Raw genomic sequence first — 83,031 nt, 5'->3', positions numbered from 1 at the left:
ATAATGATAATAACAAAATATTGCTATGATGATAAGGAAAAATAATGGCTTTGAAATATTGAAAAATAGGTTTTTTGAGTAAAAAAATAGTGCTATAAATTTTTAAATTATTTTTTACCGAAATATACTTTATAAAATACCTAAATCTATTGTAAAAATTTAATCTTGTTTTCTAAAACACTTTTTGGAGTAAGTCCGATGAATTTTTCATTCATATTGCCTTTTTCATCATAAAAAACTATCACAGGCACACCATAAATTCCACCCACTGCTTTAGACAAAAACGAGCTTGCTTTAGCTTCATATAAAAGTGGCAAATCTAGCTTTTTTTCCAAAAGAATTTTTTGAGCTTCTTCTTTTGACTTAGCTCCATTTAACACTGCTAAAATAGAAAAATTTCTTTCTTTATAAAGTTCATTTAGCATAGGAATTTGTGCATTACATGCACCACAATCTTGCGTGAAAAAAAATAAAGCATAAGCTTGATTTGTATTTTGTATTTTTAAGGTTTTTTCAAAACCATCATATTTAAAAGTATAATTTTGATTTGAATTTAAGGTTTGAAATTCATTATCTGAGCATGCACTAAAGAAAAAAATTCCTATTAAAGCCAAGAAGCAATAGAAGCTTTTAGCTGTGACCATGGTTTTTCTCCTATGATTTTATCTTGCACAACTCCATCTTTAATGACAAAAGTAGTTGGCACCGCAAAAACGCTAAATCTTTGCCACGATATATCTAAATCATCTTGCAAAAATATAATATTTTTATAATCATATTTTGTAGCAAATTCTTCAAAATCTTTCCCCTTATCTATAGAATCAAGTGCCAAAATAGTGATTTTTTTAGGGTATTCGTTAGCTAGTTTTTCTAAAAGTGGCAAATCTTTTAAACAAGAAGCACAACCTTGCTCTACAAAAGTTAAAACAATGAGATTATCAAAATCAGCTAGTTTAATTTTCTCACCTTCTAAATTTTTAGCTGCGATTTCTGGTGCTTTTAGACCTATTTTACCGCCATTTTTATTGTTGTTTTCAAAACACGCACTTAAAAAAACTAAACACAAACAAGCTAAAATTATACTTTTAATTTTCACTTTTCATTACTCCATGACTTAAAATGATAGTTCTATCAGCAAATGTGGCTAAGTCTGGATTGTGAGTGATTAAAACTATGGTTTTGCCATCTTGTTTTAATTTACAAAAAAGCTCTAGAATGTTTTTTTCATTTGCCTCATCTAAATTTCCAGTTGGCTCATCTGCTAATAAAATTTCAGGATCATTCACTAAAGCTCTTGCTATACATAGCCTTTGTTGCTCCCCGCCACTTAGTTGACTAGGTAAATGCGTAAGTCTGTGTGAAAGCCCTACTTTTTCTAGTGCCATTATAGCGTCTTTTTGCTCTATACTTGAGTGATAAAACTGCGCTAGCATGACATTTTCTAAGGCATTTAAATAAGGTATTAAATGAAATTGTTGAAAAATCAAACCTATTTTTTCTCTTCTAATCACACTTTTTTCTTCTTCACTTAAATTTCCAACTTCTTTATCATCTAAAAAATACTCCCCACTACTTTGAGTATCCATCAAAGAAAGTATATTTAAAAGTGTTGATTTACCTGAACCTGATGGACCCATAATGGCTAGCCATTCGCCTTGCTTTACTTCTAGGTTGATATTTTGCAAAGCTTTAACTTCATTAAAATTACGATTTAAATTTGAAATTTTTATAATATTTTTCATCACTCACCCTTTAAATTTTCACAAACATTGATTTTTAAAGCTTTTTTTAGCGGTAAGATGCTTGCAAAAAATGCAAATACTAAAGAAACAAGCACCGCAAAAAATACTGAAAGCAATCTAAAATCTATACTTGCATTAAAAATCAAATACCCAAAAATATTTGCTAAAAAATATCCGCAAAAAGCACCGAGCAAACTCGCACTCAAGCTTAAAATAAATACTTCAGCTCCAAAAAGTTTAATAACTTCTTTATGCTTAGCTCCTAGTGCAAGGTGTAAGGCTATTTCTTTTTTTCTTGAAAAAATCACTGCACTAAGAGTAGTATTTACACTCAAAGAACTAATGAGTAAAATCGTTAAGCTAATCAAAGCCATTAAAGCTTTAATCTTTTCTAAAATCACACCTTCACTAATGGATACTGAGGCTATGACTTTAGCTTCTGCATTGCCCTTACTAAGTTCTTTTGCTTTTTGATCTAAACTTTCATAATCGCCTAGTAAAATAGCTTGAGCATAATTTATCACTTCTTTAGCTGCTAGTTCTTGCGCTTTATTTAAAGAGATGATTAAAACGCCATCTTGCTCATCATTGCTTCTTAAAATGGCTTTGATTTTTACTTTGACTATTTTAGAAATGCTTGGGTTATAAATTTGTAATTCTTGTCCTATTTTAAGTTCAAGTTGTTTAGCTAAATCCGCTCCCACAAAGGCACTATCTTCACTAAAATCACTCAAAGAGAAACTTCCTTTTAAAACTTCCATAAAAGGCTTGGTAAGCTTTAAATTTGCAAAATCAACCCCAACAACTACCGCACTTGAACTTTCAAGATTATAAAAACCATATAAAAATGGGGTTAAAGCTTTTGCTTTCAAGTTTTCTTTAGCTTGATTAAATTCATCCATGCTTAAAAACTCATCATCTTTTGGCGTGATGATAAAATTAGCTCCATAAGCTTTCAATTCTTTGGACAATTTTGTGTCAATATCAAAATAAATATTAAAAAATGAAGCACTGACCATAGCACCCATAAACACAGCTATAAAAATAATACAAACTCTTTTATAAGAAAAAATAAGAGATTTAAAAACCTCTTGCATAAAAAAATTATTTGCCATATAAAACCTCTGAAGTAGAAAGTTTAGAAATTCCTTTGATAGAAAACAAACATCCTAAAAATACTATAAGCACCGCAAAAAATAAACAAATTGGTAAAATAATCCAAGATATAGCAATAGTATGATCAAATATACTTAGAGCAATAACTTCTGAAACTCCCACACCAAAAGCAAAGCCCAAAACAGCCCCAACTAAAGCTACCACAACCCCTTCTAACGCAAAAATCATATAAATTTGCAAAGTACTAGCACCTAAAGCTTTTAAAAGTCCTATTTCGCTTTTTCTTCTAAAAATATCCGCACTCATTAAAGATGATATGGCTATAGAAGCTACAATTAAACATATAATGCTAACTACTGCCATTAAAGATTGAATTTTAGATACTATCAAACTTTCTGCATCTGAAATCGCACTTACTACTTTTGTACTAGCACCTTTAAAATCTTCTGCTATTTGATAAGCAATAGAACTTACATAAGCAGTGCAATACCACTGATCATACTCAAGCTGATTAAGACTATCTACATCGCGTCTTGCTTTTTGCGCTAAATCATTTTCAGGTATAGTTAAAGCTGAAACTTCTGCTTTGGCAAATAAACCTTCTTTTTTAGAAAGCTTTTGTGCTAAAAGTAAAGAAGTGATAATTTTATTTGAAAAGGCTTGAGTTAAGTCTATAATACCAACAATTTTTACTTTAAAAATTTGATCATTTTGCAAAAGGGTAATTTCATCATCTATTTTTAAATCATACTTTTGTGCTAAATCTTTTCCTAGCATTACTTCATCTAAACTATCATCTTTTGGGTAATTTCCTTTGATTTGACTATATTTGTATAATTCTTTAATACCTGCATAAAAATCATCATCATCTTGCACCTTTATAGCTTTATCAAAATAAGTTCCCACTAAAGAGATATTTTCATAATTTGCATTTAGAGTTTGAATTTTTACTTGAGTATCTAAAAATGGCGCAAAGGCATTGATATTATTTCTCCAAAAAATTTCTTTTATAGTATGGAGTTTGCTTTCTTCTAAAAAATTTTGATTTTTCAAAGGCTCATAGATTTTATTACCCACTTCTACACTTAAACTTGCACCTTTAGGTAAAACTAAAATGTTTGATCCATAACTTCTTAGTTCTTTTGTGATTTCATTACCTATACCCAAAGTAAGATTTAACATCGTAGCCATAAGCAAAGTAGCTAAAAAAATCGTTAGTAAGGCTAGAGATTTTTGAATTTTATTTTGAAAAATGGAATTTTTTACAATCTTAACTTGCATAGTCATTTCCTAATAAATTATGAATTCTATATTTTGAAGTTTTATTCATATCGATGTATTTTAAAGGATCATTTTTAAACTCTTCATAATTTTTTTCATTAGCAAAAAAATATGTTCTTCCTTTATAAACATAAGATCTTGGTGCTTTTAAATTAATTAATTCAGTATTATCAATAGGATCATAAACTTTCTTTTCTACTACTTGAGTGAAAAAATTTACCCCATCTAAAATTTCTGAAAAAGGTATGATAACCTTACCATTTTCAAATTTATATTTCATAGGGATAGGATTACACCCACCTGCTTTACCTACACTTGGTAAGAAAATTCTAACATTACATGAGATACAAATTAACTCTCCACCTTTTTTAACATACCCCATATCTCCACATATACTACAAGCATCAAAAACTGCTACTGGCGAATCTTTATCTTCTCTTTTGTTAATCAAGAAAAATCTCACTACCTTACCCTCATCGCTAATATAAGCAAAGCGATGTAAGTTATTATCTCTTAAAATCGCTACATCAAAGACAAATTCATCATTTTCATTTGGCTCTACATAGGTTGGCTCATCTATGGTTACCGGTCTTGAAGCATGTAAGTCATAAAAGAGAAAAATACAAAGACTTAAAATCATAGCACTAAAAATACTTGCACTAAAGCTAGTTATAGTTGAATTTTTTGCTTGATTTTTTCTAAATTCTATATCAAAATCTTTTTTCTTGGTGTTTTCACTTACTCTTTGCTTTAGAGCTAAGACTATACAAATAAATAATAATAAAAACCATATGTATGTATAAAATTTAGTATAATATACACTTTTTGCCACATAGCTTAAATATAAACTTTCTGTTTCTATCATACCTTCTCTCATAAGGTGTAATAAAATTTGAGCTAAGGCTTCATTTAGATAAAAAATCACTATAATAAATAAAAATAAATTTAAAAACTTAAATTTAAATTCTCTTAGCCATCTTGTAAAAAGATAAGTCCCAAAACACACAACAAAAGCAAGCAAAATAAGCCCAAAAGAACTAATCGCTAAAGAATCTAAAAAATTAGTGCTTAATATAGGAAAGTCTATAGAAATATGTAAGTATTTTATACCAAAAACAAAAGATAATAAAAAAAGCAATATTGCTTGAATTTTTTCTTTTAAAAAATTATTTTTTATAAAAGAAAAAACAATAATACCCAAAGACAATAAAACAAATAAAATATCATTAGAAAAATATAACAAATCATAACTTAGTGTTTTAGCGCTAATAAAAAAAGCAAAATAAGAAAAAACAAAACCCACAAAAGCAAGTTTAAACACTAAAGAATTTTTTAAATTATAAAAAAATAAAGCACTTAAAAGCGCATAAGAAAAAAATACTCCAAAAAAATGTACAAAATAAATCGACATAGGCTCTTCTTTGATAGAATTTATTTATAAAATCAATAATTTTATAAATAAACCCTAGCAAAAAGCTAGGGAAGAATCACTTAGGTTTTCCTGTATATTTGAAGTTGTATTTAACTGAAAATGGCTCAAACCATTTACCAACACCTGTTTCTTTATCAACATGGCGTCCAAAACCTTGTTTTTCTGGGCTTTCTATTAAAAATACCAACTCATAATTTCCTATGCCTATATCCATTTTTAAATTTGCACCATAGTGAGGGCCATCATCTGCTACCATAGGCATAAGAGTTCCTGTTTTTACTTTACCATTATCAAGATTAGTTAGCTTATAAGCTATAGTTAAATAAGGAATCCAAAAGCCTTCTGGAAAGCCGTTTTTATTGCCCTTTAATGCATGAATATCTGCTTCAAGGTGAATATCTGCTAAACTTGCTGCAAGGTCAATCCCTCTTGGCTCCATTTCGATTGGTTGTAAATAAACCGCTGCTATTTCCATACCATTTAACTCATAAGGATCGCCAATTGGCACCTCTGCTGCAAAAACTGAACTAGCTAAAATACTAGCTGCTGCGCCTAAACTTAATAAAGTTTTTTTCATATTTTTTCCCTTTTATTTGAAATTTGCTTTGTTATAAAAATACCCATAATGAGTAAGATTAAAACCATAAACTGAGGTATGATGCTCTCATAGTAAGGATAAATTCCAAGCCATAAAATTCCTTCAAAATCAAAAGGAAGTAAGCTTGGGGTGATAACCTTAGCTTCTATGAGCTCACCAATGCCTTTGCCTGTAAAGACAAAGACCATATAAAAAATAATGTATGAAGTTATATAGAAAAATTGTTTTACTGGTATTTTTAAAGCACCAGCTTTTAATAAATAATAAAGTATTATAAGTATGATTAATCCACTAGCTAATCCTATAAATATAAAACTATAATCTGTGCTTGTTTTTGCATCAAACAATAAAGCTTGATAAAAAAGAATAGTTTCAGCACCTTCTCTATATACAGCTAAAAACACACTAAACCATAAGGTTTTTGCTGAATTATTTGAGATAGCTTCAACTGCTTGAGTTTTTACATAATTTGCCCATTTTTTATTTTGTGCATTTGATAAAAGCCAAAAACCTACATAAAATAACAATGCAACAGCCACAAGCATAGTAATACCTTCTAGTAACTCTCTACTTTGCCCTGCTTGTTCTTTAAAAATCCATGATATAAAAAATGCCGTTACAAAGCTTAAAAACACTCCACTCCAAAGTGCTGAATATACTATATTTAAACGCTTTTTATTGCCACTTTGAACCAGGTATGAAACTATAGCTACAATGATAATTAAAGCTTCCAAACCCTCTCTTAAAATAATACCTAAAGCCCATATAAATAAAGACATAGGTGAAGATTCTTGAATTTTATCCAAAGAGCTTTCTACTAATGTACTAAGCTCATCAAAATTTTGTTTTAATTCTTCTTTAGAGGCACTTGCTTTAATAAGCGCAACACCTTTTGAAAAATAACTTTCTATTTTTAATTTTAAAGCACTATCAATAGCACCAATTTTACTTTCCATACCACTTGCTTCAAAAATATCCAAATACACATTTTGCAAAGCATCTATGCTATTTAAACTAAATCCCTCATAATTTTGCAAAATATCATTAAGAGCAATTTTCATATCATCATATACTTTAGTATAGTTTTTAGCACTCATAACACTTTCATCAAAACCTTTAACTTGAAGCAAGGCTAATTCTTCTTTAGGCAAAGCTAAAAACGCTTCATATAGTAAATCTGATATATTTGAAATTTCATCTCTGATAGTTTTTTCATCTAAAGTATTAGCATTGATTTTTCTTATAATAGTTCTAAGCTTGGTTTGAATTTTTTTATCCACTCCTGCTTTAGTATATCTTGCTACTAAAACTTCTACTTTTGAGTTTCTATAGTCTTCAAATAATGCTGATTGAATCAAATCTTTAGCTTTTTGATAGTCTTTATTTACAAAAGCTAATGCAGATTGATCAAGCTTTGAAATCATTGAATCCATCAAAAATTGCAATCTTGTATCCAAAGCCGAAGCTTCTTGTAAAGCTAGCAATGCTTCATCTTTTTGAGTGTTTTGTTCTTGAGCAACCAAACTTTGAGTTGAGTTTTGTGAAGTTTGTTCTTTAACATCTTCTCCAAGCAAAGCTGCAAACATCGCCTCAGCTTGCGCTTGGCGCTCTTTTTCTGCTTTTAAAGATGAGCTTTCAGCTGCTTTTTTATCATATTTTACATCACTAGCTTCAGCTTTAAGCTGAAAGCCTTTTTCTAAAATAGGAACTATTTCATCTAAATCAAAATACAAACTACTAATCAAAGCTTCTATTTTAGGAAAATCTTCTTTATCTTTATACATTTTTCTTAAATTAATAAATTTACGTTCCATAATAATGGCTTTTCTACCGACATTACGCCCAATAGAACCTTCCATGGTTTCAAAATGCTGAAAATATGCATCTTCTGCTTTTTTCTTTGCTTCTAAATTTTTATTTTCTTTATATAAGATCATACTTTCATTTAAAATTTGCTTGATCGCTTGAGCTTCTTTTTGATAATCAATCTCTCTAGCATAAACAATAGAACAAAATAAAAAAATCATTAATAAACTTATTTTCTTAAACACTATTTTACTCCGAAATGATATTCATTTTTAAAATCATAGTCGCAAGTATAGTACTAGCTTTCTTAAATTTAGATAAACATTATCATTATTTATTTCATAATAAATCATACAAAAATACTACAAAATGCTACTTTTAGCTACAAAATAAGCTAAAAAATTCTTATTTTTAAGACTATTGTTTATTTTTTATTTATTTTAATCATAAAAATAAGTTTTTCTTTGCTAATATGTGTCGTTTTTAAAATTTCAAGGAGTTTTTGTGCTAGTAATTACCCATGAAAAACCAAGCAAGCTCAAAAAAATGTTAAAAAATTTAGGTTTTTGGGTAATTATAGGAATTATAGCTGGTATTAGCCTTGGTTTGTTAGATAAAGAACTTGCATTAGCTAGTAAAATCGGGGTAGATTATTTTATACAAGCTTTAAAAATTCTCATAGGACCTATTATATTTTTAACTATTGTTTTAGGAGTTATTAGTCTTGAAAGCTTAAAACAAGTTGGAAGTATAGGTGCTAAAGCCTTGCTATACTTTGAAGTAGTGAGTACTTTTGCTTTAGCTATTGGTATTTTTATGGCAAATATTATGGGACCTGGAAAAGGAATGAACCTTGATCCAAGCACCCTAGATCAAGAAAGTGTGGCTCAATTTGTCAATAAAAATATAGAAATAAGTGCACAAAATGAGATTTTGCATATTTTAAATGATGCCATACCTACTGACATCATCGCTGCTTTTAGCGAAGGAAAAACCTTGCAAATCTTAGTTATAGCTCTAGCTTGTGCTTTTATTATTTCACTTATGAGAATTGATGAGAGAAAAGCTATACAAAAAACCTTAGAAATAATGCAAAGCTTTGTTTTTAAAATTCTAGAAATCATTATGTATTTTTCTCCTATTGCCGCTTTTTCTGCGATGGCTTTTTTAGTAGCAAAATATGGACTTGATTCTTTATTAAATTTGGGTTATTTGCTTATTGTTATGTTGCTTGCCTCTTTGCTTTTTATCTTTGGAGTTTTAGGACTTATTTGTTTTATTGCCAAAGTTAATATTTTTAAATTTATGCGTTTTATCTCAAGAGAAGTTTTGATAGTTTTTGCCACGAGTTCTAGCGAATCAGCATTAGCTCCGCTTATGAGAAAACTTGAAAAAGCAGGAATTTCAAAAGCCACTGTGGGCTTGGTATTACCAACTGGATATAGTTTTAATCTTGATTGTACTAATATTTATTTAGCTATGAGCTTGATTTTCCTTGCGCAAGCTTTTAATGTGGAGCTTTCTTTAACGCATGAAATTAGCATTTTAATCGTACTAATGATAGCTTCAAAAGGTGCAGTTGGTGTAACTGGTTCAGGTTTTATTATACTAGGAAGCACACTTGCGGCTTTATCTAATATGCATATAGCAGAAGCTAACAATGGCTTAGGAGCAAGCTTAGGCGAGGTTTTACCCGTGGCTGCTATTTCTATACTTTTGGGCGTGGATAAATTTATGTCTGAAATTCGTGCGGTGGGAAATTTATGTGGTAATAGCGTAGCAGCTTTAATCGTAGCTATTTGGGATAAACAAATAGACTGGGAAAAATTCCGCTACGCTCTTGATAATCCTAAAGAATTTACTAATGCGGGTTTTGATTAAACAACCTCTTTTTGGATTTTTTCTACATATTTTTCTCTTAGCTTTTGAGTATAAAAGCCTACCCTACCATCGTTAATCACCTTGCTATCTGCTTTTATAACACCTAAAATCAAAAAAGTAGCCGCAGAAATAAACACCTCATCAGCCTCATATACTTCTTTCATACTAAAAGCTCTTTGATCTACTTTAAGACCAAGTTCTTTTGCAAATTTCAAGATATTTTTACGGCGAATTCCTGGTAAAATTTCATTAGAAAATGGCTTAGTGATTAAAGTTTTATTTTTTATAATAAAAGCTGAACTACTAGAAGCTTCCGTTACTAAAGCATTTTCCACCATAAATGCTTCAAAAACCTTAGCTTTTATAGCTTCTTCTTTTGCAAGACATTGAGCTAATAAAGAAATAGATTTTATATCCCTTCTTTTCCATCTTAAATCAGCTGTTGAAATAACACTCACCCCGTTTTTAGCACACTCATGCTCAATCACTTTACATTCAAAAGCAAAAGCCATAATAGTAGGTTTTAAACCTTTTAAAAGAGCAAAATTTCTACTAGCAACCCCTCTAGTAACTTGCATATAAAGCCCGCCTTCTTTAAGAGAGTTTTTAATGATTAATTGCTCTAAAATATTTTCAAATTCTTCTTTTGTATAAGGAATTTCTAATTCAATTTGAGCCAAGCTACGCTCAAAACGCTCCCAAAATTCTTCCTTATCAGCTATTTTTGCATTTACCACAGGAACTACTTCATAAATTCCATCTCCAAAGATAAAACCTCTATCAAAAACACTCACTTTAGCTTCGCTAGCTTTTACGAACTCATCATTTAAAAATACTATTTCCATTTCTTGCATAAACCCTCCTTTTAATCAAATAAATCAACAATATCTTTTGGTAAATCAAGCTGATTAGAATAATAAAAATACTTAGCTAAAACTAAAATTCCTATATAAAATTCTATCTTTTCATCTAAAAATTGCTCTATGTAAACATGGGCATTTTGAATGATTTCTTTTGCTCTATGTGGATTAGCTAAATAATAATCAAGCAAAGCTTCTACATTTTCATAATCATCATCAATTAAAGCAAAATGCTCATTTGGAACTAACTTTCCTTCCATAAACCAAGTTTCATAGCGCATTTTTGGAGCTAAAACTAAAGAATTTGTTTTCATCGCCCACTTTAAGTTGCTTGCTACATCATTACCTTCTAATGAAAGTAAAAATTTAAACTGGGTTTGATAAGCTCTGCTGATTTTAAAATTTAAATTTTTAATCCATTTTTCGGCTTGAATTTTTCTACCGCCAACATGAGCAATATCACAACGAGAATTATCAAAATATTTTTCAAAAAATTTAATACGATGAGGCTGATAAATCGCACCTCTAAAAAAAAGTAAGTCTTTTTTATCTTCAAATTGGTTTTTATCTTGTATAAAATCAAAATGTCTGTTTTTATCTAATTTTAAAATGATATTATTAAAGCCATTTTCAACTGGTCTTGATTTAGCTATGCTTGGATATTTAAGATTATAACTAATATCCCCAAAACCTTTAATCCATAAAAAATCATCATTAAAATATTTACTAATTGCATAAGCATCATAAGCATAGGAAGTTTTTTTAAAAGGAAATTTTCCTATTTTTTCATAATTTTGAAAATTTTTTATATCAAAAAAATCATTTTGCAGATTATAATAATTTAAGCGAGTAATAACATTATCTATATTTTTTAATTTTAAAATTTTTTTAAAAATATTTTGCAATTGATTTTGATAAATTTTTCTAGGTATAAAACTTTTAGCTATACCTTTTACATTCATCATAAATCTAGAATCTGCCATTTTTCTTCCGTTTTGATATTAAAATAACATAAATTTTATCACAAGATTTCATTTGCAAGACTTAAAATTTAGTTTATTTAAAAACAAAAATGTTAAAATCACAAAAATCACATACTAATTTTAGGTAAAACAATGAAAATACAAGAATTTATTTTAAACTTTATTTTTAAAGTTTCAAATCAACCTGTTAATTTAAAAGATTTACTAGAAGCAAACGCCTTGCTTAATGAAGGTATGATGGTAGATCCTGCGAAATTAAATTTTAAATTTAAAGTGTTTAATTCTTATCTTATTTATGCATTTTTTTGTGCTTTAATTATCATTCCTCTAATTTTAATTACACATTATTTTTTAACAATTATTGATTTTCATATTAGCATTTTAAGTGCTATTTTTGTCACTGCTTGTGTTTTTATTGGCTATGATATTTTTAAAATTTACACTAGAAAAATCATTAGCAAAAGATTACTAAAAAAAGCTTGGGCTTTACATTTTCCATATTTTGCTTATGAAAAATACTCAAAAATAGCAGAAAATATTTATAATCAAGCTATTAAAGAAGAAATTCCAAAAAACCAACTTGAGCAATATGTTTTAGAAAAAATCATTCAAACACAAGATTAATCTAAAAAGTCTAAAACTTGATTTTGAAAATAAAGCATTTCAAGTTGCCTTCGAAGTTCTTTATTTTCTTCATCCAAAACAAGTTCTTGTGATCTTAAATCCGCTATATCTCTACTTACATAATAAATTTGATTTCTGATGTAAATTTGTGGGAAAAATATCAACAAAGCAAATGCTATCATTAAACCTGCGTATAATAAATTTTTAGGACTTAAATTTTTATTTTCCTCGCTTACTATGCTATCTAAAAGTTCGTATTTATCTTCTTGATTATATTCTTGGTTTTCTTCAAGCCTTACTTTTTCTTCTAAAATTTTTTGCTCTTGCTTAGCTAATTTTTCTTTTTCTTTTAATTCTTCTTGAGCTTTTTTTATTTTTTCTTGTTCGATTTTTTTTTGCTCTTTTAATTCTTGTTTGAGTTTGACTTTTTCTTTTCTTTTTTCTTTTAAATCTTGAAATTTTGAAGTGACAAAAACATTACTTTGAGTAAGAATTTTAGATATTTGGATAGAATCTTTTTTTTCTACTTTTTTTACTTCTTGTGGCGATTTGCTACTTTTAAGCATTTTAGAATTTGCAATATTTTTTTTATCAAATTTTTCTTTTTGTTTTTTGAAAAAATTAAGTTGTAATTTAAAAGGTTTTTTTTCTTCTAATTTAACATTAATCAAATCTTCTTTTAAATAAATAGCGGATTGTTTTTTAGGTTTTTCTTCGTATTCTTCATCAAAATCTGTAAATTTAGGTCTTTTTTTACGCTGTATTCTATTTTTTAATATGCGATCGCTTTCATTGAAATTTTGCTCATATTCCTCATAAGGCCTACCTTCTTTAATAGCCCTAGAATATTTCAACATTTTTTCGCGTATATTTTGTTTTTCTTTTAAAAAGTCTTCTTCAACCATTATTTACCTAAAATAAAAAATTCTCATTTTTGCGCAACTTGATCTACTATTATAGCTTATTTCTTCTTTGGAGGCACTTATAGCTTTTTTACTTAAAATTTTACCAAGACTATGATTTTTACCACATTCACATTTTATGGCTCTTTCATCACAAATACAGTCTTTTTCCCATCTTTTAAAAGTATTTTTTACTATCCTATCTTCTAAAGAATGAAAACTAATAATAGCTAATTTACAATCTTTTAATTTTGCTTTTTCTATACTTTCAAGTAAGGATTTTAACTCGCCAAGCTCATTATTCACTTCTATACGTAAAGCCTGAAACACAAGCAAAGCTAAAGATACATTGCGTCCTTTTAACTTAGCATTTCCTATGATTTGACTTAATTCTTTTGCACTTGCAATCTCTTTTTGGCTTCTTGCATTGATAATTTTTTGAGCAAGCATTGAAGCAACCGGCGCTAAATCTCCATAGTCTTTAAAAATTCGCTCCAAAGCTTCCTTGCTATAAGAATTCACCACTTCTTTAGCGCTTAAAGGATTGTTTTGATCCATTCTCATATCTAAAAAATCAGAATTTAGCGAAAAACCTCTATCGTTTTTATCAAGCTGCAAAGAAGATACACCGATATCAGCTAAAATTCCTCTTAAGTTTTGCGTTGGAATTTGAGTTAAAATATCTTTAAAAGCTATATGGTTAAAACTTATTCTATCTTGAAAATTTTTTAAAAATTCTTTAGAAAAATTTAAAGCTTCTAAATCTTTATCACAAGCAATTAATCTTAGTTTTTTATGAGCTTGCAATAATGCTTTAGAATGTCCTCCATAACCTAAAGTACAATCTAAAAAATCTCCACCATCAAAATCATCAAAAACATCTAAAACTTCTTGCAATAAAACAGGAATATGTGGACTTTGCAAAATAAACCCTTTAATTTTTTTAGTATAATATCTTAGCAAAGTTTAAAACAAGGTTTTTAATGAATAAAGAAAATATCATTTCTCAAATTACAATGCTTTCTGCCTCAATGTTTAAAAAAAATTTTTTTGGAATTTGTCATGGTTCAGTTTCAGCTAAATTATCTCAAGGTTCGTTTATTATCAATAAAAACAATGCATTTTTAAATCAACTAAATGAAAAAAATCTAAGTATTTTAAAATTTGCAAAAGATTACAGCTGGGATGAAGCTAGTAGTGATTCTGAAATCCATAAAAGTATATATGAGAATATACCTGAAGCTAAATTTATATGTTTTGCTTGTCCAGCTTATACCTTATCCATGAGTTTAAATCATGATTTTATAACGCCTCAAGATTATTTTGGTGAAATTTTTTTAGAAGAAATTCGAGTTTATAACCCTAAAAATTATGAGGATTGGGAGGATAGGTCACAAACTGAAATTTATCGCTATATGCTAGAACAAAAACAAAATTTTGTTGTTGTAAAAGGTTATGGTATCTTTGCTTATGGTAGAACAAGCTATGAATTAGGCAAAATTATAGATTTAATTGAAAATTCTTGCAAAATTATCCATTTAGCTGAAACAAATTTATCATAATCTTTTAAAATTAATTTTTTATTAATCACAAATTATCTATAATTTATGGTTTAATTTATTTAATTAGATTGGGGTTAAAATGCTCACTTGGATGCAGCATCATAAAAAATATTTAGTTGTAACTATTTGGATTAGTGTTATTGCTTTTGTTGGAGCAGGTTTTGTTGGTTGGGGGAGTTATGATTTTAACACTGACAGATCAAATTCTGTTGCAAAAGTAGGCAATGAAAAAATCAGCTATGATGAGTTTAATCTTAAATATTCTCAATTATTTAGCTATTATTCTCAGTTAAACAATGGCAATTACACACAAGAACAGGCACAAAAAGATGGCTTAGATACCCAAGCTATCAATGAACTTATACAAGAAAAACTATTACTTTCTTATGCTAAAACCTTAGGTTTAAATGTGAGTGAGGAAGAGATTGCTTATGATTTAGCACATCAAAAAATCTTTCATAATGCTTCAGGTGTTTTTGATAAAAATTTATATTATAATCTTCTTGCAAGAAACAATTATACACCAAAAACTTATGAAAAAATCATACACGATGAGTTATTACTTAAAAAAATCAATACTATTTTAAATTTACAAATCAAACCAAATGAACTTGATATGTTTGCTGCAAGTTTTTTAATGCAAGATAGTTTAAAAGTTCAAGCTATAAAACTTGATAATAAAAACATAGCAATTGATGAAAAAGAGTTAAAACAAACTTGGGAGAAAAATAAAGAGCTTTATAAAACACAAAAAAGTTACGAGCTTGCAACCTATTTTTTAAACCCCGATATAATTAAAATTGATGATAAAGAAATCCAAACTTACTATGAAGAAAATAAAAATGATTATAAAGATTTTGCAGGTAAAATTCTAAGCTTAGAACAAAGCAAAGATAAAGTTATAAAGGATTTAAAGCTTTCAAAACTCAAACTTAAAGCTAACGAAAACTATGTAGCTTTAAGAAAAAATGAGCTTAATTTTGATAAAAATATCACAATCAGCGATGCTGATATTTATTATCCTTTAGAAAATATACAAAAAGCTAAAGAAAATGATTTTATTAAGCCTTTTAAATTTGAAAATGGCTATATGGTTGCAAAAGTTATAAAAATAAATCCTATACAAACTATGACTTTTGAGCAAGCTAAAAATGAAGTAAGCAAACTTTACATCAAAGAAAAAACCAAAGCCTTATTGGAAGAAAAAGCAAAACTTACCCTAGATAATTTCCAAGGCATAGACATAGGAACTTATAGTCGCGACTCAGCTAAAAATGCAAAAGTAGGTGATATGATGAATGATGCTGAATTTAGTGAGTTTTTAATGCATGTATTTGACTCAAACAAAGCTAAATCTTATGTATTGTTTGATGATAAAGCAATAGTTTATGAAATCACAAAGCAAACTTTAGAAAATAAAAATAAAGAAGAAATTTATAAATTCATCATAGAACAAAGCGCTAAACAAACCAAGCAAGCTTTACTTAAGGAAGAATTATTAAAAAAACTTATAGAATTATATCCAATCCAACGCTATTATAAAGGAAATATAAATTGAATATTTTAGGAATCGATTTAGGCTCAATACAAACTTGTGCTATTTTGGCACAAAAAAACGAAGAAGGACTTAAAATCATTGGTTTTGGAAAATCAAAATCAAATGGTATAAAAAAGGGAGCAATTACCAATATAGAACTTGCTTCAAAATCTATAGAAGAAGCAGTAGCTGATGCACAAATGATGTCAGGCGTACATTATGATAAGGTAATTGTATCTATTTCAGGTGCTTATGCAAAAAGCGTAGACAGCATAGGAGTAGTTAATATACCAAATCATGAAATAGGTATTAAGGAAATTCACAGAGCAGTAAGCACAGCAAAACATACCGCAAATATACCTAGTGGATATGAAATCATTCATGTATTGCCTTATAATTTTAAAGTAAATGATCTTGAACATGTAGAAGATCCTTTAGGAATGAGCGGAAATCGTCTTGAAGTTTCTACACATATTGTAATCTCACAAGAAGTGCATATAAAAAATCTAAAAAAAGCAGTTGAGCTTGCTGATCTTAGAGTAGATAATATCGTTCTTTCAGGCTATGCTTCTTCTATTGCATGTTTTGATGATAGCGAAAAAGAGCTAGGTGCTATTTTAATCGATATGGGCGGAGCGGTTTGTGATATGGTTATCCATGCAGGTAATTCTATACGCTATAATGAATGCTTACAAATTGGCTCAGTAAATATCACTAATGACTTATCTATAGCTTTACATACTCCACCAAAAGAAGCAGAAAAATTAAAACTAAACTACGCATCTTTGGCACAAAATGAAAATTCTATCATACAAATACCATATATGGGTGATGAAAAAAGAAAAAATGAAGTTTCAATAGAAGTCATATCTAATGTTATTTATGCAAGAATTGAAGAAACTATTATTATTTTAGCTAAAATGTTAAGCGATAATGCTTGCGCAAATCAAGCAGGAGCAGGCATAGTATTAACAGGTGGAATGACAAAATTTGCAGGACTTGACAAACTTGCTTCAGCTTATTTTGATAATAAAGCTGTTAGAATAGCGACCGCAAAAAAAGATACTATGGATGGCTTTAAAGAAATTTTTGAAGATGCAGAAAATAGCTGTGCTATAGGTCTTTGCTTATATGGTGGTGGACATTTTACTCCTTATGAGTTAGATTCTAATGAGAAACTAAGATATAAAGGAGAACCTGAGTTTATCAATAAACAGATTAAACAAAATCTTACCATAGAAGAGCATGAAGAAGAGAACAAAGATTTTGAAGAAATTTTTCAAGATCAAAAAGACTTTGAAGAGGAAAAAGCAGAATTAACAAAAGTTGAAACCAAAAAAGATAAAAAATCAGGTTTTATGCATAAATTTTGGAATAAACTAATAAACCAGTTCTAATAGGAGATACAATGAGCGAATATCTAGTAGAAGAAATGCAACACGCAAAAGGTGCAAAAATAAAAGTTATAGGCTGCGGTGGCGGTGGCGGTAACATGATAGATCATATGGTAAATATGGGCTTGCACGATCTTGATCTTATTTCAGCAAATACCGATGCACAAGCTATAGCTAAATCTTTAGCAAAGACTAGAATTCAACTAGGCGAGAAAAAAACCAAAGGTTTAGGTGCTGGCATGCAACCAGAAATTGGAGCAGAAAGCGCAAGAGAAAGTTTTGAAGAAGTAAAAGCTGCTTTAAGTCAAAGTGACATAGTGTTTATTTCAGCAGGTCTTGGTGGTGGAACTGGTACAGGTGCAGCTCCTGTTGTAGCACAAGCTGCTAAAGAAGTAGGTGCATTAACTGTTTCGGTTGTAACCATGCCTTTTGCTTTTGAAGGAAAGCAAAGAAAAAAATTAGCCGAAGCTGGCTTGGCTGAATTAAAAAAAGAAAGTGATTCTATCATTGTAATCCAAAATGAAAAACTTCTTAGCATACTTCCAAAAAAAGCAGGCATAAAAGAAGCATTTAAACTAGTAGATGATATCTTAGCTAGAGCTGTTAGAGGTATGGTGTCTATCCTTTTAGAAGATGGCGATATTAATGTTGACTTTGCTGATGTTAGAACTGTTATGAGCCATAGAGGTTTAGCTTTAATGGGTGTAGGTCATGGAGAAGGTGAAAATGCCATCATGGATGCATTATCAAGTGCTATAGAATCTCCATTATTAGACGGTATGACTATGAAAGGTGTTAAGGGCGTAATTATCCATTATAAAATTGGCCCTGAATGCTCATTGATAGAGATTTCACAAGCTACTCAAAGTATTAGCGATATAGCAGATGAAAATGCAAAAGTAATCTTTGGTGCAACTACTGATGAAAGTATGGGCGATCGTGTTGAAGTAACTATCATTGCTACAGGTTTTGAAGATAAAGCTGAAATAGAAAGCGCTAAAGAACAAGAAGAAAGTAAAAAAAATAGCTATATGAATTTACGCAAGGCTAGCGGTGGATTTGACGAAGAAGTAATTTCTCAACTTGATGTTCCTGCTTTCTTGCGTCGTCAAATGGATTAATTTTTTAGTAAAAATCCTTATATGAATTCTTCATTATTATGTGATTTTTACGAATTAAGTATGGCTTATGCATATTTTAAAAAAAATATGCATAAGCAGATTGTTTATTTTGAAGTTTTTTTTAGAAAAGCTCCTGATAATGCTTCTTATGCTGTTTTTTGTGGATTAGAACAAATCATAAATCATATTAATCATTTTTCTTTCTCTCAAAGTGATATAGAGTTTTTAAAAAATACTCACAAATTTGATGATGATTTTTTAAACTATCTTTCAACTTTAAAATTTGGTGGAGATATACTAAGTGTTAAAGAAGGTGAATGTGTTTTTGCTAATACACCTTTAATGATTATCAAAGCACCCATAATAGAGGCTTTATTATTAGAAACTTTCATACTTTTAACCTTAAATCATCAATGTCTGATTGCTACTAAAGCTAGCAGAATTGCTCAAATTGCAAAAGAAAAATTGCTTTTAGAATTTGGCTCTCGTAGAGCCCATGGAGAAAGTGCAGCTTTAAATGGTGCTAGAGCTGCTTTTATAGGTGGTTTTCATACAAGTGCTTGTACTTTAGCTGGAAAAAAATTCGACATTCCTATAAACGGAACTATGTCCCATGCTTGGATACAAATGTTTGATGATGAGCTAAGTGCTTTTAGAGCATATTGTCAAATTTATAAAGATAATATAAGCCTTTTGATTGATACTTATGATTATAAAAAAGGTATTGAAAATGCTATTTTAGTTTTTAATGAGTTAAATGCACAAGATTCTATGCTTAATTATTCTATCCGTATTGACTCAGGAGATTTGCTTAAAATCTCTAAATATATTAGAAAAAAACTAGATCTTGCCAGCTTAACAAAATGCAAAATCATAGCTAGTAACGCCTTAGATGAGTTCATCATAGAAAAATTACTAAAAAATAAAGCTCCAATCGATGCTTTTGGTATTGGAGAAAAACTTATTACTTCAGCAAGTTCGCCTATTTTTGGAGCTGTTTATAAACTTGTTGCATTAGAAAAAAACAATCAAATCATCCCTAAAATAAAAATCAGCGCAAGTTCAAGCAAAACAACCTTGCCACATTTTAAAAAACTTATAAGATACTATAAAAACAATAAAGCAAGTTTTGATATTTTATATACACATGATGAAAATATCAAAAATTATCAAGGCTACACATATAAAAATTTACATAAGCTTATTTTTAAAGATGGAAAATTAATCTATGAGCTTCCTAACTTGAAAAATATTCAAGATTACCATAAAAAAAGTGTTGATAGTTTGGATTTTAAACTAAAAAAACTTCAAAATCCAAGTATTTATAAAATAAAAATTTCTAAAAAATTACAAAATATGCAAAAAACTTACTTGGAAAAAAATTAATCTTTTTCTCTAAGTTTCACCTCATCTTCTACCTCAAGTAAAAATCTATCCACAAGCTCATCTTCTTTTAATTTTGCTACCACTTCGCCATGTCTTATAACTAAACCTTGATTTTTTCCAAAAGCAATCGCCACATCAGCACCCTTAGCCTCACCCAAGGCATTTACAACACAACCCATAACACTTATATTTAACGGTTCTTTTATATGTTTAGTTTTTTCTTCTACTATCTTAATCGCTTTAATCAAATCACTTTGAATTCTTCCACAAGTTGGGCATGAGATGATATTTACTCCACTTTTTTGCACTCCACTATCTTGCAAAATAGCCCTTGCTACCTTAATCTCTTCTTCAAGCTCCCCTGTCATAGAAACTCTCATTGTATCACCTATACCTTTTAAAAGTAAATTTCCTAAAGCAATCGAGCTTTTAACCGTGCTATGAAATTTAGTTCCTGCTTCAGTAACCCCTAAATGAAACGGATAATCACAAAGTGGTCTTAAAGCCTCATAAGCTTTTATGGTATTTTGTACATCTGAAGTTTTCATAGAAATTTTAATATCAAAAAAGTCCAAATCTTCTAGTAATTTTATATTATACAAAGCACTCTCAAGCATGGCCTCTATATTATAACCATATTTATCACTAAATTGTTTTTCTATAGAGCCATGATTTACCCCTATTCTAATAGGAATTTTTCTTTGCTTACAAGCTTGCACCACTTCTTCGATATTTTCTTTTGAGCCTATATTTCCTGGGTTAATTCTCACCCCATCGATAAATTCAGCACAAAAAACTGCTAGCTTATGATTAAAATGTATATCCACTATTAAAGGTAAGGGGCTTTTTGCTTTGATTTCTTTTAAAGCTCTTGCATCTGCCATATCCAAACAAGCTAAACGCACTATATTTGCACCAGCAAAATAAAGCCTGTTAAGCTGCTCTAAACAACCCTCAATATCTCTTGTTTTAGTAAAAAGCATAGATTGCACTGAAATAGGAGCATCACCACCTATTAAAACATCACCTACTTTTATTTGTCTTGTTTTGTATCTTGTCATTAAAATCACTCTAAAAATATTTTTAGAGTATTATAGCCCAAAAATGGGCTATATCATTAATCTTTTTTATTTTTATTAAGAGATTTATATTTTATATCCATATCTCTTGTTAAAAGGGTAAAAATTTGATTTGTTAAATCTTGAGTAAGTTTTTTAGCTTCCATTTGATTTTGCAATGAAAAATCAACTAAAATTTGCTTTGCTTTGTTCTTATCTTTTTTATAAAGATTTAAATATTCTTTTTCCATAACCTCTTGTTTTAAAGATGTGTCTTTTTCAAATTTAGCATAAGCATTTTTTACAATAGGAGCATATTTATTATAATCACTCATTACAAGAGTTTGCAACTTGCGATAAATCCAATAAATTGATTTATCATCAGCTTCATTTGTTCCTTGTTGATATCCTGCAATAAACTCATCATTACCAAAATAATAAGGCAAATACACACTCAAATCAGCCATTCCTATTGCGACATAATTTAACCTACCTATTTCTTTAGGAAGCCACGGTCTAACTTGCATAATGTGAGATTCATAAGTTCTAAATACACTCACAACACGGTAAATGTTTTCATTTTCATTGAAATTTGCATATGGATCATATTTTGTTCCATCATAGTGCGATCTTAAAGCTTTTTTTAAATCATCCACACTAAGTTTTTGCTCAGGTTGCAAAAACACATTAAAATTAGCACCATTTTTTACATCTTGATTTAAAGATGGATTAAACATTTTTTGTATCCACCAAACTCTAGGATAATTATAAGTTAAATCTCTATCATCATTTCTTGTATAAACTTTAAAAAAATCAAAATCCTTATCCACTTTAGGATTATACGCTTTATGTATTATGGCAAAATTTATTAAATTTTTAGAATGCAAGGTATTTTCATCGTTGAATTTTAGTTGTTTTAGCCTACCTTGGTTCGCACTAACAAAATACGAATTATTAGGAATTTTTGCAGCCATCCACTGATGTGCTGTGGCACTTTCTAAATACCAAATTTCTTTAGAATCCACAAAAGCTACTCCAAAGCCCTCAGCTGCTCCTTGTTTTTCTATAATATCACCCAATAATAAAACACCTTCTTTTGCACTTTTAATTCTTGGAAGCAAAACATCCAAAATATCATCTTCGCTAATGCCATTTTTCTCATTATAAGGATCAAATTTTAAAAGTTCATCTTTTGCATAAATTGATTCAGTAGCGCTTATCCCAACACCCATTTCATTAAAACCAGTAGCACCGTGTAATGTACTTTGCCAATTAGCTATAGTGCTATATTGAAAAGATTTAGTAGGTAAAGGGTAAGTAAAATCATTCATTCCTTGATGTGCTTTAGTGCTATAAATACCTTTTTGATTTTCAACTCTTGGATGGATTAGAAAAACTTGTGCCTTATCTGCTTTACTATCAGCACTTCTTGCAACCAACATAGAACCATCTTTACTTGCTTCATTTGGTACTAAAATAGTAGTACAAGCTAAAGCATTATTAAGCAAAGCACCAAAAAGTACACAGTTTGTAAGAAAACTAAACTTTTTCATTTTCTCTCCTTTAAATTTAAGAAATTAAAAAAGTATATTCTTATCAAAATAAATTTAAAATTAAAAATAAAATATTGTTTTTATTATAAAATAATAATTATTTATAAATAAATATATTTTTTAAGAAAAATCAACCGGATCTATATCGCAAGTAATATTTTTAAAATTTAAAGTAAAATGCTCAAATTTTACAAGCTCTTGGTGAGTATTAGCACGCAATAATACATAAAAACGCCATTTTTTATTTAGCATTTCAATACCGCAAGCACCATGACCTACTAATTGCACTTGTTTTAATTCTTGAACTTTATTGGCTATAAATTCACATAAATTTAAAGCTTTGTTTTTATCCTCATCTTCAATAATTAGCCTTAAAAGTCTTTTAAATGGAGGGTAAAGCTCATTTCTAACATTTAATTCATCTTTTAAAAAACTATCATAATCTTGTATATATTTTTCAAAAAAAGATCTATTCTTAGTTTGTAAAAGCACCCTACCCTCACCCTTACGACCTGCACGACCTGCTACTTGCATAGCAAGAGCCAAAGTCTCTTCTAAAGCTTTAAAATTAGGTCTAAATAAATACTCATCAAGTCCCAAAATCACACTCAAATCCACATTATGATAATCATGTCCTTTAGCAAGCATAGAAGTACCTACTAAAATATCAATTTTTTCTTGATTAAAATCTTTTAAAATCATATCAAGCTTTTTTACACTGCTAATCTCATCACTATCAAATCTTTTTATAATAGGATTAAACTCAGCTAATTCTTTTTCTAAAAGCTCACAAAGCTCTGCTGTGCCCATTTTTTTAGCTTCAAGCATAACTCCATTGCAAGTTGGGCAGGTTTGATCGATTTCTTTAGTGAAACTACAATAATGGCATTTTAATGCATTTTTATTTTTGTGCAAACTCAAAGCAATAGAACAAAAAGGGCATTTAATGGTATTAGCACATTCTTTGCATAAAATTTGTCTAAAATTTGCTCTTGTAGGTAAAAATACCACAGCTTGTTTTTTATTTCTTAAACTAATTTTTAATTCTAAAAGCAATTTTGACGAAACACTAAGCTCACTCTCATCGTATAAAAACTGCTTTTTACTTTCAAAAAAGGTTCCTTTAAGTCTAAAACAAGGATGTTTATAAAAACTTACAACACTTGGAGTAGCCGAACCTAAAAGAACTTTTATATACATTTTTTTTGCTATAAATAAAGCCAAATCTCTTGCATTGATTTTTGGATTATTAGAAGCTTTGTAAGAATTATCATGCTCTTCATCAATAATAATCAAACCCAAATTCTTAAAAGGTAAAAACAAAGCCGATCTAGCTCCTACTACCAAAAGAGCTTTTGAATTTGCTAAATCTTGCAAATATTCTTGCTTTTTTTTCTTAGTAATTTTAGAATGCCACAAGAAAAAATGCTCACCAAAATACACTTTTAATCTTTTTTGCATTTGCGGAGTTAGAGCGATTTCTGGCATTAAAAGCAAAACTTGCTTTCCTTGCTCTAGATATTCTTTTATCAGGCTAATATAAATTTCAGTTTTACCACTTCCCGTATCACCAAATAGCAAACTAGTTTGTTTAGTTTTTATAAATTCCAAAGCTTCTTGTTGGTTTTTACTTAAACTAGGTGCTTTTTCTATATGAATTTTTTCATTTTTATACTCTTTAATGCTTTCAAACATACCCAAAACAAAAGCTATTTTACTAGCATAATAATAAGCAATAAATTGAGCAAGTTCGTATTGGTATTGCGTTAGCTTAAAACCTGTTTTTTCTTTTATAGCTTGGGTTTTAAAATCAGGCTTTGAGCATTTTTGTAAAATTATAGCTTTAAGATTTTTTTTCCTTGCAAGATCAACTACCACCTCATCTAAAATTTCAAATTCTTCCTCACTCTCATAAGTTAAGGTATCTAAATAATATCCTTTAATAGCAAGTTGATAAAAATTCAAAACCCATAATCCTTACAGTTTAAACTCACACATTCCAAAAAAACCTTTTCACTATTATAAGAAAAATCTATGTAATTTTTAGTATTTATGAAAAATCTATATTGAGTATTTGCTGTTTTCATCCACGATTTTTTAGATGAAATGATTGGTTTTTCTAAAACACTATAAGTGCATTGTTTTGTATTTTTATGATTTTGAGAATTAGAACATACAAATAATTTTTGATTTTCGCTATTTATCAAAGCTTCATCTAAAATTGTTGGAAAATCCTTACTTTCTTTAAATAAAAACTGATTTTTGAGTAAAGACAAAGAAGCATTGATGAGCTCCACCTCACTTTTTACTTGAATGAGTTTAGCATCGTTTTTTCCAAAAGAAAAATACGGATAAGCAATTACGCTAAGAATAGCAATAATCATCATACAAAAAACAAGCTCTATCAATGTAAAAGCTTTTTTTATTTGCATTTATTTTATTTCTTCATCGATAGTATTGATAAGTTTATTGAGTTCTTTTTTTAAGATATAGTTTTCGTAGCTAAGTTTTACAAAAGCATTAATGAAATTTGCAAGCTCTATCTTGCCTGTACCTCCAGAAATTAAAGCAATTTCATCTTCAAGATGATTTGCAAATTCATTACTGCATGTTACAACAAAGTCTTTTGCATAGACATTAATTGTAACTTTTCTTTGGTTATTGTTTGCCAAGAACTGCCTCTATTTTTTTGATCACATCTTCGCTTTCAATATTTTTATTTTTAAGCTCTTCTTCTAAACGCGCGATTTGATTATTTTTAGCTTCATTTTGTGCTTTTACACTTACTAATTCATTTCTTAAATTTTCATTTATTTCACACACTTCATTATATTTAGCCAAAAGCTCATTTACTTTATCTGTCATTGTGTTGATTATTCTTTCATCATACATATTTTCTTGCCTTTATTGATTTTATATTTTAGAGTATTTTAAACACATAATTGTAACAAAAAAAAATTTAATTTTGCATAGCTTTTTGTTTTAAAATTTAAATTTTTTACAAAAAATTTTGTGTAAAATTAGCAAAAATACAAGTTAGGAAAATTTATGTTTGAACTTACTAGTGATTTTGAGCCAAGTCCTGATCAAAAACAAGCCATTGATGGTATAGTAAAAAGTATCAAAGCAGGCAATAAATATCAAACCTTACTAGGTGTTACAGGCAGTGGAAAAACTTTCACTATGGCAAATATCATTAAAAACTTGAATATACCTACTCTTATCATGAGCCATAATAAAAGCTTATGTGCACAACTTTATAGTGAATTTAAAGGTTTTTTTAAAAACAATCACGTGGAATATTTTATAAGTTATTATGATTATTATCAACCAGAAGCCTATATACCAAGAACGGATGTTTTTATAGAAAAAGATAGTTCTACCAATGAAGACTTGGAAAGATTAAGACTAAGTGCAAGCGCTTCACTTTTAAGTTATGATGATGTTATTTGTATAGCTAGTGTTTCAGCAAATTATGGCTTAGGAAATCCAAGTGAGTATGTAGGTATGGTTTTGATTTTAGAGCTTAATATGCAAATAAATCAAAAAAAACTTTTAAAAAAACTTGTAGATATGGGCTATAAACGCAATGATAATTTCTTTGATAGAGCTGATTTTAGAGTCAATGGAGATATAGTAGATATATATCCAGCTTATTATGAGGATGAGGCTATTAGACTTGAGTTTTTTGGCGATGAACTTGAGGCGATGTATCATTATAATGTCTTAGAAAATAAAAAAGGTAAAGATTTAAAAAAATTTATACTTTATCCAACTAGTCAATTTAGCGTAGGTGAAGCTAGACTTAAAGAGGCTATAAAAGGTATAAAAACTGAATTAAATGAACGTCTTGCTTATTTTGAAAATGAAAATAAACTCGTAGAAGCACAAAGACTAAAACAAAGAGTGGAATTTGATCTTGAGATGCTTCAAAGCACTGGCATGTGCAAAGGAGTGGAAAATTATGCTTTGCATTTAACAGGACTTAAAAGCGGCGATACACCTTATACGCTTTTTGATTATTTTGCCATTAAAAACCAAGATTTTTTAGTCATTGTAGATGAATCCCATGTATCTTTACCACAATTTCGCGGAATGTTTGCAGGGGATAGAAGTAGAAAGCAAACTTTGGTTGATTATGGTTTTCGCTTGCCAAGTGCCTTAGATAATAGACCTTTGATGTTTGATGAATTTATTAATAAAAATTGTAAATTTTTATTTGTTTCAGCTACACCTGCGCCTTTAGAACTAGAATTAAGCAAAGAAAATATTTTTTATCAAATTATGCGTCCAACAGGGCTTTTAGATCCTAAAATAGAAATCAAAGATAGTGAAAATCAAGTTGAAATTTTATACGATGAAGCTAAAAAAGTTATAGAACGTAATGAAAGAGTTTTAATAACCGTTTTAACTAAAAAAATGGCTGAGGAACTTAGTAAATACTACTTAGAGCTTGGCTTAAAAGTAAAATACATGCATTCAGAAATTGATGCAATAGAACGCAATGAAATCATCCGTGACCTAAGAAGCGGTGCTTTTGATATTTTAATCGGGATTAACCTTTTAAGAGAAGGACTTGATTTACCTGAAGTTTCCCTTATAGCGATTATGGATGCAGACAAGGAAGGCTTTTTAAGAAGTACCACTGCACTCATTCAAACAATGGGACGTGCAGCTAGAAATGTCAATGGAAAAGTATTACTTTTTGCTAAAAAAATCACAAAATCTATGCAAGAAGCTATCGATACCACCAATGAGAGAAGAGCTTTACAAGAAGCTTATAACAAAAAACACAACATCACACCAACCTCAGTAAAAAGAAACATAGAAGAAAGTTTAAAACATGAACTTGAACAAGGAGAAATTTATCGCAAAGGCAAAGAACTTGAAAAAATGCCTGCAAAAGAACGTGCTAAAATAGTAAAAGAATTAAGAAAACAAATGCTAGAGGCAGCTAAAAACCTTGAGTTTGAGAAAGCAGCAATGCTTAGAGATGAAATTGGAAAACTAAAATTTTTATAGGAGAAAAAATGAAAAAAACGCTCATTCAAATTATTATCTTTTGCTTTTTATTTATAAGCATCTTTACTATTAATAGGCTTTTCATGCAAAATGATTTTATTTCACAAAAAATCATACAAAATAATTTCTATGATATATTAAAAATGTATTTTTATGGAATTTATCATGACATAAGATTTTTAAGTGTTGCTTTTTTACCGCTTTTGTTTTGTGGATTTCTTTCTTTAATAATTTCTCATCTTAACCACAAAAAACTAGTGATATTTACGGGGGGGGGTATATAGACTATATAGCATTGTTTCAAGTATTTATATAGCATTTATAGCTATTATAAGTATAATTTTTTCTTTTGCAAAATATTACTACTACGAACTTTATAATGACAAATTTAATATTTTTTTATTTAGTATAAAAAATGACAATATTAGCACTATTTTAGATATCATCTATAATGATTACCCTATTTTAAAAATTTCATTTTTAGCTTTATTTATTTCTTTATGCTGTGTATTTTTAAATTTAAAAATTTTATATTATAAAACTACCAAAAACAACTATAAAATTCATACCTTATTATTTTTAAATATCATTTTAATTTTTATATACATTTTAGCTCTTAGGGGACCATTTAAACATGTTGCTATTAATGTACAAAACTATTCCTTTAGCGAATTTAAAGTTGTAAATGATACTATGCTAAATCCTATAATGACTTTTGCTTGGGCTCATAAACAATACAAAGAAGAACAAAAAATACCCTCAGTTGATGATAACACTGCAAAAGAAATTCAAAGTAAATTGTTTCCTTATATGGATATAAGTCAAAACAACCCTATAGCAGATACTACAAAACCAAGTATTTTTTTAAATATAATGGAAAGTTTTGGTTTAGAAATTAATGAGTATAGTTCTGAAAAAATAAATTTTTTAGGTGAACTAAAGCAACATTTTGAGGAAGATTTTTTATTTAAGAGATTTTTATCATCAAGCAATGGAACTATACCTAGTTTGGCAAATTTATTATTTATCAGTCCATTTTCAAATATTTCAACTAGTAAATTTCAAACAATAAAACTACCTCTTACTCCTATTGAAATTTATAAAAAAGCAGGTTATAGGGTTATTTTTATAAGTGCTGGAAATGGATCTTGGCAAAATATAAAAGAGTATTTAAAAATACAAGGAGTAGATGAAATTATAGATGAAAATAGTATAGTTAATTCTTATCCTCAAGCTAAAACAACGCAAAATGGTTATGGAGTAGCCGATGAATTTTTATATAAAAAAGCTTATGAAATATTGCAAGATAATCCATATAAAACATTAATCATTGCCCTAACAATATCAAATCATCCTCCATATTTAGATTATAATATAAAGATTAATCATGATCAAATACCAAATAAACTATTAAATCTTCTTCCATATAATCATAAAAAACAACTAGCTATATTAAAAGCATATACTTATGCAAACAATGAATTTGGAAAATTCTTAAGCAAAATAAAACATAGTGAGCTAAAAGACAAGATTATTGTAGCCGCAACAGGAGATCATAGAACAAGAGATTTGAAAAATAATCTAAATAATGCAAAAGCTTTTTCTTATAGTGTTCCTTTTTATTTATACATCCCAAAAATACTACAATATAATATTCATTATGATAAAAATAGAGTAGGATCACATAAAGATGTATTTCCGACCTTATATAATATAAGTCTTAGTAACGTAGAATATATTAGCATGGGCGGAAGAAATATATTAGGTCTAGCTAAAAACGAAAAACTAGAATTTGGGATAAATGATGCATTGTGGATTGATGATAAAGGTGTATATATTACAAATAAAGGATATTTTTTTGAAAAAAACACTTCAATCAAAAACACAAGTCAAGAAATTATTTTAGATAAATACCATAAAGAATTTCATGAGTTATATTATAAAATAAATTGGTGGCAACTCAATAAAAGGCTAAATAATAAATAAGCTAAGACAACTTAGCTTATTTATTTGCTCTTTCTATATATTCTCCACGCACAGTATCAACACGGATTACTTCCCCTTCTAGCACATGGAAAGGAATTTGCACTACTGCACCTGTTTCTAAAGTAGCTGGTTTTTTGTTTGAACCTTGAGTATCACCTTTGAAATTTGGCGCTGTTTCAATAATTTTAAGCTCCATTACTTGAGGTACTTCCACGCCAATTGCTTTTCCATTGTGAAATAAAACATCTACCATGGTTCCATCAAGCATCCATTTTTTAGCTTCACCCACATCTTCATCACTAATTGCAACTTGCTCATAAGTTTGAGTATCCATAAATTGACAATTTTCACCATCATCGTATAGATATTGCATTTGTTTTTCTTCTAAATTTGGAGATTCACATTTATCCCCTGCATGGAAAGTTTTTTCCAAAACCTTACCATCAATAAAAGATTTAATTTTAATACGCACAAAAGCAGGACCTTTTCCTGGTTTTACATGTTGATATTCTACGATTTTAAAAGGAATACCATCAATTTCTATTTTTAAACCTTTTTTTAAATCTCCCATTCCATAAGAAGCCATATATTTTCCTTAATTTTAAAATTAAAAAATAATTGTAACAATTAAGGCTTATAAAAAGCCTTAAATTTCTGCATATTCTGCAAAAATACAAGCATCAATAGCTCTTAATTCCTCAAGCAAAGCTTTTGAAATTTTTGTATCAAGCAAAATCACAGCCAAAGCTTTTCCAAAGCCATTTCTACCAAGTCTAAAATCAGCTATATTGACATTATTTTTAGCTAAAATTCCGCTAACATTAGCAATAACTCCTGGTATGTCATTATTGTTTAAAATTATCATTTTCCCTTTAGGTTTAAAATCTACATCAAAACCATTTAACTCTACTATCCTTTGTTCGTTTTCACCAAAAATAGTTCCTGAAATAGAAAGATTAGAATTATCTGTAATTACCTTTATGGTGATTTTATTACTATAACCACTACTTGGTAAAATACAAGAAGAAAGTTCCACACCCTTATCTTTAGCTACAAAATGCGCATTAATATAATTAATATTTTCACCTAAAATTCCTCTTAAAACACTCACTGTTGCAAAAGTTAGCAAAGACTCATTATACTCACTAATTTGTCCTTCACTTTCAAGTTTAATAGCCTTAATAGGAGTTTTATCAAGCTGAGCAGCCAAAAAGCCCATTTTAGAAATAAGCTCAATGTAAGGTGCTACAAAACTTGGCAAATCTTCAGTTTTAATTGGTAAATTTAAAGCATTAGGATAAGAAATTCCTCTTACAGCATTTAAAGCTTGCTCGCATGCTTGAATAGCGATATTTTCTTGACTTTCTAAGGTATTTGCACCAAGATGAGAAGTAACAGAAACATTTTCAAAGTCTAAAAATGGATGATTAGTTGCAGGTTCTTTATTAAATACATCTATGCCAAGCCAAGCTATTTTACCACTTTTTAACCCCTCGCACAAAGCATCTTCATTATAAAGACCGCCTCTAGCACAATTGATCAATCTTACACCATCTTTCATTTTAGAAATTTCTTCAAAAGAAATCATATCTGTTGTTTCTTTTGTTTTTGGTGTATGTATGGTAATAAAATCACTTTGAGTTAAGATTGTATCTAAAGAATTCACACACTCTATACCCAAATCAGTCATTTTAGAAGCTACCACATAAGGATCATAAGATATAACTTTCATACCAAAAGCTTTTGCACGTACAGCTACTCTTGAACCTATGTTACCAAAACCTATAACCCCTAAAGTTTTGTTCATAAGCTCAACACCATACCACTTTTCTCTTTCCCATCTTCTTTGTATTTTTAAAAAATTATGAGCATTTACAAAAGATCTTGCAGAGCATAATAAATGATTCATAGTAAGTTCAACCGCTGCTATGGTATTAGCCGTTGGCACATTCATTACTATAATGCCTTTTTTAGAGCATTCATCTATATCAACATTATCAACCCCAACACCTGCTCTAACTAAAGCTTTTAAATTAGAACATGCATTGATAAATTTCAAATCCACATCCGTTGAACTTCTAGTAATAGCCACATCCACATCGTTTAATTTTGTCAAAAGCTCACCTTTAGGTAAATGTGCCGCTTCGATAAGCTCTACATCATCAGCTTTTCTTAAAAGCTCTACACCTTTGTCTAATATTGCATCACATACAATAATTTTTTTCATAACCAAACCTCCTTTAATTTTGCATTTATGTTGTAAATTTTTAATTTGTCGATCAGTGCATTTAAAACTTTTTCATTATCTGTATCTAAATAAATCGCAACTTCATCTTTACTCTGTGTTAAAGTATATTTAATAAAAAAAGAATGCAAAGTTTGCTTTAAACAAAACATAGAATAAACATCATTTTTATTCACATCAAGCATATAGAATTTTTGCTTTGGCTTTACTATAGAATCATCCATATTAAAACTCATATAAAATTCATTTGCCGCTGGAGAGAAGTCGTTGATTTTAAGATTTGAAAGTTTATCTTGCCAAGTTTGCGGCAATTCTTTTTTTATCTCATCAAAAGAATATTTAACATTTTGTGAGATAGATAGATTTCCAACATCTAAATATCTCACCATAAAAACAAAAGCAACAAATAAAGCTAAGCTTAAAAAGCCTAAAATACCATAAAGGGTATATTTTTTCATTTTTTATTATGAAAGTTGATCTTTGATAATATCACCTAAAGTTACTTTATCATTATCATTGATTTCATTTAACGCTTCTCTTTCTTTCATTTTTGCAAGACTTTTCACGCTTAAACGAATTCTATTTTTCTTTTCATCAATGAAAACAATTAAAGCTTCTATTGTATCGCCTACTTTTAAACTTGAAAAATCAATATTACCTAAATCTTCTTTGTGAATTAGCGCATCAACACCTTCTTCAAGCTCCACAAAAACTCCAAAATCCTTAATATCTCTAATTTTTCCTGAGATAATATCATTTACTTGGTGTTTTTGCGCATAAACTTGCACAGGGCTTTTTTGCAATTCTTTAGTACTTAAAGAAATCTTTTGATTTTCTTTGTCTAGCTTGATGATTTTAACTTCCATAACATCACCAACTTTATACATATCTTTGCATTTATCGTTTCTATTCCATGAAGCGTCTTCATTGTGCAATAAACCTTCTAAGTTTGCAATTTTTACAAAGGCACCAAAATTAGTCACAGAAGTAACACTACCTTTTACTACATCACCTACTTTATGTGATTTTAAAAACTCATCAAAAGGTTTTGCTAATAAATTTTTTAAAGAAACTCTAAGTCTTCTTTCTTTAGCATTAATCTCAATCACTTCCACATCAAGCTCTTGACCTTCGCTAATATAATCTTTTGGATTCTTAGCATTTTTATCCCAAGAAATTTCACTTATATGTAAAAATCCTTCTATATCATTTCCTAAATCAACAAAAGCACCATATGGTTCTATATTTGAAACTGTAACCTTAATGGTGTCACCAACCTCTAAACCATCTTTAATTTCATCCCAAGGATCAGGCATAGCAAGTTTGATAGATAAAGAAAGATGTTTTTTATCTTTATCATATTTAATCACTTTTACAGGAACCTTATCGCCTTCACTATATAATGAACTAGGATTTACTGGCCCTTTGTAAGAAATTTCACTATAATGAACCAAACCATCAACACCACCCACATCAACAAACATACCGTAAGTAGTGATTTTTTTAACAGTACCTTCTATGATTTCCTCTTGATTTAACACATTTGAGATAATCTCTTTGCGTTTTTTTCTTTCTTCATCTACTATTTTTTTTCTAGAAACTACTATACTTTGAGCTTCTTTATCTATTTTGATGATTTTAACTTTAAAGGTTTTATTGATGATGTTATTTGAATCTTTAAAGCTACTTTGTGATTTTGGTAAGAAAAACTCTACTCCATTTTCATCCACAGCTACAAAACCGCCTCTATTTTTACCAATGATTTTTACATCAAACATACTTTCATCATCTTTATAATTATCAATAAATTCTTTAACTTTTTGCTTTCTTAAAGCTTTTTTGTGAGAAAGTAAAGATCTGCCACCGCGAGAACCCACTATAGCAACTTCTAATGTATCGCCTTCTTTGAAGATAAATTCGCCTTTGTCGTTTTGAATTTCTTCTATTGCCAAAATACCTTCTGATTTTTGCCCTACATTTACAAATACCTCATCGCCTTTAATCACGACAATTATACCCTGTGTAGTTGCCTCCTCATCAGACTTAAAAGATTCTTCAAGCATTTGCTCAAAATCTTCTTCTATGATAATATCCTCTAGTCTGTTTTGAACTTTTTTGTTCACCTCGCTCATCGTGGTCCTTTGTTTTAAATTTTAATTCTTGATTATAGTATTGTTTTCTTTAAACTTAGTTAATTTTGGTGTATTCTTTGATTTTTTCCAAAACCAAATTAATCACCCAATCAGGTGTAGAAGCACCCGCGCTAATACCACATTTTTCTTTACCACTAAACCATTCTTTTTGAATTTCTTTTTCATTTTCGATTAAATAGCTATCCTCGCAGTAATTTTTTGCTATTAAAAAAAGTTGCTTAGTATTGGCTGAATTTTTTCCTCCAACTATTATCATTACATCACTTTTCTTGGCAAGTTCATTGATTGCTTCTTGGTTTTTAAAAGTTGCATCACATATAGTATTAAAAACACGCACTTCCTTAACCCTGAGCATTAAATAATTTACAATTTCCATAAATTTTTCTACTTTTTTTGTAGTTTGTGATACCACTGCAATTTTAGAAGGCAATTTAATATCAAGCAATTCTTTTTCATCAAGCACTACATAAGCCTTAGTACTTACATAACTTCTAACCCCTTTTACTTCAGGATGATTTTCATCGCCAAAAATTACCACTTCATAGCCTTCATTGCTCATTTGTTCACAAATTTTTTGAGGTTTAGTCACAAAAGGACATGTAGCATCAAAAATTTCCATGTCTTTTTGCTTTAATTTTTCTAAATCTTGTTTTGTAATTCCATGGGTTCTAATGATGGCTTTTTTTTCTGTGCTTAATTCATTGATATCATTTAATGTTTTAACATTATAATTTTTCCAAAGTCTTGTGATTTCTTCATTATTATGAATTAAAGGGCCTATAGTAGCTGCATCTTTAATCTGCTCAGCCTTTTTAATGGCTCTTTTTACTCCAAAACAAAATCCATAACTTTTTGCTAGCTCAATCTCCAACTTTAGCTCCTATTTGCTTTAAAATCTCAATAAAATTTGGAAAAGAAGTTTTAATGCATTCGCTATCATCTACTTCCATTCCACATCTTAAACCTAAAATTAAAAAGCTCATCGCAATTCTATGATCTCCAAAGCTTTCTATTTTAGCACTTTTAGCTTCGCCACCTTCTACTTCAAAACCATCTTCAAATTCTTTTACTTTTATGCCACATTTTTGCAAATTTAATACAATTGATTTAATTCTATCGCTTTCTTTTACGCGTAATTCTTTAGCATTTTTTACAGTACTTTTTCCTTTTGCACAAGCAAAAGCTATAGCCAAAGCTGGAATTTCATCAATCAACCATGCGATATTTTCACTCACATTTATCGCTTTTAAGGGCGCACTTTCAACATAAATTTCTCCAATACTTTCAAAATCTTCATTAGTAGTATTATAAGTAATTTTTACACCCATTTTTTCTAAAATTTTAAAGGCTTCAATGCGTGTTTTATTTAACAAAACATTTTTTAAAACTACTTTTGAATGAGGTAAAATACAAGCGGCTAAGGCAAAATAAAAGGCTGATGATGGATCATTTGGTACACATACTTCAAATGCTTTTAATTTTTCTTTTAAAGGATTTATTTTAATAAAAGTTTTATCCTCATTTAAATATTCAATGCAAGCTCCCATTTTATTAAGTATAATCTCACTATGATCTCTTGAAAGATCAATTTCTTTAAAATAACTTTCTTTTTTGGCAAATAAAGCTGCTAAAATTAAAGCTGATTTTACCTGAGCTGAGGCAATATTACTACTAAAATCAAAACCTTCTAACTTGGCTCCTTGTATACAAATAGGTGCTAAATTTGCATTAGCTCTTCCATAAATTTTAGCTCCTAAACTCATCAAAGGCTCACTTACCCGCTTCATCGGCCTAGCATTTAAATAACAATCTCCACTAAGTACAAAAAATTCATCTTCGATAGCACTTAAAAGACCTATTAAAAGTCTCATAGCTGTACCTGAATTGCCACAATCTAAAACACAATTTGGAGATTTTATATATTTTGGAGCTCTAATATAAATTAATCCATTAATTTCTTCAACTTCAGCTCCCAAAGCTTGAATAATTGCTAAGGTATGTAAGGTATCTTGGGCTTTTAAATAATTTTTAATTTTGCAAGTTCCTTGGGTAAACAAAGAAAAGATAGCAAAGCGATGAGATATAGACTTATCAGAAGCTATATCTTCAAGCTCTACTTTAAAAGATGAAATAGGACTGATTTTCATCGAAGTTTTAAACCATGTTCATCATCTAAAGCTTTGATGATTTTATCAATATATCCAAGAATAATATTATCTTCTAAGGTTTTTTCAAAATCTCTAAATACTAAATTAATAGTCAAGCTATAAAAATCGCCTAAATTCTCATCTGTATATAAATCTACTACTCTAAAACTTTCTAATCTTTCAATATCTAATTTAGCAATAGTGTGTTTGATTTTTTCATATTCAAAACCCTTAGGTATAACTATACTTAAATCCCTGCTCATAGATGGAAATTTAGAATAAGCTTTAGCAGTTTTAAAGTCTTGTTTTAAGCCTTCTAAATCAAGCTCACAAATATAAGTTTTAACCAAATCTCTTTTATTTTCTATACTTAAATGCACTCTACCTACAAAACCTACACGCTTGCCGTTTTTGTATACATTTGCTTGCTCATATGGGCTTAAAAATGCATATTCTGATTTTTGCAAACTAAACTCACCTATAATGCTCTTTAATTCTGCTAAAAAAGTATAAAAATCCACTAAAATAGGCTTGGCCTTATTTGTGATTTTAGCTTCTTCTTTGTAGCCACTAAAGATCATCGCAAATTTAGTATGCTCATTTGAAAACTCATCAAAAACACTACCACACTCAAAAAGTTTAATTTTCTTTTTTGAATTTCTTAGATTAAAGCTTACTGCATTTAAAAGATGATTTATCAAAGTACTTCTTAAAGTATTAAGTTCGTTAGTAATAGGATTAATGAGTTTGTTTTTAATACATTTAAATCCTAGCTGACTTAATTCTTCTTCATTATCCAAAACATAATGCACACTTTCAAAATATCCATTGTTACTTGCTTTTAATCTTAAATTTTTAAGCTCTTGATAATCAAAATATACTTGATTTAAACGATTTTTTTCTTTAAATTCTAAAGCTTTTGATGGGATATTATCAATACCGATAATTCTTACTATTTCTTCACTAATATCAGCTATATTTACTATATCACTACGGTGAAGTGGAATTTTAATATTAAATTGTTCATCATTTACCACACTTATTTCAAAGCCTAGTTTTTTAAGAATTTTGACTAAATTATTTTTATCTATAGGCATACCAATGATTTTATCAACCTCTGCACCAAAAATCCCAATAATATTTGCTTCATTTTCTTTAAAAACTTGTTGGCTTCCTGAAAAAACACTCATTGCACTAATTTTTAAGCACTCATTAAATAAATACTCCATTCCCAAAGAAAGCTTAGGCTCGCTGCCTCTTAAAGAACGATATATAATGTCATTTTTCTTTTTATAAAAGGCTATTGCATTTGCTATAGTTTGAGGATGAGTATAACTTGCTTCTATAATGATGATTTTACTCTCATCATTGATTTTAAATTTATCTTCTTGCTCTATACCTGCTAAAGCAATCAACTCATCTTTATAATAAACCCCATATTCTCCATGTTCTTGAGTTTTAATCTCTAAAACAATCTTTTCATCGATTTGACATTCTTGACAAAGCTTATGAAAATCATAAGCACAAAAAATCACTCCGCTTGCATGAGTTGCATAAGTTAAAAGATTTTCTATGTTGTTATTTTTATATGCTTCAATCAAAGCAAGACGAATTTGTATCGTGATATTTAACTTAAATTCTTCTTTAATCTCTAGTGCCTTATAAGCAAAAAATCCTTCAACATCACTTTGATTTTTAACACTTAGTATTCTTCCTATACCTACGCTATTTTCACTTTCTTTTAAAGGGTTTAATTCTTTTAAATTTAAATCAAGTGCTGCACTCAAATCTCTAGCAACACCATATAAACTCAAGCAATCCCCGCGGTTTGGAGTAAGTTCTATTTCAATTAATTCATCATTAAAAAGTTCATAATCATTTAAAGCTTTTCCTAAAACCAACTCCCCCATGCTTTCATCTAAAACCATAATACCTTCATTGCTTTTTCCAAAACCAAGCTCACTAGAAGAGCAAATCATACCCATAGATTCAACCCCTCTAAGTTTGGCAGGTTTTATCTCAAGTCCGCTAGGAAGCACTGCACCTACTAAAGATACGGCTACAAATTGATCTTTATCAACATTTTTTGCGCCACAAACAATTTGTAAAATTTCATTCCCAACATCTACTTTACAAATATTCAATTTATCTGAATTTTCATGTTTAACTTTTTCTAAAACCTTACCTATTACAACTTTTTGGGGAGCTTTAACACTTTTGAAACTATCAACCTCCAATCCTATAGAATTTAAAGTATTTACTATAGTTTGTGTTGATATTTCACTTAAATCAATCCATTCATTTAACCAATTTCTACTAATAATCATCTAAATTGCTCCAATAATCTTAAATCACCTTCAAACATAGAACGCAAATCAGGAATTTTATGTAAAAGCATAGCAAAACGCTCCACACCCAAACCAAAAGCATAGCCACTTACATTTTTATAACCAACAAATTTATAAACATTAGGATCAACAACGCCACATCCTAAAACTTCAAGCCATCCTGTTTGCTTACAAACCCTACATCCACAACCTTTACAAAACACACAAGAAATATCTACTTCAGCAGATGGCTCTGTAAATGGAAAAAAACTTGGTCTAAAACGCACTTTTACATCGCCAAACATATGTTTTAAAAAATGCTCTAGCATATCTTTTAAATTTGCAAAATTTACCTTATCGCCTTCTTCTACCACAAGTCCTTCTACTTGATGAAACATAGGGGTATGAGTAATATCAAAATCTCTTCTAAAAACTGCACCTGGTGCTATCATTCTAATAGGTGGTTTTTGAGATAGCATAGTTCTAATTTGCACTGGAGAAGTTTGAGATCTAAGCAAGGTTTTATCTTCAAAATAAAAAGTATCTTGCATATCTCTTGCAGGATGATTTTGTGGTAAATTTAATGCTTCAAAATTATGAAAATCATCCTCAATCAAAGGCCCTTTTTCTATACTGAAATTTAAAGCTGTAAAATATTCTATGATTTTATCCATAGTTTGCATGATTGGGTGCAAAGCACCTGCATTTGAAGTTTCATCAAAAAAGCTAAAATCTTGCACATCTTGTTTCATTTTTTCATTTAAAGCTTTTTCTTCTAATTCTTTTAATTTTATTTGATAAGCCTCATTAAATTCATCTCTTGTTTTATTTAAACCATTGGCAAATTCTTTTTTTTCTTCACCTTGCAAATCTTTTAACTTTGCAAATTCTAAAGTCAAAATACCTTTTTTTCCTAAAACACTTACTTTTATATTTTCAAGCTCTGCTAAAGTATTTACAGAAGCAATTTTTTCTATCATATCTTGCAATTTTAGCTCCAACTAAATTTTTTTTAAACATTCTAATGTAAAATTATTTAAAATTAGCAAAAAATAACAAAAAAAGGATTACTAAATGAGAGAAAAAACCGTATTTGAACTAATCGTAGAAGGAAAAATTCCTGCTAATAAAGTTTTAGAAAGTGAAAAATTTTTAGCTTTTCATGATATCAATCCTAAAGCACCTATTCATATTTTAATCATTCCAAAAGAACATTTTGAAAACTTTCAAGAATTAAGACCTGAATTAATGAGTGAAATGACACAATTTATCCAAGAACTAGCTACTCTTTTAGGACTTGATAAAAGTGGGTATAGATTAATCACAAATTGTGGGAAAAATAGCGGGCAAGAAGTTTTTCATTTACATTTTCATATGTTAGGTGGATTTGAGCTTCCAAAAAATAAAGAAACCCAAATCAATCCTGAATCACTATTCTAAAAAGAGCTTAACTCTTTTTAGATAGTAGGACCAGCTAATTTAAATTCTGCTCCTTCTTTTACATCTTCATAGCGTTTGAAATTTTCTATAAACATTTTTGCAAGCTTTAATTTAGTTTCTTCATAAGCTTTTTTATCCTCCCAAGTATTAACAGGGTTTAATAACTTACTTTCTACACCCGCTAATTCTTTTGGAACTGCAAGATTAAATAAATCATAGTTTTCAAACTCACAATTTTGTATGCTACCATCTAAAATCGCATTAATGCAAGCTCTAGTAGCTTTAATGCTCATTCTTTTACCTACACCATAAGTTCCACCGCTCCAACCGGTATTTACCAGATAAACATTCACATTATGCTTACTGATTTTTTCGCCCAAAAGTTTTGCATAAACAGTTGGATGTAATGGCAAAAACACTTCTCCAAAACAAGCTGAAAAAGTCGCAACAGGTTCAGTAATACCTCTTTCAGTACCTGCTACTTTAGCAGTATAACCACTTAGAAAATAATACATTGCTTGTTCTTTACTAAGCTTACTAACCGGAGGTAAAACACCAAAAGCATCCGCTGAAAGGAAAATGATATTACTAGGATGACCTGCACTAAGGCTTGGCTCGTGATTTAAAATATGCTCTATCGGATAAGAAACTCTAGTATTTTCAGTTTTAGAACCATCATTGAAATCAACGCTTAAATCATCTTTTAAAACTACATTTTCTAAAAGTGCATTTTGTTTGATTGCCCCATAAATTTCTGGCTCACTTTGAGGATCAAGGTTAATGCATTTTGCATAACAACCTCCTTCAAAATTAAACACACCCTCATCATCCCAACCATGCTCATCATCGCCTATTAATTTTCTTTTTGGATCAGTTGAAAGAGTAGTTTTACCTGTACCACTAAGCCCAAAGAAAAGCGCCACATCGCCTTTTTCTCCAACATTAGCACTACAATGCATAGAAAGTTTATTTTCAAGTGGAAGCCAATAATTCATCATAGAAAAAATTCCTTTTTTCATCTCTCCACCATACCAAGTTCCACCAATTACTGCTATATTTTTTTCTATGTTAAAAATGACAAAAACCTCTGAATTTAAACCATCTTTTTTATAATCTTCATTCACACATTTACAAGCATTATATACTACAAAATCAGGCTTAAACTCTTTAAGATCTTCTTCTTTTGGGCGAATAAACATATTTTTTACAAAATGCGCTTGCCATGCAATTTGCGTTACAAAACGCACAGCTTTACGACTTTTTAACGAAGCTCCACAATATGCATCTTGGATATAAATATCACTATTACTAAGTTGTTTTTTAGCTTTTGCTAAAAGTTTTTCAAATAACTCCTCACTAATAGGTTGATTAATCTTACCCCAAGCAATATATTTTTGTGAAGGATCTTGTTTTACAAAATATTTATCCTTAGGACTTCTTCCGGTAAAAATTCCCGTATCCACACTAAAAGTACCATTTTTAGTACATACACCTTCATTATTGTTTTTTTCGTGTTTTAAAAGCTCATCATAACTAAGATTATGAAAAACTTGTCCGATATTTTCTAAACCTAAATTTTCTAAACCTATCATTTTTGCCTCCTTATTTATAAGTCATTAAAGCTTGGCCTTCACTTACACTCTCACCAGCATTTACTAAAAGTTCTGCAATTTCTCCATCTTTACTTGCACTAACTTCAATCTCCATTTTCATAGCTTCAAGTACAGCTACAACTTGCCCTGCTTTTACACTATCATTTTCTTTGACTAAAATTTTAAATACATTTGCATTCATACTTGCAACGATAGCATTATCGCCTGTTTGGGCTTTTTTAGCTTCTGCGTTGTTACTACTTACTTTTACAGCACTTTTAACATTAACATCTCTATCAAAACCTGCACTTACTTCTACATGGTATTTATTACCATTAACTGAAACAGTAAATTGATTTTCATTAACAAGACTTGGTTTTAATTTGCTATTTTTTCTAACATTAACCTTAGCTTCACCTTTTAAGAAAGCTATGCCTTTTTCTTTACAAGCTGCAACGATAAAAATATTTTCTTCACTTGTTTCTAAATTTTCTTTTTCCAATAAGTTTTTAATATAAGCTATGCTTTTACTCTCATCTGCATCGGCAATATCTGTTGCTAATTTTGTAGTTGGCTCTAATTTTAACTGCTCGCTTGCAAGCTTAATTACTTCAGGATCTGGAGCAACGGGTGTTTTTCCAAAATATCCTAAAACCATCTTTCCGTATCCATCTGCTATTTTTTTCCAAGGTCCAAACATTACATTATTAAAAGCTTGTTGAAAATAAAATTGCGATACAGGAGTAACCGAAGTGCCATAACCACCTTTTTCTACCACTTCTTGCATGGCTTTTATAACTTGAGGAAATTTATCTAAAATATTATTATCTCTCATCATTTGTGTATTAGCAGTTAGTGCTCCACCTGGCATAGGTGAAAAAGGTATTAAAGGATTTACCGCTGTTGCTTCAGGTGGTAAAAAATAATCTTTTAAACAATCTTTTAATACTTCTTCATATTTTAAAATTTTCTCTTCGTCCAAACCAAGATCAAAATTACTTCCCTTTAGAGCATGAAGCATGGTTAAAATATCAGGCTGAGAAGTACCACCACTAACAGGAGCTGCAGCTAAATCTATACCATCAACACCTGCTTCTAAAGCTGCTAAATAGCATGCTATACTCACCCCTGCAGTTTCATGCGTATGTAATCTTATATGCATATTTTCAGGCAGGTTTTTTCTAGCCATTTTAATAACTTCATAAATTTTATTTGGATTTGAAGTTCCACTTGCATCTTTAAAACAAATACTATCAAAAGGAATTTGTGCTTGTAAGATTTCTTTTAAAATTCTTTCATAAAAAGGTACATCATGCGCACCTTTACATTTTGGAGGTAAATCCATTAAAGTAATAGTAATTTCATGTTTTAAACCATGCTTAACTATACATTCTCCACTAAATTTTAAATTATTTACATCATTTAATGCGTCAAAATTTCTTATGGTGGTTGTGCCATGTTTTGCAAACATTTTTGCATGCAAGTCAATAGTTTCTTTACTACCTGTATCAAGTGCTACAGTATTAACCCCTCTTGCAAGAGTTTGTAAATTTGCTTCTTTTCCAACGATGGCTCTAAATTTATCCATCATTTCAAAGGCATTTTCGTTTAAATAAAAAAATAAGCTTTGAAACCTAGCTCCACCGCCAAATTCAAAATGTTTAATGTCTGCTTCTTTAGCTGCTTCTAGGGCAGGAAAAAAGTCATTCATTAAAACTCTAGCACCATAAACAGATTGAAAACCATCTCTAAATGTGGTATCCATTACATCAATTAATTTTTTAGCCATAATTTTTCCTTATTTTTACATCTTTGCAATTATAACTCTACTTTCTTAAAAAATAAATTTATAAAATTTGATTTAACATAATGATAATAATCGCAACAGGCGCAACAAATCTAAGTAAAAAATACCATACTTCAAAAACAGTTTTACTCATAAATTTAGAAAATAAATTATAGATTTTCATTTTATCTACAAAAAATCCCACAAAAATAGCACTTGCAATAACTCCAAGCGGGAGCATAAAATTAGAAGTTAATTTATCCAAAATATCAAAAAAACTTAGACCAAAAAAGCTAAAACTAGCTCCATAACTGGCACTAAAAGATAAAATACAACTCATTCCCAAAAGAAAAACTACAAAACCTATAAAAACCAAAGCTTTTTTTCTTGAAATTTTATATTCATTCACAAGATAAAAAGTAAAAGGTTCTATCATAGAAACTGCTGAAGTAATTCCTGCAAAAAATAAAGCTAAGAAAAAATAAAAGGCTAAAAAATGCCCGAAAATAGTGCCTAAATTAGAAAACAAAGTTGTTAAAGATATAAATACAAGTCCAGCACCTTCTGCGGGATTGGCATTAAATTTAAATATAAAAGTAAATACAATAAGCCCCATCATTAAACCTATGCTGATATTTAAAAGTACAATTACAATTGAACTTGTAATTAAATTTGTATCATCTTTTAATGAAGCTGCATAAGTGGTAATACAACCTATACCTAAACATAAAGTAAAAAAAGCAAGACCTAAAGCTGTTAAAACAGAGTTTAAACTAAGTTTGGTAAAATCAGGATAAAACAAATAGGCAAAAGCTTCCTTAAAACCATCTTGAAAAAAACAATACGCTAGCATTAAAACAAGCATGATAAACAAACTTGGCATAATCCAAACATTCAGTTTTTCTATACCACTCTTAACCCCTCTTGAAACAACAAATAAAGTAAGAAAAAAAGCAATTAAAAAATACAAACTACTTTCTAAAATACTATTTTGTATTAAATTTCCAAATAAAACTCCTGCTTCTTGAGTATTGCTAGGTAGATAATAAATCGAAGTTATCATGTATTTTAAAACCCAACCCATAATAACAAGATAAAAAGATAATACGAAAATTCCACCAAGCATAAAAAATCCAGCAAATTTCCATTTTTGAGCATACTTAGTTGCTAAGCTTTTATAAGCATTGACAGGATCACTTTGACTTAATCTTCCCATGGCAATTTCAGCCAAAAATACACAAAATCCTATACTAATAGTCAAAAGCAAGTACAAAAGCACAAAGGCAAAACCACCATTTTGACCTACTAAGGTTGGAAATTTCCAAGCATTTCCAAGCCCTATAGCCCCGCCTGCAACGGCTAATACAAAACCTATTTTAGAAAATTTATCATTCATTTTAATACCTTAGAAAAAAAGCTGTCTAGCCATGATTAAAACAACCGCTAATGGAGAAATGTATCTTAAAAAGATATACCAAATTTCAAAATACACCCCGCGCATAAATGGTTGAAATAAAATTTGCAAAGCTTCTTTTTTAAGTACAAAACCTACAAAAAATGCTGTAATTAAAGCAGAAATTGGCATTAATAAATTTTGTATGAAAAAGTCTAAAATATCAAAAAAGCTTTTTCCAAAGAAATTTAAACTTGATGCACTTACGTGATAAAAAGAAAGTATAGATAAACTTCCAAGAAAATAAACAATCATACCCACAAAAACCAAAGCTTTTTTTCTTGAAATTTGATAACGATTTATAAGATAAAAAGTAAAAGGTTCTATCATGGAAATAGCTGAAGTAATCCCTGCAAAAAACAATGCAATAAAAAAAGCTACAGCTAAAATATTTCCCAAAAATCCTAATTTTGCAAAAAGCGTTGTTAATGATATAAATATAAGCCCTGGGCCTTGTTGAGTAGGATCAGCTCCAAATTCAAATATAAAAGTAAAAACAATAAGCCCCATCATTAAACCAATGATAGTATTAATAATGATAATATTTAAAGCACTACTTATAAAATTTGTTTTATCAGGTAAACTTGCTGCATAAGTTAAAATCACACAAACACCCAAAGACATACTAAAAAATGCAAGACCTAATGCATCTAATATAGAATTAACACTTAATTTTGAAAAATCAGGCACAAATAAAAACTCACTTGCCTTAGAAAAACCATCCATACTAAAAGAATATCCAAGCATTAAAATAAGTAGTATAAATAAACTTGGCATCATCCAAACATTGAGTTTTTCTATACCACTTTTAACACCTTTTGATACTACATAAAAAATAACTATAAATACAAAAGTAAAACATATAAATTGAGATAAAACATCATTAGAAAGTAAATTTCCAAAGATAGCACCTGCTTCATTTGTATCTTTAGGCAATTCAAAAAATCCAAAATAAGCATATTTTGCTATCCAGCCTATAACAACACTATAAAAAGACACCAAAATAATAGCACCAAGCATAAAAAATCCCGCAAGTGACCATGCCTTTTTATTTTTTGGTGCTAAAGTGCGATAAGCATTTACAGGGTCTTTTTCGCTAAGTTTTCCTATGCTAAGTTCGGCTAAAAATATCACAAAAGCCACACCTAAGGTTAAAAGTAAATACACCACCACAAAAGCTGATCCGCCATTGTTACCCACTAAAGTTGGAAATTTCCAAGCATTTCCAAGCCCAACGGCTGAACCTGCCACTGCTAATACAAAACCTATTTTAGAAAATTTTTCATTCATCTTTTAACCTTAAAAAAATAATTGTTTTACCATGATTAAAATCACCGCTAAAGGTGAGATATATCTTACAAAAAAATACCAACACTCAAAATATTTACCCCTCATATAAGGATAAAATAAAGTTTGTAAAGCTTCTTTTTTAAGCACAAAACCTACGAAAATTGCACCAAATAATCCGCCCAAAGGCATCATTAAATTTGAAGCAATAAAATCTAATATATCAAAAAAACTTTTTCCAAAAAATTCTAAAGAATCTTTACTCCACTCAATTCCTGATAAAATACACAAACTTCCCAAAAAATATACAATGAAAGCTATAAAAATCAAAGCTTTTTTTCTTGTAAAATTATAAGAATTGATTAAATAAAAAGTTAAAGGCTCTATCATGGAAACTGCTGAAGTAATCCCTGCAAAAAACAATGCAATAAAAAAAGCCACAGCTAAAATATTTCCCAAAGGTAAAAAGCCAATTGGGTCAATATTTGAAAATAAACTCATTAAAGATACAAAAATCAAACCTGGACCTTGCTGAGCTGGATTGCCATTAAATTCAAATATAAAAGTAAATACAATAAGCCCCATCATAATACCAATGATAATATTAATAATAATAATATTAATAGTACTTGTAATAAAATTTGTTTTATCTGATAAACTTGCAGAATAAGTTATAATCGAGCCCACTCCAATAGATAAAGAAAAACAAGCAAGTCCCAATGCACTCAAAAAAGCTCCTACCCCAAGCTTGGAAAAATCCGGAGAAAATAAAAACTCACTTGCCTTAGAAAAACCATCCATACTAAAAGAATATCCAAGCATTAAAATAAGTAGTATAAATAAACTTGGCATCATCCAAACATTGAGTTTTTCTATACCACTTTTAACACCTTTTGATACTACATAAAAAATAACTATAAATACAAAAGTAAAACATATAAATTGAGATAAAACATCATTAGAAAGTAAATTTCCAAAAATAGCGCCACTCTCTTCTATGCTTTTTGGTAAAGGAAAAAATCCAAAATAAGCATATTTGACAATCCATCCTATAATCACACTATAAAAAGATACAATCAAAATAGCACCTATTAAAGAAAAACCAACTATAGACCAAGCTCTTTTATATTTTGGAGCTAAAGTATAATAAGCATTCACCGGGTCTTTTTCGCTGAGTTTTCCTATGCTAAGTTCGGCTAAAAATATCACAAAACCTACGCCCAAAGTCAAAAGTAAATACAAAAGTACAAAAGCTGAGCCTCCATTTTGTCCTACTAAAGTTGGGAATTTCCAAGCATTTCCAAGTCCAACAGCTGAACCTGCCACTGCTAATACAAAACCTATTTTAGAAAATTTTTCATTCATAAAAATAACCTTAAATTTATAAAACTATAAAAAATTTTTAATGTAGCTAAAAAAAACTTTAATTTGTTTTAAAATAGATATATTAATTTAAATTTCAATAATTTTAAAGCTATATTGATATATAATTACGCTTTTATAAATCACGAGTAGGGATACGCAAGCCGAAAGGATTTAAATTTTTATAAGGAAAAACTATGAAAAAAATCGTATTTTTAATGCTAGCTTTAAGCGGTTTTGCATTTGCAGCTGAAGGTTCTATGAATCAATGGTTAGCTTCTTTTTCTATCTTAGCAGCAGGTTTAGGACTTGGTGTTGCAGCTTTAGGTGGAGCTATCGGTATGGGTAATACTGCAGCAGCAACTATAGCAGGTACTGCTAGAAACCCTGGTCTTGGTGGTAAATTAATGACTACTATGTTTATTGCTTTAGCGATGATTGAAGCTCAAGTTATTTATGCGCTTGTTATTGCTCTTATCGCTCTTTATGCTAATCCATTCCAAGCATTAGTAGCAGCTTAAAATTTTCAAAGCCCTCTTGTGGGGCTTATGCGGTTATGGTGGAATTGGTAGACACGCCATCTTGAGGGGGTGGTGCGCTCAGCGTGTGCGAGTTCAAATCTCGCTAACCGCACCATTTTAAGGAAATTTTAGAAAAATGGTTTTTTATCTCTTAATTAGTGCATTAGCTTTTTTAGTTCTTTTCTTTGCTATTAAAAAATACACTTTAAAATTAGACGAGCAATCTTTACTTGAACCTATAAAAAATGACATCTATCCTGAATTTTGTGATCTAATCAATGAAGAAATAAGAAATATCAAAAATAATCTTTTGCAAAATACTTTTACACTTCAAAATGAAAATTACAAAGATGAATTTTTAGAAAATTTAAGCGATATGAGTAGAAAACTTAATCATATTCAAACCATGAACTTAAGTAAAAAAAATAATGCATTATGGGAAGAAACTCTTTTTAATTTTTTAAAAGAACTAGAAAATCTCAATAAACAATTCTTAAATGATAGTGAAAAAATCAATGATTTAATAAGATTTTCTTTACAAGAAAAATTCTCTAATTTAACAAAAAACTAATATAAACAAATTATTTATTTTAAAAAACACTATATAATTTCAAATTATTTTATAAAGGGGTTTTATGTTTATCAACAAGAAAAAAATTAATGAACAAATTACTCAATTAGAGCAGTCCATTCAAGCTTTTCAAGATATACTTAATGCCATTGGTAAAACTATGGCTATGATAGAATTTCAAACAGATGGGACTATTATTAGTGCTAATGAAAATTTTCTAAAAACCATGAATTACTCTCTAGATGAAATTAAAGGAAAACACCATAGTATGTTTTGCTTGCCTGAGGTAGTAAAATCACAACGCTATGTTGACTTTTGGAGAGATTTAAAAAGCGGTAAATCAAGAAATGGTCTTTTTAGACGTATTGCAAAAGGCGGAAAAGATATTTATCTTGAAGCAAATTATCTTCCTATTTTAAACCAAAATAACGAAGTATATAAGGTTATTAAATTTGCAAACGATATCACTCAAAGACACTATGAAATGCTTGATCTAAAAAACACCATAGATGCCGCTAATCGTTCTATGGCCATTATCGAGTTTAATCCTTATGGAGAAATTTTAAGTGCTAATGAAAATTTTACTCAAACTATGGGCTATTCATTAAGCGAAATCAAAGGAAAGCATCATAGTATGTTCTGTGAAGAAAAATTTAGAAATTCAAAAGAATATACAATTTTTTGGGAAGAGCTAAGAAGCGGTAAATTTCAATCAGGAAAATTTATACGCTTTGGTAAAAACAATAAGCTAATCCATTTAGAAGCAAGTTATAATCCTATTAAAAATGATGATGGAGAAATTTACAAAGTTATTAAATTTGCAACAGATATTACCGAGCAAGTTGTAAGAGATGAAGAAAAATTAAAACTTATCAGCGAATTAGCTGAGCAAAATGATAATTTAACTCAAGAAGGTGATAGCGTTATAGAAAATACAGTTCAAAATATTCAAGGCATTGCTGATATGATGAATAATAGTAGTAATTTGGTTTCATCGCTAAATGAGCAATCAGAAGAAATTAAAAATATCATTCAAACCATTAGTGATATAGCTGATCAAACTAATCTTTTAGCACTAAATGCAGCTATTGAAGCAGCGCGTGCAGGTGAGCATGGTAGAGGCTTTGCCGTAGTTGCTGATGAAGTTAGAAATCTAGCTGAAAGAACTGGACATTCAGTAAATGAAATTACTACTACCATTAATTCTATAAGAAATGTAACAGCTGAAGTGGTACAAAGCATTAAAGATGGCTTAAGCGGCGTAAATCAAAGTGTGGACTTAGCTAAAGAAGCTAGAGAGTGTATGGAAAAAATTAGAAATAGCTCAGCTCAAGTAGCACAAGCTATGCAGAATAAATAAAAGTTTTTAGCTTAAAGGCTAAAAACTTTTCCTGCTATAAAGCTTTTTTCTACCTTACCTTGTAAGATATCATTTACATATAAACCTTCTCCATTAAAAGAAAGATTTTCATCAAATACAACTAAATCAGCATCAAAACCAAGTTCTATTTTACCTTTGTTTAACCCTAAAAATTGCGCTTGATTATAACTTGTAAAATCACATAATTCTTTCCAAGTTAAAATACCTTCTTTTACTAAATATGTAAAACATAAACTCATATACATAGCTATGGCATTAACTCCAAAATCTGCTTCATCAAAAGCTAAATCTTTTTTAGTGCTAGGAGTATGTAAAGAGCTTAAGAAAGTAATTTTTTTATCTTGAAGTAATTTTTTAAGACTTATTAATTCATTTTTTGCTCTCAGTGGAGGTAAAATTTTTGCTTGAGTATTGAAATTTTCACATGCACTTTCATCTTTGATTAAATGATGGATTGAAATTTCACTATATTGATCATGCAATAATTCAAATGATCTTGCAATTGCTAAAGAACTAAAACAAGCTTTGTTTTTATAAAATTCCATTAGTTCTTTCATTTTTGCTACTTCACTAGTTTCAGCTATATTACTAATTCCTATAAGACCTAATTCAAAGCTTATTTGTCCATCATTCATCACTCCATGATCATCAAAACTCTCATCAAAACACTTTAAAAACACCGGAGTTGATTTCATATTAGCATATTGCATACATTGTCTTAAATAATTTGCACCCAAAGTACTTGAAAGCTCTAAGCCTTTTGCACCCATATCAATCAAGGTAGCAATATTTTTTAATTTTTTTGTTTTATCTAATACATTAATAATAGGTAAAACATTAATATCTAAAGATTTTAATTTATCAAAATAAAGTGCATAGCCTTGAGTATTAGCTTCTAAACTATCTTTTAAAACAATAGTTCCCACCCCGCCTTTTAAGCATGCTTTTTCTAGATCATATAATCTATCTATACTAAATTCATTATCAAGCAAACTAACATTTAAATCAATAAATGAAGGAAGTAAAGTCTTACCTTCTATATCAACAATATGCTCATCATCATTTAAATCATTAGCAATTTGAGTGATTTTTCCATCTTCTATTTTAAGATCAAGCTTTTGCTCACCATAAATTTTTGCATTTTTGATAATCATGATATTTCCTCCTTTGATGACATCAAATCTTTCAAAGATTCCCAAGCATTTTTACCCTCTAACATTAAGACTACTTCATTAACAATTGGGGTATAAATTTGAAATTGTTTTGATAAAGAATGTATAGCATAAGCAGTTTGCACTCCTTCGGCTACCTCACCAAGTTCCATCAAAATATCTTTTATATTTTTACCACTAGCTAGACTCAAACCTACTCTATAATTTCTTGATAGATTGCTTGAAGCTGTTAAAAATAAATCTCCAGCCCCACTAAGTCCTAAAAAAGTTTCTTCTTTAGCGTTAAAAAATTGTCCAAAGCGGTGCATTTCCACCAAGCCTCTTGAAACCAAAGAAGCTCTTGCATTATTACCTAAATTTAAACCATCGCAAACCCCGCTTGCAATTGCTAAAACATTCTTATATGCACCACAAATTTCAGCGCCTTTAACATCAGAACTTGTATAGGTTTTAATATAATTTGGAAAAAAACTTGCAAATTGATTACAAAGCTCTTGATTTTTACCACTAACAACCAAAGCACAAGGTTTTTTTTCTAAAACTTCACTTGCAAAAGAAGGACCACTTAAAAAACAAAGTCTATCACTACTTATAAACTCACTAAAAACCTCATCCATAAATTTTAAACTTTTATAATCAATACCTTTAGAAGCTACAAGAATTTTTTGATTTAAATCTTTAAAATTATTTGCAAGCCACTCATGTATTCCTTGAGCGTATAAAGCAAAAACTAAATATTCATATTCTAAAGCTTCTTTGGTGCTAACAAAATAAGAAAGATCTTTTTCATGAAAAGAAGTTATCACGCATTCATTTTTAACACTCAATGCATCATATAAAGCACTTCCCCATTTTCCTGCACCAACAACTGCTATTTTCATATTTAACCAAGTTTTGCTTTTAAAATTTCATTTACCTTAGCAGGATTAAATGCACCTTTACCTGCTTTCATTGCTTGACCAACAAAGAAACCAAAAAGTTTATCTTTACCACTTTTATATTCAGTTACTTTATCTTCATTATTTGCTAAAATTTCATCAATAATCTTTTCAATAGCACTATCATCACTTACTTGTTTTAAACCAAGTTTTTCAATAGCATCATCAATTTCAACTTCTGTGTTTTCAAACACATAAGCTAAAATATCCTTACCTGCTTTAGCGCTAATAACACCTTCTTCTATGCGTTTGATTAAAATAGCTAATTTTTCTTGTTTTATAGGTGAGTTTTCTATGGTCAATTCGCCTTTTAAAAGTCCCATTAACTCAGTCGTAAGCCAAGTAACACAAAGTTTTGGATTTAATTTTTGATTAATTAGATACTCAAAATATCTACAAAGCTCTAATGAAGAAACAATCACTTCACTATCACTTTCTTTAATACCTAATTCACTAACAAATCTAGCTTTTTTCTCATCAGGAAGTTCAGGTATATCTTGATTTAGCATTTCATCATTTAAAATCACAGGTAAAAGATCAGGATCAGGGAAATATCTATATTCAGCAGAATCTTCTTTACCTCTCATACTTCTAGTAACTAAATTAACCGTATCAAACAATCTTGTTTCTTGCACAACTTCTTGATCGTATTTTCCATCTTCCCAAGCTTCACTTTGGCGTTTTACTTCATACTCAATCGCCTTTTGGATAAAACGAAATGAATTTAAGTTTTTAATCTCCACTCTAGTATAAAGCTTATCATCACCCTTTGGACGAATACTAACATTAGCATCACATCTAAAACTACCTTCTTGCATATTTGCATCTGAAATATCTAAAAATCTTATAATAGAATGCAATTTTTTTAAATAAGCTACTGCCTCATCAGAGCTTCTAAGTTCAGGTTCACTAACGATTTCAAGCAAAGGCGTACCTGCTCTATTTAAATCTACTTTTGAGAAATTACTCTCATGTATATTTTTTCCTGCATCTTCTTCTAAATGAGCTCTGGTAATACCTATGCGTTTATTTTCTCCATTTACATTAATAAATAACTCACCATTTTCTACTATAGGAATATCAAATTGTGAAATTTGATAAGCTTTTGGCAAATCAGGATAAAAATAATTTTTTCTATTAAAAATACTTTTTTTATTTATAGTTGCATTAACTGCTTTTCCAAATGCTATGGCTTTTTTTACCGCTTCTTGATTTAATACAGGTAAAGCACCTGGTAAAGCTAAACATGTTGGGCATACATTAGTATTTGATTTTTCTCCAAAAGAAGTCGCACATGAGCAAAAGATTTTTGTTTTTGTATTTAATTGCGCATGAACTTCAAGTCCTATAACAACTTCAAACATTAAAATTTTCCTTAGAATTTTTTGTTTATTCTAGCGTTTTTTATTTCAAAAAGAGTTTAAAAAAGAATAAAAGAAGTATATTAAAAAAGAAAAAAGCAAAAAATAATTTTTTGCTTTTTAAAAATTAATGATGCTCATCAACTACAGTTGCACCTGCTAAATAAACATAAGTTAAAATCATAAAAATAAAAGATTGTAAAAATGCCATAAAAGTTAAAAGCATATAAGCAGGCAGTGGTGCAACCCAAGGCACAAGAGCTAAAATAACTGCTAAGAATAAATCATCTCCTTTAATATTACCAAATAAACGGAAAGATAAAGAAATAACTCTTGAAAAATGAGAAACCACTTCTATAGGAAACATTAAAGGCGCTAGAATTTTCACAGGTCCCATGAAATGTGCAAAATACTTAAAAAATCCTTGAGTTCTAATGCCTTCAAAATGATAATACACAAATACTATAATAGCCAAAGAAGCACTAAAATTTAAACTAGCACTTGGAGCTTCAAAACCAGGGATAATTCCTATAATATTACTAAAAAATACCATAAAACCTATAGTTGCAACTAAAGGTAAATATTTTCTAGCAGCTTCATCACTACCCATAGTATCTCTACCCATACTTAAAATGCCTTCCATGTAAGCTTCGGCTAAATTCTGACTACCTCTTGGGACAATTTGCATAGATCTTGTAGCAAGTTTTGCTAAAATCAAAGAAATCACAACTACTATACCCAAATGAAAAAAGTATGCAAAAGTGTGACTAGAATCTATAAAAGAACTAAATAAAAATAAATCCTTCATTAAAAATCCTTAGCAGAATAAATATTTCAAAGCTAATATTATAGAAAAAAATTGCTTATATTTTAATGAAAATTCATTTTATTAGCACAAAAATATCCACCCAAAATCGCGCCTGTAAAGCCACCACCAGGAAATATAAAAGCATTAGCAAAATACAAATTTTCTATACTTTTACTTTTATAATGTAACCTATATTTAACTCCTTCTTGATCTTGAGAAAATCCATAAATTGCACCTTCATAAGCTTTAGTGTATCTTTGTATAGTTTTTGGGGTAGCTAATTCTTGATGGATTAAGTGTGAACTTAAATTCGGAAAAATCTCATCTAGTCTTTGCACTATAGCTTTTAACACTTCTTCTTTTTTAGTTTTATAATCTTGCTTATTTAAATCCCATTCGCTATATTTTGAACTAAAAGCTACAACACCTATGTATTTATCACTAGCTAAGCCACTATCAACCTTAGAATAATTCACAAAAGCCATAGGTCTTTTTTTGATATCTAGTTTTAAAATATTAGTATTTTCATATGAACTATTTAAAAAATCATCTTCAAATATAAAATTACAATAATCCATATTTTTATAAATTTTAGAAATATCTTTATCATAAATAAAATAAGCACTTACCAAAGAACAAGCGCGCTTTTTAGACTCTATTGCTTTGATTTCTTGGGTTAAATTTAAATCTTTAAGCAAGTCTTTATATACGATTAAAGGATCACAATTTGCGATGATATTTTGCGTATGGATGGTGTGTTTTTGATTATTTTGAATGTATTCTACTCCATAAGCTTTTTGATCTTTTGTGAGTATTTTAACAACTTCAGCCTTAGCTAAAACCTGCCCTTGATTTTCTTTGATAACCTCAGCCAAGGCATCACTTAAAGCTTGCGAGCCACCTTTAATATACACCCCACCATCATAATAATGCTTTTGCGCAATAGCATGAAAACTAAAAATAAATTCTTTACTATCATGATGATAATAACTCATATTTGCATTTAAAATCTTTTTTAGCTTATCATTTTTAATATAAGCATTTAAAACATCATAAACTTTTTTATTAAACAATCTATTTTTAATAAATATCCAAGCAGTGTCAAAAGGAAACAACAATAACTCACTTAATTTTAAATCCCAAGGAAATCTTCGAATAGCATAAGCTTGTGTTTTTATAGCTTTAAAATATTTATCTATACCTTTGCACTCTTGCGGAAATTCTTTTTTCAAAACTTCTTTTACTTTTTCTATACCATGAGGTAAAGTTAGATTATAATTTTTACTTTTAATACTCCATGCATTTGGTAAAGGTAAAATTTGAATTTTATTCTTTATGCCAAGCTTATCAAAAACCAAATGCTTCATGTCAGTTTTTGCTTCACCTAGGTCCATCTCATGAAGTCCCGCATCAATCAAAGCGCCTTTTCTTTTAAAACAAGTAGCGCAACCACCGATTAAAAAATGCTGTTCTAAAACTAAAACTTTTTTACCATTTCTAGCTAAAAAAGCACCCGCACTTAAGCCTCCAAGACCTGAACCTATAATTATTACATCAAATTTTACATCCATTCTAAAACCTCACGTAATTCTTTGGCTACAAAACATTTTAAGCCAAGTTCTTCCATAGGTTTTACAGGTACTATGGCATTTTTAAATTTTTGCATTTTAGCTTCTTTTAAACGCACATCAAGTGAAAATACTTCTTTGATCTCACCATTTAAACTAAGTTCGCCCACAAAAACACTATCTTTACTTAAAGGGCGATTTTTAAAACTTGAAATAATCGCCGCAACCACCGCTAAATCTGCTGCAGTTTCACTAATTTTCACTCCACCACTTACATTAATAAAAACATCATAATGACCCAAAGGAATTTCAAGCTTTCTCTCAAGTAAAGCTATGAGCATATCTAAGCGATTTTTTTCATAGCCTGTTGCACTGCGTTTTGGATAAGCACTCTCGCAAACTAAGGCTTGAATTTCTAGTACTAAAGCTCTACTTCCTTCCATCACAACACTTAAAGCACTACCACTTACTGCCTTACCACGCGTAAAAAATCTATTAGCTATGTCTTTAGCGCTAATTAAACCCTTAGAAGTCATTTCAAAAATACCAACTTCAGAAATATTTCCAAAACGATTTTTAAAACCTCTTAAAATTCTTATTTCTTTATTAGCATCACCTTCAAAATAAAGCACTACATCTACCATATGCTCTAAAATTCTAGGTCCAGCTATAGCTCCATCTTTAGTAATATGCCCTATGATAAAAGTGCTAATATTATTGGCCTTAGAATAGCGCATTAACTCAAAAGTAATTTCTCTAACTTGAGTGATACTACCTGCTGCTGAAGTAATTTTATTAGAATATAAAGTTTGTATAGAATCAATAATTAAAATTTCATAATCTTTTTTAGAAAGCTCGCTTAAAATATCTTCTAAGCAAAGCTCAGTAAGTAAAAATAAATTTTCACAATTTGCATTCAAACGATCTGCACGCAGTTTGATTTGAGATTTGCTTTCCTCGCCACTTACATAAAGTACTTTTTTACCACTTTTAGCTAAATTGGAAGCAATTTTTAATAAAAGTGTGGATTTTCCAACCCCAGGTGAACCCCCAATTAACACCAAAGAACCCACAACAAGCCCACCACCTAAAACTAAATTAAGCTCATTATCATCAGTGCTAATGCGTGTGAAATTTTCTGCTACAACATCATTGATACATACTGCAGAACTTGGGGTGTTTGAGAGTGAATTTAACTCTTTTAAAACCTTAATTTGTTCTTGTTTTAGCTCAACAAAACTATCCCAAGAACCACATTCAGGACATTTGCCTAGCCATTTACTTTGTTGATTTCCACAAGCTTGGCATTCAAATAAAATATGTTTTTTAGCCATAAATTAAGCAAAAATCTCTTCAACTAAAGTTTTAACATATTCACTAGGATTAAACTCATGAATTTGTCCTAGTTGCTCTCCTACTCCTATATATAAAATAGGAAGTTCAAGTTCTCTTGCTATGCTAAATAAAGCTCCACCTTTAGCAGTTCCATCAAGTTTTGTAATAATCACTCCATCAAGTTTTACTAAATCATTAAAAGCTTTTGCTTGTAAAATTCCTGCTACGCCTTGAGTGCCATCAAGCACAAGGATTTTTCTATGAGGAGCTCCTTGCATAGCTTTATCGCTTATGCGAACGATTTTTTCAAGCTCATTAGCAAGATTTTTTTGATTTTGCAAGCGTCCTGCTGTATCTAAAATAACCCTATCATAGTTTTTTGCCAAAGCTTTAGAAATAGCATCATAAGCAACTGCTGAAGGATCGTGTCCTTGTGAAGTAGCTATGATATCTATATTTAATTTTTGTGCCCATAATTTTAACTGCTCTATGGCTCCTGCTCTAAAAGTATCACAAGCTCCAAGTATAACTTTTTCACCATTTTCTTTATGTAAATGTGCCATTTTAGCAATGCTTGTAGTCTTACCTACCCCATTTACACCTAAAATCAAATCCACAAAAGGCTTAGCATTAGCAAGTTCTGGCTTATCATAAATAAAATAAGTCCCCATAACACGCTCTAAATCAGCCTTTTTAACCTCATCATTTGGAGGAAGATAATAAATAATCTCTTCAACTATTTCATACGCCACATCAGCTTCTAAAAGCATTTCTTCAAGTAAATCTTTGGTAATGATTTTATTTGAAGCTTTAACTAAATGAATACTTTCTAAGGTTTTTTTCAAACCATTTTTTAAAAATCCAAACATTACATTATCGCTTTTTGTATATCTATATCTAACATTTCTTCAGGGATTATCCCTAAATACTCTTTAATCTTTTCGCCTTTTGCATTAAACAACACCATCGTTGGAATAGAATTGACATTTAAAATTTTAGAAAAAACAAAATTATTCCCTCCTATAGCCGCTGGAAATTTCATTTTTTCATCTTCTATAAAAGTTAATATTTCTTGCTCTTTATTCTCTTCTAAAAAAAGCGCTATTACTTCAAATTTATCTTGATATTTTTTATTTAGATTGTTTAAATGTGGAATTTGAGCCTTACAAGGTGCACACCAACTTGTAAAAAAAACAAACAACTTAGCTTTAGCTGTATCATCAAAATTAAATACTTGCTCATGATATTTCACATACATTTTCCTACCATCTAAAAATTTCAAAGTAAAATCAGTGTTTTCACTTTGAGTCAAACTTGCATTGTTTGTATTTTCAGTGCTGGAATTTTCTTTATCACTCGAACATGAAGTGAAAAATATCGCGATAAAAATTACTAAAAAAATTTTAAATTTCAATTCTTATCCTTATGATTTTTTAAGCTTAAAAGTATAACATAAAAAGTTAAAAACTTTAAGGAAAGCCTTGATAAAAAACAATTTTAGAATAAAACAAAAATCCAAAATGCATTTAAAATTAAAATATCAATATAAAAGAGATTTTTTAGTTTTTCAAGAAATAAAGAAAATTCTAAATTTATACAAAAATTGCAAAAATATCCTCATATATATCCCTTTAAAATATGAAATCAATCTTTATAAATTCAGACATTTTCTAACAAAAAAATATCAAATTTTTGTTCCATTTATGCAAGATAAAAGTTTAAAGGTAGTAAAATTAAGGTTAGCTCTTGAAAAAAAGAGCTTTGGGGTATATGAACCAAAAGATTCTTTTTTACAAACTCGTATTGACGTTGCAATTATCCCTGTAATAGGTGTAGACGCAAAATTAGGAAGAATCGGTCATGGTCAAGGTTTTTATGATAGGTTTTTTGAAAGTATTTCTTATAAAAAACCTTTGGTTATTTTTACACAAATGATAGATGCAAAATCTGATCAATTTTTTAGCCAAGATCATGATATAAAAGGAAATTTTTATATAAACCCTTATAAAAAATATTTTAGGAAAGTCAAAAACAATGATAGAAATACTAGTTGCATTAATAGCCGTTTTTATAGGCGGAGGGATTGGGTATATAGTCGCCAAAAAGATTAATGATGCAAATTTCAATATCTTTTTAGAGCAAGCAAAAGCAAAAGCAAAAGCTATTGAATATGAAGCCGAGCTAACACTTAAAGATGCTAAAAATTCAGTCGCTGAAGCTGAATTTGCAGCAAAGAAAAAATTTGATGAAAAAATTCAAAAACTACAAAAAGAGCATTCTATTAAGCTTGAAGAACTCAACAAAAAAGAACAAAACCTTCATTATCAAGAAAAGCTTCATGAAGAAAACAAAAACAAGTTAATAAAAGAGCAGCAAACCATAAAAGCTTTACATGAGGAAAATGAAAATTTAAAACAAAACTATGAAACAAAACTAAATGAAGTATTAAAAATCCTTGAACATTCAGCTGGTCTTACACAAGAAGAAGCAAAAAATATAGTTTTACAAAAAGTAGAAGAAAACTCAAGAGCTGAAATTGCTCATATTGTTAGAAAATACGAAGAAGAAGCTAGAAACGAAGCCAAAAGAAAGGCTAATTTTATCTTGGCACAAGCTACTTCAAGATTTGCGGGAGAATTTGCTGCTGAAAGATTAATTAATGTAGTAAATATCAAAAACGATGAATTAAAAGGACGCATTATAGGCAAAGAAGGAAGAAATGTTAAAACCTTAGAAATGGTTTTGGGTGTTGATATTATCATCGATGACACACCTGGAGCGATCATAGTAAGTTGTTTTAATCTTTATAGACGCGCCATTGCTACAAAGGTAATTGAACTTTTAGTTGAAGATGGCAGAATACAACCTGCAAAAATAGAAGAAATTCATGAAAAAGTTTGTAAAGAATTTGAAGATAATATCCTAGAAGAAGGTCAAACTATAGTAATGGATTTAGGACTTAATAATATCCATCCTGAAATTGTTAAATTAATAGGAAAATTAAGATATAGAGCAAGTTATGGTCAAAATGCTCTAGCGCATTCTTTAGAAGTGGCACATTTAGCTGGAATCATAGCAGCTGAGTGTGGTGGGGATGAAAAATTAGCAAGAAGAGCTGGGATTTTACACGATATAGGCAAGGCTTTAACACATGAATTTGAAGGCTCTCATGTGGATTTAGGAGCTGAGCTTTGCAAAAGATACAAAGAACATCCTGTTGTAATTAATGCAATTTATGCTCATCATGGGCATGAAGAAGCTATTAGCATAGAATCAGCTGCAGTTTGTACAGCAGATACACTAAGCGCTGCACGTCCTGGCGCAAGACGTGAGGTTTTAGAAGCCTTCTTAAAAAGAGTGAGTGAGCTTGAAGATATAGCAAAGAGTAAAGAAGGGGTTAAAAAAGCTTATGCTATTAATGCTGGCAGGGAAATTAGAGTTATTGTTAATGCAAAATTAGTCAATGATGATGAATCTGTGCTTTTAGCCAAAGAAATAGCTGAAGAAATTCAAGAAAAAGTACAATACCCTGGTGAAATAAAAGTCAACGTTATCAGAGAGCTTAGAGCTATTGATTTTGCAAGATAAGGTTTTTCATGCAAGAAATGATAGATAATCTAAGCACTTATGGCTATTTGATTTTATTTTTTTATTCTTTTGGTGGAGGTATGGTTGCTATACTTGCTGCAGGAGTGCTTTGTGCAAGTTCTACTAAACTTGATTTGCATTTGTGTATATTTTTAGCCTTTTTAGCTAATACCATAGGCTCAACCTTATTATTTATCTTGGGAAAATACTACAAAAAAGACATAATGCCTTATTTTAAAAATCATAGAAGAAAAATTGCTCTTGCTATGATGAAAATCAAAAAATACGGCGACTTGCTTTTAGTGGTGCAAAAATTTATCTATGGAGTAAAAACTATCATTCCTATAGCAGCAGGTCTTTGTAAATTTAGCTTTGTAAGATTTTTTATCATCAATACCTTAGCTAGTCTGATTTGGGCTGTTGTTTTAGGCTATGCTGGTTTTATTTTTGGAAATACTCTAAAAGAGGCTTTTGAAGTATTTACCAACTATCCTTATATAGCTCCTGCTTTTATAATCACTTTAATTTTTGTTATATGGTTATATTTATCACGCTTTTCTAAGAAAAAATGAGTTTAAAATTCTCTATAAAAGAAACTTATAGAGAATTTTTTATTTTATTATTATGTTTTTTAGCAATTTTTAGTTTAAATTTCATCTATGAGTATAAAAAATATCAAAATTTTAAACTTACTAAGCATTTATTACTTAAAGATAATATCGTTTTATCTTCTTATGAAAAAACTAATAAAAAAGGTAAAAAATATCAAGTTTTAAAACTTAAAAATTCTGATTTTATTTTTTATACTACTAGTTATAAAGATCTAAATTTAAGTAAAAATGATGTGATAAATCTTAGAATAATTACTAAAAATATTAACTTTAAAGATTATCTTAGTAAAAGTTTTTATGTGCCAAGTTATGATTTTAACAAAACCAAAACACAAAAAGAAAATACCTTAATAAGGTATTTTTTAAATCAACATCAAAATGAAAAAATCAAAGAATTTTACGGGGCTTTATTTTTTGCAAAAAATGTATCAAGTGAACTTAGAAATGATGTAAATTTTTATAATATCGCGCATTTAATCGCTATTAGCGGGTATCATTTGGGCTTGTTATTTAGCTTTTGCTTTTTGATTTTTGCTCCTTTATACGCTTTTTTTCATAAACGATATTTTCCTTATAGAAGTTTAAAACTTGATATTAGTATTTTTGCTTTCTTGCTTTTAATTTTGTATATATTTTTAATAGATTTTAGTCCTTCTTACACAAGAGCTTTACTAATGAGCATTTTTGCTTTTTATTTATTTAGTAAAAATATTAAAATACTCAGTTTTAAATTTTTATTTTTAAGTATAGCATTTTGTATTAGCATTTTTCCAAAACTTCTTTTTAGCATTGGGTTTTTATTTTCTATTTTGGGAGTTTTTTATATTTATTTGTATCTTCACCATTTTAAAGATCAATTTTCAAATTTTACTCATATTTTTTTGCTAAATATCTGGACTTTTTTAGCAATGATTATCCCTGTATTATACTTTTTTCCTCTACTTAGTTTTCAGCAATTTTTAGCCATACCTTTAAGCTTAACCTTTGTGATATTTTATCCTTTGGTTTTAATCTTGCATATTTTTTCTTATGGAAATTTATTAGATTTATATTTAATGCATTTTTTTGAGTTTAAAATGCATGCGATTAACCTATCAATACCTTTTGTGTTTTATTTTATTTATTTAATTTTATCTTTAATCGCTATATTTAATAAATACTTAGCTCTTTTTGTAGTTTCTCTTGGGTTTATTCCCTTTATTTTCTTGATTTAAAAGCAAATAAGCCTTTAATCCCAAAAGATAAATAATCCAAGAAATATAAATCCACAAAAAGAAAAATAATATTACAGAAAAAGAACCATATACATTTAAATAAGTTTTATTATATACAGCATAATATACAAAAATCATCTTAGAAATATACCAAATCACAGAAGCACCAAAAGAACTAATAAGTAAAGTTTTTAAATCGCCTTTTTTGCTTACTGAACTTGAATAAGATACAAAAAACAAAGCCCATATAATCACATAAGGTAAAATCTCAAAAAAATTTAAAGCAATATTAAAATCATCTAAGGTTTTTTGTATAAAACCTGAAATATAAAAACTCACTCCAAGCCCAAGTGGAGTTAAGGTTGCTAAAGTCCAATAAGAACTTATACTGTGCCAAAGACTTTTAGAATCTTCTTCTAAGAGCTTATTGATCACATAATCATAACCTGAAAAAAAAGCCAAAGAAGTCAAAGCCATAGCTAAAAGCCCTATAAGTCCTAAATTTACGCTGTTTTTTAAAAATGTATTGATGTATTGTATGATTAATTCTTGTTGAGTTGGGATTAAAAAAGTAAAAATTAAATTTTTAATTCTTTCTTGATACATTTCAAAACTTGGAATTTGGGTAAAAACCCAAAAACACAAAAACAAAAGTGGTATTAAAGATAAGATAGTATAAAAGCTCAAAGCCGCAGCATAATTTAAAATTTCTTTATCTCTTAAAGCTAAAAGAATTTTAAATAAGTTTTTAAAATTCATCAAAGTCCCATTTTGAAAGGATTGAGTATATTATTTGGATCAAATGCCTTTTTGATATTTCTCATTAAGTCCATTTCAGCTTCACTAAAAGCAAGCTTCATAAAAGGAGCTTTTGAAATGCCTATGCCATGCTCTCCACTTAAAGTCCCACCTAAAGAGACTGTAAGCTTAAACACCTCTTCCACAGCTTCATAACCTTTTTTAACTAATTCAGGATTATTTTTATCACTTACCATTACATTAGTATGCACATTGCCATCACCAGTATGACCAAAACAAGGAATTTTAAAACCATATTTTTTAGAAATTTCAGCTATGCCTTTTAAAAGCTCAGGTAGTTTTGAACGTGGCACTGTAATATCTTCATTAAGCTTTAAATTTCCATACATTGCTATGCTTTGAGAGCAATTTCTTCTAGCAAACCAAATATTAGCTGCTTCTTGTTCATCTTTTGCTATTTTAAACTCTCTTACACCAGATTCATAAAAACTTTCTTGCAAGATTTTTAAATCTGCTTCAATAGCTTCTTCTACATTACCATCTACATCAGCGATTAAAATCGCACCCGCATCCATAGGTAAGCCTTTTTGGAATTTTTGCTCTAATGCTTGTATGCTTAATTGATCTAAAAATTCCATAGATACAGGAGTTACACCTTTAGCTAAAGTTTTATAAACTGCATTCATTGCTTCATCAATGCTGTTAAAAATCCCCATTGCTGTTTTTTTAAACTTTGGCAAAGCTACTAGTTTTAAAGTAATCTCACTAAGCACAGCCAAAGATCCTTCACTTGCTATTAAAATTCCAGCTAGATTATAACCTGCTACATCTTTTATGGTTTTTTTACCTGCTCTAATGATTTCTCCATTAGGCAAAACCGCTCTTAAAGCCATTACATAATCTTTAGTTATACCATACTTAGCAGCCCTCATACCCCCTGCATTTTCGCTTACATTTCCTCCTAAAGAAGAATACTCCATGCTAGCAGGATCAGGCGGATAAAATAAACCATATTCTTTTACTTTTTCTTGTAAAGCCATATTTATCACACCAGGTTGTACCACTGCAACTAAATTTTCAAGATCAATTTCTAAAATTTTATTCATATGTTTTTCAAAGCTTAGCACCACTCCACCATTAACAGCCAAGCTTCCACCGGTAAATCCACTGCCTGAGCCTCTAGGAATGACGATGATTTTATTTTCATTGCAATATTTTAAAATTTGACTAATATCATTTTCATCTCTTGGGAAAAGTACTCCATCGGGCAAATAATGCTTTTTAGTAGCATCATAACTATACGCTCTTTTATGAATAGGATCAAAATGCGCGTTTTCAACCCCTAAAAGATCTTGAAAGAATTTTTGATGAATTTCTTGCATTATTTTTCTCTAGTTAAACTAATTAATTTTTCATAATATACATAATAATTTCCAATTGCTTCATCATTTAAGCTAAAAATATCACTTTTATAACCTGTAATTCTTGAATAAAATGGAATTTGCAAACTTTGAGCTTGCGGTATGACAAATTCTTCAATCTTGCCAAAGTCTTGACAATCAACTATCTCAGCTTTATTTTCTAAAGCTACTACTAAAAGTCCTACAGCATTTTTTGAACAAAAAGATCTAAAGTCAGATCTTCTTGGGGTTTGGCGGTATTCTTGTATCATATGAGCACCAAATAAATCAGGGTGTAAAAAATAAATTCCATTTAATTTTTGCGCTATAAAATCATACACACTTTTATCAGGAGCTATAATCAAAGCTCTATCGTATAAATAATTTAAAACTATTTTATCGCCTACTTGTGGCAATACATTTGGTAAAGGCATAGCATCTTGAGCTAGCATATCAAAAACTTTAAATTGTAATTTAACTAAGCCATTTTCACGCCCTATCACACTAGCTCTTGCAATGATAGATTTTTGCGTATCAATTTCATGTACAACTATACCACTTGAGTACAATAAAATTCTAGGATCATCTTTTATATAACCATAGACATCATCTACTTTTTCAAGTTTTGTTTGTATCAAATCAAAATTTTTAGCTTGTAAAAATGCTAAAAAACAGCAAAGCGTTAAGATAATTCTTGACAATTTATACTCCTTAAAAAGTGTAAAAAATAAATTATATTGTTTTTTCCTTACAAAATTGTAAGAAAAATTAAGTAAAATACAAATTTATGTTTAAATTTTAGAAGGCTTTAAATTATCATGAAAAAAATTTTCATATCTTTACTTATATCGATAAAACTTTTTGCTATTTCAAGCGTTGAAGAGCTTTCTTGGGAAAATGGCAAAACTTTACTTGATTTTTTACAAGATCATTCTATACCACTTAATTTATATTATAATCTTGATACCGAAGATAAAGAACTAAGTGCAGAAATCACAAGTGGTGTTAAATACCAAATGCTTAAAGATGAGCAAGGTGAGCTTGAGCAAGTTTTAATCCCAATTAGTGATGATTTACAAATTCATATTTACAAAAATAATGAAAACAAATTCGTATTAAGTTTTACCCCTATTTCTTACACTAAAGAAAAAAGAACCATTCGCGTAGCTATTAACAACTCAGCTTATCAAGATGTTTATGATGAAAGTGGTAGTGTAACCTTAGCAAGAGCCATGGTAAGAGCTTTTAAAAATAGTGTTAATTTTAAAAATGTCAGAAAAGGCGATAGTGTAGTATTGATTTATGAACAAAAAAGAAGACTAGGAAGACTTTTTGGCGATATTAATATCCAAGCAGCTTTAGCTAATATTAGAGGTAAAGAATATTCTGTATTTTTATATAAAGATTCTTATTATAACGCTCAAGGAAAAGAGCTTGAAAATTTCTTTTTAACTAAGCCTGTTAAATACACAAGGATTTCAGATCGTTTTACCAGAGCAAGATATCATCCTATCTTAAAACGCTATAGAGCGCATTTAGGTATTGACTATGCTGCTCCAACAGGTACTCCGGTTAAGAGTGCAGGAGATGGGACGATTAGCTTTGTTGGGACAAAAGGTGGTTATGGTAAGGTTGTACAAGTAAAGCATGTATCAGGTTATATGACTTTATATGCTCATCTTAGTCGTTTTGCAAAAATCAAACGCGGCCAAAAAGTCAAACAAGGCCAAGTGATTGCTTATGTAGGCTCTACTGGTATGAGTACTGGACCACATTTACATTTTGGACTTTATCTAAATAACAAAGCAATTAATCCCGAAACCATAGTGAAAATTCCAAAATCAAGCCTAAGTGGTAAAAACAAAGAAGAATTTTTAAAAATAGCAAAAGAGTATGAAAATCGCTTGCAAAGTATTGATGAAAACTATAAAAATCCACCAAAAGAACAAAATATAGAAAATTCTATGGAGCTTTGAGATGATGAATGATTTTTTAGAAGCACAAGAACTTTTAAAAAATACTTCTAAAGATCAAAGCACCTATGAAACCAATGAAGCTCTAAAGACTATCAAAAGATACAACGAAGAGCTTTATTTACAAACCCTTAAATCTTTTGATACTTACACGCTTGCAAATGTAGCTACTATAACACCTGAACATATATTAGAAGATATTTTAGAACACTTAAGCATTATAAAGATTGCAAAAGCGGTAGAAGAACTTGAAAGTGATGATGCAACAGATTTGATTAAGCATTTTGAAGAGCTAAATCCACAAAAAACTTTAGCCATTTTAAACCGCTTAAGCTCAGAAGATAAAGAAGAAATTTTACGCCTTAAAAATTATGATGAAAATACTGCTGGTGCTTATATGCAAACAGAAATTTTCACAGCTTCTATTAATGAAAGTATCGAAAAGGCTATTAAAAGATATAGAATTTTAAAACACTCAGGACAAGTGGATCAAATTTTTCAAGTTTATATTATAAATAATCAAGGAAAGCTTTGCAATGCTATCAACTTAAGTGATCTTTTGATTTGGGATTTTAAACTAAGTTTTGCAGATATTATTAAAAATAATAGCGAAAAATATAAATGTTATAGCATTAAAGATCATGAAGATATACAAAAGGCTATTGATATAGTAGAAGATTATGATTTGAGTGTTTTAGCGGTTGTAAATGATGATGGAGTGCTTTTAGGTAGAATTACCTATGATGATATTCATGATTTAATCCAAGAAAATGCAACAGAGCAAATTTATAACTTAGCCGGAGTTGATGAAGATGCTGAAGAAGAAAGTGCTTTTAAAGCAGCTAAAGCAAGAGCTTTTTGGCTTATGATCAATCTTACTACTTCATTAATCTCAGCTAATATCATTAGCCTTTTTTCAGGTGAAATAGAGCAACTTGTAGCTCTAGCAGTACTTATGCCTATCGTAGCCTCTATGGGAGGCAATACAGGTTCACAAGCTTTAGCAGTAACAGTTAGAAAACTTTCACTCAATGAAGTAGAATTTAAAGACGCTAAAAAAGTTATATTAAGAGAGAGTGGAATTTCTTTGCTTAATGGGCTTATATTTGCTAGTATTATGAGTATTATAGCTTTTATATGGTTTAAAACAGCTCTTTTAGGACTTGTTATAGCCTTATCAATGCTAATTAATCTAGCCTTAGCCGGTTTTGTAGGTTCTTTTGTACCTTTAACTTTAAAAAAATTTAAAATTGATCCTGCTGTAGGTTCTAGCGTAGTTATTACTGCAATTACCGATAGTTTGGGATTTTTTAGTTTTTTACTTTTAGCAAAAATGATTTTATTATAAAAAAGGAAAATTATGGCAAGTATTATATATAAAGATCAAGAAATAGCACTTATAGGAGATGAGCTAGAAGTTGGCGATAATGCTCCAAGAATAACCCTAAGAACCAAAAACCTCGCTCCAGTAGAAATAGCGCCACCAGGAAAAACTCAAATTTTATTAAGCTTTCCTAGTTTAGACACTCAAGTATGCTCTAAACAAGCAAAAGAAACTAACAAAAGATTAGCTTCTATGAAAAATATTGAAGTTATTATTATTAGTATGGATTTACCTTTTGCTATGGATCGTTTTTGTGCTACTGAAGGGGTTGATGATATTATTGTAGCAAGTGATTTTGCTTTTAAAGATTTTGGTACTAATTATGGAGTTTTAATAGGCGATAGTATATTTGCAGGATTATTAGCAAGAGCAGCCTTTGTGGTCAAAGATGGAAAAATAGTGTATAAGCAACTCGTAGAAGAACTAATGGGAAAAATCGATTTTAAGGATTTAGAACTTTTTATGCATAAAAATTATGGTTACCCTTTGAATTAACCTTCAAAGTTTGTAACCACAAAATCTTCTTTTGGAGCTTCAATAAAACATGATTTTTCTTTTAAAAAAAGCAAATCCACATGCCCTACAGGGCCATTTCTATTTTTACCTATAATAAGCTCAGCCTTTTCTTGCACAGGATTTGGCATAAATTTTCTCTCATAAGTTTTACCTTCATTTTTAGCTTTATTTTCTCTTTCTTTTTCTTCTTGCTCTCTATAAACCTCATCTCTATATACAAACAAAATCGTATCCGCATCTTGTTCTATAGCACCACTTTCTCTTAAATCACTAAGCATAGGACGCTTATTTGCTCTACTTTCTAATGAGCGATTTAATTGCGAAAGTGCCACTACTGGCATATTTAATTCTCTTGCTAAAAGTTTTAAACCTCTTGAAATTTCACTCACTTGTAAATGCCTATCATTAAAAGCTGAATTACTCATCATAAGACCGATATAATCTACTACGCAAAGCTCAATACTCTCATCTTGAGCTTTGATTTTGCGTAAAATCGAACGAATATCAGCTATACTAGCATAGCCACTATCGTAAATATAAAGATTTTTTTGTGCATATTCATTACAAGCATCACCTACCCTACTCCACTCATCATCGTTTAAATCTGCGATTAGAATTTTTTGCAAAGGAATGGAAGTTTTTGCGCTGATTAATCTTTGCATGATTTGCGTGGCAGGCATTTCTAGTGAAAACATTACAACACCTTTATTTTGCCTTAGTGTTTTTTCTATAAAATTAAGACAAATTGTAGTTTTTCCCATACCAGGGCGTGCAGCAATGATTACAAGATCGCCAGGTTTAAAGCCTTTTGTCATTTTATTAAGCTCGCTAAAACCTGTATCAAGTCCCAAAATATCTTTGTTTTCTGCTTCTTTTTGCTTTTTAAACTCATCCATAAGTTCAGACATCACCATAGTCATATCTTTAATACTATTGCTATTTACACGGTTGGTAAGATTAAAAATCTCTTTGCCTATTTCATCTGAAATTTGAGAAATGCTTTTATCTTCATTTACCCTTGTAGGTATAGTATAAGCAAAATTTAAAAGTTGGCGTCTAATGGACTTTTCTCTTAGCTCATAAGCGTATTTACTCACATCTGCTATGGAAGTAGTAGCTAAAACTTCAGCTAAAATTTGCTCATCTACTTTTTTGTGTTTTCTTATAAAACTTGCACTTATAGGCTCGCCTGCATTGATACAAGCTAAAATCGCTTTATAAATATCTTGATGAGCTTTGAGTGAAAAATCATTAATCTCAATATCTGAAGAAATACTAAAAAAAGAATCTTCACTATATATGCAAGAACTTAAAATCGCCCTTTCAAGATCTAAATCAAAATGCTCATTATTTTGACTCATACACACTCCTAATTATAAATTTGCAAATAAATCAGTTGATAAATACCTCTCGGCTGTATCATTTAACATAGTCAAGACTTTTTTATCAGGGTTTTCTAAAGCAATTTTTCTAGCCATATATACATTTGCCCCACTTGAAATTCCCGCCATTATGCCGTTTTTACCAAGCTCTAAGGCTGTATTTATAGCATCTTCATTGCTTACACAAACTATTTCATCTATAATTTTTTGATTTAAAATTTTAGGGATAAAATTTGCACCTATACCTTGAATTTTATGACTTGCAGCGGTATTTTGGCTCAAAAGTGGCGAAGATGCGGGCTCTAAGGCTATGATTTTGACATTAGGATTATGTTCTTTTAAAATTTCTCCTACCCCACTTATAGTCCCACCTGTACCAAAACCTGCTAAAAAAATATCAAGATCGGGTAAGGCTTTTAAAATTTCTAAAGCAGTATTTTTTCTATGTGCGTTTTTGTTGTTGATATTTTCAAATTGACTTACCATAAACGAATTTGGAATTTCACTCAAAAGCTCATTAGCTCTATCAAGCGCTCCTTGCATACCTTTACTTGCCTGAGTAAGCTCTAGCTTTGCACCAAAAAAACTCATCATTTTTCTACGCTCAATACTCATAGACTCAGGCATAGCTATGATAAGTTTAAGTTTTAAGCTTGCGCAAATCATTGCTAAAGCTATACCAGTATTTCCACTTGTAGCTTCTATAATGGTTGTTTCTTGATTGATCTTACCTTCATTTAAAGCTTGTTTTATCATCTCTACAGCCGCTCTATCTTTTATAGAATGACTTGGGTTAAAATACTCACATTTAGCATAAAGATTTGGAGCAAATTCTTTTAAAGAAATAATCGGGGTATTACCTATACAATCTAAGATATTATTATAAACTGACATTGTTTTCCTTGTAATTTTTTAAAAACAATATCAAAAGAAAATTAATACTTAACTATGAAGAAAAACGCAAAAGTTAAAAACTTTTGCGCAAAGAATTATTTTTTAGCTTTTTTAGCAGTTTTAGCAGCAGCAACTGCATCTTTAAGATTTTTGCCTACTTTAAATTTAGCAACTTTAGTAGCAGGTACTTTGATAGTAGCACCAGTGCTTGGCACTCTAGCTTCTCTAGCAGCTCTTTCAGCTACAGAAAATGTACCAAAACCGATAAAGCTAATGCTATCACCTTTAGCTAATACATCAGTAATAGTAGCGATTACTGCATCAGTAGCTGCAGTTGCATCTTTTTTAGTTAGCCCAGCAGTTTGAGCAACTTGAGAAATAAAATCTGCTTTAGTCATAAAAAGCTCCTTGATTAAAAATGATTGTTAAGTTTAACACATTTATCAAGCTTTTGCAAGAGGTTTAAACCAAAACCACAAAGAAAAATATGCTAAAAAAATGTTTTTGCTAAATTTATTACCACTTCAGGCTTTAAGTCTTTCATGCATTTGTGGTGTTTTAAAGGACAGACCTTTTGCATACAAGGCATACAAGCTAAATTTAAATGTGCTATTTTAGCATTTTCTTGCCAAGGCGAGGTTTGACTAAATTTAGTCGAGCCAAAAATAGCTACCGTTTTCACCCCATAAACTGCACCTATATGCATAGGACCACTATCGTTTGTAATGAGTAAATCAAGCATAGAAATATTTTTACATAAAGTATAAACGCTAGTTTTACCACAAAGATTTTTTGATTTGATACCTTCTTTTAAAAGAAAATGCTCAATTTCATTACAAATTTCTCTCTCACTTTCTACCCCAAAGATTAAAATTTGATGCGTGGAGCTAAATTCTTTTGCTACCCTTGCAAAATAGCTCGCTTCCCATCTTTTAGCACTTCCAAAATGTGCACCTGGGTTTATACCTAAAATTTTTTGAGTTGATTTTGCTTTTATAGGGAGTTTTAAAGAATTTGAAGTGGCTTTAAAATTTAAAGCTTTTTCTATGAAATTTAAGTATTTTAAGACTTGATGTTCTTCTTTTAGAATATTTTTATCAAAATAAAATCTTTTTTTTGCTTTGATTAGATTTAAAATGATCTTGCTTGAAAATGCCGAGCGAAACGAAAAAGCTAGATCAAATTTACCAAGGTTTTTTCTAGCTTGTAAAATTTGCCTATATCTTTGCTTTTTATTTTCTACTAAAATTTGAGCATTTTCAAAGCGTTTAAAAAGCTCTGTACTCACAAAAGAACCATAAAAAGTAAATTTAACTTGAGGATATTTTTCTTTTATAGCATAAATAGCCGCACTAGCCATCACTGCATCGCCAAGCCAAGTAGGAAGGTTGATAAAAATATTCATGATTTTCCTTAAAAATAAAAGCTATAATTATATCAAAAAATAAAGAGCTAAAATGAATCAAATTTCCATCATATTACCAACTTATAATGTAGAAAAATATACAGCTAAAGCATTAGAAAGTTGTATTAACCAAACTTTTAAAGATATAGAAATCATTGTAGTAGATGACCTTGGCAATGATAAAAGTATAGATATAGCTAAAGAATATGCAAGTAAAGATAATAGGATAAAAATCATACATAATGAAGAAAATTTAGGAACCTTTACTAGTAGAAATATAGGTGTATTAAATTCAAGCTCACCCTATATAATGTTTTTAGATCCTGATGATTATTTAGAACTTAATGCTTGTGAAGTTGGGCTTGAAAAAATTAAAAATGTAGATATGGTAGTGTTTGATGCATATGTACATAGGGTGAAATTTAAGAAATTTTATAGATTTAAACAAGATGAGCTTTTTAATAAAGATGATTTTTTAAATTTCTTACTCAATCAAAAGCATTTTTGCTGGAGTGTTTGGGCAAAAGTATATAGGAAAAATTTGATTTTAAAAAGTTTTGAATATCTTGATTTTAAAGAAAAACTTTGTTATGGAGAAGATGTGCTTTTTAACTATATAAATTTTATGATTAGTGAAAGTTTTTTTATATCGCAAGAATGTATATGCCACTATGAATTTAATGAAAATGGTAGATATGAAAACAAAAATAAAGAAATTTTATGGCAAAATTACGAGCATAAAAGGCAAAGTTTAAAATGCATTAAAAAATTAACTAATATTTTTCCATATAAGCATTTCAATGAAAAAATATTAGAAGTTTTAGAGAAAGAAATTTTAGGGTTAGAAGGCAGAGTTTGGAAAAAGTAAAAGTTTTTATCATCAATCTAGAACGCTCAAAAGATAGAAAAAATTTTATGCAAGAACAAATTCAAAAACTCTTCACATATAATCCGAATTTAAAAAATCAACTAGAATTTGAATTTTTTAAAGCCATCGATGGTTCTAAAAATGAGCATTTGCAGTTTAAAAGCCACTTCCCATGGTGGTGTCATTTAATTAGAGGCGTAAAACTAAGTATTAATGAAAAAGCATGCTTTGCATCTCATTATAGTTTATGGATGAAATGCCAAAAAATAAACAAGCCAATTATTATACTAGAAGATGATGTTGAATTTGTAAATTTATCCTCATGGACTCAAGCTATTCAAGATATTTTACATAGTAATTATAAATATGTTCGTTTTTTTTACATAGATAAAGTTAATACAATCAAAGAACAAGATAATTTTTACTCAATATATGAAAAATGCGGGGGTGGACAAGGATACTTTTTACATCCAGAAGCCGCACGCATGCTATCTATAAAATCAAAATATTTCATAGACGCTGTAGATAACTATATGGATATGTATTATCTACACAAAGTTCACAATATAGCTTATCATCACTTTCTTGTACAACCAAATTATAGATTACACTCTACCATAAATACCAGAAAAAGTAAAACAAAAATCTATGCGAAAATAACCAGGGAGATTATGCAACTATATTTTAAAACACTAAAATATAATTACCTACGAAAAAGGAGTATATAATGTTACACATTGTATTATGTGCCGATGATAACTACGTAAAATTTTCAAGTATACTTATTACTAGTATTGTAAATAATACAAATAAATCGAAATTTTATAATGACTATTCACATGAAAAAATTATAAACACCAAAGAAGGTTATTTCTTTCACATATTAACAGACTTTATTAGTGAAAAAAATCAAAAAAAACTTATGCTTTTAAAGCAAGAGCTCAGTAAAATTTATCCTATAGAAATAGAAATCCACATAATCAATGAAGAAGAATTTAGCGGATTACCGAGATGGAGAAATAATTACTCTGCATATTATAGAATAAAATTAGCTAATTTTATTCCTGAGCATGTCAAGACTTGCCTATATCTAGATTCTGACATGCTAACTTTACAAGACATTAGGGAAATAATATCTATAAATATTGATAATCATACCATTGCAGCTGTTTTAGATGGAAACAATAGAAGAAAAAGATTTTTTAAAAAAATAAACGATGATACAATTACACCTTTCCATAAAAATTCAAACTATTTTAACTCCGGTTTTATGTATATTAACCTAGAACTATGGAGAAAAAATAAAATCGAGCAAAAATGCTTCGATTTTTTAAAAACATACATACCAATTTATCCGGATCAAGATGCTCTAAATTATGCAGTTGACAACATAAAACAACTACCAATATGTTGGAATTTTATGATAAGCTATATAATTGGAGAAAAAATAGGACGTAAAAATATTTTTAAACATAGATTTAAAAAAACAGCTTTAGAATATACAAAAGAAGATTTTTACTATAATCAAAAAAATGCAAAAATTATCCATTATTCTCTTGACGAAAAACCTTGGAACAAAGAAGCGCATTTTTATTATAATGAAAACTTTGAACCAATAGTTTATCCTTATTTTGATTTATTTTGGGATACAGCTAAAAAAACCCCTTATTTTAACACGGATTTATTAAAATTAAAAGAAGAAATCTCACCAATAACATCACAAGATTTATCAAAAATACTTTCAATACTTTTAAAACAAAAGAGATTTATAGATAGAGCAACGTATAGAAAAATGCGAAAAAATATTATTTTTTTGTATTTTTTTGTATTTTTTTGTATTTTTTTGTATTTTTTTGTATTTTAAGGATTAAAACATGGATGAAAATTTAACAATAGTAACAGCGTTCTATAACATAGGCAGAGATAAATTACAAAACTGCAAAAGGACAAATGAAGAATACTTATCATACTTTGATTTTTGGGCTGGAATAAAAAACCGAGTTATTATTTATACAACAGAAGATTTGAAGCAACAAATACTTGATATACGACAAAAGCATGGATTAAAAGAAAAAACAGTAATTATAACTAAAAATTTTGATGAGTTTGACCAAGATGCTTTAAATAAAATAAGAAATACCTTTTCAAAATATAATCAATCTTTACACCGAAAATATCCAGACAATATAGAATGTAAATCTCCAGAATATTGTTATCTCATGTATTTAAAACCTTTTTTTGTATGCGATGCGATAGAAAAAAAATTGACAAATAAAGATATATTGTGGCTTGATTTTGGCTTTAATCATAAAGATGATTTTTTTACAAATAAAAACCAATTTAACTTTTATCTTAAAAAACAAGAATTAATAGACGAAAAAAAAATGAATTTCTTTTCAATTGCAATAAATCATAATGATAGCTTAGCTCATATATATTTTTCAATGGAAGTATCTATAATAGGTAGTATATTATTCGGGAATCAACACTCTTGGAATCGTTTTAAAGAACATTTTAAAGAATCACTAAGTAACTTCATTTCCTTTAACATTATTGATGATGATCAACCGATGCTCATATGGTGCTACAGAAACTATCCAGAATACTACAACTCCATAAAAACTAATGAATGGTTTGGTTCATTATATAATTTTATCCCAAAAAATATACAAAATACATTATCTTTTAAACGCAATAAAAGTAAATACTATAAATTGATAAAAGAAGAAATTTTACTTTCAAGAAATCAAACTTTTTCCAAAAAGATAAAATTATATTTTAAATATATTTATTTTAAATATATCTATAAAAAAAATATCGAAATTTAATACACTGGATAAAAATGTTATATAGTTTTCTAAAAAAAATATGTATTTTTATACCTATAAAATCAATAAGAAGAAAATTAAGAAATCATATCCAGTATAAACTAGAACATCCTAAAGTAGCTAGTTATCTTTCAAAAAACTATGTCGATCCTTTTTTAGAAGGGAAAATTCCTCATTTTGATTTTGAAAAAAAACATCATTTTATAAACGATAAAATCATTTGGCAGTTTTGGTACCAAGGTAAAGATCAAGCTTCACCTATGATACAACAATGCTTTAACTCGATACAAAGTCAAATGAAAGATGACTACACAATCATCATTTTAGATAAAGATAATATAAAAGATTACCTTGATTTTCCACCATTTGTTATAGAAAAATTGGAAAATAATTTTTTTGGAGAAAAAACTATAACTTTTTTTTCAGATCTTTTAAGAGTATGTTTGCTTGCAACTTATGGAGGTATATGGTGTGATGCAAGTATATTTTTAAGCTCTAAAATTCCTAATGAGCTTTGTGATAAGGATTTTTTTACCTTTGAAAGATCAAAAACAAAACCTAGTAAAGAAAAATTGAAAAAATTTATCAAAAGTGGATATTTTTCTTATGGATATTTTAACTGGAATGATGATTTTAAGGTTAAAATACTAAATAGTTTTATAATCTCAAAATCTCATCACAAAAATATCCAAGCTATGAAAAACATACTTATATATTATTGGTTAAATGAGAAAAACCCTAACAACTTTTATTATTTTACTTTTCAAATTATCTTTGAACTTTTAAAAGAGCATGGCTTTGTAAATGATGTTTATAAAAACATGAGTGATATAGAATGCCATTTATTACAATTTAGCGCCAAAGAAAAATTTAATCCAACTCTTTGGGAAGAAATTCAAAAACAAAGTTTTTTACACAAACTCACGCATTTTAAATCTATAAAAAAAGATTCAATGATAGATAAAATCATCTTGCAAAGTTGATTTTATCTAAAAATACCTTTTATTTTTTGCCAAATTTTCCAAAGATCATAAGGAATTTTTGTTTGGATAAAAGGTTTTATTATAGATAATTTTTCCTTTAAATTTAAAGGATCTTTTTTAAATTTTTTAATCATCAAAGCCTTTTTTACATAAAAAGGCAAAAATGTCTCTTTTATAGCCAATGTATTTTCGCTCTTTTGGTCTTTAAAAAATTCTATCAGTTCCAAAGCTGTTATCATCCTGCTTGCTGCTTTTAAATAATTTTTTGTCTCTTTAGCATTTTCTCCAAAAAATTCATACAAGTCTTTAAAATACTCTGACACATTTGCTTTTGTGACTTTCTTATCATGGTTTGATATACTATTTGCTCTCAAACGACACAAATACAATCTTTTTGGTAAAATATAAATATTATTAGCACAGCTAAATAAAACCATACCAAAATGAATATCTTCATTGATGATTTTGTTAATAAATTTAAGTTTTAATTGTTTTAAAAACGAAAAATCTATCATACCACCCCAACTAAATGAAATATCCCTCGAACCTACTTTTATAGCCTGCTTAGCATAGTCTCTTGGAGTGATAGTGCATTCTTGAGTAAAATTAAATATATTCATCCTTGTCTTTTGGCCTTTATCTTCTATACCATCATCATAAATACAAGCATGATCAAACCACAATACATCTACATTTTGCATTCTTACAACACACTCTTCTATGCAGTTTAACTCCCAATAATTATCAGAATCTAAAAAGATAATATAATCAATCTTTGGAATTTCTAATTTATCATCTACTAAAGCATTTTTGTACTTATAAATTTTATAAATATTTTGTGGATTATTGCCAACAATCTTAAAAATATTTAATTCATTTTCTTGTTCAATATGTTGTATTTCATATTCTCCATAAAAAAATTCTATACCTACATTTCTAGCACTACTTAAACCACCATTTTTTTTATCAAAAAGAGTAATTCTTTTATCTTTTAAAGTGTATTCTTTTGCAATATTAAGTGAGTTTTCATCTATACTACCATCATTTACTAGTATGATTTCTAAGTTAGTATAAGTTTGATTGATTACGCTATCTAAACATTCTTTTAAATATTTTTCTACATTGTATATGGGGATTACTACGCCTACTTTTTTCATGCTTTATCTCCAAGTTGTTTTTTTATTTTTTATAGTTTCAAGATAAATTTGATGATTAATCTCAAGCATATTTTTGCTATTTTCTTCATGGTAAATATGATAAGCTAAGGCATTAAATTTAAGCCTTTTAAACACTCCATTATTAAATAAAAATCTAGCTACAAACTCGCTATCTTCCCTACCCCAACCTATAAATTTTTCATTAAATCCCTCAATGGCTTCAAAATCACTTTTATAAAAACTCATATTGCAAGTTTTACTACCTTTAACAAGTTGTGATTTTTTAAAAAATTTCTTAGTTAGTTTTGAAAATTTATATACACATTTAGCTAAAAAAATATTTCTATGATTTTTAAAACCTTTTTTGTCAAATGCCAAACTAAAATCATTTTTGTTTAAAAGTTCTTTGCTTTCTTTTTCATTTAAAATAGTTCTTGAGCCTTGCAAAATAGTCTTTAAGCTAGCAAATTTTAAATGATCTCTGATGAAACTTTTTTCTAAAATCATATCCCCATCGATTAAGATAATATATTCGCTATTAGAAGCATTAATTGCCTTATTGCGACTTGCCGCAGCACGAAACCCCTCATCTTCTTGCCAAATATGCTCCAACTTACAAGGAAAATCTTTTTGATAAGCTTGTATAAGCTTAGCTGTATCTTCCCTACTTCCATCATCAGCTATTAAAATCTCATCTGGTAAAGGTTCTAAGTTTTTAACGCTATCAAGCACCAAAGCAAGTCTTTCTTTTTGATTATAGGTTGTAATGATTAAAGCGCAAGTTTGTGGCTTTTGCTTTTTTAACTCATATAATTTCATATATTTAAAAAAAGCTCCAAGGCCATTGCAAGTACTTATAATAAAGCCTTTATAGCCATAAAAAATTCCTTTTTTTAAAACATAATTTCTAAAAAAAGTCCAAATTCCTCTTAACAATGCCTTGCAAATGCTACTTTCTTTATGTAAATTTTGCAAAGCCCAAAGCTTGGAGTATTTTTGAAGCTTATCTAATAAACCATCGATATCCTCAAAAGCAAAATGCCTCAAACCATTTTGCAACTTAATTTTTTTACTATCTTTATGTAAAATCAAACTCTCATGCACTAAATTTTCATTAAAACTAGTATGGGTTTTATTAAACACACGCATTACATAATCAGGCCACCACCCACAAGCTTTAATCCACTCTCCATTATATAAATTTTCTCTTGGTAAAGCTATGATATCTTCTTTATTAGGCTCAATTTGCCCTAACTCTTGTAAAAATTCTTTCTTAGCAAGCTCATCTGCGTCAATATTAAAAATCCAATCATTACTAGCATAACTTATGGCTAAATTTTTCAAAGGTCCAAAACCTATAAATTTATGCTGATAAATCTTGATATTTTTATAACTTTTACTAAACTCATAAGCAATTTTCAAAGTATCATCATTACTATCATTTTCTATCAAAACTATCTCGCCAAATTCTTGCAAAGATTCCAAGCAAGCTTTTAAAGTTTTTTGAGCATTTTTAACAATCATTATTACACTAATTTGCTTTAAATCCATCTTATATCCTATAAATACAACTCATGATTGTATCTTTTAAATCTCTTATGAAAGAAAAAATACTCATCAGGTTTAAATTTAATCATTTCTTCACAACACTTTGCTTGATACTTAGTAAGCTCTTCTATACTTGCCTTACTTGCATCTAAAGCCTTAAAAGTTTTTACAAAAAATTTCTTATCTTTTTGATACACAAAACAAGGTAAAATCATAGCATTTGTTTTTTTTGCAAGCACACTTGCACCTGCTATGAAATTTACTTCTTGATTAAAATATTGTATTTTTATACTTTCACCATCTACCGCATCTTGATCGGTTAAAATTCCAAGCGATCTGCCTTCTTTTAAGGCTTTTAGCATTTTTTTAAGCCCGCCTTTTTTTTCTATAAGTTCTATATTAAATTGCGTGCGATTTTTACTTAAAATTTTATCCATTATCACGCTATCAAGCGCTCTTCCAACTATGGAAATTCCTTGAAATTTAGCTCCAAAAGACAAAGCTAAAAGTTCCCAATTGCCATAATGAGCCGTAGTTACGATCAAGGGTCTTTTACTTTGCATTATATTTAAAATTTGCTCCTCATCATCAAAGTAAATTTTATTGATAATTTCTTCTTTGCTTGCATTTTGATTTTTAATAAAATCAATCCCAAATTTAGCAAAATTTTTATAAATATTAAGACTAGTTTCATCACGCCATTTTTGATCTTTTTCAGGAAAGCAAATTTTTAAATTTATATCAATGATTTTGCGGTGTTTATGATTTAACTTATAAGTGATTAAAGCAACCAAATTTGCAAAAGAGTTTAAAAGCTTTGAAGGTAAAATCTTCACAAAAGTTTTTAATATATAAAAAAGGCTTAGATATACATAATTTATCATTTTTCTAAAAGCTCACAAGCAAGTTTAAAAATATCTTTTTCATCGATATTTTGTATGCAAAAATCACTCTTATCTATATGTTTTGAATGCAGTATTTTTTTACCTGCATTGATCGTTTTGTTGATATTTGTTTCATAAGCATTTCTTTGACTAGGAGTAGCACCAAAAATCGTTATAGAAGGCTTGTTTAATGCAAAGGCTAAATGAGTAGGCCCGCTATCATTTCCGATAATCAAATCGCTTGCCTTAGTTAAAGCACAAAGCTCACTTAAGCTTAATTTTGGCGCAAGTTCTATTTTCAAATGCTTTAAATTTAAAACTATATCTTTAGCAAAATTAAACTCATTAACATTACCCCAACCAAGCATGATTTTTGCACTAGTAAAATACTCTAAAAGCATTCTACAAAGTAGTATCAAACGCTCTTTTGGGTAAATTTTATTAGGCATAGATGAGCCTACATGTATAAGTATATTTGGCGTACTTTCATTTAAAGAAAGTCTTTGCTCTAACTCTTCTTTTAACTCATCATCTATGCTAAAACAACTTTGCCTTAACTCTATATCGCTATGATCAAAATGCTCATTTAGCACATAAGCTACCAAAGAAAGATTACGCACAATAATATTTTCTTCATAATTACACGCAAATTTATGTGTATAAAAATTGCTCGCAAAGCCCTCTTTGATACTTTCTTGATCAAAACCAAAAGTATTAGCACATAAAAATTTACTTACCAAAGCAGATTTAATCAAACCTTGCAAGTCAATCACAACATCATATTTGTTTTGCCTTGCTTCAAAAAGCATAGTAAAAACTTCTTTGAATTTTCTATCTTTTAAAGGCAGGGCATATACCTCATTGATCATTGGATGATCTTGCAATAATCCTGCAAATCTTGCATCTACAAACCAATCAATACTCGCCTTAGGATAGTGCTTTTTAATAAATTGTAAAACAATTACCGCATGGATGATATCTCCAAGTGCGGATAATTTAACCAAACCTATTTTCATATACTACTTTATTTTTAAATTTTCTGTTATGATTTTAACAAAGATTTTTTAAAAAAAGGTTTATCATGCAAGAATATATTTGCGTTTTTGATTGTGAGAGCATTCCTGATGTAGAATTGATAAAACATCTTTATGATTTTAATGGCGATGATTTAAGCATTAGCAAGCAAGCTTTAGAAAGACAAAAAGAAGAAAGTGGAAGTGAATTTTTACCCCTACCTTTTCATAAAGTTGTAAGCATTTGTGCAGTGATTGCAGATAAATTTGGAAATTTCATCAAAGTCAATAAAATCAAAGGCGAAAATGAACAGCAAATGTTAGAAGAGTTTTTTAACTTCATAGACAAATACCAACCCCGCCTTGTAAGTTTTAATGGTAAAAGCTATGACATGCCTTTGCTTGTTATAAGAGCATTAAAATACAATATCAACGCAAGTGCTTATTTGGACGCAAGCGATAAATGGAATAATTATAAAAGTAAATTTGTAGAAAATAAACATTGTGATTTATTAGAATCTTTAGGAAGTTTTGGTCAAAAAAGCTTAAGACTTGACACGCTTTGTGCTATGGCAGGACTTCCTGGAAAATATGATGTGCATGGAAATGAAGTATTAGAACTTTTTTATCAAAACAAATTAGAAAAAATTCACGAGTATTGCGAGAGTGATGTGTTAAACACCTATATGCTATTTTTAAAATACGAACTCATCAAAGCTAATTTAACCCAAGAAGATTATCTTAATATTTTAGAAAATTTCAAAGAAGAACTTTTGCAAAAACATAGCGATAAAAGCTATCAAAAGCCATTTTTAGAAGCCATAGAAAAAGAAAAGAGCAAGTTTTAAATTAATTAAGAAAAGTATATTAAAATAACTATTATTAAATATCACAAAAAGGATAAAAATGAAAATTTTAATCACCGGTGGCGCAGGATACATAGGCTCTCATACTTTAAAACAATTTTTAGAAACAAATCATGAAATTTGTGTATTAGATAATCTTTCAAAAGGCAGTAAAAAAAGTTTGGATGAACTTTCTAAAATCAGACCTTTTAAGTTTTTTGAGCAAGATTTAAGCGATTATGCTGGGATTAAAAAACTTTTCAAAGAAGAAAAATTTGATGCAATTGTGCATTTTGCAGCTAGTATTGAAGTTCCTGAAAGTATGGAAAATCCTTTAAAATATTATATGAACAATACCGCAAACACAAGTAACTTAATCCAAACTTGTTTAGAAACAGGTGTGAAAAAATTCATTTTTTCTTCAACCGCAGCTACTTATGGAGAGCCACAAACTCCTATCGTAGATGAACAAAGCCCATTAGCACCGA

75 protein-coding genes, 1 tRNA gene and 3 pseudogenes (1 of these 79 cut by a window edge) are annotated in these 83,031 nt (G+C 29.2%); 29 read left to right on the top strand and 50 right to left on the bottom strand.

From position 1 onward, the window contains the following. Positions 1-146: 146 nt before the first annotated feature. The 8 genes from L8X40_RS03020 to L8X40_RS02985 form a co-directional block, all read right to left on the bottom strand. On the bottom strand, positions 147-644 hold the full coding sequence (locus L8X40_RS03020; protein ID WP_087700024.1) for a TlpA family protein disulfide reductase: 498 nt from the start codon (positions 642-644) through the stop codon (positions 147-149). Next, on the bottom strand, positions 605-1,096 hold the full coding sequence (locus tag L8X40_RS03015; RefSeq protein ID WP_087700022.1) for a TlpA family protein disulfide reductase: 492 nt from the start codon (positions 1,094-1,096) through the stop codon (positions 605-607). The genes L8X40_RS03020 and L8X40_RS03015 overlap by 40 nt, the downstream gene beginning before the upstream one ends. Next, the gene (locus tag L8X40_RS03010) at positions 1,086-1,742 is read right to left on the bottom strand and encodes an ABC transporter ATP-binding protein (RefSeq protein ID WP_012661870.1); all 657 of its coding nucleotides are present in this window, start codon (positions 1,740-1,742) and stop codon (positions 1,086-1,088) included. The genes L8X40_RS03015 and L8X40_RS03010 overlap by 11 nt, the downstream gene beginning before the upstream one ends. Continuing rightward, positions 1,742-2,857 (bottom strand): ABC transporter permease, encoded by a 1,116-nt coding sequence (locus L8X40_RS03005; protein ID WP_263667272.1) that lies wholly within the window; start codon positions 2,855-2,857, stop codon positions 1,742-1,744. The genes L8X40_RS03010 and L8X40_RS03005 overlap by 1 nt, the downstream gene beginning before the upstream one ends. After that, positions 2,847-4,139 carry an ABC transporter permease gene (locus L8X40_RS03000; RefSeq protein WP_263667271.1) on the bottom strand — a complete coding sequence of 431 codons (1,293 nt, stop codon included), beginning with the start codon at positions 4,137-4,139 and terminating at the stop codon, positions 2,847-2,849. The genes L8X40_RS03005 and L8X40_RS03000 overlap by 11 nt, the downstream gene beginning before the upstream one ends. Then, entirely contained in the window at positions 4,129-5,550 is a 1,422-nt protein-coding gene (locus L8X40_RS02995) for a Fe-S-containing protein (protein WP_263667270.1), read from the bottom strand. Before L8X40_RS02995 ends, L8X40_RS03000 begins: the two co-directional genes overlap by 11 nt. Before the next feature lie 76 nt (positions 5,551-5,626). Beyond that, positions 5,627-6,148: an iron transporter gene (locus tag L8X40_RS02990; protein WP_263667269.1), complete on the bottom strand. Its 522-nt coding sequence runs from the start codon at positions 6,146-6,148 to the stop codon at positions 5,627-5,629. After that, entirely contained in the window at positions 6,145-8,196 is a 2,052-nt protein-coding gene (locus L8X40_RS02985) for an FTR1 family iron permease (protein WP_263667268.1), read from the bottom strand. Before L8X40_RS02985 ends, L8X40_RS02990 begins: the two co-directional genes overlap by 4 nt. 325 nt (positions 8,197-8,521) lie before the next feature. On the opposite strand from L8X40_RS02985, the gene L8X40_RS02980 reads away from it, so the two are divergent. Further along, entirely contained in the window at positions 8,522-9,856 is a 1,335-nt protein-coding gene (locus L8X40_RS02980; protein ID WP_263667275.1) for a cation:dicarboxylate symporter family transporter, read from the top strand. Here L8X40_RS02980 and L8X40_RS02975 read toward each other — a convergent pair. Further along, complete coding sequence (locus L8X40_RS02975; protein WP_263667267.1) at positions 9,853-10,710, bottom strand: D-amino acid aminotransferase; 858 nt, start codon at positions 10,708-10,710, stop codon at positions 9,853-9,855. The two genes, L8X40_RS02980 and L8X40_RS02975, sit on opposite strands and share 4 nt — an antisense overlap. Positions 10,711-10,721: 11 nt before the next feature. Next, positions 10,722-11,699 (bottom strand): glycosyl transferase family 90, encoded by a 978-nt coding sequence (locus tag L8X40_RS02970; RefSeq protein ID WP_263667266.1) that lies wholly within the window; start codon positions 11,697-11,699, stop codon positions 10,722-10,724. A gap of 132 nt (positions 11,700-11,831) precedes the next feature. On the opposite strand from L8X40_RS02970, the gene L8X40_RS02965 reads away from it, so the two are divergent. Further along, positions 11,832-12,323 (top strand): hypothetical protein, encoded by a 492-nt coding sequence (locus L8X40_RS02965; RefSeq protein ID WP_087700007.1) that lies wholly within the window; start codon positions 11,832-11,834, stop codon positions 12,321-12,323. Here the strand turns inward: L8X40_RS02965 and L8X40_RS02960 are convergent. Both L8X40_RS02960 and rsmH read right to left on the bottom strand, forming a co-directional pair. Then, entirely contained in the window at positions 12,320-13,228 is a 909-nt protein-coding gene (locus tag L8X40_RS02960; RefSeq protein WP_192866630.1) for a hypothetical protein, read from the bottom strand. The two genes, L8X40_RS02965 and L8X40_RS02960, sit on opposite strands and share 4 nt — an antisense overlap. A gap of 3 nt (positions 13,229-13,231) precedes the next feature. Then, positions 13,232-14,149, bottom strand: coding sequence for a 16S rRNA (cytosine(1402)-N(4))-methyltransferase RsmH (gene rsmH, locus L8X40_RS02955; protein ID WP_087700005.1), 918 nt, complete (start codon positions 14,147-14,149; stop codon positions 13,232-13,234). Positions 14,150-14,208: 59 nt separating this feature from the next. Between rsmH and L8X40_RS02950 the strand changes: the two genes are divergently transcribed. From L8X40_RS02950 to L8X40_RS02930, 5 genes are all read left to right on the top strand, one after another. After that, positions 14,209-14,787 (top strand): class II aldolase and adducin N-terminal domain-containing protein, encoded by a 579-nt coding sequence (locus L8X40_RS02950; RefSeq protein WP_087700003.1) that lies wholly within the window; start codon positions 14,209-14,211, stop codon positions 14,785-14,787. A 79-nt stretch (positions 14,788-14,866) separates the two neighbouring features. Further along, positions 14,867-16,345 (top strand): peptidylprolyl isomerase, encoded by a 1,479-nt coding sequence (locus L8X40_RS02945; RefSeq protein ID WP_263667264.1) that lies wholly within the window; start codon positions 14,867-14,869, stop codon positions 16,343-16,345. Next, positions 16,342-17,721, top strand: a complete 1,380-nt coding sequence (gene ftsA / locus L8X40_RS02940) for a cell division protein FtsA (protein ID WP_087699999.1) — start codon at positions 16,342-16,344, stop codon at positions 17,719-17,721. Before L8X40_RS02945 ends, ftsA begins: the two co-directional genes overlap by 4 nt. 11 nt (positions 17,722-17,732) lie before the next feature. Next, positions 17,733-18,839, top strand: coding sequence for a cell division protein FtsZ (gene ftsZ / locus L8X40_RS02935; protein WP_039626779.1), 1,107 nt, complete (start codon positions 17,733-17,735; stop codon positions 18,837-18,839). Positions 18,840-18,860: 21 nt separating this feature from the next. Then, complete coding sequence (locus L8X40_RS02930; protein ID WP_214100303.1) at positions 18,861-20,225, top strand: nicotinate phosphoribosyltransferase; 1,365 nt, start codon at positions 18,861-18,863, stop codon at positions 20,223-20,225. Here the strand turns inward: L8X40_RS02930 and ispG are convergent. From ispG to L8X40_RS02900, 6 genes are all read right to left on the bottom strand, one after another. Further along, the gene (gene ispG, locus L8X40_RS02925) at positions 20,222-21,286 is read right to left on the bottom strand and encodes a flavodoxin-dependent (E)-4-hydroxy-3-methylbut-2-enyl-diphosphate synthase (RefSeq protein WP_391530075.1); all 1,065 of its coding nucleotides are present in this window, start codon (positions 21,284-21,286) and stop codon (positions 20,222-20,224) included. The genes L8X40_RS02930 and ispG overlap by 4 nt on opposite strands. A gap of 56 nt (positions 21,287-21,342) precedes the next feature. Then, on the bottom strand, positions 21,343-22,836 hold the full coding sequence (locus L8X40_RS02920; protein WP_263667263.1) for a C69 family dipeptidase: 1,494 nt from the start codon (positions 22,834-22,836) through the stop codon (positions 21,343-21,345). A 120-nt stretch (positions 22,837-22,956) separates the two neighbouring features. Further along, positions 22,957-24,801, bottom strand: coding sequence for a primosomal protein N' (locus L8X40_RS02915; RefSeq protein ID WP_263667262.1), 1,845 nt, complete (start codon positions 24,799-24,801; stop codon positions 22,957-22,959). Further along, positions 24,798-25,268, bottom strand: a complete 471-nt coding sequence (locus L8X40_RS02910; RefSeq protein ID WP_214100300.1) for a type II secretion system protein — start codon at positions 25,266-25,268, stop codon at positions 24,798-24,800. The genes L8X40_RS02915 and L8X40_RS02910 overlap by 4 nt, the downstream gene beginning before the upstream one ends. Beyond that, entirely contained in the window at positions 25,269-25,508 is a 240-nt protein-coding gene (locus L8X40_RS02905; protein ID WP_012661889.1) for a hypothetical protein, read from the bottom strand. Beyond that, positions 25,495-25,728 carry a hypothetical protein gene (locus tag L8X40_RS02900; protein ID WP_012661890.1) on the bottom strand — a complete coding sequence of 78 codons (234 nt, stop codon included), beginning with the start codon at positions 25,726-25,728 and terminating at the stop codon, positions 25,495-25,497. The genes L8X40_RS02905 and L8X40_RS02900 overlap by 14 nt, the downstream gene beginning before the upstream one ends. 156 nt (positions 25,729-25,884) lie before the next feature. Here L8X40_RS02900 and uvrB point away from each other — a divergent pair, with 156 nt between their 5' ends. Then, the gene (uvrB, locus tag L8X40_RS02895) at positions 25,885-27,858 is read left to right on the top strand and encodes an excinuclease ABC subunit UvrB (protein ID WP_261545180.1); all 1,974 of its coding nucleotides are present in this window, start codon (positions 25,885-25,887) and stop codon (positions 27,856-27,858) included. An 8-nt stretch (positions 27,859-27,866) separates the two neighbouring features. After that, positions 27,867-29,844, top strand: a pseudogene (locus tag L8X40_RS02885) (LTA synthase family protein). A 16-nt stretch (positions 29,845-29,860) separates the two neighbouring features. Here the strand turns inward: L8X40_RS02885 and efp are convergent. Genes efp through pheS form a run of 8 tightly spaced genes read right to left on the bottom strand, consistent with a single transcriptional unit; the run spans position 29,861 to position 39,705 of the window. Then, positions 29,861-30,430: an elongation factor P gene (gene efp, locus L8X40_RS02880; protein ID WP_039618934.1), complete on the bottom strand. Its 570-nt coding sequence runs from the start codon at positions 30,428-30,430 to the stop codon at positions 29,861-29,863. 60 nt (positions 30,431-30,490) lie between these two features. Next, positions 30,491-32,071, bottom strand: coding sequence for a phosphoglycerate dehydrogenase (gene serA, locus L8X40_RS02875; protein WP_263667258.1), 1,581 nt, complete (start codon positions 32,069-32,071; stop codon positions 30,491-30,493). Beyond that, positions 32,068-32,547, bottom strand: coding sequence for a hypothetical protein (locus L8X40_RS02870; protein WP_087699986.1), 480 nt, complete (start codon positions 32,545-32,547; stop codon positions 32,068-32,070). The genes serA and L8X40_RS02870 overlap by 4 nt, the downstream gene beginning before the upstream one ends. Before the next feature lie 6 nt (positions 32,548-32,553). Continuing rightward, positions 32,554-34,221: a 30S ribosomal protein S1 gene (locus L8X40_RS02865; protein WP_263667257.1), complete on the bottom strand. Its 1,668-nt coding sequence runs from the start codon at positions 34,219-34,221 to the stop codon at positions 32,554-32,556. 55 nt (positions 34,222-34,276) lie between these two features. Then, complete coding sequence (locus tag L8X40_RS02860) at positions 34,277-35,113, bottom strand: 4-hydroxy-3-methylbut-2-enyl diphosphate reductase (protein ID WP_087699982.1); 837 nt, start codon at positions 35,111-35,113, stop codon at positions 34,277-34,279. Further along, a complete protein-coding gene (gene aroA, locus L8X40_RS02855; protein WP_263667256.1) occupies positions 35,103-36,389 on the bottom strand; it encodes a 3-phosphoshikimate 1-carboxyvinyltransferase in 1,287 nt (428 codons plus the stop codon). Before aroA ends, L8X40_RS02860 begins: the two co-directional genes overlap by 11 nt. Further along, positions 36,386-38,716 (bottom strand): phenylalanine--tRNA ligase subunit beta, encoded by a 2,331-nt coding sequence (gene pheT, locus L8X40_RS02850; RefSeq protein ID WP_263667255.1) that lies wholly within the window; start codon positions 38,714-38,716, stop codon positions 36,386-36,388. Before pheT ends, aroA begins: the two co-directional genes overlap by 4 nt. Next, entirely contained in the window at positions 38,713-39,705 is a 993-nt protein-coding gene (gene pheS / locus L8X40_RS02845) for a phenylalanine--tRNA ligase subunit alpha (RefSeq protein ID WP_087699975.1), read from the bottom strand. The genes pheT and pheS overlap by 4 nt, the downstream gene beginning before the upstream one ends. Before the next feature lie 85 nt (positions 39,706-39,790). Here pheS and L8X40_RS02840 point away from each other — a divergent pair, with 85 nt between their 5' ends. Continuing rightward, positions 39,791-40,156 (top strand): PKCI-related HIT family hydrolase, encoded by a 366-nt coding sequence (locus L8X40_RS02840; protein WP_039626806.1) that lies wholly within the window; start codon positions 39,791-39,793, stop codon positions 40,154-40,156. A gap of 17 nt (positions 40,157-40,173) precedes the next feature. Here the strand turns inward: L8X40_RS02840 and pckA are convergent, their stop codons facing one another. The 5 genes from pckA to L8X40_RS02815 are packed head-to-tail and all read right to left on the bottom strand — an operon-like array spanning position 40,174 to position 47,639. Then, positions 40,174-41,748 carry a phosphoenolpyruvate carboxykinase (ATP) gene (gene pckA / locus L8X40_RS02835; protein ID WP_263667253.1) on the bottom strand — a complete coding sequence of 525 codons (1,575 nt, stop codon included), beginning with the start codon at positions 41,746-41,748 and terminating at the stop codon, positions 40,174-40,176. A 10-nt stretch (positions 41,749-41,758) separates the two neighbouring features. After that, entirely contained in the window at positions 41,759-43,537 is a 1,779-nt protein-coding gene (locus L8X40_RS02830; protein WP_263667251.1) for a biotin/lipoyl-containing protein, read from the bottom strand. A 58-nt stretch (positions 43,538-43,595) separates the two neighbouring features. Next, positions 43,596-44,930 (bottom strand): sodium-dependent transporter, encoded by a 1,335-nt coding sequence (locus L8X40_RS02825; protein WP_087699969.1) that lies wholly within the window; start codon positions 44,928-44,930, stop codon positions 43,596-43,598. Between the two features lie 9 nt (positions 44,931-44,939). Beyond that, on the bottom strand, positions 44,940-46,277 hold the full coding sequence (locus L8X40_RS02820; RefSeq protein WP_261545187.1) for a sodium-dependent transporter: 1,338 nt from the start codon (positions 46,275-46,277) through the stop codon (positions 44,940-44,942). A 9-nt stretch (positions 46,278-46,286) separates the two neighbouring features. Then, a complete protein-coding gene (locus L8X40_RS02815; protein WP_263667249.1) occupies positions 46,287-47,639 on the bottom strand; it encodes a sodium-dependent transporter in 1,353 nt (450 codons plus the stop codon). A gap of 194 nt (positions 47,640-47,833) precedes the next feature. On the opposite strand from L8X40_RS02815, the gene L8X40_RS02810 reads away from it, so the two are divergent. The 5 genes and pseudogenes from L8X40_RS02810 (at position 47,834) to L8X40_RS08565 (ending at position 50,088) form a co-directional block, all read left to right on the top strand. Then, positions 47,834-48,157 carry a F0F1 ATP synthase subunit C gene (locus L8X40_RS02810; protein ID WP_012661906.1) on the top strand — a complete coding sequence of 108 codons (324 nt, stop codon included), beginning with the start codon at positions 47,834-47,836 and terminating at the stop codon, positions 48,155-48,157. 29 nt (positions 48,158-48,186) lie between these two features. Continuing rightward, positions 48,187-48,272, top strand: a tRNA-Leu gene (locus L8X40_RS02805). 21 nt (positions 48,273-48,293) lie between these two features. After that, on the top strand, positions 48,294-48,728 hold the full coding sequence (locus tag L8X40_RS02800; RefSeq protein ID WP_263667247.1) for a hypothetical protein: 435 nt from the start codon (positions 48,294-48,296) through the stop codon (positions 48,726-48,728). A 64-nt stretch (positions 48,729-48,792) separates the two neighbouring features. Then, a pseudogene (locus L8X40_RS08570) lies at positions 48,793-49,560 on the top strand (PAS domain-containing protein); the annotation flags it as partial. Further along, a complete protein-coding gene (locus tag L8X40_RS08565; RefSeq protein ID WP_391527395.1) occupies positions 49,540-50,088 on the top strand; it encodes a methyl-accepting chemotaxis protein in 549 nt (182 codons plus the stop codon). The pseudogene L8X40_RS08570 and the gene L8X40_RS08565, both read left to right, overlap by 21 nt. Positions 50,089-50,099: 11 nt before the next feature. Here L8X40_RS08565 and L8X40_RS02790 read toward each other — a convergent pair whose 3' ends face one another. The 8 genes from L8X40_RS02790 to L8X40_RS02755 form a co-directional block, all read right to left on the bottom strand. Beyond that, positions 50,100-51,263, bottom strand: coding sequence for a metal-dependent hydrolase (locus tag L8X40_RS02790; protein ID WP_087699297.1), 1,164 nt, complete (start codon positions 51,261-51,263; stop codon positions 50,100-50,102). After that, entirely contained in the window at positions 51,260-52,162 is a 903-nt protein-coding gene (locus L8X40_RS02785) for an NAD(P)H-dependent glycerol-3-phosphate dehydrogenase (protein ID WP_214100287.1), read from the bottom strand. Before L8X40_RS02785 ends, L8X40_RS02790 begins: the two co-directional genes overlap by 4 nt. A gap of 2 nt (positions 52,163-52,164) precedes the next feature. Next, positions 52,165-53,583, bottom strand: a complete 1,419-nt coding sequence (gene gatB / locus L8X40_RS02780) for an Asp-tRNA(Asn)/Glu-tRNA(Gln) amidotransferase subunit GatB (RefSeq protein WP_087699293.1) — start codon at positions 53,581-53,583, stop codon at positions 52,165-52,167. A gap of 124 nt (positions 53,584-53,707) precedes the next feature. Then, a complete protein-coding gene (locus L8X40_RS02775) occupies positions 53,708-54,388 on the bottom strand; it encodes a F0F1 ATP synthase subunit A (RefSeq protein ID WP_039668715.1) in 681 nt (226 codons plus the stop codon). Between the two features lie 62 nt (positions 54,389-54,450). Next, positions 54,451-55,959, bottom strand: a complete 1,509-nt coding sequence (locus L8X40_RS02770) for a phytoene desaturase family protein (RefSeq protein ID WP_263667246.1) — start codon at positions 55,957-55,959, stop codon at positions 54,451-54,453. Continuing rightward, positions 55,950-57,290 carry a DNA repair protein RadA gene (gene radA, locus L8X40_RS02765; protein WP_263667245.1) on the bottom strand — a complete coding sequence of 447 codons (1,341 nt, stop codon included), beginning with the start codon at positions 57,288-57,290 and terminating at the stop codon, positions 55,950-55,952. The genes L8X40_RS02770 and radA overlap by 10 nt, the downstream gene beginning before the upstream one ends. Positions 57,291-57,293: 3 nt before the next feature. Continuing rightward, a complete protein-coding gene (gene ftsY / locus L8X40_RS02760; protein WP_263667243.1) occupies positions 57,294-58,160 on the bottom strand; it encodes a signal recognition particle-docking protein FtsY in 867 nt (288 codons plus the stop codon). After that, on the bottom strand, positions 58,160-58,705 hold the full coding sequence (locus tag L8X40_RS02755) for a TlpA family protein disulfide reductase (protein ID WP_263667242.1): 546 nt from the start codon (positions 58,703-58,705) through the stop codon (positions 58,160-58,162). The genes ftsY and L8X40_RS02755 overlap by 1 nt, the downstream gene beginning before the upstream one ends. A gap of 67 nt (positions 58,706-58,772) precedes the next feature. Between L8X40_RS02755 and L8X40_RS02750 the strand changes: the two genes are divergently transcribed. The 4 genes from L8X40_RS02750 to L8X40_RS02735 are packed head-to-tail and all read left to right on the top strand — an operon-like array spanning position 58,773 to position 62,704. Then, positions 58,773-59,402 carry a 5-formyltetrahydrofolate cyclo-ligase gene (locus tag L8X40_RS02750; RefSeq protein ID WP_263667241.1) on the top strand — a complete coding sequence of 210 codons (630 nt, stop codon included), beginning with the start codon at positions 58,773-58,775 and terminating at the stop codon, positions 59,400-59,402. Then, positions 59,326-60,879, top strand: coding sequence for a ribonuclease Y (gene rny / locus L8X40_RS02745; RefSeq protein ID WP_263667240.1), 1,554 nt, complete (start codon positions 59,326-59,328; stop codon positions 60,877-60,879). The genes L8X40_RS02750 and rny overlap by 77 nt, the downstream gene beginning before the upstream one ends. An 8-nt stretch (positions 60,880-60,887) precedes the next feature. Beyond that, a complete protein-coding gene (locus L8X40_RS02740; RefSeq protein ID WP_261545193.1) occupies positions 60,888-61,451 on the top strand; it encodes a DedA family protein in 564 nt (187 codons plus the stop codon). After that, positions 61,448-62,704 carry a ComEC/Rec2 family competence protein gene (locus L8X40_RS02735; protein ID WP_263667239.1) on the top strand — a complete coding sequence of 419 codons (1,257 nt, stop codon included), beginning with the start codon at positions 61,448-61,450 and terminating at the stop codon, positions 62,702-62,704. Before L8X40_RS02740 ends, L8X40_RS02735 begins: the two co-directional genes overlap by 4 nt. Here the strand turns inward: L8X40_RS02735 and L8X40_RS02730 are convergent. The 3 genes from L8X40_RS02730 to L8X40_RS02720 are packed head-to-tail and all read right to left on the bottom strand — an operon-like array spanning position 62,651 to position 65,555. Beyond that, a complete protein-coding gene (locus L8X40_RS02730; RefSeq protein ID WP_039618986.1) occupies positions 62,651-63,463 on the bottom strand; it encodes a ribonuclease BN in 813 nt (270 codons plus the stop codon). The two genes, L8X40_RS02735 and L8X40_RS02730, sit on opposite strands and share 54 nt — an antisense overlap. Then, positions 63,463-64,845, bottom strand: a complete 1,383-nt coding sequence (locus L8X40_RS02725; RefSeq protein ID WP_087699274.1) for an FAD-linked oxidase C-terminal domain-containing protein — start codon at positions 64,843-64,845, stop codon at positions 63,463-63,465. Before L8X40_RS02725 ends, L8X40_RS02730 begins: the two co-directional genes overlap by 1 nt. Next, entirely contained in the window at positions 64,845-65,555 is a 711-nt protein-coding gene (locus L8X40_RS02720) for a plasminogen-binding N-terminal domain-containing protein (RefSeq protein WP_192866623.1), read from the bottom strand. The genes L8X40_RS02725 and L8X40_RS02720 overlap by 1 nt, the downstream gene beginning before the upstream one ends. 126 nt (positions 65,556-65,681) lie before the next feature. Here L8X40_RS02720 and L8X40_RS02715 point away from each other — a divergent pair, with 126 nt between their 5' ends. From L8X40_RS02715 to tpx, 3 genes are read left to right on the top strand one after another with little or no spacing between them, the layout of a single operon-like run. Then, the gene (locus tag L8X40_RS02715) at positions 65,682-66,839 is read left to right on the top strand and encodes a peptidoglycan DD-metalloendopeptidase family protein (protein ID WP_214100165.1); all 1,158 of its coding nucleotides are present in this window, start codon (positions 65,682-65,684) and stop codon (positions 66,837-66,839) included. A 1-nt stretch (position 66,840) separates the two neighbouring features. Beyond that, entirely contained in the window at positions 66,841-68,184 is a 1,344-nt protein-coding gene (gene mgtE, locus L8X40_RS02710) for a magnesium transporter (protein WP_087699268.1), read from the top strand. A gap of 12 nt (positions 68,185-68,196) precedes the next feature. After that, positions 68,197-68,715, top strand: a complete 519-nt coding sequence (gene tpx / locus L8X40_RS02705) for a thiol peroxidase (protein ID WP_263667238.1) — start codon at positions 68,197-68,199, stop codon at positions 68,713-68,715. Here tpx and L8X40_RS02700 read toward each other — a convergent pair. The 4 genes from L8X40_RS02700 to waaF form a co-directional block, all read right to left on the bottom strand. After that, positions 68,712-70,097: a replicative DNA helicase gene (locus L8X40_RS02700; RefSeq protein WP_263667237.1), complete on the bottom strand. Its 1,386-nt coding sequence runs from the start codon at positions 70,095-70,097 to the stop codon at positions 68,712-68,714. The two genes, tpx and L8X40_RS02700, sit on opposite strands and share 4 nt — an antisense overlap. Positions 70,098-70,109: 12 nt before the next feature. Beyond that, positions 70,110-71,012: a cysteine synthase A gene (cysK, locus tag L8X40_RS02695; RefSeq protein WP_263667236.1), complete on the bottom strand. Its 903-nt coding sequence runs from the start codon at positions 71,010-71,012 to the stop codon at positions 70,110-70,112. 95 nt (positions 71,013-71,107) lie between these two features. Continuing rightward, on the bottom strand, positions 71,108-71,410 hold the full coding sequence (locus L8X40_RS02690; protein ID WP_039619003.1) for an HU family DNA-binding protein: 303 nt from the start codon (positions 71,408-71,410) through the stop codon (positions 71,108-71,110). 92 nt (positions 71,411-71,502) lie between these two features. After that, positions 71,503-72,417 carry a lipopolysaccharide heptosyltransferase II gene (gene waaF / locus L8X40_RS02685; protein WP_263667235.1) on the bottom strand — a complete coding sequence of 305 codons (915 nt, stop codon included), beginning with the start codon at positions 72,415-72,417 and terminating at the stop codon, positions 71,503-71,505. 52 nt (positions 72,418-72,469) lie between these two features. Here waaF and L8X40_RS02680 point away from each other — a divergent pair, with 52 nt between their 5' ends. The 5 genes from L8X40_RS02680 to L8X40_RS02660 are packed head-to-tail and all read left to right on the top strand — an operon-like array spanning position 72,470 to position 77,096. Continuing rightward, a complete protein-coding gene (locus tag L8X40_RS02680) occupies positions 72,470-73,285 on the top strand; it encodes a glycosyltransferase family 2 protein (protein ID WP_087699258.1) in 816 nt (271 codons plus the stop codon). Next, complete coding sequence (locus L8X40_RS02675) at positions 73,273-74,013, top strand: glycosyltransferase family 25 protein (protein ID WP_087699256.1); 741 nt, start codon at positions 73,273-73,275, stop codon at positions 74,011-74,013. The genes L8X40_RS02680 and L8X40_RS02675 overlap by 13 nt, the downstream gene beginning before the upstream one ends. Then, positions 74,013-75,149 carry a glycosyltransferase family 8 protein gene (locus tag L8X40_RS02670; protein ID WP_263667234.1) on the top strand — a complete coding sequence of 379 codons (1,137 nt, stop codon included), beginning with the start codon at positions 74,013-74,015 and terminating at the stop codon, positions 75,147-75,149. The genes L8X40_RS02675 and L8X40_RS02670 overlap by 1 nt, the downstream gene beginning before the upstream one ends. A 10-nt stretch (positions 75,150-75,159) precedes the next feature. Then, positions 75,160-76,113, top strand: a complete 954-nt coding sequence (yibB, locus tag L8X40_RS02665; RefSeq protein ID WP_263667231.1) for a protein YibB — start codon at positions 75,160-75,162, stop codon at positions 76,111-76,113. Positions 76,114-76,127: 14 nt separating this feature from the next. Beyond that, entirely contained in the window at positions 76,128-77,096 is a 969-nt protein-coding gene (locus tag L8X40_RS02660; protein WP_087699251.1) for a capsular polysaccharide synthesis protein, read from the top strand. On the opposite strand, the pseudogene L8X40_RS02655 reads toward L8X40_RS02660, so the two are convergent. From L8X40_RS02655 to waaC, 4 genes and pseudogenes are all read right to left on the bottom strand, one after another. Then, positions 77,080-78,253 (bottom strand): annotated as a pseudogene (locus L8X40_RS02655) (glycosyltransferase family 2 protein). The gene L8X40_RS02660 and the pseudogene L8X40_RS02655 overlap by 17 nt on opposite strands. 3 nt (positions 78,254-78,256) lie before the next feature. Then, positions 78,257-79,804, bottom strand: coding sequence for a glycosyltransferase family 2 protein (locus L8X40_RS02650; protein WP_263667230.1), 1,548 nt, complete (start codon positions 79,802-79,804; stop codon positions 78,257-78,259). A gap of 8 nt (positions 79,805-79,812) precedes the next feature. After that, positions 79,813-80,685, bottom strand: coding sequence for a lipid A biosynthesis lauroyl acyltransferase (locus tag L8X40_RS02645; RefSeq protein ID WP_263667229.1), 873 nt, complete (start codon positions 80,683-80,685; stop codon positions 79,813-79,815). Continuing rightward, complete coding sequence (waaC, locus tag L8X40_RS02640) at positions 80,682-81,701, bottom strand: lipopolysaccharide heptosyltransferase I (RefSeq protein ID WP_087699243.1); 1,020 nt, start codon at positions 81,699-81,701, stop codon at positions 80,682-80,684. Before waaC ends, L8X40_RS02645 begins: the two co-directional genes overlap by 4 nt. A 65-nt stretch (positions 81,702-81,766) precedes the next feature. On the opposite strand from waaC, the gene L8X40_RS02635 reads away from it, so the two are divergent. Both L8X40_RS02635 and galE read left to right on the top strand, forming a co-directional pair. Further along, on the top strand, positions 81,767-82,546 hold the full coding sequence (locus L8X40_RS02635) for a 3'-5' exonuclease (protein WP_263667227.1): 780 nt from the start codon (positions 81,767-81,769) through the stop codon (positions 82,544-82,546). Positions 82,547-82,604: 58 nt separating this feature from the next. After that, positions 82,605-83,031: the start of a UDP-glucose 4-epimerase GalE gene (gene galE, locus L8X40_RS02630; protein WP_263667225.1), read on the top strand. Its footprint extends 560 nt past the window's final position; the window shows 427 of its 987 coding nt (coding positions 1-427); its start codon is at positions 82,605-82,607; the stop codon falls past the right edge of the window.

Origin of the sequence: Campylobacter sp. CNRCH_2013_0855, from assembly GCF_025773025.1 — a bacterium.
Taxonomy (GTDB): domain Bacteria; phylum Campylobacterota; class Campylobacteria; order Campylobacterales; family Campylobacteraceae; genus Campylobacter_D; species Campylobacter_D jejuni_C.
Note: the sequence above shows the minus strand (reverse complement) of the source record. Positions and strands in the feature narration are given on the sequence as shown.

What these genes read in the sequence shown, in the direction of transcription:
- L8X40_RS03020 (WP_087700024.1), bottom strand. Translation starts at nt 644, where the DNA reads ATGGTCACAGCTAAAAGCTTCTATTGCTTCTTGGCTTTAATAGGAATT.
- L8X40_RS03010 (WP_012661870.1), bottom strand. Translation starts at nt 1,742, where the DNA reads ATGAAAAATATTATAAAAATTTCAAATTTAAATCGTAATTTTAATGAA.
- L8X40_RS03005 (WP_263667272.1), bottom strand. Translation starts at nt 2,857, where the DNA reads ATGGCAAATAATTTTTTTATGCAAGAGGTTTTTAAATCTCTTATTTTT.
- L8X40_RS03000 (WP_263667271.1), bottom strand. Translation starts at nt 4,139, where the DNA reads ATGCAAGTTAAGATTGTAAAAAATTCCATTTTTCAAAATAAAATTCAA.
- L8X40_RS02995 (WP_263667270.1), bottom strand. Translation starts at nt 5,550, where the DNA reads ATGTCGATTTATTTTGTACATTTTTTTGGAGTATTTTTTTCTTATGCG.
- L8X40_RS02990 (WP_263667269.1), bottom strand. Translation starts at nt 6,148, where the DNA reads ATGAAAAAAACTTTATTAAGTTTAGGCGCAGCAGCTAGTATTTTAGCT.
- L8X40_RS02985 (WP_263667268.1), bottom strand. Translation starts at nt 8,196, where the DNA reads ATGATTTTTTTATTTTGTTCTATTGTTTATGCTAGAGAGATTGATTAT.
- L8X40_RS02980 (WP_263667275.1), top strand. Translation starts at nt 8,522, where the DNA reads ATGTTAAAAAATTTAGGTTTTTGGGTAATTATAGGAATTATAGCTGGT.
- L8X40_RS02975 (WP_263667267.1), bottom strand. Translation starts at nt 10,710, where the DNA reads ATGCAAGAAATGGAAATAGTATTTTTAAATGATGAGTTCGTAAAAGCT.
- L8X40_RS02970 (WP_263667266.1), bottom strand. Translation starts at nt 11,699, where the DNA reads ATGGCAGATTCTAGATTTATGATGAATGTAAAAGGTATAGCTAAAAGT.
- L8X40_RS02965 (WP_087700007.1), top strand. Translation starts at nt 11,832, where the DNA reads ATGAAAATACAAGAATTTATTTTAAACTTTATTTTTAAAGTTTCAAAT.
- L8X40_RS02960 (WP_192866630.1), bottom strand. Translation starts at nt 13,228, where the DNA reads ATGGTTGAAGAAGACTTTTTAAAAGAAAAACAAAATATACGCGAAAAA.
- L8X40_RS02950 (WP_087700003.1), top strand. Translation starts at nt 14,209, where the DNA reads ATGAATAAAGAAAATATCATTTCTCAAATTACAATGCTTTCTGCCTCA.
- L8X40_RS02945 (WP_263667264.1), top strand. Translation starts at nt 14,867, where the DNA reads ATGCTCACTTGGATGCAGCATCATAAAAAATATTTAGTTGTAACTATT.
- ftsZ (WP_039626779.1), top strand. Translation starts at nt 17,733, where the DNA reads ATGAGCGAATATCTAGTAGAAGAAATGCAACACGCAAAAGGTGCAAAA.
- L8X40_RS02930 (WP_214100303.1), top strand. Translation starts at nt 18,861, where the DNA reads ATGAATTCTTCATTATTATGTGATTTTTACGAATTAAGTATGGCTTAT.
- ispG (WP_391530075.1), bottom strand. Translation starts at nt 21,286, where the DNA reads ATGACAAGATACAAAACAAGACAAATAAAAGTAGGTGATGTTTTAATA.
- L8X40_RS02920 (WP_263667263.1), bottom strand. Translation starts at nt 22,836, where the DNA reads ATGAAAAAGTTTAGTTTTCTTACAAACTGTGTACTTTTTGGTGCTTTG.
- L8X40_RS02910 (WP_214100300.1), bottom strand. Translation starts at nt 25,268, where the DNA reads ATGCAAATAAAAAAAGCTTTTACATTGATAGAGCTTGTTTTTTGTATG.
- L8X40_RS02900 (WP_012661890.1), bottom strand. Translation starts at nt 25,728, where the DNA reads ATGTATGATGAAAGAATAATCAACACAATGACAGATAAAGTAAATGAG.
- uvrB (WP_261545180.1), top strand. Translation starts at nt 25,885, where the DNA reads ATGTTTGAACTTACTAGTGATTTTGAGCCAAGTCCTGATCAAAAACAA.
- efp (WP_039618934.1), bottom strand. Translation starts at nt 30,430, where the DNA reads ATGGCTTCTTATGGAATGGGAGATTTAAAAAAAGGTTTAAAAATAGAA.
- serA (WP_263667258.1), bottom strand. Translation starts at nt 32,071, where the DNA reads ATGAAAAAAATTATTGTATGTGATGCAATATTAGACAAAGGTGTAGAG.
- L8X40_RS02870 (WP_087699986.1), bottom strand. Translation starts at nt 32,547, where the DNA reads ATGAAAAAATATACCCTTTATGGTATTTTAGGCTTTTTAAGCTTAGCT.
- L8X40_RS02865 (WP_263667257.1), bottom strand. Translation starts at nt 34,221, where the DNA reads ATGAGCGAGGTGAACAAAAAAGTTCAAAACAGACTAGAGGATATTATC.
- aroA (WP_263667256.1), bottom strand. Translation starts at nt 36,389, where the DNA reads ATGAAAATCAGTCCTATTTCATCTTTTAAAGTAGAGCTTGAAGATATA.
- pheT (WP_263667255.1), bottom strand. Translation starts at nt 38,716, where the DNA reads ATGATTATTAGTAGAAATTGGTTAAATGAATGGATTGATTTAAGTGAA.
- L8X40_RS02840 (WP_039626806.1), top strand. Translation starts at nt 39,791, where the DNA reads ATGAGAGAAAAAACCGTATTTGAACTAATCGTAGAAGGAAAAATTCCT.
- pckA (WP_263667253.1), bottom strand. Translation starts at nt 41,748, where the DNA reads ATGATAGGTTTAGAAAATTTAGGTTTAGAAAATATCGGACAAGTTTTT.
- L8X40_RS02830 (WP_263667251.1), bottom strand. Translation starts at nt 43,537, where the DNA reads ATGGCTAAAAAATTAATTGATGTAATGGATACCACATTTAGAGATGGT.
- L8X40_RS02825 (WP_087699969.1), bottom strand. Translation starts at nt 44,930, where the DNA reads ATGAATGATAAATTTTCTAAAATAGGTTTTGTATTAGCCGTTGCAGGC.
- L8X40_RS02820 (WP_261545187.1), bottom strand. Translation starts at nt 46,277, where the DNA reads ATGAATGAAAAATTTTCTAAAATAGGTTTTGTATTAGCAGTGGCAGGT.
- L8X40_RS02815 (WP_263667249.1), bottom strand. Translation starts at nt 47,639, where the DNA reads ATGAATGAAAAATTTTCTAAAATAGGTTTTGTATTAGCAGTGGCAGGT.
- L8X40_RS02810 (WP_012661906.1), top strand. Translation starts at nt 47,834, where the DNA reads ATGAAAAAAATCGTATTTTTAATGCTAGCTTTAAGCGGTTTTGCATTT.
- L8X40_RS02800 (WP_263667247.1), top strand. Translation starts at nt 48,294, where the DNA reads ATGGTTTTTTATCTCTTAATTAGTGCATTAGCTTTTTTAGTTCTTTTC.
- L8X40_RS02790 (WP_087699297.1), bottom strand. Translation starts at nt 51,263, where the DNA reads ATGATTATCAAAAATGCAAAAATTTATGGTGAGCAAAAGCTTGATCTT.
- L8X40_RS02785 (WP_214100287.1), bottom strand. Translation starts at nt 52,162, where the DNA reads ATGAAAATAGCAGTTGTTGGTGCAGGAAAATGGGGAAGTGCTTTATAT.
- gatB (WP_087699293.1), bottom strand. Translation starts at nt 53,583, where the DNA reads ATGTTTGAAGTTGTTATAGGACTTGAAGTTCATGCGCAATTAAATACA.
- L8X40_RS02775 (WP_039668715.1), bottom strand. Translation starts at nt 54,388, where the DNA reads ATGAAGGATTTATTTTTATTTAGTTCTTTTATAGATTCTAGTCACACT.
- L8X40_RS02770 (WP_263667246.1), bottom strand. Translation starts at nt 55,959, where the DNA reads ATGGATGTAAAATTTGATGTAATAATTATAGGTTCAGGTCTTGGAGGC.
- radA (WP_263667245.1), bottom strand. Translation starts at nt 57,290, where the DNA reads ATGGCTAAAAAACATATTTTATTTGAATGCCAAGCTTGTGGAAATCAA.
- ftsY (WP_263667243.1), bottom strand. Translation starts at nt 58,160, where the DNA reads ATGTTTGGATTTTTAAAAAATGGTTTGAAAAAAACCTTAGAAAGTATT.
- rny (WP_263667240.1), top strand. Translation starts at nt 59,326, where the DNA reads ATGATAGAAATACTAGTTGCATTAATAGCCGTTTTTATAGGCGGAGGG.
- L8X40_RS02740 (WP_261545193.1), top strand. Translation starts at nt 60,888, where the DNA reads ATGCAAGAAATGATAGATAATCTAAGCACTTATGGCTATTTGATTTTA.
- L8X40_RS02735 (WP_263667239.1), top strand. Translation starts at nt 61,448, where the DNA reads ATGAGTTTAAAATTCTCTATAAAAGAAACTTATAGAGAATTTTTTATT.
- L8X40_RS02730 (WP_039618986.1), bottom strand. Translation starts at nt 63,463, where the DNA reads ATGAATTTTAAAAACTTATTTAAAATTCTTTTAGCTTTAAGAGATAAA.
- L8X40_RS02725 (WP_087699274.1), bottom strand. Translation starts at nt 64,845, where the DNA reads ATGCAAGAAATTCATCAAAAATTCTTTCAAGATCTTTTAGGGGTTGAA.
- L8X40_RS02715 (WP_214100165.1), top strand. Translation starts at nt 65,682, where the DNA reads ATGAAAAAAATTTTCATATCTTTACTTATATCGATAAAACTTTTTGCT.
- mgtE (WP_087699268.1), top strand. Translation starts at nt 66,841, where the DNA reads ATGATGAATGATTTTTTAGAAGCACAAGAACTTTTAAAAAATACTTCT.
- tpx (WP_263667238.1), top strand. Translation starts at nt 68,197, where the DNA reads ATGGCAAGTATTATATATAAAGATCAAGAAATAGCACTTATAGGAGAT.
- L8X40_RS02700 (WP_263667237.1), bottom strand. Translation starts at nt 70,097, where the DNA reads ATGAGTCAAAATAATGAGCATTTTGATTTAGATCTTGAAAGGGCGATT.
- cysK (WP_263667236.1), bottom strand. Translation starts at nt 71,012, where the DNA reads ATGTCAGTTTATAATAATATCTTAGATTGTATAGGTAATACCCCGATT.
- L8X40_RS02690 (WP_039619003.1), bottom strand. Translation starts at nt 71,410, where the DNA reads ATGACTAAAGCAGATTTTATTTCTCAAGTTGCTCAAACTGCTGGGCTA.
- waaF (WP_263667235.1), bottom strand. Translation starts at nt 72,417, where the DNA reads ATGAATATTTTTATCAACCTTCCTACTTGGCTTGGCGATGCAGTGATG.
- L8X40_RS02680 (WP_087699258.1), top strand. Translation starts at nt 72,470, where the DNA reads ATGAATCAAATTTCCATCATATTACCAACTTATAATGTAGAAAAATAT.
- L8X40_RS02670 (WP_263667234.1), top strand. Translation starts at nt 74,013, where the DNA reads ATGTTACACATTGTATTATGTGCCGATGATAACTACGTAAAATTTTCA.
- yibB (WP_263667231.1), top strand. Translation starts at nt 75,160, where the DNA reads ATGGATGAAAATTTAACAATAGTAACAGCGTTCTATAACATAGGCAGA.
- L8X40_RS02660 (WP_087699251.1), top strand. Translation starts at nt 76,128, where the DNA reads ATGTTATATAGTTTTCTAAAAAAAATATGTATTTTTATACCTATAAAA.
- L8X40_RS02650 (WP_263667230.1), bottom strand. Translation starts at nt 79,804, where the DNA reads ATGGATTTAAAGCAAATTAGTGTAATAATGATTGTTAAAAATGCTCAA.
- L8X40_RS02645 (WP_263667229.1), bottom strand. Translation starts at nt 80,685, where the DNA reads ATGATAAATTATGTATATCTAAGCCTTTTTTATATATTAAAAACTTTT.
- waaC (WP_087699243.1), bottom strand. Translation starts at nt 81,701, where the DNA reads ATGAAAATAGGTTTGGTTAAATTATCCGCACTTGGAGATATCATCCAT.
- L8X40_RS02635 (WP_263667227.1), top strand. Translation starts at nt 81,767, where the DNA reads ATGCAAGAATATATTTGCGTTTTTGATTGTGAGAGCATTCCTGATGTA.